The sequence below is a fragment of the Paenibacillus cymbidii genome (genome assembly GCF_004764705.1).
In the GTDB taxonomy this organism is placed as follows: Bacteria; Bacillota; Bacilli; order Paenibacillales; family NBRC-103111; genus Paenibacillus_AN; species Paenibacillus_AN cymbidii.
Map to the genome: position 1 here is coordinate 115,343 of NZ_SHLX01000007.1, position 115,343 is coordinate 230,685.

The window sequence follows — 115,343 nt, forward strand, 5'->3', positions numbered from 1 at the left end:
TCGCTGCAGGAGAACATTCTCCTCGGGCTGGACGTGCCGCAGGAGCGGCTGCAACGCGCCATCCATGCCGCCGTGCTCGAGCCGGATATCGCCGCGCTGCCGCAAGGCCTCGGCACCGTCATCGGCCCGCGCGGCGTACGGCTGTCGGGCGGACAGGCGCAGCGCACGGCGGCGGCGCGCATGTTCGTCCGCGATGCGCAACTGCTCGTCTTCGACGACTTATCGAGCGCGCTCGACGTCGAAACGGAGAAGCTGCTGTGGGAACGACTCGGCCGCACGCGGCAAGCCGCCTGTCTTGTCGTTTCGCACCGCAAGGCGGCGCTGGCGATGGCCGATCATATCGTCGTGCTGAAGGAAGGTGCGATCGAAGCGGAAGGCACGCTGGAGCATTTGCTCGCGAACAGCGAAGAAATGCGTCGCCTGTGGAATCGCGACGAATCGTAAAGCTACAGAAAAAAACCGCCAACTGCACGGGAGGTAGTTGGCGGAAATCGGACCGTCGCATGCGGCGCATGCGATAGCCGAGGCAAGTGCACGATTTTGATTATATCGGACACTTCTGAACAAAAACTGAACCATTTCGACACGGTTCGGATTATTTTGCAAATAGCCCGTCCCTCTCGTTATTTCCCCAGCCACCAGTACACCGGCATTAATGCGAGCGAAACGAACATTCCGGCCAACCCCATAGCCATTCCGGAGACGCCCCCCTGCAGCTCCGAATCGCGAATCAAACGAGCCGTGCCGATACCGTGCGAGGCGGTGCCAACGGCGACGCCGACCGCCACGTCGCTGCGCACGCCGCACAGGCGCAGCAGCTCCGGCCCGGCCATGCTGCCGATCAAACCGGTTAGTGTCGTCAGCACGGCGGATAGCTCGGGAATGCCGCCCAACCGGCGAGTCAATTCTATGGCGATCGGCGTCGTCACCGACTTCGGGACCATGGTGAGCAGCAGCTCTTGCGAGCCGCCGAGCAGCCAGACAAGTGCCGCAGAAGCCAACATCGCCGCAATCGAGCCGGTCGTCAACCCGCCGAGAATAGCGACGAGCTGGCGGCGTATCAACGCGGCGTTTTTGTACAGCGGAACGCCGAGCGCAACCGTGGCGGGGCCAAGCAGCAGCACAAGCGCGTCGCCGCCTTTGCGGTAATCTTCATACGGGATGCCGGTAACGAGCAGGAGCGCGATCAAGCTGCCGGCGGTGACGAACAGCGGATGCAGGAATCGCCAGCGCGCATACAGCCACTGGGCGCAGCTGTAAACAAGCACTGTGATTGCAATGCCGAACAGCGGCTGGTCAGTGACGCCTTCAATGGTCATGACTGCGCTCCTTTCTGCGGTTAAGCAGGGTGGTGACCCAACCGGCGACAAGCAGCGAAACGACTGTGCTGGCGACAAGACTGACCAGTAGCGGCAGCGCGTTGCGGCCGATGAGCGGCAGGAAGGCGATCGTCCCGACAACAATCGGCGCAAAAAACAACAGCAGATGGCGCAGCAGCCAAGCGGCCGACGACTCCACCCATTCCACTTTCACCACACGCAAAAAAAGCGCTGCCGTAAACAGCGCAAGTCCGATCACATTGCCCGGCAGCGGAACGCCAGCTTTCTCAATCCACACGCCGGCAATATTGAAGCCAAGCAGAATCGCCATTCCCCTCATTTACATTCTCCCTCTCCCGCTCGCAAAAAAAGAACACCCGCAAGTGTTCTTGTCCATATCCCCCGAAGAACCATCCATCGGCAACGTTACGCTTGTTCCGCCGCCGTCCCTTCGGCAGACGCCGCATCGCTCGTCAGCGTCAAATTCGCGCCAAGTTGGCGGAACATGCCGATAACGTTCTCGTTGCCGCGTTCGATATGCTCGACGCCGGCAATTCTCGTAACTCCTTCCGCCATCAATCCGGCCACAATCAGACACATGCCCGCACGAACGTCGGATGCGTGCACGTAAGCGCCGTGCAGCTTGGCCGCTCCGTCGATGTAGGCGGCGCCACCGCGAACGCGAATGCTCGCTCCCATGCGCACCAACTGCGGCACGTGGTTGAACCGGTGCGGATACACTTTATCCGCAATAATGCTGCGCCCTTGCGCCCTGAGCAGCAGAGGCGTAAGCGGCTGTTGCAGATCGGTTGCGAACAGCGGATACATGCCGGTGCGCACTCGAACCGCCCGCAGCGGCATATCACCGTAAGCGGTGATGCTGCTGTCGCGCACATCGAGCTCGAGGCCGGTTTCTTTCAATTTGGCCAGGCACGAACCGAGATGCTCCGGAATGATATCGTCGACCGTAATGGTTCCTCGGGTTGCGCCGGCCGCCATCAGGAAGGCGCCGGCGATGAGCCGGTCGGGAATGACATTATAGCTGCATCCGCGCAGCTGTTTGACGCCTTGAATGCGAATTTGCTCCGTGCCGGCGCCGGACACTTTGGCCCCCATCAAATTCAGCAGGTTGGCCGTATCGACCACTTCCGGATCGCGAGCGGCATTGCGCAGCTCGGTGACGCCTTCTGCAAGCGCGGCAAGCAGCATCGCATTAATGGTTGCTCCCGAAGTAATCGTATCGAAATAGATGACGGCGCCCTTCAGCCGGGATGCCTTCACCACATAGTGGCGATCGTAAAAGTCGACCGTAGCGCCAAGCGACCTCAGCACCTTCACATGCTGGTCGATCGGCCGCGAGACGAAATCGTCGCCGCCCGGAAACCCGATCGAAACGGTGCCGCGTTTGGCCAACAGCGCCCCGACAAAATAATACGAAGCCCGGTAAGCGGACGTCAGCTGCGGGTTCAATTCGCCGGAATGAAGGTCGCTTGCGTCAATGGTCACATGACCTTCCTCGTCGCGAACGATCCGAATGCCGATTTCGGCGGCAATCGTTTCGATCACGCGGAAGTCGAGAATGTTCGGCAGCCCTTTGAGCACTACCGGCTCTTCCGCCATACTGGCGGCTGCAATAAGGGCGAGCGAGCTGTTTTTGGAACCTGGTATGCGAACGGTGCCCGCTAGCGGACCCGACGAGTTCACTTCAATGAATTTCATTGTGCGGTTTAGCCCCAATCGATCGTTATGTATGGTCAATCCCACCAGGAGACGATAGCCCGACAACTAGCTTATCATATTCCGCTGCGGAAGAAAATGATCTATATGTCCCGGTTGTCCATGCGCGGATCGTTTTCCCGCAAAATGGGCCATGTTGTCAAATCTTTCGCCAGATGCGTTTCCGCGAACAACGTTCGCGCTTCCGCCAGCATCGCGGCCTCCCCTTCTTCGGCATAACGCGAGCTGATATGCGTCAGCAGCAACTGCTTCGCCCCTGCGGAAAACGCCGTTCGCGCCGCATCGACCGATGTCGAGTGACCAAAACGAAGCGCATTGTCGCGAAGCTCGGCGAGGAAAGTCGCTTCGTGTACGAGCAGATCGGCGCCTTTCGCCAGCAGCGCGGCGTTCGGGCATGGCGAAGTGTCGCCGAGCACGGCGACGACTCTTCCTTTGCGCGGGGGATCCACGAACAACGCACCGTTCACTTCGGTGCCGTCCGCAAGTACGATCGTTTCCCCTCGTTTCAACTTGCCCATCAGCGGACCGGTCAGCGGACCAAACGCCGCTCGCAGTCGTTCTGCCTGAAGCGCCCCCGGGGTGTCGCGCTCCACAATCCGATAACCGAACGACTCGATCCGATGCGCCAAACGGCGCGCTTCTACGACAAATCGATCGTTCTCGAACACAACGCCTTCCTGCGAAAGCTCGACGATGCGCAGCTCGTAGCCGAGATGCGAGTCGCTGACGCCAAGCGCCGTACGCACGAACGTTTCCACTCCAACCGGCCCGTACACCGTCAGCGGCGTTTCGCCGCCCAGATGGGAGCGGCTGGACAAAAAACCGGGGATACCGAACAGATGATCGCCATGCAAATGTGTGACGAACAACCGGTCGATGCGTCCCGGCTTCACATGCGATTTGAGAAGCTGATGCTGCGTTCCTTCTCCGCAATCGAACATCCATGACAATCCGCATTCGGCTTGCAAATCGAGCACGATGGAGCTGACATTCCGCCGTGCCGACGGCATGCCGGCCCCGGTCCCGAGAAAGGTGAGCTCCACCGGATGACCCCCCATCTTATTCGCGCAATCGTTCCATCGTTGCAAGTATTTCCATACGATCATCTTGCCCGACAGGCAACCGATTAAACCTTCTCCACGTTAAAATATTGCGCTTGCGGATGTGCAAACACCATCGCCGAAACCGAAGCTTCCGGGTCCATCATGAACCCGTCGGTTAGTTGGACGCCGATGTCTTCCGGCTGCATCAGTTCGAACAACAGCTGCTGGTCCTCGAGATTCGGACACGCCGGATAGCCGAACGACACGCGTATGCCTTGATACCGGGCGCCATGGCGCTGCTTCATCGTCATTTCGCCCGGATCCGGGAAGCCCCACATGTCGCGAATCATATGATGAATCCGCTCCGCGAACGCTTCGGCCAGCTCGATTGCCGTCGCCTGCAGCGCATGCGAGCGCAAGTAGTCGCCGCTGTCTTTCCAGGTTGACGACAGATCGCGTACGCCGCTTCCCGCCGTAACGACGAGGAAACCGACGTAATCCATCTCGCCGCTGCCGACCGGTCGCAGAAAATCGGCCAGACACAAGTACGGCTCCACCGCCTGGCGCGGGAACGAAAACCGTTTCAGCACGCGTGACGTGTCGGTCGGATCGTAAACGAGAACGTCGTTGCCGTCCGCCTGCGCCGGGAAAAATCGGTACATCCCGTTCGCCTTGATGATGCCGTTCGTTTGCGCCTCGCGGATGATGCCATCCACGACCGCTTTCAGCTCGGTCGCCTTGGCGTCCTTCTCCTGCAGTTGCTTCTCGACAGAACCACGCAGGCCGAGATGTTTGCCGAGCAACATTTCAAGGTTGATATACGGCACCAAATGGCCGACCGGGTAATCGCGCAGCACGTGCCGCTCCGTATCGGGCGGAATGTAGACCGGCGTTTCCCGCGAAATCGCCGATTGGCGCGCACGGGTCGGCGCCGGCAATTCGTCCGCCTTTTTGCCGGCCTCCATCACGTTCGATTCCATCCGTTCGCGCAACTCGTCGATCAGCCGCTGCCGTTGCTCGGGATCGCTAAGCTTGTTGGCGATATCGAGGCCGTCCATCGCGTCTTTCGCGTACAGCACCGGCCCGTCGTATTCGGGTGCGATGCGCGTCTTCGTAAACTTGCGCGTCAGCGCCGCGCCGCCGACGAGGATCGGCACTTCAATGCCGGCCGAGCGCAAATCTTGCGCCGTTACGACCATCTGCTGCGCCGACTTGACGAGCAGGCCGGACAAACCGATCGCATCCGGCTTCTCTTCGCGGTACGCGGCAATCAACTGCTCCGGCGGCACTTTAATGCCAAGGTTAATAATTTTATACCCGTTGTTCGACAAAATGATTTCGACGAGGTTTTTGCCGATATCGTGTACGTCGCCTTTGACGGTGGCCAGCATAATTTTCCCTTTGGACGCGCTCTCCGATTTCTCCATGAACGTTTCCAGGAACGCGACCGAAGCTTTCATCACTTCCGCACTTTGCAGCACTTCCGCCACGATCAGCTCGTTGTTGTTGAACAACCGGCCGACTTCCTCCATGCCTTTCATCAGCGGGCCGTTGATGACTTCAAGCGGCGCATACTTGCCGAGCGCCTCCTGCAAATCGGGAATGAGCCCTTCCTTCGTGCCTTCCACGACGTAAGAAGCGAGACGTTCCTCCAGCGTCAGGTTGCTGATTTTTTCCTTCTTGTCGACTTTTTTCGTCCGGAAAAAAGCGACAAACGCGGCAAGCGTATCGTCGTTCGTCTCGAAAATGAGATTTTCTGCCAGCTTGCGCTCTTCTTCCGGGATGGAAGCATACCGCTCCAGCTTCTCCGTGTTGACGATCGCGTAGTCGAGCCCGGCTTTGGTGCAGTGATACAAATAAACGGCATTAAGCACTTCCCGGCCGGCTTCGGGCAAACCGAACGAAACGTTGCTGAGGCCAAGAATCGTCTGGCATTCCGGCATCGCTTCCTTGATCAAACGAATGCCTTCGATCGTTTCCAGCGCTGAGCCGATATACTGCTGGTCGCCGGTGCCGACAGGAAACACGAGCGGATCGAAAATAATATCCGACGGGTTCATGCCATATTTGTTCACGAGCAAGTCGCGCGAGCGTTTGGCCACTTCCAGCTTGTCGCCGCGCGTAATCGCCTGCCCCCGTTCGTCGATCGTGCCGACGACGGCGGCAGCGCCGTACTGATGAATGAGCGGCACGACGTGGATAAATTTTTCTTCGCCGTCTTCAAGGTTAATGGAGTTAATGATCGCCTTGCCTTGCGAATATTTAAGGCCTAGCTCGATGACGCTGGCGTCGGTCGAATCGAGCATAAGCGGTACCTTTACTTTGTTGACGACCAGCTTCAGGAATTGTTCGACGTCCGCGGCCTCGTCTCGGTCCGGGTCCTGCAAACAAACGTCGATGACGTGCGCGCCGCCCTTCACTTGCGCCCGGGCGATTTCCGACGCTTCCTCGTATTTGCCTTCGGCGATGAGCCGCTTGAATTTGCGCGAGCCGAGCACGTTCGTGCGTTCGCCAACCATGTATGGACGGTTTTCGCTTTCGATGTACACCGTTTCGATGCCGGAAACCGCCGGCGGGTGAGTGCCGTACTCGGTGCGCGGCGTGTAATGCCGCAGCGTCTCAGCCAAGGCGCGAATATGCTCGGGCGTCGTACCGCAGCAGCCGCCGGCAATGTTCAGCCAGCCTTGTTCGGCGAAGCCGGCCATCTTTTTGGCGAGCGATTCCGGCGATTCGTGGTAATGCCCGTTTTCGTCCGGCAGCCCCGCATTCGGATAGCAGCTGATGGCGGTTTGCGCCACTTGGGACAACGAACGAATATGGTCGCGCATAAACTCGGGGCCTGTTGCACAGTTCAACCCGACCGAAATCGGATGCAAATGTTCGAGCGAAATATAGAACGATTCGATATTTTGCCCGGCGAGCGTTGTGCCCATCGGTTCGATCGTGCCGGAAATCATGATCGGCAACGTTTTGCCGAGATCGCGCATCGCGTCGCGTACGCCGATGCTTGCCGCCTTGACGTTCAGCGTGTCTTGCGACGTTTCGATCAGCAGCGCGTCGACGCCGGCAGCGACAAGCGCGTGCGCTTGTTCGTAATAACTGGCAACCAGATCGTCGAACGTGACGCCGCCGGTAACCGACAATGTTTTGGTAGTCGGCCCGATCGCGCCGGCAACGAATCGCGGCCATTCCGGGGTTGAAAATTTATCTCGCGCCGCTATGGCGAGTTCCGCCGCTTTCACATTCAGCTCTGTCGCTCTGTCCTGCAAGTCGTATTCCGCAAGCACGACACTTGTCGAGCCGAACGTATTCGTTTCGACGATGTCGGCCCCCGCCGCGAAATAAGCTTCGTGAATGCCGAGAATAACGTCCGGCCGCGTCACGACAAGATATTCGTTGCAGCCTTCCAGCTCCTCGCCGCCAAAATCGGCCGCCGTCAAGTTTTCCTGCTGGATCATCGTCCCCATGGCGCCGTCCAGGATCAATATTTTTTTGCCGAGCTGCTCTTGCAGCGTTACGTTCGACATGTTCGTATCCCTCTCCGTGACGAATAATGTAAGCTTTACTATACCAAATCCCGTCGATTATCCGCAAGCGACAATTCATTACCTTTTCCGATAAAAAAAGATGGATTAATTATTTCCCTTTCATCGACAGCAACTAGCGTTTCGTCTATAATGAGGGAATAAAACGGATGAACAAACCGATTACAGGAGGAATGGCCCGTGGCCGAAATTCGCATTCGCAATACCGACCGGCGTATCAGCGGCGAGCAGGAAGTGCGCGCGTTTCTGGAAAATCAGGAAGTGCTTTACGAGCATTGGGATGCCGCCAAACTTCCGGCCGAGCTGCAGGACAAGTTCGCGTTGACGAACGAAGACAAAGAGCAGATCCTCTCCACATACGATGCAGAAATTCGCGATCTTGCATCCCGCCGCGGCTATCGCACGTGGGATATCGTCGCCCTGTCCGATGCAACGCCGAATCTGGAGGAATTGCTGCGCAAGTTCGAACAGGTGCATACGCATACGGAAGACGAAGTCCGCGCCATTACGGCGGGCAAAGGCATCTTCATTATCAAAGGAACAGACGATGTCGGTTACTTCGACGTTGAGCTCGAAGCCGGGGATGTCATTTCCGTGCCGGAGCATAAGCCGCACTTCTTCACGCTGATGGACAACCGGCAAATTGTCGCCGTTCGGCTCTTTATCGAAACGGAAGGCTGGATCGCCCACCCGTTCGATGACCCTGCTTTCATTAAAGCATAACTCCCTCATTCGAAAAAATCCGCCCTGCCTTGCCGGAAACCTTGCCGGAAGCGGGCGGTTTTTTGCTATTGCATGAGTTTCTTTCAGGCCAGTCGTTTGATGATCGCATGCAGCTGTTCCAGATGACTGACTTCGTTCGCCGGCACGATCTCCCCCGTTCGAGCCGCGCCCGATCGGTTAACCCACGCATTCGGCATGCCTACCCGGTTGGAGCCGAGAATATCGGTCGTCAGTTTATCGCCAACCATCAATCCTTCTGCCGCCTCAATGCCAAGAAGCCCCATCGCGTGGCGGAAAATGGATTCCGCCGGTTTGCCTTCGCCGAACGTGCCGGAAATGACGATATGGTCAAAATAGCCGGCCAACTGCGGTACGCCATCAATTTTCTCCTGCTGGAGGTCGGGAGCGCCGTTCGTTAGCAGCAGCAGCTTGACTTGCCCTTTCAGGGCATCGAGCACGCGAAACGTTTCTTCATAAACATAGGGCCGATTGCGGCGTTCCGCCGGGAAACGTTCCGCCAACAATGCGCCGAGCGCCGCATTCTCCACGCCGAGGGCGCGCAAGCCGCGGGTCCACGCTTCCTTGCGATATCCGGGAGCCAGCGCCTGCAGCTTGCGGAACTCCTGCTGGCTGCCGCCGGAAAAGTTGGCCCATAACCCTTCGAACGGGTTGATGCCAATCATCTTCGTAAACGGAAAGGTTTCGAACGATTCGTATAACGCGCGCGCCTCCTGGCGGACCGATTCAACTAGCCTTTCGGGCGTCAATCCGGCAACTTGTTTAGCCGCCTCTTCCCCCGTTGCTTGAAAAGCTTCTTCGACGCTCCGGTGATCCCATAACAGCGTATCGTCCAGATCGAATAAAACTGCTTGGATTGCCATGCCGTGCTTCCCCCTGAACCCATGTATGCTTGAATGGTCATGATACCGCGATTGGATTACGAGATTTCTTGAATCGGCACCTGATTCGTTGCGGCGAATTTGCGCAAGCGATCTGCCATCGGTTTGATTTTGAACAGGTGCAGCGAGCTGCTGTACACCCATTTGCGGTTTTTGTGCTTGAGCGTAATGACGATTTGATTGGGCGACAACGTGATGTTGTCGATGCCGTCGGCGTTGACGGCTTTTTCCCCGGTGAACCTGCGGGTGGCGATGCGCGACTTCGCTACGCTAAGCGCAGGCCGACGCACGAAGAAAATGAAGACGCCCAGCAGGAAGTAACAAATAACCGTAAACCAGTAAGAAGAATCCGCGGTGTACACATTATTGAACAAGATCATAAAAAATACCGCAAACATCTCCAGAATGAGCGGCAAGATCCAGCTTCGGCCCAAAAAAAGATCGGGCTTGTCCCCTTCGGCAATCGGCGCTTGACCAAGTTTCCGGCGCTGCAGATTCGCCACTTTCTTGTTCTTTTCGACCATCCGTTCCCACTTACGCGACATGAAGCTCCCCCTGTTTGACGCCGGATCGACTGTGAAGAAAAGTCGTTCTCCTTGATGTCGCCGTTCGCCGCGACTTGCGCCTATTTGTCTTCGTCTTCGACATATTTGATCGAATCGAGCTGCTGCTTCAGCGACGCCTTAAACGCGTCGATGTATCTCCGTCGCAGTTCGTTCCGTTCGTCGATCTCGTTCTCGGACAAGCCTACCGACTTCGCCTTGCGGGCCAATTCATTGATTCTTGTGATCGCTTCGTCCATATTCATGCTGCCTTCACTCCTATCGCACATACGCCCAAAACGCAATAACTCGCGTGATGGCATTCGATGTGTAACCTTATCTAACTTTGCCATGTGCAGGGGGGAATGTCAAGCGGACGGCAGTGCGGTTTCCAAGGAACGCAAAGGATCAGGAGCATCAAAATGTCTCCTGCTGCAAGGGGAAAATGAAGCGATAAACGGCCACCGGAAAACAACTGGAGGGAGATTGGATTGTTGGCGGCTCTCTCTATTGAAAGGCCGTTGCGCGCTTACGGCCCGTTAGCGAACACATGTTCTAAATCACTGAAAGCTCACTCTTCGATTGATCGGCCCGTAGCAGGCCCGAGCTTGCCAATCGCAAATCAAGGCAATACAAGCACTTGGCCGACTTGAAGCTGCGAACTGTTCAAATGATTGCGTTTCTGCAATTTATGGATATAGAGACGAACATCCGTTCCCGACGGGGCAAAATCAGATGCGATGGTCCACAGCGTGTCTCCCGAAGTCACGACCGTCGTGCGTTCGACCGACGTTGCATGAGCCGGGCTTGCCGCATCAGCCGATCCGAAGGCATATGCTTGTACCAGCATGCCGAAAAAGAAAAACGCCGCCAAAAGAACGGAAAGAACGACCAACCGCATCACTTTGCGGGAACGCTTGCGAGCAACAGGACGCCGGTCGGCAGCCGGCTTGACAGCATTCATCCGATTCCGGACGGGTTCATTCGTGCGAACCTTCGTCATGACATAATCCTGTTGCGCAATCGATTCTGCATCCCGGTCGGCGTAAACGGCGTGGTTCGTGTTCATCTCTTCGCCCTCCAAACATTTGTTCTGTTTTTAATGTAACACGAACGAACGTTCCTGTCAACGGACAGACGAACAAATGTTTGTTTTTTCAAAAACTCGAACTTATGTTTGTACGAACCTTTATTCTGTGTTATCATAAACGTATCTAAAATTGTCGTATTGGGGGAATCCGTCTTGGGTAAAATTTCAAATCGCCAACAATCGATTCTTGATTTCATCAAGAACGAAGTGAAGGACAAGGGGTATCCTCCGTCCGTTCGCGAAATCGGCGAAGCGGTAGGATTGGCCTCCAGTTCGACCGTGCACGGCCATTTGGAACGGCTGGAGAAGAAAGGCATGATTCGCCGCGATCCGACGAAGCCGCGCGCGATTGAAATTCTTGGCGAGGATGAAGCTGCTTCCGTTTATTCCCTTTCCGTCGCTCGCGTTCCGCTGATCGGGAAAGTAACGGCCGGCGCTCCGATTACAGCGACTGAGAATATCGAAGATTATTTTCCGCTGCCGAGCCACTTCGTTGGCGATAACCAAGTCTTTATGCTGAGCGTAAGCGGCGAAAGCATGATCGAAGCCGGCATTCGCAACGGAGATTATGTGATCGTCAAGCAGCAGAATACGGCGAACAACGGTGAAATTGTCGTCGCCATGACCGATGAAGACGAAGCGACCGTCAAAACGTTCTACAAGGAACGCGATCATATCCGGCTGCAGCCGGAGAACGACGCGATGGAGCCGATTCGCCTGAAGAACGTCACCATTCTCGGGAAAGTTATCGGCCTGTTCCGCGATATTCACTAAGGTACATAAATGTCCGCCGCCCGCTCCGGGTGGCGGGCATTTTTTCTGCGCGTAATGAACGCGTGACGCACAATCGGGCCGGGCCGAGCCGCTCCGGCGACTTCTTCGGCACAGTGCCTGTCGGTTGGCGGTAGCGGGTTGGTGAGCGTCTCCCCGCTCGGCACTAACCCTCCTGATGAATTAGCCAGTGAAAAATGGCCTATTCCCCCTTTTCCTCCCCCTTTATCGAAAATAGCCAGCGAAAACACTGGTTATTTCCCTGAGAATGCCCCAAAACGCCCATTTCTAACGAAATAGCCAGTGAATACATGGCCTATTTCGCTACCACACCCCTTTTTTCAAGGAATAACCAATAATAGATGGCTTATTTTGAAATGAACCCGCCATATGGGGATAATCCGTCCCGCGACGCACGCGACGCAGATACGTCAGGCCTCAAACCGATCTGAACCAGCATACGAAGCCGCCATACCCGTAATCACGTTCACAGCCACTCCTTCTTTTCCAACTTTTCTCGCACATCCAGCTCGCCCGCTCGCTGCACACATCCTCCAACGCTTGTTTTCGACCCGCACGCAATGCCCAACAGCGCCTGTTTGCTCAGCCCTATCCGTTCCCCGCATCTTAACCTCACTAATCGCACCCACCATGTTCTTATTTCCACCGCCACATAGTGCTCGTCAGCACCAGTTTGCGCAGCCTCATCCTTTCCACGTACCTTAACTCACTAACCGCAACCACCATACACTTGTCTCTAATGACCACTTAATGCCCAGCAGCACCAGTTTACGCCCACCTCCATCTGTTTCCGCACCCAACGCGCCAACCGCGCACCGGATCGCTCCCCAACAAAGTAAAAAGCCCGCCGGAAATCCCGGCGGGCATCAACTTCCCTGTTCCTTAATACAACGTCATATACTGCTCGCGCTCCCATTGGTGAATCTGGGTGCGGTACATGTCCCATTCGATCTCTTTCAGCTCGAAAAAGTGGGTCAACGCATGTTCGCCGAGCGATCCGACGATGACGTCGTTGCGCAGCATCTCTTGCAGCGCTTCCTTCAGGTCGGCCGGCAAGCTCGGAATCCCTTGCTCCTCCCGCTCCTCTTCGGTCATCACATAAATATTGCGGTCGGTTGGCGGCGGCAGCTGCATCTTGTTCTTGATGCCGTCGAGACCGGCGGCAAGCATGACGGCAAGCGCCAAATACGGGTTGGCGGCGGGGTCCGGGTTGCGCGCTTCGATGCGAGTGCTGAGGCCGCGGGACGCCGGAACGCGAACCATCGGGCTGCGATTGCTGGCCGACCACGCGACGTAACAAGGCGCTTCGTAACCCGGCACAAGCCGTTTGTACGAGTTGACGGTTGGATTCGTAATGGCCGCGAACGAACGCGCATGGTGCAGAATGCCGGCCATATATTGCCGGGCCGTTACGCTCAAGCCCAGTTTGTCGTTCTCGTCGTAGAACGCGTTGACGTTGCCTTTGAACAGCGATTGATGGCAGTGCATCCCGGAGCCGTTCACGCCGAACAGCGGCTTCGGCATGAAAGTCGCATGCAAACCGTGCTGACGGGCAATCGTTTTGACAACGAGCTTAAACGTTTGGATCTGGTCCGCCGCCTTGATCGCGTCGGCATATTTAAAGTCGATTTCGTGCTGCCCCGGAGCCACTTCGTGGTGCGACGCTTCGATTTCGAAGCCCATCTCCTCAAGCGTCAACACGATTTCGCGGCGGCAATTTTCGCCGAGATCGGTCGGCGCCAGATCGAAATAACCGCCCTGGTCGTTGAGCTCCATCGTCGGATTGCCTTTTTCGTCGGTCTTGAACAGGAAAAATTCCGGCTCCGGCCCTACGTTCATCGCCGTATAGCCCATCTCGTTCGCTTCAAGCAGCGCCCGCTTCAGAATGCCGCGCGGGTCGCCCGGGAACGGACGGCCATCCGGCAAATAAACGTCGCAAATGAGCCGCGCCACACGATCTTCGGCCACCCAGGGGAAAATGACCCAGGTGCTGAGATCGGGGTACAAATACATATCGGACTCTTCGATCCGTACGTAACCTTCAATGGAGGACCCGTCGAACATCATTTTGTTGTCGAGCGCTTTCTCCAGTTGGCTGAGCGGAATTTCCACGTTTTTGATCGAGCCGAGCAAATCCGTAAATTGCAAGCGGATAAACCGGACGTTCTGTTCCTTGGCGATGCGTAAAATGTCTTCCCGAGAAAAATTGGCGTTCATGGATACCCTCCTGAGCATTATGCCTTCCTTGCTTTTCCTGCGCTCCCTGCGTTTCGAGCCTTGCCACTCATGGCACCAAACTTACACCATCGATCTAATTAATGGAAAAAACGCGACAATTCGCCCTGTATGAGCGAAACTCTGCCGGGGCGCTTCTCGCTGAGCAGCTGCTGCTTCAGCATCTTGTGAAGCTGCGAATCCGTCAGCTCCGTGAGCTCCTTGCGCTTGACTTCCGTCTGCTCGTTCAGAACGGTCACTTCGCTTCCGTCCTGCGGCACCGGCAGCAGCACCTGCTTGATGCCGGCAATATTGACGCCTTTCTCGATCAAATCCTTGATTTCCAGCAGGCGTTCCACGTCGTTGAACGAGTACAGCCGCTGATTGCCTCCCGTACGAGCCGGCATCACCAGTTCATGCTGCTCGTAATAACGAATTTGTCTGGCGGTCAGATCGGTCAACCGCATGACGATCCCGATCGGAAACAAGGCCATATTCCTGCGAAAGTCGTCACTCATAATTGTCCATCACTCCCGTTGCCGGTTATGCGATCGCAGCGGCGGCTGCCGGCAATCGGCCGAGCGTATGGCCGGCACGGAAGGCAGGCCATGGCAAGACGAATTGTAACCGCTTTTGCTTCCATCTCATTGTACCGTCATGCCATATACATGTCAAGTTATGTAAGGTTTAATTACAGTAATCGCCTGGTTTTCATGTTATTAATGGCGTGAATAATCCCCAATTTGGCATGGGAAAACGTGAGCCCTCCCTGCATGTAGGCGATGTATGGCTCGCGGATCGGCGCATCTGCCGAAAGCTCCAGGCTGCCGCCTTGAATGAACGTTCCCGCCGCCATAATGACCGGATGCTCGTAGCCGGGCATGTCCCACGGTTCGGGGACGACGTGCGCGTCGACGGCCGATGCCATCTGCACGCCCTGGACGAAGGCGATCAAATGCTCCGGCCCGCTGAAGCGCACCGCCTGGATCAAATCGGTCCGCGGCTCGTCCCAGCGCGGATGCGTGGCGAAACCGAGCCGCTCGAACACGGCGGCGGCGAGTACGCTGCCTTTCAGCGCTTGGCCGACCAGGTGTGGCGCCAGAAATAAGCCTTGAAACATGCTGCGCGTTGCGCCCATCATCGCGCCCACTTCGCCGCCGATGCCCGGCGCCGTCAGCCGAAAGGCCGCCTGCTCGACGAGCGCGGCGCGGCCGGCGATATAGCCGCCCGATGCGGCAATGCCGCCGCCGGGATTTTTGATCAGCGAGCCGGCGATCAGGTCGGCGCCAACCTCCGCCGGCTCCCGTTCCTCGGTAAATTCGCCGTAACAGTTGTCGACGAACACGATAACGTCCGGATTGATCGCTTTGACGAACCGCACCATCTCGCCGATCTGCTCCACGGAAAAAGAAGGCCGCCAATCATACCCTCGCGAGCGCTGGATGCCGACAACCTTGACATGCGCCTCCAACTTCCGTTCGATCGCCGCATAGTCGGGCGAACCGTCTTCAAGCAGCGCCGCTTCGTCGTACCGAACGCCCCAGTCCTGCAGCGAACCGCTGCCGTCGCCCGGACGGCCGATCACGTTCAGCAGCGTATCGTACGGTTTGCCCGTGATGTACAGCAGCCCGTCGCCCGGCCGCAGCACGCCGAACAGCGCCGTGCCTATCGTATGCGTGCCCGACACAAAATGCGGCCGCACCAGCGCCGCCTCTGCGCCGAAGCTGTCGGCGTAGACGAGATCGAGCACCTCGCGGCCGCGATCGTTGTACCCGTACCCGGTCGACCCGGCAAAATGATAATCGCTTACCTTATGCTTCTGAAACGCGCGAATCACTTTCCATTGATTGCGATCGATCGTGCGCTCGATCAGCCGCGTGCGCGGTTCGATCGTCCGTTCCGCTTCCTCCAGCAATTGCTGCATCGACTCTTCCCACATCTTCGTCCGCGACTCTCCCATTCCACCGGTTTACGCCGTTGCCGTCACGACGAACGGCACCAGCAAATGGCCGTTTTTGGCGTAATCCTCATCGTTGATGCTTACATCGAATTCAAGCATGTCGTTTTCTTCGCTCGTGCGCTGGGCGATGACATCGCCGACCCGATACAGCAGCGCCAGCAAATCTCCCCTTGCAGCCGGCAAACGGAACGTCAGCGTATGGCCGCTCAGCCGCGACTGCAGCAGCAGCTTCAGCCGCTCCAGATCGGCGTCTTCCATCGCGCTCATGCGGATGTAGTCGCCGGTCGCAGCAAGCAGTTCCTGCTCATTCGCGGGAATCAAGTCGGTTTTGTTGAAAACGACAAGACAACTTTTCTGGTGTGCGCCGAGTTCCTCCAGCACTTCCGCAACGACGGCCATCTGCTCCTCGCGCATCGCCGACGAACTGTCCACCACATGCAAAATCAAATTCGCTTCGTTCACTTCCTCCAGCGTCGCTCGGAAAGCGGCCACCAGATCGTGCGGCAAATGCTGGATAAATCCGACCGTATCGGTAAGCACAATCTCTTTGCCGCTTGGCAGCTTCAGCGCGCGGGAAGTCGGATCGAGCGTGGCGAACAACTGGTTCTGCACATAAACGTCGGCATTCGTCAGCCGGTTGAGCAACGTCGATTTGCCGGCGTTCGTGTACCCGACCAGCGCCACCTGCACGATGCCCGATTTGCGCCGCCGTTCGCGATGCAGCGTGCGATGCCGGACGACTTCCTGCAGCTGCCGCTTCAGTTCGGCAATGCGCTCGCGGATGTGCCGGCGGTCGGTTTCCAGCTTCGTTTCGCCGGGACCGCGCGTGCCGATGCCGCCGCCCAGGCGGGACAAATTTTTCCCTTGTCCGGACAGCCGCGGCAGCAAGTAGCTGAGTTGGGCCAGCTCCACCTGGAGAATGCCTTCCCGCGTTTTGGCGCGCTGGGCAAATATATCGAGAATGAGTTGGGTGCGGTCGATGATTTTGACATCGAGCGATTCCTCAAGATTGCGCACCTGCGCGCCCGACAGCTCCTGATCGAACACGGCGATATTGGCGTCATGGGCAAGCAGCAGCGCCTTCAGCTCTTCGACCTTGCCTTTGCCGATCAGCCATTTGGTATCGGCGGTTTCGCGATTTTGCGAAATCGTCTCGAGCACCTCGAGCCCCGCCGTTTCGGCGAGCAGCACAAGCTCCTGCAGCGAATACGCCGCCAACTCGGCCTGCCGGCGCAATTCGCCGGACACGAGACTGACGAGGACTGCCCGCTCCTCCCGTTTGGCCACTACTTCATGAGACGCGATTTTCATCCGTCATCTCCCCTTTACTGCCAACTATTGTCGGCCATTCCACAAGGAAAGTCAACAACCGCAGGCGGTAGTATTCGGGTTAAAGCGTTTTTTCCGCCGGCGCGAGATTGGTTTCGGCGATGACTTCGCTGACGGTACCGAGCGTAAGCCCCTTGCGCTTCAGCTCGCGGATCATACCTTGCAAAGCTGCCGACGAAGACGGCGTAGGATGCATCAGCACGAGCGTGCCTGGCCCCGATTTGCGCGCGATTTTGGCGACGATTGCGTCGGCGGGCGGGTTTTTCCAGTCGATCGTATCGACTGTCCACAGAACCGTGCGCAGCTTCATCGCATGCGCAAGCTTCACTGTCTGCATCGAATAGTCGCCGGAAGGCGGTGCGAACAGCGTGTTGCGCACGCCGAGCCGCTCGGTGAGCAGCTGCTCCGTTTTGGCAATTTCCTCGCGGGCTTGCCCGTCGCCGAGCTCGCTCATGTTGCGATGCGAATAGGCATGGTTCGACAGCTCGTGCCCCAGCGCGCCGATTCGTTTGGCCTCGTCCGTATGCTTGTTCAGCCATTTGCCGTCAAAAAAGAACGTGCAGCGCACCCCCTCCTTCTCCAGCACCTCCAGCATATGCGGCAAATGCTGCTCGCCCCAGGCAACGTTGATCATGAGCGCCGCCATCGGCTTCGCTGGGTTGCCGCGGTAGACCGGGCGCGGGCCGAGGTCGTCCAGCTTCACCTTCGGCGGCACCTGGCGGAACGCGTACGTGATATGCGCCGGATCGCCGCCCTTCTGCATCGTCAGCTCGTACGAACGTTCGATATCGACCGCAAGTCCGTTATAGCCAGGGATCGCCGCCTTGCCTCCGGCATCGAGCTTGGCGTCGATCGGCGCCATCTCGTGTGCGGCGGCTCCCGCCCGAATCGCGTCGAGCAGCGCTTGCCCGCCGGAAGGCTCCGCCGCCGCACCGACGGGTGCCGCAGCGAGCTGCCAGACGAGCGCCGCGCCGGTCCAGGCGCCGAACGTTCGCATCATTTTCCACATAGGGTTCCCTCCTTCAGATGACCTGCTTCTGCCTGTTAGCATTCGCTGGCAATCGGTTCTTATTCTTCCCCGGGAAGAAGCAAATTCCGTGAACAATCCGCGAACTTCGTGCGGCTCGTCTGGCGGGGACGGCAAATTATGCTATAATGGGATTTGCGCAAAACCAATGCCCGGATTCAGGAGGAACCCATGCCCGCATCGCTCTCCAAAAACTGGTTCAAGCTTGTGACTGTCATTATCCTTGCAGCCATTATCGGCGCCGTGTTCTATTCGTCCAAGTCCAAAGGGGACGCGCTTCCCGTAGTCAAACAAGCGCCGGCGTTTGCGATGACGAACGTGCTCAGCGGCAAAGAAACGCAGCTTGCCGACTCGGCCGGCACTGTGCGGCTGATGGAATTCATTTATACGAACTGTCCGGACGTATGTCCGGCGACAACCTACAACATGGTGCTGCTGCAAAATGAATTGAAGCAAAAAGGACTGTTCGGCAAAAACGTAACGTTCCTCGCCGTCACCTACGATCCCGACCGCGATACGCCGGAAGTGCTGCAGAAGTACGGCGACAGGCTCGGCATCGACCGCAGCGGCTGGCAGCTGCTGCGCGGCCAGGAAGCCCAGACGAAAAAGGTAGCCAATGACTACGGTATCATTGTAGAGAAGCTGAAAGACGGCACGTTCATGCACTCCAACCTTTCACTGGTGCTGATTGACGGCAAAAACAATATCCGGCGCATCTACGAAATGGGCAACGAAATGGACAACGACAAAATACTGGCTGACATCGTCAAATTGACGAAGGAATCGTAGTTTCTGCTGGCTGGTCAGCCGGTCCCGCCGCTCCTGTCGGTTCAACGGGTAAATAGGCCATGAAAAATGGCTTATTCCCCTTCAAAAGCACATTGCCCGGAAATAGCCAGTGTTTTCAATGGCTATTTGATCCAAACAGCCCCAATATCGAACTTTTCTTAAAAATAACCAGTGAATTCACTGGTTATTTTTAAGTTGCAGGCCTATTTTGACGAAATAGACCCGGAAAAATGGCTTATTTTCAATGGACACGTCCGCAGCCCCGGGAACAGCCCGCTCCCCAACGAAAAAGGACTCGGAATTCCACCATAAAGTGGAAACTCGAGTCCTTTTCCTTCGGGACAATCAACGCCAAGCTTTACGGGCGGGCGACAATGCGCCGGGTGATCGCTTTCTGCAGCGCTTTCGGCGTAATGTGCGGATTGCCGCCGTTGATGCGCGGGATGTTCATCGGGTTGCCGCCGGCCACCGCCATGCCGGGAGCGATGGTGAACGCGAAGCGGATGCCGGCCGAAGCGATCGCCGCCGCCGCCTTGCTGTCGTAAATGCCGTAAGGATAAGCAAGCGTGTCAACCGGCTTGTCGACGATGGCTTTCAACTTGGCGATGCACGATGCCGTGTCGGCGGCCAGCCGCTCCCGGTACGCCGCATCCGTTTCCGCGCTGTCCTGCAGCAGCAGCGCCTTGCCGTTGTCCCGTTTGCCGTGGAACTCATCCGTATGGCACTGCGCCTCGACGGAGGCGGGCGCGGCCGTGGCCCGGCGAATGTCATCGGCCGACATCTTCGGCGGCACGTCCTCCTTCGGATGCGCAAGCGAGCCGGTGATAATAAAATTGACCGCCGGAATTTGCAGCTGCTGCAGCACCGGCAGCGCAAAGGTGTTGAAGCTTTCGTAGCCGTCGTCGAACGTCACCAGCACGGCGTTGTCCGGCACTTCCCCGCTGCCGTCCATGAACCCGCGGAACTGGTCGAGCGTAATGAAGCGATAGCCTTCGTCCTGCAAATACGCGAGCTGGTCGCGAAACAGCGCCGGCGTAATGGTGCCGGAGCTCTTGTCGGAGTCGTGAACGTGGTGGTACATCAGCACCGCCACCTGGTCGGCGTATCGCGGCGATTGATCGGCGAAGCCGGAAACGGCCGTCAGCAAGATGGCGCACGCCAAAACAATCGAGACTAGCAACCGGAACGGTCGCGGCATAATTCCATCCTCTCCTCGCTTCCACATTCACTGAACGGATACAACCTCGTTCCATCATACCATGTTTGGCCGCAGCGATGCGAACCAAGGCAGCCCGTACACATATTGCGCCGCCCGCGCCCATATAGTAGTGATAGCTTGTTCAAGCAAGCGAATGCACCGCATCCTGCGGTAAGGAGAATCGGCCATGGACAATAACGACCGCTCCGAACGTATCGATCTTCACATTACCGGCATGACATGCGCCGCATGCGCCATCCGCATCGAAAAGGCGCTCCGGCGGCTGGACGGCGTCGGCGACGCGGCGGTGAACGCCGTGCTGGAGCGGGCGATCGTACGGCGCGATCCGGCCAAAGTGACGCTGCAGCAAATCGAACAAACGGTGCTCCGGCTCGGCTACGGCCTGGCCGAACCTCCGACTCCCGTCAGCCCTGCGGCAAACGCGTTCGCCAAACCGAAGCCGGCGGCAACCGGCAGGCAGCCGTCGCAGCGGCGCATATTCGCCCTCTCCGCGCTGCTGACGCTGCCGCTCCTGTGGACGATGACGACGCATTTTACGTTTACTTCGTCGCTCTGGATTCCGCCCCTGTTCCTCAATCCGTGGTTTCAGCTCGCGCTGGCGACGATCGTTCAGTTCGCCATCGGCCGGCCGTTTTACGAAGGCGCCTACCGCGCGCTGCGCAGCGGTTCGGCCAATATGGACGTGCTGGTCGTGATTGGCACGTCGGCCGCTTATTTTTACAGCCACTATTTGACGATAAACAGTTATGCCGAACGATCGGCCCTGTCGGCGGCCGTCCCTCTACCCCACGAGCATGCATCCGCCCACGCGCCGCACCTTTATTTCGAAACGAGCGCGATGATTATCACGATTGTGCTGCTCGGCAAGCTGATGGAAACCGCCGCCAAACGACGCACGGCCGAAACGATTCACCGGCTGGACGGCTTGCAGGCGCAAACGGCGACCGTGCTGCGTGGCGGCGACACGGTGCGCGTGGCGGCGCAGCAGCTTCGCAGCGGCGACCAGCTGCTCGTGCGGCCGGGCGAACGGTTTCCGGTGGACGGGCATGTGCTTGAAGGCAGCTCGTCCGTGGACGAGTCGATGATGTCCGGCGAAAGCTTGCCGGTCGCCAAACAGCGCGGCAGCGCCGTCGCCAGCGGCACGCTCAACCTGAGCGGCACGCTGCGCATCGTCGCGACGCGCACCGGAACGATGACGGCGCTCGCCGGCATGAAACGAATGATCGAAAACGCGCAAGCGACCAAAGCGCCTGTGCAGCGTTTCGCCGACCGGGTTGCCGGTGTATTCGTCCCCGTCATTATTGCCATCGCCACACTGACGTTCGCCGTCTGGTACTGGTGGCTGGACCCCGGTTCGTTCGGCGGCGCGCTTGAGAAGGCAATCGCCGTGCTGCTGATCGCCTGCCCTTGCGCGCTCGGACTGGCAACGCCAACCTCGATCCTGACCGGCTCGGGCCGGGCGGCGGAAGCCGGCATCTTCGTCAAGGAAGGCAAATACCTGGAGCTGCTGCCGCGCATCGATACGGTGCTGCTGGACAAAACCGGCACGATGACGCAAGGGGCTCCCGCGTTGACCGCCATACGTATCGCGGCGCGGGGCCGCCACGACGAAACACGGCTGCTGCGGCTCGTTGCCGCCGCCGAACGATTGTCCGAACACCCGCTGTCGCAGGCGTTTGTGAAAGAGGCGGCGCAGCGCGGCATCGAACTTCCGGACGCAGAGCGCTTCGACGCGCAAGCCGGCTACGGCATTCGCGCCATCGTCGAAGGCAAGCTCGTCATCGTCGGGACGCGCGGGATGATGCGCCAATCCGGCATCACGATCGCGGAGCATGACGAAACGTCAGGCGGGTGGGAGCAGGTAGGCCACACCGTGCTGTTCGCGGCGGTAGACGGGGAATACGCGGGCATGTTTGCGGCGGCCGATCCGCTGAAAACGACTTCACGGGCGGCCGTCGAACGGCTGCACAAGCTCGGCATCGACGTGATCATGGTGACGGGTGACAACAAACGAACGGCGGAAACGATCGGAGCTCAGGCGGGGATCCGGCGGGTGCATGCGGAGGTGCTGCCCGAAGGCAAGCTGGAGCTGGTGCGGGAGCTGCAGCGGCAAGGCCGCAACGTCGCCATGGTCGGCGACGGCATCAACGACGCGCCGGCGCTGGCGGCGGCGAACGTCGGCATCGCCGTGGGGGGCGTAGAAATGGCCGCCGACGCGGCGGACGTGCACTTGATCCGCGGTGATCTGAACGGCATCGCCGACGCGATCGCCATCGGCAAACAAACGATGCGCAACATCCGCCAAAACTTTGCGTTTGCGCTGCTGTACAACGCGATCGGCATTCCGTTCGCGGCGATGGGGTTGCTCGCGCCCTGGCTGGCGGGAGCGGCGATGACGCTCAGCTCCGTTTCGGTCATCGGCAACGCGCTGCGGCTGAAACGCTCGCGAGTTCGCGCCGCCGCCTGACCGGCGGCGCAGCGGGCAAGCGTTTCACCGGCCCCACTTCAAATCTTCCGCGCGAATCGACATCAGCTCCAGCTTGGACGGCGCGACCGCATACACATTGAGCAGCCGCACCGCCTGGTGGCGAATTGCCTTCTCCAGCAAGTTGCGCACGTAACGGGCATTGCTGAACGCGCGCCACAACGCCGTCTTCTCCTCCGCCAAATGCTGCTTGAGTGCCGCCAGCGCCTGCGGCTGCCAGACGTATTCCCGCTCCTTGGCCATCAGCTCGGCGATTTGCAGCAGCTGGTCGATCGAATAATCGGCAAAATCGACCTGGATCGGAAACCGCGACGGCAGCCCCGGGTTCGTGGCAAGAAACTGCTCCATTTCATCGGAATAACCGGCCAGAATGAGCACAAAATCGTTCTTTTTGTCCTCCATCCCTTTCACCAGCGCATCGATGCTTTCTTTGCCGAAATCTTTGTCCCCGCCCCGCGCCAGGCTGTACGCCTCGTCGATGAACAGCACGCCGCCCATCGCTTTTTTGATCAAATCCCGCGTTTTTTGCGCGGTATGGCCGATATACTCGCCGACGAGATCGGCCCGCTCCACCTCGATGAAATGGCCTTTGCTGAGCACGCCCATCGCGTGAAACATCTTGCCCATCAACCGGGCCACCGTCGTTTTGCCCGTGCCGGGATTGCCTTTGAAGATCATGTGGTATACATGCGAATTGCTTTGCAGCCCCGCCTCCGCGCGGTAATGGGAGACTCGCAGCAGCGCGTAAATTTCGTGCACGAGCTCTTTTACATTTTCGAGGCCGATCATGCTCTGGAGCTCTTTGAATACGGCCGACAGCGGCCCTTCCTGCGGCAGCTTCCGGCCGGACGCCGGCGGTTCCGGCTCGCCGACCGGCGCGGCGGCCGTCTCGGCTTGCCGCAGCACGATATTGATTTGCCGCGAGGGAACGATGCGCTGTTCCTTGGGCAACACGCGGCCACTCATGGCGCTCACCTCGTCTTTCGAATGGCGGCAATCGTTGCCGGGGCGGGCCGTTTGGAAGCCATCGGCTCCCGCCCATTCAATCCATCCTACGTGCAAGGACGCGCTTTTATGTTTGAAAAAGAAAGAGAAAGAAGTCGAAAGCTGCGATTTCCCGGGAAACAATCGGTTATTTCCCTATTCGTACTGCGTCCACTGCTCGAAGCCGTTCGCCGTTACGCGGCCGACGTCCTCCAGACGGATGCCGAAACCTTCGTCGGCCAAATAAGCGCCGGGCTCCAGCGCGATCACCATATTTTCCTCGTATGCGGCGTCGCCGTTCATGCTGATCAGCGGCGCTTCATGGCACTGTACGCCGAGCCCGTGTCCGGTATGATGCGGGAACGAAAGGCCGAACCGGGCCAAATAATCGCGGACGACGCGGTCGGTGCCGGCGACGCTGGCGCCGGGTTTGATCGAAGCTTTGGCCAGTTCCAGCGCTTCCTTCACATGCTTCCGCACTTCCAGTTGGCGCGCCGTGTACGTTCCGATCGCCATCACGCTGCAGCTGTCTCCCCAATAACCGTCCAGATGCGGCACCAGGTCGGTCAGCAGCAAATCTCCCGCCTGCAGCTTGCGATCCGACGGGTAGCCGCCGATGTCCGCCGTGCGCGCGCCGGAAACAAAATCGACCAGCAGCGGCAGCCGTTTGCCCGCCGCCTGCTCGATCGCCGCCTTGACTTGGCCGTAGCATTCGATTTCGCTGACGCCCTCCAAGGCGAATCGGCGCACCGCATGCTGCCCGAAGTTGGCAAGCTGCGCCGCCGCCCGCAGCGCCTGCAATTCATCCTCGTCCTTGACCTGGCGGATGCGGTTCAGCAGCGGCGTGCAATCGTCGGCGCCGGTATCCAGGCCAAGCGCCGCTGCGGCCGCCAGCGGCAGGAAGCCGCCTTCCGCCGCTGTCTTCCGCCCGCTTCCGCGTCGTCCTTGCGCCCATGCTGCCAGCCCGCTGCGATACGCGGCCAGCCGGTCGAAGCCCGGCGTCTGCACGTCGTAATTGTCGTAGCCGATGCAGGCGATCCTTTTAGCGCCAATTCCCGCTTCCGCGCCATTCGGCAGCAGCATGACGCCGGCCAGCGCATCCCCGTCGCGTTCGATCCGCAGCACCGCCGGCCCGGGATCCATCGCGTTCGGCCCGATTTCCAGATCCGGCGAATACCCGGACAAATAACGAACGGCGTGCTGCGACGCCACGACGATTTCGTCGATGCCTTGCTCTTTCATGCTGAGCGCGAGCTTTTCCCATCTTTGCATGCGCCTCGGCCTCCTTAAGGAAAGTTGTCGCTATTTGAAGCCGTTTACGCTCCAGCCGCCGTCGACCGTCAGCACTTCGCCGGTAATGTAAGTCGCTTCGTCCGAGCACAGAAACGCGCAAGCGTCGGCAATTTCTTTCGGCTCGCCGAACCGGCGCATCGGGATGCGGCGCAAATAACCTTCCGTATCGACGACGCCTTCGGCGATCGCTTTGGTCAGCATTTCCGTCTGCGACACGCCCGGCGCCACCGCGTTGACGCGAATGCCGTGCGGCGCCCACTCCAGGGCGAGCACCTTGGTCATCATAGAAACGGCCGCTTTCGCCGCACAATACGCAAGCCGCATCGGAAACGCCACGCTGGCGTTAATTGACGACGTATTGAGGATGATGCCTCTCTGCTGGCGCATCATCGCCCGGCCCGCCGCCTGGCAGCCGAAGAAGACGCCCTTCTGCATCACGTCGATGCTTTTGTCCCATTCTTCTTCCGTCACGTCTTCGGAGGGGCCGATAATCGCCAGCCCCGCGTTATTGATCATAACGTCGATGCTTCCGCATGTCTCCACCGTCCGCTCGACCAGCCGGTCGACGCTCGTTTTGCTGCACACGTCCACCTGGACGAACGACGCCGACGCGCCTTGCGCCCGCAGCTCCCGGCACACTTCTTCGCCTTTGGCCTCGTTCAGATCGGCGACGACGACAGCATCGCCCTGCTTCGCAAACCGGTGGGCCATCGCCAGTCCCAGCCCTTGCGCGGCGCCGGTGATCACAACCGTTCGCGCTTCTTTCATGCCTGATCAGCCTCCTTCGCCGTCTCTGCCTTCGCAGCCGGCTGAAGCAGTTCCATCGTATACCCGTCGGGATCGAGCAAATAAACGCCGTAGGCGCCCGTGCTCGGCCCCGCGTCGATGTAAACGATGTCCGATTTGAAACGAACGCCGTTCCGTTTCAACCGCTCCACTTCCGCATGAATATCCGCCGTCAAAAAACAAATGTGCGTGCTGCCCACGTTGTTGGTCGCGAGGTCAAGCGTCGCGCCCTGCGGCTGCGCGTATTGCATCAGCTCCAGCCGGACCGGATACGGGCCGCTCAGCATGGCGGTATGAACGACCGCATCCGGAAAAGCGACAATGGCGCGAAAATAATCGTTCGCTACGCCGTGGCGAATCGTTTCCGCGCGGAAACCGAATTGTTCGTAAAAGGCGATGCTCGTTTCCAGGTGGCGGACGGATAAGCTGATATGATGCATGGCGGTAAACATGGTGAGTTCTCTCCTTAGTGGCGCGATTGGCGCGGCTGCCGGTCTAGCGTTTGACCGGCCGGTTGACCGGCGACGCCGGCGCTTCCCCTTTAACGTAACGCACGGCTTCTTCCGCCGTTTGCCGCTGCAGCGTCAGCAGCGCCGAATCGGAAAAATAAGCCGCATGCGGCGTCAGAATAACGTTGCGGCACGAACGGAGCGGATGGTTTGCCTCAAGCGGCTCATGTTCGAAAACGTCCAGCGCTGCGCCGCCGACGATCCCTTCGTCGATCGCCTTCGCCAAGGCGTGCGTATCGATCAGGGCGCCGCGGGACGTATTGACGACGACTGCCGAACGTTTCATCAACTTCAGGCTTTGTTCATTAATCATATGCCGGGTTTCGTCCGTAAGCGGCACATGCATCGACAGGATGTCGGCTTCGGCCAGAAACGCTGTCCAGTCGGATGCTTTGCGCACGCCTTTGCTTTCGGCGGCGGCGTCGCTCAGATAAGGATCGAACACGACGACCTGGAAGCCGAACGGCTTCAGCCTGGCGCTGACTCGTTCGCCGATCCGCCCGTAGCCGATCAGGCCAACGACGGTATCGGAAGATTTGGGCATCGGCCTGGCCACCCCTTCGGCGTTCCATTCGCCGCGTTTGACCGCTTCGTGCATGGCGACGATTTTGCGCGCGCTCGACAGGATCAGGGCGCCCGTATGATCGGCGACTTCGTCCAGACAATAGGCCGGCACGTTGCACACCTGGATGCCGCGTTCGGCAGCGTAGGCGACGTCCACGTTGTCGTACCCGATGCCGTAGCGAACGATCAGCCGGCAAGCCGTCCAGGCGTCGAGCACCGCACGATTGACCGGCGCAAACTGCACGAACACGATTTCGGCGTCTTTGCCGGCTTCCTTCATTTCTTCCTCGGTTTTGCAGGAGTACCGTTCCGGCACCAATCCGACTTGCGCCAGCACTTCGCGTTCCGGCAAGTCGCTGGCAAAATTGTTTTCCGTGATAACGATCTTCATCTTCGTTCTCCTCCTGGTTGTCGCCTTGACCATCCGCCGCGCGGGTCGGCCGGTCAAGCCGCTTTATTTATGCCAAATAATCGTGAAGCACTTCGCCCATCGGCAGCGTAAAATCGCACACCCAATAAAAACCGTCCAACATCTCCACGACGGGCAGCTTGTGGATGGGGAGCTGCGCGTTCGGATGAACCTCGATCGTCGCTTCGCCGCGCCAGCACTCGTGTACGATCAGGTCGGTGAATTTGCGCGCCGTCAGCTGTTTGACCGCCGGTTCGCCGGTGATGTGCGGGATCACTTTCAAATTGATGTTTTTTTCGAACGGCACGATCGCACGCAATTCGTCGAGGCTGCTGCGCCGCTGCTTGTAAGCCATCGTGCCGGTGACAACGTTAAGCCCGTTGCGGTTGATCCGGCCGATGATCAGATCGCCGTTTACTTCGATGTGCGGTTCGCCGCTTTTTTTCGGCTGCCCGTAAATTTCCCTGCCGGCCGCCACCGCGCCGTCGCTGCTCAGCGCCAAGTACGGCGAATAGTTGCCTTTATGCGTCTGGCCCGTGCGGTCTGTCGCCGTCACCTCGACTTGAACGGCAGACTCGTAGTAGTTGCCGAACCATTCCGCATCGGTCATGTGGTAGAAGTGCACCGTCACCAAATCGCTTGCCGACTCCAGCGGCGGCGGAAGAATGCGGCGGATGTGTTCCCTGCTCGTGCGGTACAGCACGGTAAAGATGCGGTTATGGCGAAAAGTGACAGGGAACCGCGGAATGAGCGGCGCATCCCACGGGGTAGAGAATACAGAGTCGATTGCGAACTCAGACATGAGTGGTTTCCTTTCTTGATGTTATTTGGCGGTAAATCCGCCATCGACCAGCAGGTTCGTTCCCGTCACCCATCCGGCTTCGTCTGAAGCCAAATACAGCACGGCATACGCGATGTCCATCGGCGTCCCGATCCGTTTCAGCGGATGCGCGCTCGCTATCGACTGCTTGACCGCGTCGAAATTGTCGCGGCCGACATAAGCCATCGGCGTCTCGACAAGCCCCGGCGATACGCAGTTGGCGCGGATGCCATAGGCGCCATAATCGATCGCCAGAGATTTGGTGAAGCTGACGATGCCGCCTTTGGCCGTCGCATAAGTCGAGTAACCGGGGGCGGCGATCACGCCGAGCTGCGACGCAAGGTTGACGATCGCTCCCTTGCCCTGCCGCATCATGAACGGCAGAATCGCCTGGCTCATCAGGAACGGGCCGAGCAGGTTGATTTGCATAAATGATGTCCACTCGTCTTCGGTCGTTTCCAGCATATTTTCGTTGCGCTTGACGGTCCCGGCATTATTGACGAGAATGTCCGCCCTGCCGAAGCGCTGCTCCAGAAACGCGCCGACAGCGCTTGCATCCGCTTCGCGCGAAATATCGGCGGCAAACACATGCGTGCGATCGCCGATGCGCTGCTGCGCTTCCTTCAGCCGCTGCTCGTTTCTGCCGAGCAGGACGACTTCGGCGCCTTCCGACACCAGCAAGGAGGCGATCGCTTCGCCGATGCCGGAGCCGGCGCCGGTGACGACGGCAATTCGATCTTGTACGCGTCCCAATTTTGTTCCCTCCATCCGATGTGAAAATCATGTGCGATGAATTGGCGACGCGCAGGAAGCGCGAACGATCAGCTCCGTCGGCACGGTTCGTTCGGCGCGTTCCGCGCGCGTGCGCGTCTTGTTGCGGTCGTTCCGCAGTCTGGCGAGCAGCAATTCCGCCATGTGCCGGCCGATTTCGACCAGCGGCCGTTTGACGACCGTAATGCCCGGATGCAGCAGCCGGGTCACGTCCGAATCTTCGAAACCGATGAGCGACAGTTGGCGCGGCACGTCAAGACCGAGGTCGCGAACCGTTTCGACACTGCCGACGAGCAGTTGGTTGCTGCCGGCAATAATCGCCGTTGCGCCCGACTCGATCAAGGCAGCCGACGCGGACATGCCGAACTCGAGGCTGAAATCGCCGCGCCGGATCATGTCGGCGTCGCTGCCGACGCCGGAACGCGCGAGAGCGTCTTGATAGCCGCGAATCGTGTCCTTCGCCGGCAAAATGTCGCTGGCCGTCGTCACCAGCCCGATGCGGCGATGGCCGAGCGCCAGCAAATGTTCCGTTGCCGCGCCAATGCCGTTGTAATAATCGCTGCGCACAACATCGGCGGCGATGCCCGGCAGCTCCCGATCGAGCAATACGATCGGAATCGGGCTCGACTTCAGCCATTCCAGCAGCTGGGGATGGCGTTCGTCCTGCAGCGTCAGAACGATGCCGTCGAACCGTTTCTGCTGCACCGCCTCAAGAATCTTGTCCTCCATCCGTTTGTTTCCCGTATGGTGCAGCATCAAATGCAGGCCGTGCTTCTCCAGTTCTTCGTACATGCCCTTGGCCATCGAAGAAAACGAATGGTTGGAAATGTCGTTGACGAAAAAGGCAATCGTTTGCGTCCGCTGTGTGCGGAAGCTGCGCGCCAGTTCATCCGGCGTGTAGCCGAGCGCCCGAATGCTTTCCTCGACCTTGCGCTGCGCTTGCGGGCTGACGCTGCGGGAACGGTTGATGACGCTCGAAACGGTGCCGATTCCTACTCCGGCGTGTTTGGCTACATCCTTGATCGTTACTTTCGTTTCTTTCATCTTCTCCTCCGTTCGCTCGGAAACGTTTCCGAGTTCACTATACCGCTCCGACTCCCTGTTCGTCAACCCTGATTTTGCCGTGACTTTCTCAGGGCAATCGCTTAAGAAAGTAAACCCAAACCGGAAAAAGACAAGGGGAGTTGCCATTGATCAAACAAGCAATGAAAGCAGCTGCTCGATCTCTAAAGAGGGATCGTCACGATTGATGCGATGTGCAACGTTGGAGGAATAACGGAACCTCCTTTCCGCTATCCGGTGCTCAACAGCCAGCATTGGCGCAATAGCGGAACCGCTTTCCGCTATTCGGTGCTCAACTGGTAACGATGGCGTTATAACGGAATCTCCCTCCGTTATTCGGTGCTCAACAGCCAACTTTGGCGCAATAGCGGAACCGCTTTCCGCTATTTCATGGAATCGTGTCTCGGGAGCAGGGTGACGGTGAATCGTAACCATTCGTAAGCGATCCCCTGGTGACTTTCCGTAGACATCTGAATTTATATACATTATATTGTATAATTATATATAATTTATTGCTATTCACTGCAACGAGGCGTTCTTCGCTTCGTCCGGCAATGATAGCTATCTAGAGCGCCGGGCCTGCTGCGCTGTTTTGCTTCGATCTACAACGATCAATATTCACGGATGAAAGAAGGTAGTCGATGGAACCCACCTCCTTGTACCATCAAATCGAACATCTCGCGGCGCGCACCTGGCCGGCTCCGGAATCGGCGCCCCTTGGGCATTGGACGCTGCGTGCCGCAGACGGCGTCACGAAACGGGCGAACAGCGTGCTCGCCTGCGGCGAACGGCCGGAGACGGTCGACTGGTTTAGCGCCGTTTGCCGCTTTTATGAAGCGCGTGGGCTTCCGGCGGTGTTCCAGATCAGCGACGCATCGCCGACCGGCCTGGATGACGAGTTGGAAGCGCGCGGCTTTGCCAAGGTCGCCCCCTGCAGCGTCCTAACCGGCGATGTGTCGGCAGCGCGCGCCGCATACGCCGGCATTGGCGCGGAACCGGGCTGGCGCCTGGAATGCCTGCCGGCTCCCGACGAAACGTGGTTGGCCCGGTTTATCGCCTTCGAGCTGTTCCCCGAGAGCCGGCTTCCGGTGTACCGCCGCATCTTTGCCGGCATCGAGCCGCAGGCCGTATTTGCGACGCTGTTCCGCCATGGCGAGCCGGCAGCCGTCGGCACCGCAATCGCCGAACAAGGCTGGACCGGCTTCACGAATATCGCGGTAGCGCCGGATCGGCGCGGGCTGGGCTTTGGGCAACGACTGATGGCCGGATTGGTCGAATGGGGAGCGGCGAACGGCGCGGACAACCTGTATTTGCAGGTCGTCGATGACAACGAGACGGCGAACCGGCTGTACCGCAAGCTCGGCTTCTCGCGGCTGTACGGCTTCCACTATCGCGTAGCTCCTTGAAGCTGCGCGGTAATGGATACCCGGCGGGTCAACGGGACGGGACACGCAAATAGGCCATAAAAAATGGCCTATTTGCCCTATTTCGCCCGCCTCACCGGAAATAGCCAGTGAAATCATTGGTTATTTGGGTCAAATGGCACCAATCGGGACAGATTGACGTGAATAGCCAGTGAAATCGCTGGCTATTTTATGGCGACAGGACAGTCCATTTTCGGGGAAATAAGCTATAAAAAAGGTCCTATTCCGGTGAGTGCGAGCAGCTTCCTGTTATCCGAAGCTTCTGCCATCTGCGGCGCCCCGAAACAAAAAGCAACCGCCTCCCTGCCGAACAGGTACGCGGTTGCCAGTTGCCGTTTGCCGAACAACGCCTCGCTAAAGCTTGCCAAAGGTGAGCAGCTTCTCCAGCTTCCACTTGGCCAGCGCCAGCGTTTCTCGCGTCTTGTGGAAGCCGAGGTGCAGCACGGTGGAATCCGTCGTCGCCGCCGCCGGATGGTCGAGCCCGACCGTGCGGGCGATCTCCAGCGCTCGCGAGCCGTGATAGCGGTGCGTGATGACGATTGCCGACTTCCAGCCGGCGGCGTCCATGATCGCTTTGCTGAATTGCAAATTTTGCAGCGTGCTGCGCGCCTGCTCCTCCAGCACGACATCCTGCTCCGGCATGCCTTGCGCGACCAGGTAACGCTTCATCCCGGCCGCTTCCGATATCGTGCCGCCGGCATCGACGGCGCCGGTGACGATCAGCTTCGCCGCAACACCGCCGCGGTACAGCTTCAACCCGGTGTCCAGCCGCTCCTTCAGGCCCGGACTCGGCTCTTCTCCCCACAGCGACGCGCCGAGCACAATGCCAACGTCATAATGCGCCTGATCGGCGCCCTTGGGGGCGAACGACGGAAACGTATTGATCCGCCACTGCGCGTAACCCGTCCAGATTGCCAACGCCGCAATGCCGCAGGCGACCAGAAGGAGCAGCCGCCGAAGCAGCTTCCTGCGATTTCCCGTCAACGCCACATTTCCCCTGTCCGTTTACACGTTTTATTTTTCGGAAATCGTCACTTTTTTGATTTTGACCGTTTCGGTCGGCGTGCTTACTTCCTGGCTCATCGGATTCAGCTTGACCGGCACGGAGTCGATTTTCATCACGGTGTCCATGCCTTCAATCACTTTGCCGAATACGGCGTAGGTCGGCGACTGGTTCAAATTTGCGCAAGACGCGCCGGTGCAAATAAAGAACTGGCTGCCCGCCGAATTCGGCGCCGACGTGCGCGCCATCGCCACGATGCCCGGATCGTATTTAACCTTCGGTTTTTCGTCCTCGATGGTGTAACCGGGGCCGCCGGTCCCGTTGCCCAGCGGATCGCCGCCCTGGATCATAAACGACTTGACGACGCGGTGAAACGTCAGCCCGTTGTAGAAGCCTTCCTTGGCCAAAAAGACAAAGCTGTTGACCGTCTTCGGTGCGTCTTTGGCGAACAGTTCGACTTTGAACGAACCTTTGCTCGTGTCGAAGGAGGCGGTGTACGTTTTGTTGGCGTCGATTTGCATCGCCGGGGCGCTGCTCCACTGGCCGGGCGAGGCCGATTTTTTCTCCCCGCAGGCAGCCAGGGTCACAAGCGCAAGCGTAAGAAGCAGCAATAATAAAAAATGGCGTTTGCCCATGAAACGAATTCCCTCCGATGGCTACATGTTTTTGATAGTATAGCACATCCGGAATTCGCCCGACAAACGCCCTGTCCTTTACTTCTCCGGCGGCAGCAGCACGATTTTGCCGTCTTCGATCGTCACGCGCACCTTGTTCGTTCCGTCGACGCCGATTTCTTTCAAATAGTCGCCCGGAATTTGCAGCCGCCCCGCCTTGTCGAGCACCGCGTATTCGATATGGGCGTCCGGCGACTGGGCGACGCCAGCCTCCAGCTCCGCCAGCTCTTCGGCATACGATTTGCTGCGGATGAACTCGGACGACGTTTTGCCGTCGCGGATGGCCACCACCCGGTCCACTTTTTTCGCCAGCTGCGGGTCGTGCGTCACGATGACGACCGTCAGCCCCATGTTGCGGTTCAGATCACGGAACAAATCGAGAATTTGATCCGCCATGCGGCTGTCGACGGAGCCGGTCGGCTCGTCGGCCAGAAGCAGCCTCGGCCGGTTGGCCAGGGCGATGGCGATCGCCACGCGCTGCTGCTCGCCACCCGACAGCTCGCTCAGCTTGTTGCGCACGCGGTGGCCGAGCCCAACCGCCTCCAGCAGCTCAAGCGCGCGCTGCTTCCGGCGTTTGCCGGACAGCAGCATCGGCAATTCGACATTTTCCTGGGCGGTCAAATACGGAATCAGGTTGCGCGCGTTGTTCTGCCAGACAAAACCGACCGTTTCGCGCTTGTATCGCACGATGTCGCGTTCGGTAAATTTAAGCAAGTTTTTGCCGTCGACGACGAGATGCCCTGCCGAAGGACGATCGAGCCCGCCCAGCATGTTGAGCAGCGTCGACTTGCCGCTGCCGCTGTTGCCGATGATCGCCATCAACTCGCCGTCTTCGACGTGCAAATCGAGCCCTTGCAAGGCGACTACTTCGAGATCGGCGACCTTGTAGATTTTCACCAAATTTTCGCAATGGATCACCGGTCAATCCTCCCCGAGCTTCACCGCTTGGTGAATTTTGATCCGCGACAGCAGTACGCCGAGCACTGTCATGCCGCAGGCGATCATCACCGTCACGATGACATAGATGCGCAGCGAATCGATTCCCTTGAACGTGACGCGGAACGGCGGCACTTGCGTAGCCGGGTTGAACGTAATCTGGAACAAACCGACGAACAACTCGCTCGTCACGTTGCCGGTGGCGATGCCGATCGCAATCGCAGCGCCGCTTGTCAGCAGTTGTTCGGCGACAAGCATGCCGATCACCTGCAGGAACGAAATGCCCATCGCCCGCAGGATTCCGAGCTGCAGAATGCGTCCGCCGAGCGACAGCACCCAGTACAACAGGAAACCGAAGAAGCTGATCGCCATCGAAATGAGGAAGCCCAGCGTCATGACACCGTTGACCGCAAGCTGAAACGGATCGTTGCGTGCATTAATCAACTGCTCGCGGGTATCGACGATCGACGTGACCGGCAGCTTCTTGGCGGCGATTTCGTCGTAGAACGTTTGCCGCTGCGCATCCGGCGCCAGCTTGATCCAGACGTCGTACGGCTCCAGTGCAATGGAGCTTTGAATATAATCGAGATGCGCGATAACGAACATCGGCGCGACCGGCTTTTTGTCTTTGTTGGACGCGGCTGCGGCGCTCGTCGACGAAACCGGAGCGGGCGGGTTCGGGTTGAACGTCGGCCAGTAATCGACGACGCCGTAAACGATGAACGTGCGCGATTCCGTGCCTACCCAGTTGATATAGATCGTATCGCCCGGCTTCACGCCTTTCTGCTCCGCAAACGTCCGGGAAACGAGCGCCGCCTTGGAATCGCCGGCCAGCAAATTCAAATAATCGAATAAATGGTGGTCGAGCAACCCGTCGCGCAGCCAGGCGGTGCGGCCAAAATCGTCGGTGTCGATGCCCATCAGGCTGATCTGCGCGCTGTCTTTGCCGGAACTGGCAACCGCGTCCCTGCGGACGAACACCTTGGCCGCGTGCTCCACGCCGGTCAGCTGGGTAAATGGCGTAAACGGCGGTTCGGTGTACTGAATCCGTTTCGGCGCCGCGGTCGGGGCAGGCTCCGGAGCGCCCGGCATCGGCGGCGGCGGCGCGTCGTTCTCCCAAGCGGTCTTGAGAATCATGTCCGTGCCGTTCGCGTACATGATCTTGTCCTCGGTGTTCTGGTTGATCGTTCGCGCCGCACTGGCGCTGTACAGGCCGATGGCGATCGTCATAATCAGGAAAATCATCAAAAATTGGTATTGCACGCCCGAACGCCCCACTTGAATCAATGTAGCGTACAGCGACGGCGGCCACCACTTTTTGCCGATCCAGTAAACGAAACGAACGAACCACGGATAAATGCGCAGCAGCAGAAGGCCGATGCCGAGCACGAACAGCGCCGGTACGAGAAACAGCAGCGGATCTACGGTCAGCGTCGAGCTGTCGATGCCGAGCGACAGCATGTCTTGGCGCTGCCGCTCGAACGTCGTCAAGCCGTAAATGGAAACCCCCACCAGCACGATGTCGATAAAAAATTTGTGCCAGAACGAGCTGCGATTTTGCCGCGCCTGCTGCTGCTTGTGGCCGACAATGGTTGTCCGTGTGGCGAGAAACGCCGGAATGAGCATTGTGACGAACGAGCAGCCGACGGCATACAGCGCATACCGCAACGCCTCCCCGTCGACTTCGGCATGAAGCGCCGATCGCTGGACGAACTCGAGGAAGCCGCTGGACGAGCCGAGCAGCTTCGTCAGCCACATGCCGACGAACGGGCCGACGGCGAAGGCGACGCCGCCAAGCAGCAGCGCTTCCGCCGCATAACCGGCGAGCACCTGCAGCCGGCTCGCGCCGCGGCTGCGCAAGACGGCGATTTCCGTCTTCTGCCGTTCGGTGATCAGATTGGCGACCATAAACAAATAAAACACAAGCATGATCATCACCGGCACGTTGAGCGACCATAACATGGCGCGCAGCTTCTCCGCGCGGTCGAAATACGTCTGGATCGTCGTAAGCGCCGGCGCCTTCTCGCCATGATTGAAGTAATACATCGTTGTATGCGCGACAATCGCTTCGTTCATGCTGATGAAGCTGTATACGTTGCGCAGGTCCATATTGCTGTAATCAAGGGCAAAGTACCAGCCGCTGCTGCGGATCGGCAGCACCTTCGACGTCGTCATATCCCGCTCGAACAGCTCGAACGGAATAAGGAAGGACGAACGGAAGCCCGACAGGCTCGTATCCTGCCAGTACACATCGCTGTCGTCTTTTTTCTCGAATACGCCGACGGGCTTGATCGTTACCGGCTGCTTGACTTTATCGTCCTGGACGACAAACTCGTTGCCCAGCACCATTTTGAAGCTCGTCAGCATGCTTTCGAGCACAAGCGCTTCATAGACGCCGTTCACCGGTTCCTTCGCCGGCAATCGGCCGTCGACGAGGCGAATGTGGTCCTCGATCCCTTCAAGCGCATCGATTTCCGCGGCGCGATTGACCGTACCGTCGATTTTTCCCGTGTCCGCCGGCGCGAATTTGTACGTCGTCGTCCCACGGGTGCGCACGTAATGCAGGATCGGAAGCCCAAAACCGGGCCCCGCTTTCGTTTGCATGAACGAGTCGGTGTAAGCGATTTTGGCTTTCGCGTCCTGAACGGATTCGTCGGTCAAATAAATGCTCGACCAGATCGACCCGGGATATTGCTGCGAGTTTTTCTGCATCACTTCAAGGTCTTTGACGAGCATTCGCTGCAGAATCGCGTTCGTATAGATCGGCATGCTGCTGACGAGCGCCACGGACAAGATCAGGCCGGACAGCAGACTGAACTCGAGCCACTTGTTTTTCCACATTTTGCGTAAAATCATCACGAATATGGCCAACTTGCTGTTCCCCTCTCGGCAGGACATTTCCTTACTGCAAAATGACTTTCTGCCCTTCCTTCAGCCCTTTGACGATCTCAATGTCCGATTGCGATTCGATGCCTTTCTCCACGTCGATTTCCTTGATGCTTTCCCCGTCCAAAATTTTCACGAACGTCCGGCCCAAATACGTGCCCAGCCCGGAACGGGGAATGACCAACACGTTTTCCTTCTTCATCAGCGTAATTTTGATGTCCGCGGAAGTGCCGAGCCCTACGCCGGCCGGAAGCTGCGCGGGTTCGATATAGATGGAGCGGGCGTACTTGTCCGCCAGCTGCTTGTTGTCCGTCTTCGGCGCCGAAGCCGGCGTCTGGGCAACTTTTCCGCTCAGCTTCTGGTCCTTGATGCCCAGCTCGACGGTCATGCCGACCTGCGCATCGGACACGTCGACGCCGCCGGAGACGGAATACACGAGCCGCATTTGATTCGGGTCGGCAATGGTGACGTACGTTTTCGACAGCTGGATAATGTCGCCGATTTTCATCGCTTCGATGCTCGTCACGACACCGTCGATTTCCGCGACGAGCGCCTTGCCCTGGATTTGTTTGTAGGCATCGTCCAGCCGCGCCATCGCGATCTCGAGCTCCAGCTTGCGGATGTTCAACATCTGCGTGTCGCCGTTCTGCTGCGCCTGCTGCAGCGCCAGCTTCGCCTTCAGTACGTCGCGCTCCTTCTCCTTCGCATTGATGTCGAGACCGTCCACATCGAGCTGCACGAGCACATCGCCTTTTTTGACCATGTTGCCCACGCCGACGTTGACGGCGGAAATTTTGCCGGATACCGCGGTGAACTGCTCGTATTTGACCGCCGTCGATTCGAACACGGCAGTGCCGATAATCTGCTTCATGATCGTGCCGGGCTTGACTTCATAAAGCTGGTACGTTTCTTTCTGCGGTTTGACGAGCGGCGGCTTGAGCACCTCTTCCTCCTTCGGGATGAGGGTGCAGCCTGACGAAACGAGCAGCGTGCAGAACATTGCTGCGAATGCTGCCGATTTCCATTTACCCCTGATCGACAATTTGGCCATCCTCCAGTGCATACACATGATCGACAATTTCCATGATCGCCGGGTCGTGCGTCGTTATGACGATCGTCATGCCGCTCTGCTCGACCAAATCTTTAAACACCTTAATGACCTGCAGCCCCATTCGGCTGTCCAACTCGGCTGTCGGTTCGTCGGCGAGCAGCAGCTTCGGCCGGTGCGCAATCGCCCGCGCGATCGCCACGCGCTGCTGTTCGCCGCCGGACAGCTCATAAGGACGATGCTTCATCCGCGGCTTAAGCCCGACAAAATCGAGCGCCTGTTCGGCCATCGCCCGGTATTGCCCGGCGTCCGCGCCGGCGATGCGCAAGCCGAACTCGACGTTCTCGTAAGCCGACATCAGCGGCATCAGGGCGAACGACTGAAACACGAGGCCCATCTCCTTGCGCCGCAGCTCGTCCCTTTGTTTGGCCGACAAGCCCGACGTTTCCTGCCCGCGAAAATAAATCGCGCCGTCCGTTGGCAAATCGAGCGCGCCGAGCAAGTTGATCAGCGTCGTTTTGCCCGATCCGGACCGTCCTTTCAGCGCAACGAGGCGCCCGTACGGGATCGACAGATGCGCTCCCTTGAGCGCATGCACGGCGCCGCCGCCGCGGCCGAACACCCGCTTGACGCCAACCGCCTTGACGATTGGCTCCTGCTCTTCCGCTACTAACATGTGACTACGCCACCTCCGGGATGTTTGACCGAATCGAATCGAAGGAGACGGCTTCTTTGCTGTCGCCCGCTTGAAAACGTGCCCAACAGCGGTCGGGCACGTTTGCCTTCTGGTTTGCTTGCGGCTTCGGATTGCCCTAGGGCGTGTTTGAATACTCCGAAGACAGCAGATTGTGCCGAATTTTCGTTCCATGCAAGGAAGTTTTGCGCAGGCTTACCGGGGGTAAGTCAAGCAAAAACTGACGCAGCAGGGGGCGAAAAGGCGGTGCAAGATGCACCTGAGCGGGTGTTCAAACACGCCCTATATACAGGGTAACGCCGAACCCGGGCCAAAAGTAGACTGCATTTGTTGGAAAAAGTGCCTATCTGTTCGAACCGCCGCGTCAATTGCGCTTCAGCTCGTATTCCTTCGGCGTGCAGCCGACGATGCGCTTGAACGTTTTGGCGAACGACTTCGGATCGAGAAAACCGACTTCGCCGGCCACTTCGTACACTTTCATCTCGCCGGAACGAAGCAGCGCCTTCGCCTTGTCGATGCGGATGCGCGTAAGCGTTTCGATCAGCGATTCGCCCGCTTCGCGGCTGTACAAGTCGCTCAGGTAGCTTCGGCTCAGGCGTACATGCGCGGCGATATCGGTCGTGCCGATATTGCGGCGGTAATGCTCCTGCATATAACGAAGCGCATTGCGAATGAACGGATTGTTCGCCGCCGCGCGGCTCGTTTGCGGCGGTCTTTCGCCGCCTATATCATTTATGTGATTAAGGAAACGGGCGCACATTCCCTCCGCATCCATAACGTCCAGCCATGAGCCGCCTGCCTGCTCCCGCTGCGGCAGGTTCTCCCCTGTTTCCGTTTCGCCGCCATGGGCGAAACCGGCCAACATGCCGGCAACCTCGCGCATAAACTCGCGCAGCGCGGCTACATCCGGCTTGCTTGCGCGGATCGCTTCGCACAATCGATCGGCGTGGTGGCGCATGCCGTCGAAGTTGGCGTTGGCCGCGGAGCGCAGCAAATCGCCGCGGATATCGAACGGCAGCGGTCCCGCCGGCCATTCTTCGGGAGCGGCCATGACGACGGTCGTTGCCGTCCCGTAGAAGCGCGCCCGCTGCCGGCGCTTGTGCGAATCGACGGCACCCGGCAGCTGCGCGATACGCGTCAGCTCGGGTCCTGCCGCAACCGTCCAATCGCCGTCCCGGGCCAACAGGCCGAGCTGGGAGGCGAGCTGCTGCGCCTCGGCGTACTTGATCTCGTACGCTTCCCGCGCCGAGCGCCCTTCCGGCAGCGGCATAAGCAGCAGCAAACCGCCCGGCTGCGGCAGCGCGCAAACGGCCGCCATGTACGCCTCCGTTCGCTCCGCCGCGGCAAGCGCGTGTCCCGTACCGATCAAATGAAGCGCATGCAACGTCCGGCAACGGCCGAACAGCTCCGCATCCAGTTGCGCCAAGTTCCCCTGTTCGCCTGCGATCGCCTGCCGCACCCGCTCCGCCAGCAGCGATTGCCGCGACTGCTCCCGTTCGCTGCGCCATTGCCGCAGCCGCTGCCGCTCTTCCCGGCGCTGTTCGAGATCGCGCTTCATATCAAGCAAAATCGCGACCAAATCGTCGGTTTCCATCGTCGGCTTCAGCATATAGTCGCTGGCCCCCAGCTTCATCGCTTCGCGCACGAACGAATAGTCGTCAAGACAGCTGAGCACAAGAAAGCCGATGTCCTCATATTCCGCGCGCGCCGTGCGGATCAACTCCAGCCCGTCCATGACCGGCATGCGGATGTCGGTCAGTACGATGTCGATGCCGCCTTCGCGAATGCGTTCCAGCGCTTCTCTGCCGTCGGCGGCGTCGCCCGACAGCGTCAGGCCGTGCCGCTGCCAGTCGACCATCGTGCGCAGCCCGGTGCGAATGATCGGCTCGTCGTCCACCACGAGTATATTCATGTACCGCTACTCCTCTCCGAGATGGATCGGCAGCGTCAGCCTGACGACCGTGCCGCCTCCGATTTGGGCAAAAACGTACAGCTTCGCGTCCGATCCGTAATACAGCTTGATCTTCTCGCGGATATGAGCCAGCCCGATGCCGCTCAGTTTCTCTCTCTCGCCGTCCGGCGCCTGTGCCGATCGCGCGGCTGCTGCGGGTGCCGCCGGTTCCGCGCGATGCAGCCCGACACCGTCGTCTTCCACCTGACAGAGCAGCATGTCGCGTTCGGTCCATGTCCGCACCGTAACCGTACCGCTGCGGCCGGACGGCGCGATCCCGTGCAGGATTGCGTTCTCCGCCAGCGGCTGCAGGATCATCCGCGGCACGAGGCAACGCGCCGACAGCGGGTCGATTTGCGCGTCGAACCGCACCTGGTCGCCGTATCGGAACGTCTGGATCGCCATGTAATCGCCGATCAGCGACACTTCCTCGCGCACGGTCAGAAACTCGCCCTTCTTGCCGAGACTCGCCTGCAGCAGTCGCACCAGCGCGCTGACCGCGTCGGCGATTTGCGGCGTACGGTGCATTTTGGCCACCCATTTGATCGTATTCAGCGTATTGTACAAAAAATGCGGGTTCAACTGATAAGTCAGCGCTTCGATTTCGGCTTCCTTCTTCAGCGCTTCTTCGCGCTTGAACCGGCGGAACAGCTCGTCGAGCCGCGACAGCATCTCGTTGTAGCTGTCGCCGACATCGTCGATTTCGGCCGTGCTCGACTCCGTCCAGTACGCGCGCAAGTCGCCGGCCTGGGCGCGCTTCATCAACCTGCGCAGCGCTTCGAGCGGCTTGGTGACGAAACGGCTGAACACGATCGCGCTGGCGAGCGACAGGACGAACAGCACCACGAGCAAGGCGATCAGCGAGTTGCGCAGCGAACGCCATCCCTGTGTCATCGCGTCGCCCCGCATCGTCAGCGTCGACGACCACGCCGCGCCTCCGGCGTCCACCGGCATCGTGCTGACGTAATCGGCCGCGTCCGTCTCCATCGGCGCCGATCCTGACGTGCCGGCGACGATGTCGCCGTCCGCCACGGTTAGCTTCGCCGCGGCCGGATAACGCGCCGCGATGTCGCGCAGCAGCTCGCCGGCGTTGGCGATTACGGCGATTTGGCCGTAAACGACGCCGGTTTCCGGCTCCGCCAGCGCCGTATTCAGCACGAAAGCGCTGTAGTTGCGTCCGTCTCCCGCCAAGCCGCGAAACGCCGCAATCCGGTAACGTTTCTCGTTCTTCATGAACATACGCGATGACGAATCGCTCGCAAACGCTTCCGTATTGCCGCATAACATACTGCCGTCCTTGTCGATATAGAGGCATATATCGGTAATATAGCGGCTGGCGCCGACGATCGTATCGCGCAGCTCGCGCATGCGCGCGAACGCCGTCGTGCGATCCGTCCCGGGCGTACCGGCATTGAAATGCCGCAGCACGGTATCCGCGGCGACAATCGCGGCGTCGGCGTTCATTTCCTGCAGCACGCCCTGCAGATCGGCAACGGCGGCAATATGCGCGATTCTCGTATGTTCGCCCAACTCGCCGCGGGAGTAGCCGGACGATTCGCGGTAGAAGACGACAGCCGCCAGCGCCAGCGGAATCGAGCCGACGACGAACAAATAAAGCAGCAGCCGGAACCGGAAGCTGCGCGGTTTCCAGTTCGTCCATACTGTCATCGCCAAACATCCATTCGTATCGTTTACTTGTAAAGGTAGTTCAAAAAGTCGACTTTTGATCACGAAGCAAATCAGGAAGCGAACTCGGCATCGAATCTTGCATTCCCCCTTGAAGTCCGTTGCTCATTTAGGTATCGCCTAAACTCCGCTACTCCTTCTGCAGGCTCATGCAACCTTCTCGGTGCTGAAAAGCCGTCTTTTTGAACATTCACTTGAATGTATTCGACGCGATATGACATTTTCCTACCGCTGCATAAAAAGCCAAAAAAACACCGAAACGAATGAAATCGTTTCGGCGTTATGCGAAGTGGCGACATCGTTAGCGTTGATTGCCATTATTGCCGTTATTGCCGGCAGGCGGCTTGCTTTGTCCGCCTGCCGGCGAGTTGCTTGGCGATGGCGTTGGCGTCGGCGTTTTGCCCGGCGACTGTGTGCCGTTGCCGCCGCCGCTCGGCTTCTGCGTGGGCGTTGGCGTTGCCGTTCCGCCAGGTTTGCCGCTGCCGCCGGGGCTCGGCGATCCGCTGCCGCCTGGCGTCGGCGAGACGCTGCCGGACGGCGAAGGCGTAGGTGTTCCGGAGCCGCTCGGGCTCGGCGATCCGGTGCCGTCGGGCGGTATTTCGACCGTCGCTGTGTTCGACTTGTCGGATACGCCGTCCGAGTCCGGCTTTTCGACGACGACGTAATACTCGTACTTCTCGCCCGGCACGATCGTAATGTCGTTCAACTGGTTCGTTTGCACAATAATGAGCTGCTTGTAGTCTTCATCTTTGCTGCCCTTGCGGTACACCTGATACAACGAGCCGCCGCCCATCGACGTCCAGGTCAGCTCCACTTTGCGATTTTCCGGCACATACGTCGCTTGCAGGTCGGTGATCTTATCCGGTGCCTGCTTCAGGTCGTCAACGCCGCTTGGCTTGACGAACGGCTTCACCGGCATTTTGGCCATTGCCTTCGTCATGACGTCCTTGAATATTTTGTCCGGGCCGCCGCTGGACGTGACGTAATGCTTCGCATCCGTCTTGTCGAATCCTTCCCAGACGGCGGCCGTCCATTCGGGCGTAAAGCCGACGAACCAGACGTCGCGGTTGTATTTCTCCAAGCCTTTCAGGTCAAGCTGGGTGGTGCCCGTTTTACCGGCGACCGGACGGTTCATCTTCGCCCCGGTGCCGGTGCCGCTGTCGACGACGCCCTGCAGCAGCAAGTTGACGTACCAGGCCGTTTTGGCCGACATCACTTGCTTCGGCTTCGTATCCTTGGTCGCCCACACCTCTTTGCCATCCTTGTCGGTAATGCGCAGCAGCGCATGCGGCTCGTACTGCTGCCCGTTGTTGGCAAACGCACTGTACGCCTTGGCCATCTCCAGCGGCGACGCGCCTTTCGTCATGCCGCCGAGGGCGATGGCGAGGTTTTCGTCCTGGGGACGTTCGAAGGTGATGCCGAGCTTCTCGGCGAAGTCCATTCCGGTGCCCACCTTAATGGTGTTCAGCAGCGATACCGCCGGCGCGTTTATCGACTTGCGCACCGCTTCGAACATCGTCACTTGCCCTTGGTACACGCCATCGTAGTTGCGCGGCGAATAATAGCCGTACGTGGCTTGTTTGTCTTCCAGCATCGAATAAGGCGTAAAGCCTTTCTTTTCGATCGCCGGCGCATAGACGACAATCGGCTTGAACGACGAACCCGGCTGCCGCCTCACATCGACGCGGTTCAGGCCTTTGTTCACATAGTCGCGGCCGCCGATCATCGCCACGATGTTGCCGTTGCGGTGATCGAGGATGACCATGCTGCTCTGGATTTTCTGCTGCGGATCGGTATCCTTCTGGAACAAGGCATCGTTCTCGTACGACTGCTCCATCGCCAGCTGCGCGTCCGGGTTCATCGTCATGTAGACGTTGTAGCCTTCCCGTAGCAGCTGATCTTCGTCGATGTTAAGCGCCTGGGCCGCTTCGCCCGCGGCGTAGTCGAGGAACGTCAAATAATTTTTTTTGCTGTCCGTTCGCACCGGCGCCACGTATTCGACCGCTTCCGCCTCTGCCCGTTCGGCGTCGGTGATGTAGCCTTGCTGGTTCATCAGCATGAGCACCGTCGCGCGGCGATCCTTCGATTTTTCCGCGTTGGTGATCGGGTTGTACACGGACGGCGCCTTGGGAATGCCCGCCAACGTGGCCATTTCCCACAGCTTCAGGTCGTTCAGGTTCGACTTGCCAAAATACAGCTTCGCCGCGGCCTTGATCCCCCAAACCGACTGGCCGAAATAAATCCGGTTCAAGTACATTTCGAGAATTTCGTCTTTTGTGTTGTGATTTTCGAGCGCGATCGCGATCGACACTTCGGTCGCCTTGCGGAACAACGTTTTGTCGGCGTTCAGAAACATGTTTTTGGCCAGCTGCTGCGTGATCGTGCTGCCGCCCTCGACCGCGCTGCGGTTGATGACGTCCTTGACGAGCGCGCGGCCGATCGAAATAAAATCGACGCCCGAGTGCTCGGCGAACCGTTTGTCCTCGGTAGCGATGAAGGCGTCCGCCAGCAGCGGCGGTATCTCCTTGAAATCGACCAGCTCGCGGTTTTGCCCCGAGGCGCGCGTCGCCACCTCCACCGGCTTGTTGTTCAGATCGAGGCCGTAAAATTTGGTCGATTCGGTCATTTCGAGTTTGTCGACGGATGCGTTGTACTGCTTTTCGCCATTGAACAAAATGAACATGTACCCGGCCAGCGCGCAGATGACGCCGACAGCCACGACGGCCAACGACCACATCACAATGCGGGCGGGCTTCCATTTGCGCTTGCGTTTTTTGCCGGCGGTGCTTTTGGATCCATTCTTTCCGCTCGAAGACGGACTTCCTTGATGCTCGGATTGTTTGGCCATTCTCTCTCACCCCTGTCAGTCGCGTTCCGGAACGTTCTCCATTACCCGCCTGCGACCGATTCCGAATCGCGTTTTGGATCCTTGTCCGCGCATGCATAGCGCGTCGATCCTGTTTCTACGAAAAGAACAACCCGAAAGCCGGGTTGTTCCTCGCTTGCGTATGATATTAGACGCGTGAGCCTGTCAAAAGGTTTCGACTCCATCAGCTCTCGGCGTTGTTGTCCTGCAGGAACGATACCGCGCGCAGCGGCGTAAACGTGGAGATCGCGTGCTTGTAAACCATCTGCTGCCTGCCGTCGCTGTCAATGATGATCGTAAAATTGTCGAATGCTTTGATGACGCCGCGTATTTGAAAACCGTTCGTAAGGTACACGGTAACCGGAATACTCTCTTTGCGCAGCTGATTCAGAAAATTGTCCTGAATGTTGATCGACTTGTTCATCAAAAAACCCCCTACTGATTGGTGTGTACCGACGAATGTTGGAATGCGCGGCTCTCATGTATATTCCGCATGCCGCGCAAACTTTCCTGCTGCCAGATGGATAATTGTTTGCAAAATATTGCTTTCTTCCGCAGGATCGGTAACGTCGAACCAGTGGATATCGTCCATGTGCCGGAACCAGGACAGCTGGCGTTTGGCATAGCGCCGCGTGTTGCGCTTCAGCAGCGACACCGCCTCCTCAAGCGACAGCCCGCCGCTCAGAAAGCCGGACATTTCCTTGTAGCCTAGCCCTTGCATCGGAACGAGGCAGCTGTCATAACCTTGATCGAGCAGCCGTTTCGTTTCGTCAAGCAAGCCTTCGGCCATCATCGCGTCAACGCGCGCTTCAATTCGTTTATATAGTAAATACCTATCCATTGTCAACCCGACGAGACACAAATCGTATCGCGGTTCCTTCGTCTGGGACGCCAAATGCTCGGTTGCGGTGACGCCCGTCAAATGGGCAATTTCCAGCGCGCGCACGACCCGCCGCGAATCGTTCGGATGCAGCCGGTCCGCCGCTTGCGGATCGACGGCGCGCAGCCGATCGTGCAGCGCCTGTTCGCCAAACTCGCGCAAGAAGCGTTGCTGCTCGTCGCGGAATGCTTCGTCTGCCCCCGCCTCGCTGAACCGGAAGTCGTAACACAACGACTCGATGTAAAAGCCCGTCCCGCCCACAATGAGCGGAAGGTTGCCTCTTCCGTGGATGGCGGCGATCAACTCGCGGGCGCTTGTTTGAAAATCGGCTGCCGAAAACGGCTCGTCCGGCGAAACGATATCGATCAGATGATGAGGCACGATCGCCCGCTCTTCCGGTGTCGCTTTGGCGGTGCCGATATCCATGCCGCGATACACTTGCATCGAGTCGCCGGAAATGATTTCGCAGCCGAGCGCCTGCGCGACCGCAAGGCTGAGCTTCGTTTTGCCGACGGCGGTAGGGCCCACGATCGCCATTAAAGGAAGCTTGTCCGTCATGGCGTCATCACCCCGTAAGCGACCTTGGTCGCGCCGCCGCGCGCGTTCTTCTCGAAGCCGAGGCGGGCAAATTCGCCGCTGTCGCGGTGCTCCTTGAGCACGACCCGCTTGCGGGCGACACGGGCCGCTTCGGCGACGGCTTCGGGCGACAGCGCCCCGTCGTTGGCCATACCGCGCAAAGGCGAAATCGAGCTCGAGGCGCCGATAGGTCGGCGAAACATCGGATCGAAATAAACGATGTCGGCGCTGTTGTCCGGCTGCTCGCGCAGATAAGCGAGATGATCGACGCGACGCACGTCGATCCGCCGCATCGCTTCGTCCAGCGCCGCAATGCCGCTGACGTAAACGGCCAGCCCTTCCTGCAGCAGCAAGGCGACGGCCGGTTCGCTTTCGAGTGCGGTCACTGCGCCCAGTGGGCCGGTTGCCAAAGCGAACACGATGGCGTCCGAGCCGAGCCCGGCCGTGCAGTCGATCACCCGGTCGCCCGGCATGACGCCGGTGACGGCAAGCATGATGTCGTCTTCGCCGCGAAGCAGCCGTTTGGCGCGAATCGACGCCGTGCTCGGATGGAAGAACAGCGCCGTTCCTTCCGGCGTGTAATACTTCAGCTCGCGCTCCGTCGCGACGAGAATGGCGGGCGCTTCTCCTCCCGGCGTGCCGAACTTGGCCCGCATGCCGGGAAGCGTGAGCCGCTTGCGCGGCACGAACGTGCCGCCGGCTTCGGCAGCCAGCCGGCGTCCCCGGTCCAACTGCTCCGGGGACGGTTCGTATGATGTAGTAACCAGCATGAATAAACACCCTTTATATAATACGCCGCTTTCCGGCAGCAGTTGCGATTGTTCGCTATCGTTTCCGTTACATGACGCGTTTAAACATTTTTTCCAGCTCGTAACTGGAGAAGCTCACAACGATCGGCCTTCCGTGCGGGCACGTATACGGGTTGCCGCAAGCGGCCAGCCGGTCGAGCAGCGCTTCCATGCCGGCGATGCTCAAGCTCTGGTTCGCTTTGATCGACGCCTTGCAGGAGCACAGGGCCGCCGACTTGTCGCGCAGGCGGGACAGATCGATCGGCTTGCGTTCGCTCAGGATCCACTCGGCCATTTCTTCGATGATTTCTTTTTCGTCGCCCTCGGGCATCCAGTACGGATGCGCCCGGACGATAAACGTGCTGCCGCCGAACGGCTCGAGATAAACGCCCGCTTGCTCGAACAGCGGCAGCTTGGCCGCCAGTTGCTCCGCTTCGCCCGGCGTATAGTCGAGCGTGATCGGCACCAGCAATTGCTGGCTTGCGTCGGCCGGTTCGCCGAATTTGGCGTAGAAATATTCGTAATTGATCCGCTCATGTGCGGCGTGCTGGTCGATCAAATATAGCCCGGTTTCGTTCTGCGCAACGATGTAAGTACCGTGCAGTTGGCCGATCGGCGACAGCCGCGGGAACTGCGGCAGCTCCGCCGGAGCGTCCGGCGCCGGCTCGAGCAGCGCCGCCAGCTTGTCCGCCGGCAGCGGAGCCGCCGGTCGCTGCGGCGTCGGCGCAGCGGCGCTGGCGGGGCCGGGGCCGGGCGGCGGCGTGTAGCGCGCGGGAGTAGGCGCAGCGGCTGCGGTGGAGCCGGGACCGGGCGGCGCGACGCGCGCTGGCGAAGGCGCAGCGGCTGCGGCGGGGCCGGGAGGCGCGAAACGCGCTGGCGGAGGCGCAGCGGCTGCTGAAGCGCCGCCGAACGGCATGTCAACCGGCGTTTCGGCGCGATAGAGCGCAAGCTGCTCCTGGACGACGGCAGGGCGCGCCGAAGCCGGTTTGTTTCCTTGCGGAATAAGCACCTGGCCGCGCAATGCCTGGCGAATCGACTCCTCCACGAACAGGATCAACTCCTGTTCCTTGCTGAATCGTACTTCCAGCTTCGCCGGATGGACGTTTACGTCGAGCAAGCTCGGCTCCATGGTCAGCTGCAGGATCGCCAGCGGAAACCGATGCAGCGGGAGCAGCGTCCGATAAGCGTTCAAAACGGCGCCGGCGAGCGCAAAGTTTTTGATATAGCGGCCGTTTACAATCGCCGTCACGGCGGAGCGGTTCGAACGCGTCAGCTCAGGCCGCGACACATATCCGGTCAAGCCAAAGTCGAGGTTATCCCCCTCCACTTTGACGAGCTGCTTGGCGGCTCCGCTTCCATAAACCGCCGCAATCACCTGCAACAAGTCGCCGCCGCCCAACGTTTGCAGCAGCACATTGCCGTTATGCCGCAGCGTAAACGCAATCGCCGGAAAAGCAAGCGCCAGCCGGTTCATATAATCCGACACATTGCCGAGTTCGGTTTGAATCGTCTTCATGTACTTGAGCCGGGCCGGCGTATTGAAGAACAAGTCGCGCACCTGAATGTCCGTGCCGCGCGACGCTGCCGCCTCCGCAAACGAACGTACTTCGCCGCCTTCGATGACGAGTTTCCAGCCCGATCCGTCCGCACCGGACGAAGTCAGGCATTCCACTTTTGCCACCGCCGCGATACTAGGCAGCGCTTCGCCTCGGAATCCCAGCGTGCGGATGCGAAACAAATCTTTGCCCGAGGCGATTTTGCTCGTGGCATGGCGCAAGAAAGCGGTACGGCAATCGTCCTCCGCCATGCCGCTGCCATTGTCGGCCACGCGGATGTAAGTCAAGCCGCCTTCTTCGATCGTCACGTCGATTCGGCCGGCGCCGGCGTCGATCGCATTTTCCACCAGCTCTTTGACGACCGAGGATGGTCGCTCCACCACTTCGCCCGCCGCGATCTGGTTCGCAATATGATCGTCAAGCACTTGAATGATGCCCATTCGTCCATCCCTCCCGCATCCAGCCGTCAGTTAAGCAGCCCATTCCCTACTTTCATCTACCGCAGCAATCGACGCGATATCCGACAAACGCTTGCCGGGCACCGCCATCAAAACAAGGCTTTCATGATCAGCCTCACCAGCCTCGCCGAAAAATAGCCAGTGAAAACATGGCCTATTTCGCCGATTCGGCGAGCTACTAATGAAATAGCCAGTAAAATCGCTGGCTATTATGTTGGAATGTTCGATTTCGGAGCAATCGGAGCACAATAGCCAGCGTATTCGCTGGTTATTTTTGACGTGCCGCGTAAAAACGGGCAAATAAACCATTTTTCATGGCCAATTTCACGATGACAGGCCGCCCAAGCATCAGCGACGGCTCGACCCAACGCCGTGAAGCGTCAGCACGCCGGCGTCGTCGCTCCACGTCACATCGTCGAACGCGTAGGCGAAAGCGTCGAGCGCCACATACATCGTGCCGTCGACAAATTTGCCGCTGTCGTCGCCGGTAGCATACGAAGCCGAAAACCCGCCTGCGGCGATGCTGACCGACTTCGTGTCGCCGTTCCAGGCGACATCGGCATCAACCAGCGCTGCAAGCGTGCGGGACGGCACATACACGCGCCCTTTGTCGCGGATGACGTTCAGCCGTTCCAGAAACGGCGTCCCGTTGACGACAATGCCCCCCGGCTGCTGCCGGATCGTCACATCCGCCACGCCGGACAAGTGAACCGCCTTGATCGTTTGCGCGATTTCGCCCGTCACTTCGACGTCCGGCTTGATGCCGACCTTGTTCACCTTGTGCTTGTTCGGCGTCAAATACTCTTCGATCGTTACCTTCAGCATACCGCCGCCGGCAATCGAATAGATCGTCTGCACACTGCCTTTGCCGTACGTTACCGTGCCGACAATCGTGGCGACACGATAGTCCTGCAGCGCCCCGGACAACACTTCCGATGCGCTGGCGCTGTTCTGGTCGACGAGCACGGTGACGGGATAAGCTACCGTCGATCCTCCGCTAAGCCGGATCGGGTCGTCGACATGATTGCGGTCGCTTGTATGGATAAGGACGCCATCTTTTATGAACCGTTTGGCGATATTGCTCGCCGAATCGAGCAGACCGCCGGGATTGCCGCGCAAATCGACGATCAGCGACGTGATCCCTTGTTTCTCCAGCTCGTCCAGCTTGCTGGCGAACAGCTCGTCCGCATCGCTAGAGAAGCTGTCGATCCGGATATACCCGGCGCCGCCCTCCATCCGCGAACCGCTCACCGTCTGAATCGCGACCGGCTTGCGCGTCATGGTCGAGGTTTTCGTATCGCCGTCGCGCACGTACGTCACATCGACTTTCGTATCGGCCGTCCCCATAATCGCCGCCGTCAATTCATTCATCGTTTTGCCGGCATACGACTTGCCGTCCGCGGCGACAATGTAATCGCCGGCACGCATGCCGACCGCTTCGGCGGGGGAACCGGCAAACACTTCGATCACCAGAAACCCCCGCTCATCCTGCTCCAGCCGAACGCCGATGCCGACATAACGCTGCTCGAGCGAGCTTTCGAACTGGTTCCATTCCGCCGCCGTCATATATTGCGTATACGGATCGCCGAGCGAGTCGATCATGCCCTTGATCGCGGCTGCCTCCAGCGCGCTTCGATCCGTGCCGCTGACATGGACGCGCGAAAGCCAATCCAGCACTTCGCCGACGGCCGGCGAAACGCCGCTCCCTTCCGGCTCGGCCGCAAACGCCGCAGCAGGCGGCATCAGCAGCATCGCAGCCAGCGCCAAACCTGCCAGCTTCGTTCCGAAGCGGGTTACCCGGGACGAGCGCGAGCGGGTCTTGCGCGTGACGGCGAAACTCTCGCCATTCAGTCCGTTTCCCATCGGGATCACTTCTCCCTTGTATAATGGCGTAACCTCACGAGCTGTACTTCTTCTTCCAGTCGAACAGCAAATTCATCGCCTGCATCGGCGTCATATTGATCAGATCCGCCGTGCGAAGCTGCTCGGCAAGCTGCGCCGCCTGCTGTTCGCCGCGCGAAGCCTGCTTGCGCGCCTTGTTTACGCCTCCGTGAGCATCGTCCGCCCCGTCAGGGAAAAGGCTAAGCTGCACCGCATCCTTGGCGGCTGCCGTTTCGCGCAAGATCAGCGGCTGCTCCCGCTTCGGTACTGCGCTGACAGCCCCAGCCGCGCCGTCCGCCAGCGCCGCTCTTCGTTCGAAGGCGCCGAGCAGCACGTACGATCGTTCGATGATCGTCTCCGGCAAACCTGCGATTCTGGCGCAATAAATGCCGTAGCTCGTGTCGGCTGCACCGGGCACCAGCTTGCGCAGGAATGTCACTTCGCGATCGTTTTCCTTGACCGCCATGCGGGCGTTGCGCAGATGCGGCAAGCTTGTCTCAAGGCCGGACAATTCGTGAAAATGCGTCGAAACCAGCGTTTTGCAACCGATATGATCGTGCAAATATTCGATGACGGCCTGGGCGATCGCCATGCCTTCCCCGGTTGAAGTGCCGCGCCCAAGCTCGTCGATAATGACGAGGCTGCGGTCGGTCGCCTTTTCGGTCATGACGCGAATGTCCGCCATTTCGACCATAAACGTGCTCTGCCCGCCGATCAGATCGTCCGCGGCGCCAATCCGGGTGAATATCCGGTCGACCAGCGGAAGCTCGGCTTCGTCGGCAGGAACGAAACAGCCGATCTGCGCCATCACGCAAATGATCGCCACCTGGCGCATGTACGTGCTTTTGCCCGCCATATTCGGTCCGGTGATGAGCAGCACGTGCCCGCTCTTCTCCCCGAGCGACGAGTCGTTGGCGATAAAAGCGCCTTGCGGCAATGTCGCTTCCACAACCGGATGCCGGCCGGCAACAACGCGCAAATCATACCCGTCGCCGATCGCCGGACGGCAAAACCGGTGAGCCGCGCTGACCGTGGCCAGCGACTGCAGCGCGTCCACCGCCGACACGATGCTCGCCGCCTGCTGCAGCCGATGCACTTCGCCGGCGATCCGTTCGCGCAATTCCGTGAACAGGCCGTACTCGATGTCGACCATCTTCTCCTGCGCTTCGAGAATAAGCGCTTCCTGCTCCTTCAGTTCCGGCGTCACGAACCGCTCGGCATTGGCCAGCGTTTGTTTGCGCTCGTAGCGGCCTTCCGGCAATTGCCCCAGGTTGGCTCGCGTCACTTCAATATAATAGCCGAACACTTTGTTGTAGCCGATCTTCAGCGACTTGATGCCGGTCGCCTCGCGCTCGCGCGATTCCAGCTCGGCCAGCCACTTCTTGCCGCCGCGGTCCGCTTCCTTCAGCTTGTCGAGATGCTCGTGGTAGCCGAGCTTGATGATCCCGCCGTCACGCACGGATACCGGCGGCTCCTCCACAATGGCGGCGTCGATCCACGCCGCGATATCGGCGCAGTCGTCCAGCTTCGCGACAAGCGCAGCCAGCGTAGCCGAGCCGGAAGCGGCGCACACGGCGCGCAGTTCCGGCAGCTGCCGCAGCGACAGCTTGAGCGCCAACAGATCGCGTCCGTTCGCCGTGCCATAGGAAATTTTGGCCACGAGCCGCTCCAGATCGTACATGTCCTTGAGCTGCGTCCGGATATCGTCGCGCACAATCAGCTGCTTGTACATCGTTTCGACCGCTTCCAGCCGTTCCTCGATGCGGGCGACGCTGAGCAGCGGCTTCTCGATCCACTTGCGCAGCTGACGCGCGCCCATCGCCGTCACCGTTTCGTCGAGCAGCCACAGCAGCGAGCCGCGCTTGCCGCGGTCGCGCACCGTCTCGAGCAGCTCCAGATTGCGCCGGGTGAATGGGTCCATCGTCATATATTGATTCGGCTCGTATCGACGAATCCGGGTAATGTGCGATAGCGACCGTTTCTGCGTTTCGCCGAGATAGCCGAGCAGCTGCAGCGCCGCTTGCCGCGATGCGGCCCCGAGCCGCTCCAACTCGACCAATTCGCGCTCGTCGCCGAAAAACAAAGCGGCGTCCGCCGGCCGATCCCATGCCGTGGAGACATAAGGGCGCAATCCGGCAGCCGGCTGCGCCTTCAGAAGCTCCAGGACCGGCGCAGCAGCCACGAGCTCGGCCGGGGCGAAGATGGACAGTTCGTCCGTCAGTTGCTCCAACGGCATCGCCACGCTTGCCGCATGCAGCTCGCCGGTCGAAATGTCGCAGGCGGCGAAGCCGAACAAGCCGTTCGCTGCCGCCACGCAGGCGATATAGTTGTTCGCTCCTTCCTGCAGCAGCTTGCCGTCCATCAGCGTGCCCGGCGTAACGATGCGCACCACTTCGCGGCGTACGACGCCTTTCGCCTCCGCCGTGTCCTCGACTTGTTCGCAAATCGCGACTTTGTACCCTTTTTCAATCAATCTCGCTATGTACGTTTCCACGGCATGATGGGGAACTCCGCACATCGGCACGCGCTCTTCCGCACCCGCTTCGCGTCCGGTCAGCGTAATTTCCAGCTCTTTGGTGGCCAGCAGCGCGTCGTCGAAAAACATTTCGTAAAAATCGCCCAGCCGGAAAAACAAAAACGCATCCGGCACAGTCGCTTTCACCGATAAATATTGCTCCATCATCGGCGTATATTTGGTCGTCATAGAGATCCTCCACATCCGCTTGCGATACATCGCCTATTATAGCACGAATCGGCAAAACCGGCATAAACCGCCTCACGTTTCGACAACCAAAAAATCCCCCCATCAAATGGAAGGATTTTTGGTATCAGAATTGTGCCGCACGCACCCGCCACGGGGCTACAGCGCAGGAAACCTGCGCTAAAATGTGACGCATGAGGCCGGCGAACTAGGTAAATCGAATTTGTTTAACTGCATTAATGTAAGTGTAGGTTGCAATCGGTAAACTTTGGCTGTTTTTTGACTTTTCGTGCATTTTTGCATGTAAGCGAAATGGAGCGTGAACATTTTACTGGTACCCGCACTACGCTCAAATACCCACTGCCTACTTCGACCTCGTAGCTCCGAGCTATCAGCATTGTCACGCACCCATTCGCCGCTGCAAGGCTGATTTCAGCCTTATTTCGCTCGCCACTCACCATTTCGCCGCTGCAAAGCTGATTTCAGCCTTATTTCGCTCGTCACGCACTTATTCGCCGCTGCAAGGCTGATTTCAGCCTTATTTCGCTTGTCACGCACCCATTCGCCGATGCAAGGCTGATTTCTGCCTTATTTCGCTCGCCACGCGCCAATTCGTCGCTGCAAGGCTGATTTCAGCCTTATCTCCCTGACCGTTCATGTACGGGGGGACGGGCATTCATGCCTGGCAATGTAAATTCATTTGCTGGTTGCCAGCTACCCCCGTCGCCGCCCCGCCGGCACGCCGTCCATCCCCCACTTGACGCGAATGTCTTCGCTTTCGTCCAGTGCCTGCATGCCGAGCACGCGCGCTTTCAGCGGTTCCAGCGCGTCCGCGTAAGCCGCGTACTCGCCCGTCGCTTCCAGGTCGCGCCACAGCTCGCGCGCATGCGGCAGCAGCGCCGCCTTGTCGCCGGCATAATAGGCGCGCTGCACGTCCGGATGCGCCAGCGGCCGTTTGCCGAGCTCGCGGCGATGCGCCGCAACGACGCGAACGAGCGCCAGCACGCCGAGCGCCAGCTCGGGATCGGCCAGCCAGCTCGGCAGCGTGCGGTATTCGAAGCCGCCGTGCGGCTGCCGGCGGAAGTCGCCGAGGAAGCCGTACTTTGGCCGGCGGCGTCCGGCCCCCGCCCCTTCGAGCAGGACCAGCGGCAGCGCCGTGTAGTTGTCAAGCAGGCGCAGCAGCCGCGAACTGAGCGTTATGCCGCTGATGTGCACATGCCCGCCGATCGGCAGCCCGCGCACCGGCATGCCCCCGGCCAGCCAGCGGATGCGCGGGTCGCCGATCCGCTCCGCCGCGATCCTCATCGCCCGGCGGATGCCGCGCAGCAGCTCGCGAGGATCGGGGCTCGGCTCCGGACGAAGCTCGGCGAGCGGCGTAATCGTCTGTCGGCCTGGCAGCATCACGTTGTCCCAGCCGGCCTCCCCCTCCTTGTCCAAATACCGCGAGGCGAACGCCACCTTGCCGCCCCGCATCAGCACAAATTCCGGGTCCGCACCGAGCCGCAGCGCGCGGCTGCCGCGACGCCGGTCTTCCGCAAGCTCGCTTGCGTAAAAGCCGATCGCTTCGGCGAACAGTGCGGTCAGCCGCTTCGTCAGCCGCGGAAACGGCAACACGTCGGCGACGCATGTCCGGCCTTCCGGCGTGACGCCGATTCTCACCAGGCCGTAGTCCAGACCAAGCGCATACAAAGCTTTGACCGCTTCGCGCACCGCCCGTTTGCCGTGAAACCCAAGCTTCTCCCCCTCCGCTTCCGCCGAATCCGCTTCCGCAAAGGCAACGGGCAACGCGCCGCCGTCGTGCCGCAACGGAAACTCCATCCGCTCCGCAAACCGTCCCGGATGCCGCGTCGGACCGACCAGTACGAGCGACGAAGGGCGTTCCCGTTCATACAGCGCCAGCGCCTGCAAATGAAACACCGGCACGAAAAACTCATGCGCAAAACCGGCCGGCTGCCTGTCCGGCGGAGGCGCCGGCTTCAAGCCGTGCAGCGCAAGCAGCTCGTTCCGCGAAGCGCGCCGCATGCAGCGCAGCGCCGCCGCCAGCGGATTCATCACATGGCCTTCGCCCGGCTCCGGCGCAATAACGCCCCAACGAATGACCGTTTCCGGCGCTTCTCCTTGCGGCAGCGACCTGCCGTGCTTCACTGCAAGCATGTCCGCCAGCTTGACGGCGTCCGGCTCTCCCGCATGCAACAAATAAACGTCCATCGCCCCCACCTTCCCGCGCATCCGCCTCATTTTTCAACAAAAAAGAGGGCGAATGCCCTCAACAAAATACCCGCTCCGCTCATATACTGCTAACAAACGATCAATCCGCTTCGTCTTCCAGCAGGCTCGGATCGAGATCCTCGTAGTCGCCGGCATCGCCGCCGTCGAAATCGTACGATTTGTCGCCGAATTCGCCGCAGCCCCCTTTGCACACGACGACGCACACTTTCGTTTCCGCGATCATCTCGACTTGAAATTCCCGCTCGACGCGAATCAGGACGCCGTCTCCGCGCGACGACACGCTCGCTTCGACGCAGTTCGGCTCCTGCGTCGCCACGGCGGACACTTCCGCCGTCGCAACCTTATGTTTTTTATCCAAGAAGGATAGCGGGATGACATCAACATAAGAAATCGTTTCTTTGGCAACGTCCGTTTTTGTATTTCTGTCGTACGAATACCAAATGTTGATGTCGTAAGTACCGATGACCTCAACGCCCTCGCTGGATTTGACGGCTTCGTATTGATTATTGATACACCAAGCGCCCAGGATGCTGGTTGGAGCGTTAGACGGAGAAATCGTATGGCTCACCTGACTGAACTTGCGACCTTTACCGCATACCGCTTTTGTTATAATCTCCCGACATTGCAGGTCTCTATCTGCGATCGACATCTTCTCAACCTCCTCCATACAATCATTCAATAAAATTGTATGCAGGACATTCGTCTAGTGTGCTATTTATTTCATTTATTTTTGGACCTAGCACTACGCTTTTCGTTTCTTGCGCCGCTTGGCGATGGACAAGTAGTTGCGCAGTTCGATGCACAGCTGCAGCAGCGCCGAACGCACCTCGAACTCCGCGCGCGCGGCCGGCAGCGGCATCGTTTTGAATGCGTGCTCCAGCTCCGCCAGCTTCGTTTCGGCATTGCCCGTATAATAATCGGAACGTACATCCTCGTTCAACAGCTCGAACAGCTCCGCCACCGCCGCCCCTTGCGGCAGCGTTTCGGTTACTTGCGCCGACAGCTCCAGCATGCGTTCAATCGATTCGAACTGCAGCTTGCGCATGGCAAAATAGACGGCCCAATCGTGCTCCGGGCGGAACAGCGCATTTTCTTCGTTATGCCGGGCAAGCTCCGTCCCTTTCCGAATCGTTTCCTCCGCCTGCAGCACTTCCTGCCCGTCCCACAGCGGATGATCTTTGTTTTTTAAGTAGCCGCCGATTTCATAGAATATATGGCCGAACAACCGCTCCGTCTGCTTGCGCAGCACGAGCAGCTTGCGGTCCGCATTCGGCGTGTACAGCATATTGACGACCGTAGCGATTCCGAGTCCGAGAAGCAGCAGCGAAAGCTCGCCCGCAAGCATATCGTAATCCGTGCGCTGCGCCACATAAAGATGAAGCATGACGACAAGCGCCGAAACGACGCCGTCCTGCAGCTTCGCCTTGACAAGCAGCGGATAGACGACAAGTACGAATGCCGCGATCACCCAAATGTGAAAGCCGCAGACGATAAACAGCAGCGAGGCGAAACATAAACTGAGCACCGAAGCGAGCAGCCGTGCGGCCGCCCCCTTCAGGCTGCGCCGCTTGGTCGCGTCGACGCCGATTACGGCGAGCAAGCCGGCCGACGGCGCGGAGGCGAGTCCCGCCCATTCCGCCGCATAAACAGCGAGCAGTGCCGCAATTGCCATTTTGATGACACGAATGATCATGATGCCGCCCCTTCCGTCATGATGTCATGATTGTTTACATATCAATGACATTATCGTCTGAACGAGCACAATTTTCAAGACTAAAATCGTTTTCTTTTCCTTGAGAGTGAAATTGGGACAAGGTGGAAACCATAACGTCAAGCGGCCATTAGCGGCGAGCGGCGAATGTGGAGGAACTATGCGTCTGGCAAAATGGTTCGGCATCTCGAAATATCGTCCGCGCGCCGGCGGCGGAAAAAGCAAACCGGCCGACGACCGGATCGCCGGCGATCTGGCGCGCATTGCAGAGGAACTGAAGACGCGCTTCGCGCTTACGCCCGACTTGCAGGTGCGGCACCTGATCGTCAAACAATCGGGCGAACGCGCCATGCTCGTTTACTTTAACGGCCTGGTCGACAAAAACGCGATCAACAACAATGTGCTGCGCCCGCTACAATTTGAAACGAACGAGCCGAACGGCCCCTATCCGTTTACGGTTTCCGTCGGCCAGATCAACGAGCTGTCGACGTGGAACGCTGTTGACGCCGCGTTGTTCCGGGGCGCCTGTCTGCTGTTCATCGCCGGCAGCGCATGCGCTTATGCCATGGATACCCAGGGCTGGCCGCAGCGCGCGCTGGAAGACCCGCAACTGGAAGCTTCGCTGCGCGGCGCCCATCAAGGCTTCGTCGAGACGTCGGGTCAGAACATCGCCCTGCTGCGCCGGTATATCCCGAAGCGCGAGCTGAAAACGAAGGAGTTGATCGTCGGGCGGCGCGGCGAAACGAACGTATCGATCCTGTATTTGGCCGACGTTGCCCATCCCGAGGTGCTGCAGGAGCTCGAAGACCGCATCCGGCGGCTTGATGTCGACGCGATCCTCAATACGGGCGAATTGGCCGAATATATCGAAGACAATCCGTTTTCGCCGTTCCCGCAATTCATTCTGACCGAACGGCCTGACGCCGCCGCTTCGCAGCTGTTGCAAGGAAGGCTGGTCGTCGTCGTGGACCGTTCGCCGACGGTGCTCGTCGCGCCGACAACGTTCATGTCGTACTTCCAGAGCTTCGACGATTACAGCTTCCGCTGGATGATTTCGTCGTTTATCCGGCTGTTGCGCTTTTTCGCCTTTTTCGTCGCCATTCTGCTGCCGGCATTCTATATCGCCGTCATTTCCTACAATTTCGAGATCATTCCGATCAAATTGCTGCTGTCCATCGGCGAGTTTCGCGGCCGGGTGCCGTTCCCGCCGTTCGTCGAAGCGATTCTGATGGAAATTACGCTGGAGATGATGCGCGAAGCGGGCGTGCGGCTGCCGGCCCCCGTCGGCCAAACCGTCGGCATCGTCGGCGGCATCGTCATCGGGCAAGCGATCGTACAGGCCGGTTTGATCAGCAACACGATGGTCATCATCGTCGCCTTCACCGCCATCGCTTCGTTCATTTTGCCGAACTATGACATGGTCGCCGCCGCCCGGCTGATCCGCTTCGCGATGATGATCGCCGCCGCCATGTTCGGCATCGTCGGCATCGTCGTCGGCATGATGACGATGCTCGGCCATCTGATTGCGCTCGAATCGCTTGGCACCCCTTATGGCAGCCCGTTCGCGCCGGGACGGTTCGCCGATTGGAAGGATTCGATCGTGCGGCTGCCGCTTTGGCGAATGAAGCAGCGTCCGGTCAGCGCCCGGGCTGTGCAGGACACGCGGCAGGGCGACAACCGCCCCAAGGGAGACGAATCATGAAAGCGTTCGGGTTGAACGAAATCACGCGCATGCAATTCATTCTGCTGAACGCCGGCATTCAAATCAGCATCGGATTCCTGACGCTGCCGCAGGCGCTTGCGGCAAAAGCCGGCACCGACGGCTGGATTGCGCTTCTTGCCGGATGGGCGGTTGCCGTTCTGGCAAGCGTCGTTCTCGTCCGTCTGATGAAACGGCGTCCGGAAGGCACGCTGCCGGACCTGCTGGCGGCTTATGCCGGCGCCTGGGCCGGCAAAGCGTCAGCGCTTGTTATCGCGCTTTACTTCCTGTATTTCAGCTACGCTTGTCTGGTAACTACGGTGCTCACGCTGCAAGTATGGCTGCTCTCCAGCACCCATGCATATGTCATTATGTTCCTGCTGCTCGTCCCGTCCTACATGATCGTGCGCGGCGGGCTGCACATTGTCGGCCGTTATGCCGAAATGGCGTTTGCACTGTCGATCTGGGTGTTCATCTTTTACCTGCAGCCGCTGAAGAACGCGCATTGGCTGTATTTGCTTCCCGTGCTTAAGGAAGGCTGGTCGCCGGTAATGGGCGCCGTGGCGACAACGTTCTATTATTTTATCGGCTTCGCCACGTCGTTCGTCTTTTTCCCGTTTCTGAGCAACAAACGCGGGGCCGAGTGGTGCGTCGTCGCTTCGAATACGATTGCGATGCTGGCCTTTCTGTTTATCGTGATCGTTTGTTTCGTTTACTTCAGCCCGGACAAGTTCACCGACTATGACAAACCGCCGATCACGATTTTGAAAACGCTGGAAATGAAGTATGTGGATCGCATCGAGGTTCTGTTCATCGCCATCTACATGTTCATTTTTTCGTTGTCCTGGATTCCTTCCACTTATGCCGCCGTATTTTGCATCGGTTATTTGTTCGGCAAACGCAATCACCGGCCTTTTCTTCTGGCGGCTTATGCGCTTGTGCTTGCGGCTACATTCGTTTACATGCCTACCGCCAAAGAAAGCGAACAGCTGAACAATTGGCTCGGCAAAGCCGGCTTCTACGTCGAATATGTCGCACCGGCGTCGCTGCTGGCCATCGTCTGGCTGCGCGACCGGATCGCGGCAAGCCGGTCCGCATGAAAGCGCATCGGCTGCTTGCGCCGCTTGCCGCCATCGCCCTGCTGCTTGCCGGCTGCGGCGACCGAATCGACCTGGAAGACGCGTCGACGCCTTTTGCGCTCGGTTACGACATCGGCGACGACAAGCGGCTGCGCGTCTACGCGATCAGTGCGGTTTTCTCCCCGCACGCGAAACAAACGTCCGTCGTCGTAAGTGTGCCTTCCGAAACCGCGCGGCAAGCGCGCGAGCAGTTGGACATCCGGTCGAGCGGCATCTTCAACGGAAGAAAACTGCAAATCGTTCTGGTCGGCAAACGCGTGCTGGAGCAGGACAGCTGGTTCCGGCTGACGGATGCGTTCTTCCGCGATTCCCGCGACGCGCTTAACCAGCGGGTTGCCGTATGCGACTGTTCGCTGGCCGACCTGATGCGGGAAACCCCGTCGGATGAGCCGATGCTTCCGCTGCTGCTGAAAGGCATGATCGATTCGGGGAGCAAACGCGCGGAAACGGCGAACACCTCGCTGCTCGAGCTGAAGCGGCAAATGGACGATCCGGCGGTGACTCCGGCGATCGCGGAGTTCCGCTTCGACGAACACAACAAGATTATGCTCAGCGGCACCGCACTGCTCGACCATCGCGGCAAATACGCCGCCTCGCTGGGCTTGCAGGAATCCGTCTTGCTGCGCGTGCTTCAGAAGGAAGCGCGCAACGCCGTAGGATTTACGGTCGAGATCCCGGGCCAGCCGGACCGGTCGCCATTCGTCCGCAACCGGCTCAGCTTCAATTCCGAGCGCATCCATACCCGCATTCGGCTGACGGAAAGCGGCCGGCGATTCCGCTTCGCGGTCCGCATCCGAATGCCGATTATACTGACGGAGCGATTGTTTCCATTCGACAGCGCCCATCGCGACAACGAGCTGGAGCGAACGATCGGGGAACAGACACAGGCGCAGATCGACCGCTTGATCCGCCGCATCCAGCAGGACAAGCTGGATCCGTTCGGATTCGGCTTGTATGCGCGAGCCTATGCGTATCGGCACTTTCAAGCGGTGAAAAACGACTGGGGCGACGCCTTTTCAAATGCCGTCGTCGACGTTTCGGTCCGCACGTCGATCGTCAGCGACGGACCCATCGATTAGCCGTACGGGCAAGACCCGAACAAACCCGGCGAAAGGAGCGACTGTCTTGTCCACCAATCAGGCTGCGCTGAATGAGATTACATTTGTGCAATTTGTCGCCCTTCTGTTCGGGTTGCAGGTCGGCATCGGACTGCTCGCCCTGCCGCAAGAGCTGGCCGAACGAGCAGGTACGGACGGCTGGATCAGTCTGCTGCTCGGTTGGACCGTGTCGACGGGCGCCAGCCTGCTCATCGTGACGGCGATGAAGGCGCTGCCGAAAGGCAGCTTTCCCGAGCAACTATCTCTCCTCTTCGGCAAATGGGCATATAAAGCGGTATATGTACTGTTCGCGTTGTGGGCGTTTTATTACAGTTATACTTGTCTGGTGAGAACCATTCTGTACACAAAAGTATGGCTGCTGCAGCAAACGCCAATGTACATCACGATGCTGCTGCTGATTGTGCCCAGCTATACGATCGCCCGGGGCGGGCTGCGCGTAGTCGGCCGTTACGCCGAGCTCATCGTCACGGTAAGCTTCTGGGTGCCGCTCGTTTACTTGCTGCCGCTGAAGGATGCGCATTGGCTGTACTTGTTTCCGGTGCTTAAGGATGGATGGAAGCCTATTTTTACCGCGTTTGAAATAACGCCGCTGTCCTTCTCAGGCATCAGCGCCGTCTTTCTTTTGTATCCATTCCTGAAAGACAAGAGCAAGGCCGCCGCAGGCGTAATCGTGTCCAATTCGTTGTCGCTGTTCACCTTCGTCCTCACCACTGTCGTTTGCTTCGTTTATTTCAGTCCGGACGAAATTACGGTATACAACGAGCCGGTCGTCAATGTGCTCAAGACGATTCAATTCAACTTCGTCGAACGGATCGAAGTGCTGTTTCTCGCTTATTTCCTGATTATTTTTTCGCTCACCTGGATTCCGACGGCCCATCTGGCTGTTTACTGCACCACAAGGCTGTTCGGCGGCCAGGACCATCGCGCGCACCTGCGAGTCTGGTGCCTGCTGCTTGCTGGCGCGACCTTCTTTTATATTCCCGGCTTTCATCAGAACGACCGCATGGAGCGGGTGCTCGTCTGGATGGAGCTGGGAATCGGCTACGCCCTGCCCGTTGTGCTGTTGTTGTATGCCGCATTGTTTCGACACCGTATCCGGAGGGGTTCCGCATGAACGCCCGCTTGCGCGCGACCGGCCTCGTGCTGCTGTTGCTGCCTCTGCTGGCCGGCTGCTACGACCGTATGGATCTGGAAGACGTGACACTGCCGCTCTTGACCGGCTACGACCTCGATGCGAACGGAAAGCTGATCGTATACGCCATCCAGCCCGAGTTCAGCCAAAACGAGAACAAACGCTCGCGAAAAATAACGGTGACAGCCGACTCGCTTCGGCAATCGCGCGAGCAATTGGATGCCCGTGCAGCAGGCTCCGTACTGGGCCGCAAGACGCTGATCATCCTGATCGGCAAAAAGCTGCTCCAGCAGGAAAACTGGTTCCCGCTGCTGGACGTTGTGTTCCGCGATTCCAAAAATTCGCTGACGACTAGAATCGTTGCGGTGGACGGCCCAATGCCGGCGTTCGTGCGGACGGAGCCGCAAGACCAGCCGCTGCTTCCGCTCATGCTGCGCAGCATGATTGAAACGAAGAGCCGGCGCTCGGAATCGCTGAAAACGACGCTGCGCGACTTCCATCGGCAAATGTACGAAAAGGGGCAAACGCCTGCCATTACCGAAGCCAAATTGGAAACCGGAAACGAAGTGATGCTGACTGGCACGGCGCTGCTAAACCGCCAGGGCCAATACGTCGCCTCCCTTACGGCGGAGGAAACTACACTGCTGCTTCTGCTTCAGGGCAGCCGAAAAACACCGTTCAGCTTCGTGCTGCCGCTTGAGCCGCAGGCGGACGGCAACCCTTTTACCGCGGACACGATCGGCTTCGACGCGATCCGGGTACGCTCGAAGTACGGCACTTCTTACCGCGAGGACCGGTTTCGTTTCAAGGTCACGATCCGGATGGACGTGGCGTTGACGGAATCGCTTTTCCCGCTGAGTCTCGAAGGCGACGATGCCCGGCTCGAACAGCTGGTGTCGAAGCGGCTCGAAGAACGATTCCGAACGCTGATCGACAAAATAAAAGCGCTTCGCATCGATCCGATCGGGTTCGGGATTCGTGCGCGCGCTTATGCCTATCCGGCCTATAAACAAACGGAAGCGAATTGGGGTGAAGCGATGGCCGCGGCGGATATCACCGTATCCGTCAAAGTGGCTTTGAAGCACCGCGGCCCGATGAAATAACCGCCGCGAGGCGTTTACACGTCGTCGTCCGACCCGCGTTTTTTCTTCTTCGTATATTTGGCGTCGATCGCCGCCACGTATTGCCCCGACGGCTGCACCCCGACACTCGTGTTGTACTCGGGAATGCCCGCATGCGGCTCGTACACGCCTTTCGGGATCAGGCAGTTGCCTTCCGGCCAGTGCACCTGGATATTGCCGGGCTTCGTGTCGGCGAACTTGGCCGTGCCGTGCATGGCGCCGTGTTCGTTAAACACGGTGATCGCTTCCCCTTCGCGCACGCCGACGGCAGCGGCATCGGACGGATGCAGCAGCACATCGTAACGGTCGGCCGCATTGAACGGATCTTTGTCGCTGAAGATCATCGAGTTGAACTGTTTGCCGCGGCGCGTCGTGACGTAGTAACGCCCTTCCGGACGGCGCAGATCGGGCTGGTCGATCGGCAGCAAGCTGCCGCGCCCGTCCGGCGTCGGGCAGACACCGCCTTCGCACAGCCAGGCGCCTCCCCACTGAAAGACGTCTCCTTCATTCGACAAATGCTGGATACCGTCGTAAGACGGCACGGCAACCGCAATTTCGTTGCGGATTTGCGCGGCGTTGTCGAATCGGCACAACGCGCTGCGCGCCGGATCGACCCGGTTAACGAGGTCGACGTATATTTCCCATTCGCTGCGCGCCTCTTCAATCCGCGGGCCTTCGATTTCCGGGCTGAAATACACCATGCGTTCGGTGCTCGTCGACGTCCCCCCGCCCGGCTGCTCGTAACGGGTCATCGCCGGCAGCACGATCACTTCCTCGCGCGCGTCGAGCAGCGTCGACGTGTTCAGCACGATGTCCTGGTGCACGCGCAGCTCGACATGCTCCAGACACGAACGGACGAATGCCGGGTTCGGCATCGTTTCGAGAAAGTTGCCGCCGCTCGTAAACAGCAGCCGCGTGCGGCGCTCATTGTCGTCCGGCAGCAGCGCGTTTTCCAGCGTTACGCCAATAATGTCGCCTTTCCAGCGGGGCACGTCAAAGCCCCATAACTGCTCGAAACGAGCGGCGTTCTCTTCGGTAATCGGGATGCCGCCCGGCAGCGACATCGGTTCGGCGCCCATCTCGCCCGATCCCTGCACGCCGCTGTGACCGCGAATCGGCATGACGCCGCAATGCTCGCGGCCAATGAACCCGCGCAGCATGGCCAAATTGGCCACCTGGGTAATGTTGTCGGTGCCGAATTTATGCTGCGTCAGGCCCATGCTCCAGATGAACACGCCCGACTTGGCGCCGGCAAGCAGCTCGGCGAACTCGCGAATCCGTTCGCGCGTCAAGCCGCTCGACTGTTCGATCGGCTCCCATTCCTGCCGCTCGACGTGCGCCTTCAGCTCGGCGAAGCCGTTCGTATGCGCGGCGACAAAAGCGTGGTCGATGGCGGAACCCGGCTTCTGCCGCTCCATCTCCAACCACCATTTCATCACGCCGTTCATGAATGCGATATCCCCGCCGATGTTGACCTGGTACACGTCGTCGACGATTTTGGTGCCGAACAGCGCGCTTTCGGCTATCGACGGGATCCAGTACTGCTCCATCGACGGCTCGCGATACGGATTAATGGTGATGATTTTCGTGCCGGCTTTTTTGGCTGCGTACATGTATTTGGTCGACACCGGCTGATTGTTCGCCGCCACCGAGCCCCAGAACACGAGCACGTCCGTGCCGATCCAATCCTTGTAATTGCAGCTCGACGCGCCGATGCCAAGCGTTCGTTTCAAAGCCGTTTTGCTCGGCGAGTGGCAAATGCGCGACGCGTTGTCGATGTTGTTCGTACCGAGGAAACGCGCCATCTTCGCCGCCGTGTAGTACACTTCGTTCGTAATGCCCCGCGCCGTCAAATAAAAGGCGAGCTGCTTCGGATCGACGGCGCGGATTTTGGTCGCGATGCGATCCAGCGCATCGTCCCAGCTGATTCGCGTGAACTTGTTTTCACCGGGCCTTCGAAGCAGCGGGTATGGAATACGTCCCAGCTTGCGCAGCGCCGTGCTGTCCAGCTTGCGCAGCGCCTCCACGTCGCCGAGCAGCTTCGGATCGAGCGCCGGCATCGTATTGAGCCGCAGCACGTTCAGCCGCGTCGTGCACAGATGCGGTCCCGACAGCGTCTGGTCGTGCAAGCCGGAAACGCCAAGCGCGCAGCCGTCGCACACGCCTTTCGTCAGGATGCGCATCGCGTAGCCGAGATTGTCGCGGTTGTCGAGCATCACTTTCATCGTGTCGCGAATGTGATGCGGCTTGATTTTGCCGAGTCCGAACGGAATGTAACTGGCCCAAAGCGACGGCTTCGGCTTCGTGTTCAGCCGAATCGGCCCCGTGTGCTTCGTTGTCCCCATGATGCAATCGTTCCTTTCGTTTCCGCCAAACCGCCCCTAGTGTTCAGGAATTGTCGCCCGGCAACAAGGTGCCGCCGCGTTTGTCGCGGCCGCTGCCGAATTTTTCCTCGAGGTTGATGTCGAACACGAAAACGGACATGCCGAAATCGCGTTCGATATCGATATCGACGAACAAGTCGACGAATCGTGCGCCGAGAAACCGCTCCATTTCTTCGGGCGGGTGTTTGCGGTACATGTCTTTGACCATTTCCGTGCGGGCGGCGCGCAGCATCTGCTTGCCGCCGTCGGCGGCGGCGATAAACTTCTCCACCGGCGACAAATTGCCTTCCATTTCGCAAATCGCCCAATGCCGGCAAAACGTCGTGACGATTTTTTCCGGCCCTTTCCCCATATGGCGCTTGCGGAACGACTTCACCAAATTGCTGAATTCCGCTTCGTATTTGTTCATGGCGTTTCATCCCCGTAAGCAAAAATAAAACCGCCACAACACCGCCTAACTTCATGAACGCGATAGACGTGTCATGATCAGGGGAATGTGCAGCGGTTAGTCTTGAGCAGGAGCGCTGCCAAGCACCAGCATGCTGTTCGATTCGCTAACCTGCGGAGCAGAAACCGGTGACAGCCCGCTATCCCGTGTCAATACCCGCTTCCCCAGTATAGCATGAAAACGTTCTCCGTCGCCAGACAAAGCCGCGTTTTTGGCCGATTGTTGCAGGATCGGACGGGGCGCGGTCCGGATGGTTCGTTTCACTCGCCGCAGGCAAGGGTAAAAAGAGGCAGACCGGTTCAAATCCATGAAGGAGGTCACGACGATGTCGAGAATCGTGCAGGCGTATTTCGAAAACGAAAATCAGGCCCAGTCGGCCAAAATCAAGGTGGAGGCTTATGGCGCCAAACTGCTGGACATCGGCCCGATCGAGTCCCCCCCGTCGAAAAAAGTGGCGCTGCTCGCGCCGTTCGCGGCGGGAACGGCAGGTATGGACGGTACGTCGGCGACCGGAGTCGTCGGTTATGGCGAACCTGCCGTCGTCGCCGTGCCGACGTATGACGCAGACGCCAAGCCGGTTCGCAAGTTTGGCGAGCTCAGGCACGCCTTGTCGCTGCGGGTGGATGAGGATGATGTAGACAGCGTAGTGCAGGCGCTGCGCTGCAGCCATGGCCACGTGGAACAGATCGTGACGCAAAGCGGCAGCTTGCGCTACCGATGAATGGAGCCCGGTTAGCGCCGGGTACCGGGAAAACCAACCCATAATCTCGTTTCGCCAAAGGAGTGGATAGAGATGCAAACGAACGAACACCGCAACATCGAGGTGGAAAATCGAACCGTCGAAAAACATTCCGATTCCAGCAAAGTAGCGGCGGCCGGCATCAAATATGCGGCTTACCTGATCGTATTTTTCGGCTTGCTTTACTTCCTGGTTCGTTATGTGTTCCCGCTGTTCTGACGCGGGGGCGAAGCAAGACGCCAAACCGGTCTGCGGTTCGATTGAACCGCAGACCGGTTTTTCGTTTGCCGTGCCGGATGCGGCCTCCCCTTCGCAATTGTCGGCGAAAGCGATATAATGCAAGGGAACGCCGGAATACGCAGGCGACATTCGGGAGGGATTTCGATGATGGACCGTCGACTGGGACGGATCGGGCAAATGCGCTCCGTGGTCATGTTCGGCGCCGCCAGCCTGGGGCAAGTGACACAGGCGGCTGCGGACGAATCGATCGCGTTTGCGCTTGAGCACGGCATTACGCATTTCGATACGGCGGCCAGCTACGGCGACGCCGAACTACGGATGGGGCCGTGGATGCCGAAGGTGCGGGAGCGCATCTTCCTCGCCACGAAAACGGGGCAACGCACCCGCAAGGAAGCGAAGGAACAGCTGCTGCGGTCGCTGGAGCTGCTGCAGACGGACACGATCGACTTGATGCAGCTGCACGCAGTCGGCGATCTTGCCGAGCTTGACCAGTGCACCGCCAAGGGCGGCGCGCTGGAGGCGCTGCTGGAAGCGAAGGAAGAGGGGCTGGTCAAGGCGATCGGCATTACCGGCCACGGCCACCAGGCGCCGGCCACGCATCTGGAGGCGCTGCGGCGCTATCCGTTCGATGCGGTGCTGACCCCGTTCAATTACCAGCTGTACGCCATGCCGGATTACCGGCACGACTTTGACGCGCTGGCTGCGGAGACGACCCGACAGGACGTCGCTCTGCGCGTCATCAAGGCGATTGCCAAAGGACCGTGGCCGAGCGGCGAGGAACGGCGTTACGCCACCTGGTACGAGCCGTTCGACGAGCAGGCCGCGATCGACGCGTGCGTTCACTTCGTGCTGCGGCGGCCGGAGATCGCCGGATTTGCCAGCGCCGGCGACACCCGGCTGTTGCCGAAGATCGTCGATGCCGTGAACCGCTTCGGCGCCATGAGCGACGAAACGGCGGAAGCGATTTTGTCGCGCGTGCCGGCTTACGCCAGCCCGTTTCAGGGGTAGGAACGCTTGGACGGCGCCAACGGACTTCCAGCCGTGGTATGATGGTCGTAATGACATGCAGAGAGGAACAACCCCATGGAACTGCCGATTTCCGAAACAAGACGCATCTATCGATTCCAGGGCGACACGATCACCGAGCTTGACGACGAAATCGTGACGGAATACGCGTTGACCGTATTCGTCAACGAAGAGGAGCTGGCGACTCTCGTTTGCACGCCGACCGATCTGGAGGAGCTGACGACCGGCTTCCTTGCTTCGGAAGGCATCGTGCGCCGCGCCGATCAAATCGTCGCCATTACGATCGACGAGCGTCAAGGGTTCGCCTACGTCGAAACGAATGGAACGCCGGCGATCAACCAGCAATTTTACAACAAGCGGTATATCGCGTCTTGCTGCGGCAAAGGCCGGCAGTCGTTTTATTATTTCAACGATGCCCGGACGGCGTTGCCGGTAACGAGCGATACGGTGTTGTCGGCCGCCGACGCCGGGCGGTTGATGCGGCTGATGCAAACGAGCTCGTCCACGTTCCACGAAACAGGCGGCGTCCATAATGCCGCGCTGTGCGACGCCGGCGGTATCGTGGCGGTGCGCACGGACGTCGGCCGCCACAACGCGCTCGACAAATTGTACGGCTATTGCTTGCGCGGCGGCATCGCGCTGCATGACAAGGCGATTGCGTTCAGCGGCCGCATCTCGTCGGAAATTGTGCTCAAGGCGGCCAAAATCGGCGTCGGCATCATCCTGTCGAAATCGGCGCCAACGATGCTGGCGCTGCAAATGGCCGACGAGCTCGGCATTACGGCGGTCGGCTTCATCCGCGGCGACAAGCTGAACGTGTATTCCCACCCGCAACGCATCGCCGAGCTGGCGCAGCGAACGGCCCCTTCCGCTCCCGAGCCCGCTGCGGAAGCTACTCCTCCGGAGTGATCGCCCGCAGCGCCGCGGCGTAATCTTCCGGGCGGTTCATGTTCGCCAGCGCCAGACCGGACGGATCAACACGACGCACTTCCGCCTCCGGCAGCACGACATGGCGGAGCGACAGCGTCCAGTCCGTCACTTTGCGTCCCCCGCCGGCGACGTATGCGCCAAGCGCTGCCGCCAACGTCCGGCGATAGACCGCAAACAGCGGGTGCAGCCGTCCGGCCGTTTCCGGAAGCGCCGCTTCGGCGCCGCTGTCGCGGCACAAGCGCAGCAGCGCCTCCGCCAGCGCCGGCGACGGAAACGGCATGTCGGCGCCAATCGCCAGCTGCAGCGGCGCCGCCTGGGCGGCAAGTCCGGCGCTCAGGCCGGCAAGCGGCCCGGCGTTCGGCTCGGCGTCCGCAAGCAGCCGCACGCCGGGGAACCGCCGCACAATGCGCCGGATCGTTTCTTCGGCGGCGGCATCTGCGGCGCCGTCCCCCGCGGTGACAACGGCCGCTTCCGCGAAGGAGCCGGCGAGCAGGCGCAGCGTCCGCGCCAGCAGCGGCTCGCCCGCGAACGGCAGCAGCCTCTTGTCGCGGCCCATGCGCCGGCTGCCGCCGCCGGCAACGACGATAAGACCGGCTTGTTCAATCACGTTAACCCGTACGCGTCCTTGTACTTCTCCTCCAGGTACGCGACCAGATACGCCGGGTTCAGCGGTTCGCCCGTTACCCTGCGCACGATTTCCGCCGGCGTTTGCGCTTTGCCGTAACGGTAAATGTGCTGCGTCAGCCATTCTTTGATCGGCAGCAGTTCCCCCCGCCCGATCAAGCCGTCCAGGTCCGGCAGCTGCTTCTGCATCGTGACGCGAAACTGCGCCGCGTACATGTTGCCGAGCGAATACGAAGGGAAATAGCCGAACGAGCCGCCCGCCCAGTGTACGTCCTGCAGCACCCCTTCCCCGTCGTTTTGCGGCGTGACGCCGAGGTATTCGGTATATTTGTCGTTCCAGTAGGCCGGCAGTTCCGCTACCGTCACCGTTCCGTCGAACAGCGCCTTTTCGATTTCGTAGCGGATCATGATGTGCAGGTTGTACGTCAACTCGTCGGCCTCGATGCGGATGAGCGACGGCTGCACTTCGTTGATGCCCGCATAAAACGTTTCGACGGATACGTCGTCGAGCTGGCCCGGGAACGCGCTGCGCAGGTCGCCGTAATACCGGCTCCAGAACGGCCGGCTGCGCCCGACCATGTTTTCCCAGAAGCGCGATTGCGACTCGTGAATGCCCATCGACGTGCCGGTGCACAGGTTCGTGCCGATCAGCGCCGCGTCGATATTTTGCTCGTACAGCGCATGGCCGCCTTCGTGAATGGAACCGAACAGCGCCGTCGCCAAATCGTTCTCCACGAACTTCGTCGTGATGCGCACGTCGCCGGGATTGAGCCCGGTTGCGAACGGATGAACCGTTTCGTCAAGCCGTCCGGCATCGAAGTCGTAGCCCATTTGGCGCAAGATGTACAGGTTGAACTCCCGCTGCTTCGCTTTGGCGAACGACTGCCGCAGGAACGACGTCTCAGGCTTGCGGCCTGACGAATGGATGGCGCTGACGAGCGGAACCAGCTTGCCGCGAAGCTCGCCGAACACGCGGTCCAGCTCCGTCACGGTCATGCCGGGCTCGTACATATCGAGCAGCGTATTGTACGGATGCCCCTCGTAGCCCCACAGTTCGATAAACCGCCGGTTCGTCGCGACAATCTGTTCCAAATAAGGCTGGAACCGCGCGTAGTCGGACGCGTGTTTCGCTTCCTCCCATACCGCTTCCGCATTCGAAGTAAGCACGACGTACGCTTCGTATTCGTCGGGCGGTATTTTGACGCTGCGCTCGTAGTCTTTGGCCGACTCCCGCACCATGGCGCGCGTCGTTTCGTCCAGCCGCTCCGCATGCTGCGGCTCGCTGAAATAAACGACGTATTCGCCCATTTCGGGCGATACGGAAAGGCGGAACATTTCGCCGGACAACACGCCGACCACATCGGAGCGGCCCTGCACGCCCTTCTTCGGCAGCCCGGTGCGCATATCCCAATAGATGAGCCCGACGGCTTCTTCATAGCTTTTGATTTTGCGGACCAGGTTGCGGTAACCGGTCAGCTTCTGTTCCCATTCGTTCATCGCGAAACCTCCTTGGACGCGTCCATTTGGGCAGCTTGCGCCCGGCTCCGGCCGTTATTTTCCGTGCCGGCGCCGTCTTTCTTTGATATTACTTGTTCCGACCTTTATAATCAACATAGAGGCGAAAGCGAATGAACAAGGCGAGGAGTGGCGTGCCATGCAAATGACGGTCAGCAATCCGGCAAACGAACGAATCCGCGAACGGTTCGGCAGCGGCCCGCTGCGAATCAAGCTCGACTACGACACCGAAGGCTGCGGGTGTGCGGTCAGCGGCGTTCCGGCGCTGCGGCTCGTGCCGCAAGACGTTCCGCTGGCGGCGGGAACGGGCCGGGGCGACGATGCCGAGCTGGCCATGGAAACGATCGGCGCCGGCGGGATCACCTTTATCATCGAGAGGCGGCATGTCGTCTTTTTCGAGGAGCGATTGCTGCTGGACGTCAAGCGGAACCAACCGGCCTTCCTGCTGAAAAGCGATTGCCAAATTTACCATTCGATGCTGAACATCGAGAATCCACTCGCAAACTAATGAAAGAAAGAAGGAAGACCGATGTCCGTCATTAATGAAATGCTGGCGTACAACCGCCAATTTGTAGCCAACAAGGAATACGAATCGTTCCGCACCGACAAATTCCCCGACAAAAAGATGGTTATCCTCACCTGCATGGACACGCGCCTCGTCGAACTGCTGCCCAAAGCGCTCAACCTGCGCAACGGCGACGCCAAAATTATCAAAAACGCAGGCGCTATCGTGTCCCACCCTTTCGGCAGCGTCATGCGCAGCATCCTGGTGGCGATTTACGAGCTTAACGCATCCGAAGTGATCATTGTCGGCCACCACGATTGCGGCATGACGGGCCTGAACTCCGACTCCGTGCTGGACAAGGCGCGCAAGCGCGGCGTGCAGGACAACGTGCTGGCGACGCTCGACCATTCCGGCATCGATTTGTCGCGCTGGCTGACCGGCTTCGATCACGTGCAGGACGCCGTCATCAAAAGCGTGAACATCGTCCGCAATCACCCGCTGCTGCCGAACGACGTGAAGGTTCACGGACTGCTCATCCATCCCGACACCGGCCAGCTCGATCTCGTGCTGGAAAACGCGCAGCCGGCAAGCAAGTAGGCGGACCAATTGAAAAATAGGCCATGTTTTATTGCCTATTTCGCCAAAAACAGGCCACCTCTCCACAATAACCAGTGAAAGCACTGGCTATTTCGACTAACATGCCTGATTCGGGGCCTGGCGGAGCGAATAAGCCATGTTTTCACTGGCTATTTTCGTCAAGGCAGGCCAAATCGGGCAAATAAGCCATTTTTCATTGGTTATTTTGGAAACAAAGGAAGGCCTCCCTTCCCGCCATTCGGCGGATCGGGAGGCCTTGTTCGTGCGGGCGGGCGCTTAGTTGAACGACAGATCGAGCGTGCCGATCAGACGCGTTGCGCCTTCGAACGATTCGTACACTTTGAGGTAACGGGAATATTGGAGCAGGTTGTTCAAATCGCTGATTTCAATCGTTTGCATCGTCGTGAGCGTATTCGAACCGATCGTCAGCGGATTGACGGACCCCGTCTTTTCGAGCGGATACACCGTGTCCCACTTGTTGATCGACTTGCCGGTCACATCGACCAGCTCGAACTGCAGGCCGCGGTTTTTGGCTGCGCCGGCAATATCCGCCGATTTCGATTGATTGTAATCGAAAGTGATCGTAAAGGCTTGTTTATTATTGGCAACGGTCGAAGCAATCTTCGCATTGTTCACGCTGATCGTGTACGGATACAGCTGCACATTGCTGACGCTGTACGTCGGCGCCGCGGCCGGCAAATACAAGTATTGCTGCGGCGAAGCGAACGCCTGGCCGTCGATTTTTTGGCCGAACATGAATTGCATCTGATCCGGCGTCATGCCGGAAGGCAGCTTCGTCCACAGCGTGGTCAGCGCGCCGCAGTCGCGGCACGATTTGACCGTAGAGTCGTCCGTCGCGCTGAGCGCAAACACGGAACCGTCCGCCGTCGCCGCATATCCGGTGTACGGAATAATCGAAGCGCTGCGCACTTCCTTGTTCGTTTGCAGCACCCGAACCGCCACCAGCTTCTGCGTGCCCGTATCGTATACTTGGCTGTCCACCACTTTGCCGGTCGACTGGCGGCCGGCGTCTGCGATGAACCATTCGTTGCCGTTCGCCTGACCGAACGCCGTCGTGCCGAGCGTCACCGGCAGCTCCGCCCACTCGGTTTTGGCCGACCAACTGGAGCTTGCGCTGTTGTACGTGCCATCGCCGAGATAAACAATCGCTTGATCGACAGTCGTGTTGAACGGTACGTTCGTGTATACGTACAGAATCGTCGATTGGCCCGGATTCAGGTAAGGCGACGTTTGCAGCCGGATCGCTTTGCCGCCGGCGTCAAAATCGCCGATCGAGTGGCCACCGTACAAGGATGCCGCTGCCGGAAGCGCCACGAGATGGCTTTCCAGGTTCGTCACTTGAATTTCCGTCATGATGACGTCATCCGTGCCGTCCGTCGACAACCGGTACGAATTGCGCGCTGCCAGACCAAGCTTGCCGACGCTTGTCGCAATGCCGGAAGCCGGATCGACGACCGTTCCTCCCGCGTTGCCGGCCGGAAGCTTCGTGATCTGGATCGGGGTATTGACGACCGGCGTCGTCGCCCGCTTCTCCATCACGACGAGCTGAACCGACCCCGGGTCGATGCCTTGAGGATACGTCGCCGTAAAGTGATACGTCGTCGACTCGCCCGGCGACAGGAACGCAGGATGCGTCGCGGACTCGGCAGCCGGCAGCAAATACGTGCTTTGGCCAAGCTGGAACGAACCGGCGATGCCCGGTACCGGCAAGACGCTCTTGCTGTTGTTGGTGAAAACGAACGCCGCATCGATGTGCACGCCGTCGGACTTCGTCTGGTACGTGACGCTGTCCGTCTCCATCGTCAGCGCGTCGGCGTCTTTCGACGAATACAGCACCGGATCGCCGACGTTTGCCCGAATCATCGAGCCTTGCAGATCGATCGAACCAAGCAGGATATAATCCGTGTTGCTTGAGCCGGAGCCGGCACTCGTCTGGCCGGTTGCTCCCGCCGCGCCGGATGGGCTTGGCGAAGCGGCAGCCGCTGTTGCGGTTTTGACAAAATCAAGCTTATAGCGGTCCGTATCGCCGCTGCCGCCTACGCTTGCCTGCACCACGATCAGCGCCTGGCGTCCCGGCAAAATCGTTTGATCCGACGTATAGGCCGCGCTCGCCATATAAGAAACGTCGTTTTCGTCCTTGTAGCGGAACAGCAAGGAGGCGGGAACTTTAATCGATGCCGACCCCTCGTTTTTGAGCAGCACGTCCGTATACAAGCTCCAGGTGCCGTTCGCCAGCGCCTTGTAGCTGCGCGACAACTGGATCGAGACGTAAGTATCGTCGGAAAGCGTGGAATCAAAATCTTTCAAGTTCAAGCGGGCCGCCTTGCCGCCGGCCGATACCGGCTGCAGCACTTCGCTGAGCGCAAGCGAACCGAGATCGTCCATATACGAAGCGGCATTCATGTTCCAGGCGAAAAACGTAATCGACATCTTGTCGATCGTTTCGCTGGATGGTATGTCCGCCGTATAACTGTAGGTTTGGGTCGCGCCAGGCTGAACGCGCGCCGACGTCTGTTCGGTCAAGGTAGCGCTGTAGCTGGAGCCGGCGGCGTTCGTCACGCGAACGCCGTAATTGTTGAAATCGACCGCCGAAGACGAACCGTTGACGAGTTGGATCGAAAAGTGCAGCGAGCCCGTATCGGAACCGGCGTAATAAACCGCTTTATCCAGCAGGAAATACGTGCTGCCGTTTAAAAAAACGCCCGGCTTGCCCGCCAGTGCCGTGTTTCCGGCGCCCCCCGTCCAGAGCACGCCGATGAGCGTCGCCAGAGCAAGCGCAAGCAGCAGCCCCTTGCGTCCCATTCGTTTGATCATGAAAGTCGAGCCTCCCAATGTGGTTAATCGAAACGCAGTGCGTCGATCGGACGCAATCTTGCCGCCTTGTACGCCGGGTACAAGCCGAAGATGACGCCAACGACGACCGAAAACAGAAACGCCCCGCCGGCAACGGCCGGTTCCAGCTTCGTGGTGATGCTTTCGACAAAATACGGCAGCGCCGTCGAAATCGCATACGCCAGAATGAGCCCGACGATGCCGCCCAGTCCGCTGATCACGGCCGATTCGACGAGAAATTGCGACAAAATGCTGCGCCGTTTGGCGCCGATCGATTTGCGAATGCCGATTTCGCGCGTCCGTTCGCTGACGGTAACAAGCATGATGTTCATAATGCCGATGCCGCCGACGACCAGCGAGATGCAGGCGATGCCGATCAGCAAATAGTTCATTTGCTGCGAGACCGAATTTTGCGTGGCGACCATTTCGTTCTGGTTCAGCACTTGGTAGTAAGCCGACGTATCGCCGGACGTAATTTTGAACTTGTATTTCAAATACTGTTCGATCGTCGCCTGCGCCGTATCGATATCGTTTTTCGATGCCGCCTCGATGTAAGTCGAACTGATGCCGCCCAGCTTGTATTGCCGCCTGGCCGTTTCCAGCGGCATGATGACGGTCGAGTCGATCGAGGTTCCGCTGATGTTTTTGCCTTTGGGCGCCAGCTTGCCGATGACGGTAAATACAACGCCGTCGATTTTGACTTGTTCGCCGGTCGGATCGAGGAAGCCGAAATACTTTTTGGCGACGTCGCTGCCGAGCACAACGACGTTGCTGCGATATTCCAGATCGGATTCGGACAGGAAGCGCCCGGATTCCAGCTCCGCCTTGTTCATTTCCATGTACCGGTCGTTCGTGCCGATCACGGTGTACGAAGCGGTCGTCCGGTCGTACCGGACGTTGGAATTCGCCCGGGTGACGACCGGCGCGATCTTGTTGAACTCGGGAAATTGTTCGAACTGCATCAGTTCGTCGTAATCAAGCTGCGTCGCGCGGCCCGCCCCGAGCAGGTTGACGACGACAAGGTTCGTGCCGAGGGAGGAGATTTGCTCCTCCACGGCCGACGACGTGCCTTGCGCGTACGAGACGAGCGTAACGACCGAACTGACGCCGATAATAACGCCCAGCATCGTCAGCATCGTGCGCATCGGACTGGATATGACCGTGCGCAGCGCCATGCCGATCAGTTCGAGAATTTTCATGCCCGCACCGCCTCCTTCGCCCGCTGCGTCGCATTGACGATATCGCTGACGATTTCGCCGTCGCGGATCGAGACGATGCGCTTCGCATGTTCGGCAATATGATTGTCATGGGTGATGAGCACGATCGTATTGCCTTGTTCGTTCAGCTGCATGATCAGCTCCAGCACTTCCTGGCCGGTGCGCGAATCGAGCGCTCCCGTCGGCTCGTCGGCCAGGATCAGCGCCGGCTTCGTGGCCAGCGCCCGCGAGATGGCGACGCGCTGCTGCTGGCCGCCCGAAAGCTCGCTCGGCTTGTGATGCGACCGCTCCGCCATGCCGAGCTTCTCGAGCATCGCCATGGCCCGTTCGCGGCGAGCGCTTTTCGACAAGCCGGAGTAAATCATCGGCAGCTCCACGTTTTCCAGCGCCGTCAGCTTCGGCAGCAAATTGAACTGCTGGAAGATGAAGCCGATCTTCTCGTTGCGCAAAGCCGCCATTTTATTGTCGGACAGCCCTTGCGTATCGACGCCGTCCAGCGTATACGTGCCCGAAGTCGGTACGTCGAGCAAGCCGATCATATTCATCAGCGTCGACTTGCCCGATCCGCTCGGACCGACAATGGCGACAAAATCGCCTTCGGAAACGGAGAGCGATACGCCTCTCAAAATTTGCAGCTCCTGATCGCCGCGATGATATATTTTGACCACTTCATTAAGCCGGATCATGTCCATGCGTAGTCGCACCTCCCTTTAAGCGATTGCCGTCGCATTACCGGCCACCGCCGCCCGTTGTGGTGCCCCCGGTGCGCGCCGCGCCGCCGCCCGCATTGCCGCCTCCGGCGTTTCCGCCGCCGGCATTTCCTCCGCCAGCATTTCCTCCGCCCGCGTTACCGCCGCCGAAGTTGCCGCCTCCGCCATTTTGCTGGAATTGTTGTCTCAGCCGCTGCGCGTCTTCCGGCGAAATTTGCAACTGGCCCTGGCCGCCCTGGGTGCCGCCCTGGAATTGCTGGCGCAGCCGGTTGATGTCTTGCTCGTTGAGCGTTTGCTGCTTCGGCGTTACCGGGATGACGACCGTTTGCCCTTCGCTCAAGCCTTCGGTGATTTCGATTTGCGTCGAGCTGCGAATGCCGGTTTTTACTTCGTGCTGGCTTTCGAGCGTACCGTCATCCTTCTTCAGCGTTACGAACGTTTTGCCTTGGCTGCGCTGCAGAAATTCCGTCGGAATCGTCAGCACGTTTTCCTTGTTCTGGAACAAAATTTCACCTGTTGCGGACATGCCGTTTTTGAGCGTGCCTTGCGAATTGTCGATCGACAGCACGACGCTATAAGTCGTGACGCCATTGCTGGTCGTACCGACCGTCGACACTTGATCGACCTTGGCCTGGAACACGCGTCCCGCGATCGAATCGGATTTCACTTCGGCGCTCATGCCCGTTTTGACGTTGGCCATGTCGAGTTCGTCGACCTGCAGCGTCAGCATCATCGTCTTGAGGTCGGCCATGCCGCCGAATTGGGTCGATGTCGTTACCTTGGTTCCCGGTGTAAATTGGGTCAAAATGTTCGTCCGCTGGTTGACGAAGTCGGTCGAGAACGTGCCGTCGAACGGCGCCTTGAGCACAAGCAGATCGAGTTTGTCCTGAATGTCCTGAATCGCCAGTTTCTGCTGGTCGATGCTGTCCTGCTTCGATTTCAGATCGTCCTTGAGCGTATCGTTGAAAATGGTGAAAATGACTTGCCCCTTGTCAACGTTGGCATTCGTTGCGAACGGCAGCGATTCGATCGTGCCGCCGGCTCCGGCAAGCACATTCACCACTTTGGCGTAGGCGAGCGTGCCTTTCGTTTGCGAGGTGTACGTTACGCCGTTTTTGACGATCGAGCCGCTGACCTTCATGCCGGCGTCAAGCGTCGAATCGTTGACGATGCTGACCGTCACTTCGATCAGCTTGCCGCCTTTTTGGTCCGGCTTCGCTTCCTTGCTGATCGAATCAATCGTGCCCGTTTTCGTCAGCAGGAAGCCGTCGAACGACAGGTCGATCGCATCGCCGACAGCCAGATTGGCCGCTTCCTCCAGCTTGAACGCAATGGTTGCCGTCAGCTTGCTGTTGTCCGAAATCGTGGCGATTTTGGCGTTTTTCTGCACGTTCGAACCGGTGTCGAGGTTGGCCGACAGTGTTATTTTTCCGCTGATCGGGGCGTAGCCGGTAAGCGCTTTGATTTGATCCTGCGTATCGTCCAGGCTTTTCTGCAGCGAAGCGAGCGTCGTTTGCGCCTTCGTCATGTTCGAATCGAGCGTGGCGTTCGTCAGCTCGACGAGCACGTCGCCCGCTTTGACATTGTCCATGTTGCGCTGCAATTTGATCGTTTTGATCGTGCCGTCCGAAGGCGATGTCAAAATTTTCGTTTCCTTCGGCTCGAGCTGGGCCGAACCGGTCACGGAAGAACGAATCGTTCCTTTTTTGACCGTTGTCGTCACTTCGGTCGATGCGCTCGCATTGTCCGGCTTGACGTATTTCAAATAATAGAACGTCCCGCCTCCGCACAAAATGACCACCAGCAAAAACGAAATCCAGCGTTTGTTCCTTCCGATCCATTTCATCGTTAGTCTCCGTCCTCCTATCGTTCTGGACGCTTTCAGCTGCAAACAGCTTAAGTTTGCGCCCGGCTTTCCAGCAATTCGAGCAATTGCTGCTCAATGTTCGTTTCCGAGCGGATGCCGGCAAAAGGCGGCGGCATGCCGCTATCCGACCGGCTTTCGTCCGGCGCGCCTTCCGGCGTTGCTGCTTCGCTCGGCGATGCCGATTGCGACGGCGGCGGGCCTGTGCCGCGGCGAACGTTTCGCCGAATAATTTCATCCAGCATGTGCTGCCGTTCCTCGTCGCTCAAGCTGTCCGGTTCGATTGCGTTTTCCCCGGCAAGCTCTTTCCAGCGCGCCGCGAGCCGGTCCGACAAGTCGTTGTAGTACCGCAACTGCTCCTGCGTCAGCAAATGCTGCAAATTCGCCGCCTCCGCGGCACCTAATTCCCCATCGGCGACGGCCTTCTTCACGAGCGGCAGCATGCCGATCGCCTGCGACGGGTTGATGCGCAGATTGGCCTGCCGGTCCATCTGCACGAGCGCGCCGAACAGCAGCACCAGCTCGCGTTCCTTGACGCTTTGCACGGCGACCGCTGCCGCGTCCGTCGGCTCGGCGGCCGCCGCCTGCCGGTCCGTAATGGCCAGCTTGCTGCCGCATGCGACGAACATGGCGAAAACGCCGCATACGAGCAGCACAAGCAAAAGCCCGATCACACTCCTTCTTCTGCTTGTCACCGCGGAACCTCCTTCCCTGGCGCAAACGTGAGGATCACAAGGCATGACGCCATCCGGCGGTCCTATCCGTTGCGCGGGCGTTCCATCATGAGACTCCTGCCTATAAGGAACAGCATAAAGGACAATCGTGAACAAACGATGCGGTAAATGTGAAAAAAGTGTAAAATGGTGCGTTCGTGGGGCAGCGAGGCATCAGTTGGACGGGCTTGGCAAAGGAGAGGAGCGTCGAGGCGCGACCTCAGTTTAAATGCAACTATACATTTTCGTTTGGGTGCATAAACCGAGAGTGCACCATTAATTTACATCACTGATCATAAAGTGCAAAGTCCCCCTGTGGAGAGTCTGCTTAGGGCTAGCGGAACCCGCTTCCGCTATTGCGTGCTCGAGCTCGCCAGCTAAGCTGTTAGCGGAACCCGCTTCCGCTATTGAATAACTTGTAGCTACGCTTGCGCCTCGTTCCGCTTGCTGCCTCAAGCAATTGTTTTATCTCAAGGTTGTGCAAATGATCGCGCGCGGACCGGTCACTTTTTCCGAGTAGTTGACTTACATCTCTTGGCGTAATCGATGTATTCGTTCGCGCAGCCAGCCTGACGATCTCTCGTTCGTAAACCGACAGATCCAATAATGCGGCATGATTCGTGTCCGTACCACTCCAAGAGCATACGGCGAATATGGTTTTGACACTCGAGCGGTTTTCCCTTTAACTTGTCGAGCGAAAAACGAAGTATGTTCCAGCCAGCCAAAACGATTTCGTTCTGGCGATCCAGTCCCCGCGAGAAACTCCCGCGATCCGCATCGCGGGCGTGTGAGCCGAAATCGTCAGCTTCAAGACATGTAGGCTTCGGCGCCCGCAAATATGCGATATCCATGGAGATGTGGTTACCATTCGGCGTGACAAATGGATATTCCGGATGCAAATCCGCCAAACTGCCAACAACTGGCCACCATCCGTGCTGTAATAAACACTTTTCCCCAAAGCCGTGCCGTTCCTTCAGCCTCCTTAGCCGTTCTCCACGACTGGTCGTGATATGTTTTTGTAACCAACTCCGATACGTATCTTCAAATATGCTCAATCGTATCATCTCCTTCGTAATTTGAGGTATAAACGAAAACAGCCGCCAGAACCCAGCGTAATGGGTACAGGCGGCGTGCTTCGCTCGCGACAACTTTATAAGACGAGTATACACATTTCAGGCATTAAGCGATAGTCCGATTGAAACGTTACGTGTAAAAATATGGGATCGAGCCCGATCCGGCGGCGCTATTCCTCTGCGGCCGCGTTCCCGCGGAGTAACGGGAAACGCACGGTAAATTCGCTGCCGTTGCCGGGTTCGCTGTACACTTCAATCGAGCCGCCCATCGCTTCCACCAAATGCTTCACGATCGTCAGCCCGAGCCCCGTTCCTTCCGTGCGGGCGCCGCGCGACGGGTCCGCCTTGTAGAACCGCTCCCAAATCCGCTTCTGCTCCTCGGCGCTCATGCCGATCCCGGTATCGCGGACGCGGACCGTAAACTTGCCGTTCGAGACGCCCATCCAGACAGTAATCGAACCGTCCGCGGGCGAAAACTGCATCGCGTTGTACAGCAAATTGTTCAGCACCTGCGCATAACGATCCGAATCGAGCTGCACATGCGCCGGCGGCGTCGATTCGTCCGGCACCCAGACGTGGAGCTTCAGCCCTTTTTCGGCAATGGCCGGCGCCAGCAGGTCGATCACATCCTGCGCGGTGCGCACCGCATCGATGCGCGACGTATGGAACGCTCCGGCGCCGTTCTGGATGCGCGCAAGATCGAGCAAATCGCCGACCAGCCGCTGCAGCCGCTGCACTTCCCGGTCGCAAATTTGCAAATAGTGCGGGATGCGCGGCTCCGGAATGATCTTGTCGTTGAGCGCCGCGATCATGCCTCGCAGCGTCGTCAGCGGCGAACGCAGCTCGTGCGAAACGTTGGTCAAAAAATCTTGCCGCGTATCTTCCCAGTGCTGCAGCTGATCGATCATGAAGTTGAAGCTGTGCGCCAGTTGGCCGATTTCGTCATTGCCGCTCACCGGCACCTTGGCCGAAAAGTCGCCGCTTGCCAGCGCCAGCGCCGCTTCGTTCATGTGCCGCAGCGGCCGCGACAGCCGGCGCGACAAAATAAACAGGATCAACCCAACCGCTACCAGCGAAAACAAAAGCGGCACCCAAATATAGTAGCGAACGACCGTCACCGCGTCGCGAATGTCTTCGACCCGCGCATGAAGAAAAATCGTGTACGACTGGTTGTTCTGCTTCACGCGCACGAAATAAGTCAAATAGCTTTCGTCCATGCTCGGGCCGGCGTCGCGCAAATGGCCGATAAAATAGTCGCTCTTGCTGCGCAGCGCCTTGGCGAAGTTATCGTCGAACCGCTTCGGAATCAGCTTCCCTTCCACGTCCGGCTCGCTGCCGTACAAGATCGTGCCGCCCTCGCCGGCGATCCATATTTCGCCGTTGATGCCCCGGGCGATAAACCGCAGCGCAAACCGCAGCTCCCGGCTGAAAATCGAACCTTCCTGCATCTGCTTCAGCGCCAGCTCCACGTCGCCCGCCCTCGCCTGCAGCAGCTCGCGTTTGTCCTTGTAGAACATATCGTTGAAGATGTTGTTCCAGAACAACGCCAGCGCGATAAAAAACAGCACGCACGTAGCGAGAAACGACGCGAATATTTTCAAATAGACGCTTGACAGAAACCGGCTGAACACGGCGTGAAGCCGGTTAAGCATCTTCGTTCACCTCGAAGGAGTAACCGATGCCCCACATCGTCTGAATCGACCAGGCGGGATCTGTGCCAAGCTTCTTGCGCAAATTTTTTACGTGCGCGTCGACGGTCCGCGTGCCGCCGCTGAAATCGAAATGCCACACCTGGCGGAGCAAGTCGTCGCGCGAGTAGACGCGGCCCGGATTTTCCGCCAGACAGTACAGCAGCTCGATCTCCTTCAGCGTCAAATCGACCCGCGTCCCGCCGACGGACACTTTGAATTGCACCGGATCGATCGTCAGCACGCCGAACTGCAGCACGCGACGGCGGCCTGCCGATCGGCGCGCTTCCGATTCGCCCTCCGGCGCCGCTTCGGCAACCCCCGCTTTGGAGCGGGTACGGCGCAGCACCGCCTTGATCCGCGCGATCAGCTCGTTCGGATCGAACGGCTTGACAATGTAATCGTCAACGCCCAGATTAAATCCGCGCAGCTTGTCGATCGGTTCTCCCTTGGCCGTCAGCAAAATAATCGGCGTATGCGACGCATCGCCGGGCATGGCCCGCATCGCCCGGCACAGCTCGAAGCCGTCGACGTCCGGCAGCATCACGTCCAGCAGCACGAGCGCCGGCTCATACAGCTGCACCGTCGCCTCCACTTGCTTGCCTTCGGCCAGCAGCAGCGGTTCGTAGCCGGCATGCTCCAGGTACAGGCGCACCACCTCGGCAATATTCGGCTCGTCTTCCACCACCAATATTTTTTCCAGCCCGCTCATCGTTGCCCCCCTCGTTCCAGCTGCTTGGCGAGCAAGCTGCTGCGGCGTTCGCCGATCACCATGCTTCGGTCGCGGCGGGTGTGCTTGTGCAGCAGGTCGTCCGCGATCCGGCGGTCCGCCGGCGGCCAGACGGCCAATCCGCAGCGTCGCAAGCAAGCGGCCTCGAGCTCCCGGTCGGCGAATGGAATCGACATCGCCCGATACGGCGCCAGCGGATCGCGGCGCAGCTGCTCGATCCGGTCGTTCAGCTGCGCCAAATAAGGTTCGGCGTCGATGCCGAGCTCGCGCAGTCCTTCGGGCGTCAATTTCTCCGCGGCGCTTGCCGTCATCTTGAGCGCGCCGGCCCGGTTGCCCCGGCGATGATGGTAGGCGCCTACCGCAACCTGGATCAGACCGACCCAAACCGTTCTCAGCGGGCTGTTCGGATGTTCCTTCCAGTAGGCTTCCAGCACCTCGTGACACTCGAAATAATCGCGTTCGTACATAAAATAATGCAGATAGTCCAAATACGCTTGCGGGTATGGCAACATGGCAGTTTCGCCTCGTTCTTGTTTGAATTGCCTTCATTTTACCACAATCGAATTTATTCGTTTAGAAAGGAAGCCAAAATGTCGAATAAATTGTGAAACCACCGCCGATAGTAGTACGTAATAACAACCAAGGCGGACGCCGCCGTTATTTTCTCACCATCCAAGGAGGATATCATGAAGAAGCTTCTGCTCGTCGTCCTGTCCGGCATGCTGTTCCTGGCCTTTACCGCCGCGCCGACAGTCGTGGACGCCAAACCGAAAACCAGCTACAAATCGCCTTCCAAATCGTACACGCCGACTACGCCGAAGAGCGGCGACGTCAGCAATTCGAATAGCGGCGCTACGACCAAAACACCGGGTCAAACGACTACGGGCGCCAAAACCGGCGGATTTTTCGGCGGCGGCAGCTTTATGAAAGGCATGCTCGTCGGCGGCCTGGCCGGCATGCTGTTCGGCGGAATGTTCGGCAGTATGGGCATGCTCGGCAATTTGCTCGGCCTGTTGATTAATGTGTTCGCCATTGTGGCCATATTCATTTTGCTGCGGAACGTGATCGGCTATTTCATGCAGAAGCGCAAAACGAATCAAAAGAGGTACTAACCGATGCGGCTGACCGAGCAGGAAATTGTCAACGCCGTCTGCATGCATATCGCCAGCCGCAAAGGCCTTCGTCCCGATCAGGTGGATGTGCAGCTGATGTGGGACGAGGAGCTCGGGTTTTCCGCGGAAGCGACGGCGGAAGGCCGCAGCCAGTTTCTGATCGAAGCGACGATGCTGGAAGCGCTCGAACGTTACCTGCTGACGACGTACGACAAGCGGGTGTTTCGCAGCCAGATCGAGCTGGACGTCGAAGACGAAATGTTTGCCATTGTGCGCGACGCCGGATAACGATTCCGGCATCCGGGAAAAGGAACGGCTCGTCGGCCGAAAGGCTGACGAGCCGTTGTTCTGTGTGCGCGGCGGTTACGCGCGCAGCTCGGGAATGACGTTGGGCGGCGTCCGCCCCTCCAAGCCGTCGATCAGGTTGCGGGCGGCCAGCATCGCCATCGCGTCCCGCGTCTCCGTTGTCGCCGAACCGAGGTGCGGCAGCACGACGACGTTCGGCAGCTGCAGCAGCGGGTTGTCCGGCGATACCGGCTCCTGCTCGAACACGTCGAGCCCCGCGCCGCGAATCGTGCCGTCCTGCAGCGCGGCGATCATCGCCTGCTCGTCCACCGTTTGCCCGCGCGACGCATTGATGAAGATGGCGCTGCGCTTCATCGCCGCGAATTGCTCGCGTCCGATGAGCCGCTCCGTGTCCTTCGTCAGCGGCGTCATCAGCACGATAAAATCCGACTCGGCCAGCAGCTCCGGTAGCGTTCGATATTCGGCGCCGTACGCCGCTTCCACTTCCGGCTTGCGCGAACGGTTGTGGTAGGCAACGTCCATCCGGAAGCCGAGCTTCGCCCGCCGGGCAATCGCCTCCCCGATTCTCCCCATGCCGATGATGCCAAGTTTCTTGTGATGGACGTCCACGCCGAACAGCACACGGTCGTCGCCTTTGCGCCACTCGCCGGCACGCACCAGTTTGTCCATTTCCGGCACGCGGCGGGCGGTGGCAAGAATAAGCGAAAACACGAGATCGGCAACGGTTTCGTCGAGCGCGCCCGGCGTATGCGTGGCCACGATGCCGCGCTCGCGCAGCGCTTCGATATCTAGATTGTTATAGCCGACGGAGATGTTGCTGACGATCTTCAGCTTCGGCGCATGCGACAGCAGCTCGCGGTTGACGAGTCCGCCGGAAGTAATCAAGCCTTCCACGGCGGCCAGCTCCGCAAAATAACGGTCGCGCCCGATCGGCTCGTACGAATCCCATTTCCTCACTTCGCAATGTTCCCTCAAAAAAGCTTCCACTGCGGCCGGGATCGGCCGGGCTACAAAAACAGCTGGTTTCATGATGCGTACCCTCTCCCATTTTATTCCTGCGAAACTATTCATTCGAGCTCTCGTTTAATAGTATAGTAGATTACGAGGGAAAGAGGAACGTTCATGCGCAAAAAGCTTCGCCCCCTTTCATTCGCGCTCGCCGGCATGCTGATTCTGTCGGCATCGTCCGCTGCGTTTGCACCGCTTGCTTACGCGGCCGACAAGACGACCAAATACCGCGTGTACCAGAACGATCGATTGCTGCAGGAATTTTCCGACCGGAAGATGGCCGAAGCGTATGCTCGCGGCTTTACGCACAGCCATGTCGAAGAAATCGGCACGCGCAAATGGCTATGGGACAATTTTCCGCGGTATGTAGTGTACCAACTCGACAAGTCGCTGCCCGAATGGGAATTTACGCACGTGAACGACGCGATTGCCGAGGCGCGCAAGTGGAGCTACGCCAGCGTGCGCGATTTGCAGAAACCCGGCTGGGTGTGGAACAACTATCCGCGCTACCGCGTTTATCAAGGCGACAATACGCTCGATTCCTGGACGTTTGCCACGCTGGGCGAAGCGACAACCGAAGCGAAACGTTGGTCGGGCGCGCACATTATCGATTTGGCCGACAACCGCTGGGTGTGGGACAATCTGAACGCGGCGGACAAGGCGGAGGCCCGTTCGGGTCCGGCCAACTATCGGGTTTACCAAGGTACATATTCGGCGCCGGATTGGAATTTTGCCTATCTGGAGGATGCGGTGAACGAAGCGCTCCGCTGGGGCGGCGCCACCGTAGTCAACCGCGCCAATAGCGACAATGTCATTTTCGAAAACGCGAAGCCCTACGAGGTATATCAGAACGACAATCGGCTCGACTCCTATACGAGCCTGGATCAGGCGATCGCCTATGCCTCCTACTACGCGCACACGACCGTGCGGCTCCAGGGGCGGCCGATCTGGACGAACACGCCGACATATACGGTGCTGCAAGGCACGAACCCGATCGGCGAATTCCAGGCGCTGCCTCAAGCGCTCGCATACGCCGTGCAGTACAGCAACGCTTCGATCCGCACGCCGCGCGACGGCTCAATCTGGAACAATATCCGCAACTTGCTGTACTGGGGCTGGAACGGCAGTTCCGCCGCAACTACGGTCAAGCAGCAAGCTTCGATTACCAAGGGGCTCGATATGGACTCCCCGTCCTGGTTCCTGTTGGACAATGCGGAGGGCGGCCTGAAAGACAACTCGAATAAAGAAAGCGTCGATTGGCTGCACAGTCAGAACATCGCCGTCCACCCGCTCGTCGGCAACCAGTTCAGCGGACCGCTGACGACGGCTTTTCTCGTAAGCGAAGCCGCGCAGACGAAGTTCATTCGCGCTTTGGTCGATCGTTGCGTGGCGCTTGGCGTCGACGGATTCAACATCGACTTCGAGTCGGTCGCCGGCTCGGACCGCAACAACTTCACCGCTTTCATGAAACGACTTACCGACGACGCGCACGCGCATGGCCTCGTCGTGTCGATCGATCTGCCGCGGGGCAGCGTCAAATGGAACCACCTGTCCGCCTTCGATCACGAGAAGCTGGCGCCGATGGTCGACTATATTATGACAATGGCGTACGACCAATATTGGTCGGGCAGTACGACGCCGGGTTCGGTAGCCGGGCTGCAATGGGTCGAAGAAGGCGTGCAGGAGTTTCTCGCTTACGGCATACCGCGGGAGAAGCTGATGCTGGGCATTCCGTTCTACATCCGCGACTGGACGCTCGACGACGCCGGCAAACTGGTGTCGAACAAGGCGCTGTATATGAAGGATTTGCCGGCGCTGATGAAAGCGCGCGGCGCTACCGCCACTTGGGATCCAAGCTTCAATCAATACAAGGTCGAATATACCGAGGGCGGGAAGCGGCATGTGTTCTGGCTGGAGAACGAAGATACCGTCAAAGCGCGACTGGACGTAGCCAAAAAGTACGAGCTCGCCGGCGTTGCCGCTTGGCGGCTTGGGTACGAGTCGGCCGATTTCTGGAACATGATGATCGGGGAAAAATAGCTTTCGACCATGCGCAAACCGTAAACATCCGCGAAACGGCTCCCGCTGCGCGCGAGGGTTGGGACTCCGATCGCTTCTTGTTTTCCGGATTCTTGGAACGATAACGGCCAGGGAGGAATCCGGAAAACAAAAGCGAACGCTGCCGCTTCTGCATCCCAACCCCCGCTCTCCCCTCCCGCCCCTCGCCCCTTGATTAAACATCACAAAGCAGTCACGTTCCGCAAAACGCGTCATTCTCCCCTCCGCCAACGAACAAATTCGCTTTTGAGCCGCTCCGATCAAGCCTTCTGAAAATAGGCCATGTTTTATTGCCTATTTCGCCAAAAACGGGCGGTCCCTTCAAAATAACCAGTGAAATCACTGGCTATTTCTTTGAAAAGGTCGATTTGGGGGCTTCAGGGTTGAGATAGCCAGTGTTTTCACTGGCTATTTCCAGCGAGGCACCCGAAATGGGGCAAATAAGCCATTTTTCATTGGCTATTTTGGTTGGTGCCCGGCCCGGCATAATGCCGCGGCCTCAATAGGGGCTTCCTTCACGCAAAAAAGCGGAGAGGAAGGGTTGCTCTGGAGAAGCGTTAGCGTTCGCCTTTGTTTTCGGATGGTTCCCTTGGCCTCGTTGATTCCGGGCATCCGAAAACAAGAAGCGATCGGAGGAGCAACCCTTCCGCGCAGCGGCTCGGGCGTGAAACGATGCTTTCTTTCAGCGCTTCCAGAGCGTGAAAGTCCAGAATGGCGGCGTCGCCGGACGCCGCCTTTACTTTGCTAATCCTGCCCGCTACAGCTTCTTCTTCAGGAAACGCCAGAAGTTGTCCTTGAACAGATCGGCCACATCGCGTTCGATTTCCGCCCGCTCGATGCGCCAGCCGGTATCCGCGATGTCGTTGTATTTGTCGATCAGGATTTCGCCGATCAGACGCTTCGAATGGCTCCACTTGTACAACAGCTGGTCGAGAATGCGCGCGTCGGAATGCTGGGGAATGACGCTCGTGCCGAGCATCTCGAGCCGCATCCGCGTCATGTCGCCGATCAGCACCGGATTGTTCAGGAACCACCAGCAGCCGAACACCATCAGCTGGCCGAATTTGCGCGCCAGCACGGTAAGCTCGTGCTGGTTCTCGCGCGACAGCATCGTGACGAAAAATTTGTTGCGTGGGTACCGCTGCAGCAAATTCGTCACCGATTCCAAATCGGCGCGGCCGACCATGTACCCCGCGTCGCCGAGCGCCGGATTCACTTTGCCGCGAACCCCGATCATCATGGCGAATGGCATATTCGTGTCGCGGCACAGCGGCAAGATGCAATCGGCGATCAGGCGGCTGCGGTCCGAATCGTCGGGAAACACGAAAGTCGAAGGAAACGACACCGCCACGTACAGCGGCTTCATCCGACCGACCCAATCCATCAGGAAACGCCTTACTTCCGCCTTGCTTTGCTCCGTCCACTCTTCTTCTACCGCGTAGCCCCACTCGATCAGCTTGCGGCGCGAACGCGGATAGTCGTTCAACAGCGGATCGAGCCGCAGCACGGCGTGAAACCGCGGATCGACGGCTGCGCCGCTCAGCCAGACGTCCCGTTCGTCGCCAAACGCGTCATTCGTCATCACGACGCTTTCCACGTTCGCCTGCGCCAACACCCGATCGATGTGCGCTTCGGCCGGCATCTCTTCCAGCGTGCGGCGATAGGCCGCCAAGTCGCGCGTGCCGGTATCGAGCCCCATCAGCTGCAGAGAGGTCAGTACGCCGCGGCACGCTTCGCTGATCGGCGAGCGGGCGAGGAACAGCTCCTGCCAGACAAGATCGGCTTGCTCGCGTTTGCTCAGCAGCCAGAACGCTTCCGGCGACAGCGTCGACCATCGCAACGTTTCGGCGACCAAATAATGATACGTCAGCAGTTCGTCGACGCCGCGCAGCATGTTCGCGCCGAACGCGGGCGGATACAGATGCGTGTGCATGTCGGTGATCGGCTGCGCCGCGACGATCTGTCGGACCGCTGCCGGCAATTGCTCCCGTGTGAGGGTAGTCATGGTGGTTCTTCCTCTCCGTCTCCCAAAAATACAACCTTTTTATTTAATGCAATTAACTATTCGCCATGCGAACGAAAGGCGGCTTACGATACATCGGGGTTCCACAACCCGCAATCGTCCACATATACAGTGTACTTGCCTTTGTTGGCGATCGCAACAACGGCGCTCGTCGACTCCGGCCCGGTCGTAAATGCGATCCGGTCCGGCCGCGCGTCCCAGTTCAGGCGAATGAACTGGCTCGCCCGTTCTTCGCCGCCGTGACCGTTGACCGAGATCCGCACCGGGCTGCCGCGAAACGCGTGAAACAGCTTGAAGCCTTGAAACAGGCAGCGCCCCGTCCCCTTCACCACGAATACCAAATCGTGAACGCCGCTTGCCGCCTGCAGCTCGCCGGCAAAATATTGCCACACGTTGTCGTAATCCGACGCGAACGACACCGTGCCGAGCAGCTTGCCGTCCGGCCCGTCCAGCCGCGCTTCCAGCACGAGCGGCGCCGCCACCTTCGTGACGCCGACAGCGAACGCATCGTACAGCCCGCCAGTAAAATCGATTGCGGCAAACCGCAGCCAGTCGCCCTCCCGCAGCGGTCCGACATAGGCGGCGTCGCGATACACCGGATCGCCGCCGTCCGGCGCGCGGTGAAGTTCGCCCGCGACATGGCGCTCGTCGTGCTGCGTCGCTTGCCGGTACAAACCGGCGGTGCGCACGTTCGCCCAGAACGTATACGTCGTGTTCGGCGCAAGGCCGGTCACCGTTTGTTCGATCGCGTCGCCGCCGGCGAGCATCGCCGAATAACGGTTGCTGCGTACGACCGATGCGTAGCCGTAGCTGCTGTAGTCCCAGGCGCATTCGCACGCCAGAGTCGGACTGCCGCTTGCCGTCCGCCACGGATCGAGCGCGCCTGTTTCGAAGCCGCAGTTGAACAGCTTGCTTTTGCTGGTGAAATCGTCAACCTGCAGCTCGGCTTGCGTCTCGCGGGCAAAATCGTGTCCCGGCACCCAGTGCTCGCCCCCGTACGCGTAAGCGCCAAGGTCGGGCGTATCCCCCGCCTCCGGCTCCGTCAAGCCGGTAATGCGGCGGCCTTTGCCGCGCGCCGGCGAATCCTCGCGCAGCCGGTAATCGCCGTTGTCGGCGTCAACGAAGCGCGGATCCGTTTCGAACATATTGTGCGAAACGAGGCTGTCTTCACCCCAGTCGGTGATTCGGCTGTCGGCGAAAATGTTGTTGACGACCTGCACGCCGCTCATATCGTCCAGACAAAACACGGACGAATTCGTCGTTGCGCTGCGGTGAAACGTGTTGTTGTACAGCAGCGAGCGCTGGATCGGCCGGTTCATGTGCACGGCGTGGTGCGGGATGTTCCAGACGACGTTGCGGTAAAAGTTGACGCCGCTCGTCCAGGCATCCATGTAGAAACCGAAGCTCAGATGGTCCGATTCGTTGTCGTGCAGCCAGTTATGATGAATGTCCGTATTGTCGAAATCGTGATTGAACAAATAAACGATGCCGGAATCTTTGGTCAAACAGTTGGCATGTGAAATGTCGCAATATTCGATGACCGTGCGGCCGAACACGCCGGATACGCACGTGCGGCCGGCTCGCGTAATCGTGCAGCGGCTGACCAGATGCTCCGCGCCCCGGATCCAGACGAGGCTCGCATACGACGCTTCGAAGTTGCCGTCGTGGATATAGCAGTTGACGACGCGGTTGCGCGCGCCGGACAAATTGACGCCAATCCCTTCGAACTGCGAAATTTCGCTGTCGCGCAGCTCGTTGTTCGTGCCGCCAAGCTCGACCCCTTTCGTCCGGCCGTAGATCGATTGGCGCGAGCCGAAATAACGGTCGATGCCAACCAGCCGCAGCTTCTCCAGCCGGCAGTGCTCCGCGCTCTCGGTAGTCAGCGAAGCCGCCCGGCAATGAAAGCCGGATACTTCGACGTACGAGCGCTCGCGCAGGTCGAACGCGTAGTCGCGCCGCTTCGCTTCGATTTCGTGCTGCTCCGGCCGTTCGCCGGCCGGCGCTTGCCACAGCAGCTTGCCGCCGGCCTCCTCGTATAACCAGCCGTGCGCTGCGCCAAGCGCCTGCGGCGTGCGTGTGAGGAAATAATAATTGCCTTTGCCGGCATGATAATAAGGCGCCGAACTGACCCACTGCTCGTAATAAAGCGTGCCGGCCGCAAACCGGGTGACGCGCGCGGTCGAAATAAAATAACTGACGCCGTGCACGCAGGCGATGATCGCGCCGTCCCAATACCCGTCGGGAAACGCCAGCAAATCTTCGTCGAAGATCGCGCCGCTTTCGTTCGTATTCGTTGCGGCATCAACGACGGCATATTGCGAGCGGTCGAGCCGATCGGCGATGGCCGGCCACATCGCTTCATGGCTCAGCTCCCCGTCAACGAACACGATGTTGCCGTTGCCTTCGCCCAAGCTCCACGGCATTTCGCCTTCGTAAACGTCGCCCTCCCTGCGCGCCCAGCGTTCGATCCGGTCGCAGCCGCTGATCGTCGCCGTTTCGCCCGGATAGGCGGCGAACCGGATCGGCGCCCCGGCCGTGCCGGACGCCGCCGGGCGCACGGTTTCGCGGTACACGCCTTCGCGCACGAGGCACGTGTCGCCGGCTTGCATCAGCGCCGCCGCCCGGCCGATCGTACGAAACGGCGTCTCGACCGATAACCCGTTGTGCCCGTCATTTCCCTCCGTCGCTACATAATAGACGGCCCCTACACTTCTCTGCATGACTCGTTAGCCTCCTGGCCGGATAAAATGGGAAAAACTCATGGAGCGAGAGATGCCGCATCCCGCTCCATGACTTCATATTTCAACCGCTATTTCTTTTGACGTTCCAGATAAATTTGGTTCGCTTCCTGCGTTTGCAGGTCGCCGCCCGCTTTTTTCCATTGTGCGACGAAATCGTCAAAGCCTTTGTCCGTATCGGTTTCGCCCATAATCAGCTTGATGTTGTATTCGTCCACCAGCTTGTTGAGTGTCGCCGATACTTGCGCCGTCGAAGGAAGCAGCGCCGGGTTGATCGGATCCTTGGTAATCTCGATGCCGCCGTTAACCTTTTCCTTGTAATCCAGCAGGGCTTTCGAGTATTCATACTTGTACAAAGTCGGTACATTTCCTTTTACGTGGTTGAACCAGATGCCTGCTCCGGCTGCTGCCGCCAGCTTGACCGGGTCGGTACCGGCGCCGATCCGGACGGCCGCTCCATCCTCGATTTTGTAATCGATGTCTTTGCGTCCGTTGCCCGTAATCAGGTATGTTTCATCGTCCGTTGCGATAGCTTCCAGGATTTCAAACACTTTTTGCCGTTTTTTGTCGTCTTTCATCAACTGCGCACCAAACATTTGCGGCGCTTGCGGAATCGTGCTGGATGCCATCGACAACGGTTTGCCGTTCGTGCCGGGACCGATCAGCCCTTTGCCGACCGTAAACGTCTGGCCTTTCGCTTTCCATTCCGATCCTACCGGACCTGTCTCGTGGTAGTGATACCACATGCCCGAATCTTCCATGCCGGTACGGCCGCCAAGGAAGTTGGCACGGTTGCGGATCCAGTCGTCGGTTGCGAATTCCGGATCGATCAGACCGTCTTTATACCATTTGGCAAGCGTTTTATACGCTTGGCGCGCCTGCTCCGTAATCATGCCGTAAACGACTTTGCCGTCCGCGCCAAGATTCCAGCCCCGACGTTTGATGCCGTATGCCGCGAATACCGAGTTGAACAGCTGCACCGGAGCGTCCTTGCCGCTGCCCGACAGACCGTAAGTATCTTTTTTGCCGTTGCCGTCCGGATCGTTGTTGCGGAACTTGTACAACAGATCTTCCACTTCCTGCAGCGTTTCCGGTATTTTGGTCACGCCGACCGCTTTCATCCAGGCGTCGTTGTATGCCGGCAGGAACGGGCTCTTGCCTTCCAGGTATACTTTCGGCAATCCCCAGTATTTCCCTTTGTACAAACCGAAGTCGAAGATGTTCGGATCGAGCTTCAGCATATCGGCCGTATATTTCGGCATGTACTTTTTGGCTTCGTCCACCGAAATGCTGGCGATCACGCCTTGATCGGCCCATTGCTGCATCAGGTCGAGACCGGCGTCCTGGGTGATGACGTCGGGAATTTCACCGGCGGCGATTTTGACGTTGAGCTGGTCGCGCCAAGTCGTCGGATCGAGATTGATGTTTTTGATTTTGACATTAAACTTTTCTTCCAAATACTTCTGCGCCACATTGTCGTCCGAGGTCGGAGGATTGCGGCCTGTCCATGTAATTTCAATCGGGGCCTCTTTGACCGATGCTTTCGGCGATGCGGAACCGCTTGCACTGGGCGACGGGCTGCTCGCTCCTTTGCTGCCCCCGTCGCCGCAAGCGGCAAGCGAGGTAGCGGTTACAACAACCGCCAGCGCTACGGACATGCTTTGTTTCACTTTCATTCGTGTTTTGCCTCCCTTATAAGAGTAGTATATCTATTTAGACGAAGCGGCGCTAACCGCTTCGTTTAAACCGCCTTTACCCTTTCAACGAACCGATCAGCGCGCCTTTGACGAAATACTTCTGCAGAAACGGATACACGATCAGAATCGGCAGCGTAACGAACATGATAACCGCCGCTTTGATGCTTTCCTGCGTCACTGTCTGATTCATCAACGCTTGCAGCGCCGTGTCCTCGTTGCTGACGACCAGCTTGCGCAAATAAATTTGCAGCACCTGCTTCTTGATGTCCTGGATGTAGATCAACGCATCGAACCAGGCATTCCAGTGGTAGACCGCCGACCATAAGCCAACAGTCGCCATGATCGGCATCGACAGCGGAACAACGATTGACACGAGGATGCGGATATCGTTGGCGCCGTCGATTTTGGCCGATTCCTCAAGCTCTTCCGGCACGCCCATAAAGAAGTTGCGCATGATCATCATCGAGAACGTACTGATGAGCCCCGGAATAATCAGCGCCCAGCTGGAATCGACAAGATGCAGGTTTTTGACCAGCAGGTATGTCGGGATCAGGCCGCCGCTGAAAAACATCGTAATGACGATGAACATCGTATAATAACTGCGATGGGGCAAATACTTTTTGGACAGCGGGTAGGCGCCCATCGTCATCATAATCAACATCAGGATCGTGCCGACAACCGTCCGGAAAATGGAATTGTACAAGCTGGTCCAGATGTCCTTGGAGGAAAGCACTTGGTTGTAGGCGTCCAGCGAAAATTCAAGCGGGATGATATGAATGCCTTGGCGGATCGCCTCCGTCGGCGAACTGAGCGATACGGCCAGTTCATGAACGAACGGATACAGCATGGCGACGCACAGCAGCGTAATAAATACGATCAGCACAACCTGAAACGCTTTTTCGCCCGTTGTCATGCGCATCAAACTTCACACCTTTCGTAGACTAATGATTAGGGCGAATGTTACAGCAGACCTTCTTGTCCTGCCCGCTTCACGAAGAAGTTGGTCATCAACACCAGCGCGAAGGCTATGACGTTTTTGAACAGGCCGACGGCTGTCGTCAGGCTGAATTGCATTTGCGTCAAGCCCATCCGGTACACGTACGTGTCGATAATGTCGGCGACCGAATAAACGCCCGGCGTATACAAGTTCAGCACCTGGTCGAAACCGGCGTCGAGAATGCCGCCGATGCGCAGAATGAACATGATCGCAATCGCCGGCAGCAGGCCCGGCAGCGTAATATGAAGCGTCTGCTTCCACCGGCTTGCGCCGTCCATGATCGCCGCCTCGTACTGCTGTGGATCGATACTGGCAAGCGCCGCCAAATAAATGATCGTGCCCCAGCCCACTTCTTTCCAGATCGAGGAAACGACAAGTGTGAAGCGGAAGTAATGCCCATTGCCGAGAAAATAAATCGGTTCGATGCCCACTTTCTGCATCAGGAAATTGACGACGCCTGTCGATGGCGACAGGATAATGAACAAAATGCCCGAAAGCACGACCCAGGACAAAAAGTGCGGCAAATACGTCAGCGTCTGGGTAATGCGCTTGAATGCGTTGAAGCGGATTTCGTTGAAAAGCAGCGCCAAAATGATCGGGGCCGGAAATCCGAATACAATGTGGTACAAGCTCAGGCGAAGCGTGTTGGACAACACTTTCCAGAAGTCGGGCGACGCTTCGAACAAATACTTGAAATTGTCGAATCCGACCCACGGACTTCCCGAAATGCCGTCCATAATTTGATACTGCTTGAAAGCGAGCTGGATGCCGTAAATCGGTCCGTATGCGAAGATGGCGTACCATATAAGAACAGGTGCCAACAGAAGGAACAAATAGCGGGTTTTTACATATTCCTTCCACACGGAGGGGCGAGCTTTTTTCGATCCGGCATTCGCGAGCCCGGCTGTCGTTCCGGTCGCGGCTTGCGGCGCTGGCTGTTGTTGTCTCAAGCGAATTTCACTCCTTCCGTATGTCTGTGGCTTCATGTTAGCCGTGAACCGCTTCTTTTTCTATTCCATAATCATTCAAAATGATTCGTTTTTTTGAGGTGGGGCATTATACAATCATTCGATTTCGCCGGATTGAAAAATAATGAACAGCGGGCAAAGCCAGTCATACTGCGGAAACAATAAAAAAACCGCCCCACGGCGAACCGTGTGCGGCGAGTGTTTCGTATCATGGCGCGGCGTTTATTCCGTCTCCAGCTCCGGGGCGGACGTTCCTGCCCAGGAATTGCGGTACTGCATCGGCGTAACGGCGTATTTGGCTTTGAACTTGGTGCAAAAATATTGCGAATTGCGGTAGCCGACCCGGGTGGCAATATCGGCGACGGTCATCGTCGGTTGCGTCCGCAGCAATTCGGCCGCTTGTTTCAACCGCGCCTTCGTCACATATTCGGTAAACGAGATTTGCAACACGTCGGAGAACAAGGTCGAAATATACGAGGTCGACAAATTCGCAACTTCCGACAGCACATCGAGCGACAATTCCTCGTGCAGATGCTCGTCGATGTATGTTTTCAACCGGTGAATCATATCGTGATGCCCTTTGGTTTTGCCGGCTTGCACATAGTCGGCCATTTCGGTGGCCAGCGTGCGAATCCATTCGACCGTTTCGGCGAATGTCGGCTTCTTTTCCGTGCGGAACAGCTCCGAGCTCGTAACGATATGGTTCAAATTCAGCTCGATGACGGTTTCCGACAAAGCGGTAAGCAGCTGCATCACGGACAGCTCCACTACGTCAAGCCGGACCGATTCGCCCGATCGGGCGGCGAAGTCGGCGATGAACCGCTGCGCCTCGGCTGCATGACCGGCGCGGATGGCGTTCTTCAGCTGGCCGTAAGCAAACGGATAGGGGGCTTTGCTCAGCTCCTGCAGGCTCGCCGCCGATACGATCATCCCGGGGCCGAGCAGGTACGTATAGCGCAGCCCTTCGTTCGCCGAACGGTACGAAGCCTGAATATCTTCCAGCGCCGAAGCCGCGCTGCCGATGGAAGCGGCAAACGCCAGCTGCGACACGCTGCGGAACTTGGTCAGCTCCGCCCGGACCTGCTCGTACGGGTCGGTCTCGCCCGGATCGAAGAAGAAGACGACGGCCGCCCGATCGGCGCCGGTTACCGCCACTTCCGCCGAAACGGCATGTCCGCTGTCCAGATAAGCGCGGCGGAACGTCTCGCCATCGCCCTTCACCATCAACACTTCGGCGGCCACATATACGCAATCGTGCGGCAGCAGACTCATGCTTTGCAGTTCGGCGACGTTGCCGTGCAAGTAGTTGGTCAACTGATTCGTTTTCACCCGCGATTCGAGTGTGGCGATTTTATCGTCCAAATAATGCAGCGTGTGGTCGATCAAATGGTACTCGTTGATCCCTTTGGCGGGAATCGCATTCGGCTGGTACAGCCCGCGGATCGTGGAGACGAGCGCTTTGAGCGGCACATAGAACCGCTTCGACACGACGAAGGCGATCAGCAGCCCGAGCAGCAGCATCAGCACGCAGCTGAGGATGACTTGCTGCTGGAATTGCCGCGACGACAGCACGAACGTGTCGAACGGTCGAACGATCGCGTATTGGAATGAAGCGGATTGGATCGAACCTGCGCGCAGAGTGGCGATAATCTTGTTGCCGCTGGACGCGCGTTCGATCGTTACTTTCCCGTCCGACGCGGAGCGCAGCGCATTGCGGACATGCTCCGTCTCGGTGCTGTCGTCCGGCCCGGTCTGCAGCAGCGGCTGGCCGTCTTCCCCGAACACATACAGCCGTTCGTACGGAGCATTCATGACCTGGGTCAGGGCGCGGGACAAATAAGCCCGGTCGATGTCGATGAACATGAAGCCCTTCGCCTTCTCATCGGGAAATCCGTAGGGAAGATTGAGCACATAGGTCAGCACGTTGCGTCCGTCCGGCAGCGTCCGTTCCATCCAACGCTGCTTCGTTACCGTGCCGAGCCCGTTGATGAACGGTTGATCCGGCGTTTCGGCGGGGCTGGGGTAAAAATATTTTTGGTCGACGACATAATGGCCTTGCTTGAAGAAGACGGTAAAATTGGCAATTCCTTCGTTGGCCGAAAGAATGAAGTTCATGTGTTTATTGAGCGTGACGATGTTCGACATATGGCCGTCCCAGCCGCTGTCGAGCAGGTTGTACAACGTCACCTTCAAATCCGGCTCCACGCCGATAAAATAGTGGCTCGTCATGCCGTCGACAAATTTGCGCAGCACGCTTTTCTCCAGATAGTCTTCGGCCGTCGTCAGCCGGGAATTGCTTTCGCGCGTCATTTCCCCGACCATCAGTCCGTTTGCCCGCGAAAACAAATAACCGCCTACGGCGGCGATCAATACGATGGCCATGATGCTGTACGACAAGACGAGACGAATGAAATAGCTGTTCCATACGCGCCCGATGTTCCTCATATGCCCCTCCCGAAAGCGTTGTCACAAGGAAGCTGCGGCGTTAAACGACGCGCCGCCGTGAAAGCCGCTCCCCACCTTGCGGTACGCTGCCTTCTGCTGCCTATTGTAACGCCGGTCTCCTGCCGCCGCAATGCTTCCGACGCGATTCGCTGTTTTTTGGATCGCTTCTCTCTTTTTCGAATACGCGTTGTCCCGGCGGCTGCCAAGCTTCGCTTATCGTATCATATCCTCGCCGAGGTATCCAAGATTGTCGCAAACTCGTTTCCCGGCAAAAGCAAAGATGGCGAGCAAATGAACTTTCCATTTGCACGCCATCTTCGGCCTTGGGCCACTTTAGCCGGAAACGATCATCAGGTTCGCATACGGCGCCGTGTCGCCGGTGCGGATGACCGCGCGCGATTCCGGCACCAATTGCTTGAAGCGCTGGTGACTGACCGTCATGAAGCGTAATCCCGCAAACTCGGCTTGCAACTGCGCATACCGCGCCGGGCTGGCCGCGGCCATTTCTTCGGTGACGATGATGCAGTCGATGACGAACTCCGCATGAACGGCGCGCAGCACGTCCAGCACCGTCGGAATGTCGTCGACAAGCGCCAGGTCGAGCCGCTGTTGATCCGGCGGCACCGGAAAACCGCGGTCGCAGATTGTCAGAATGTCGGTATGCCCCGTTTCGGCCAGCAGCTTGCTGAGCGCCGGGTTCAGAATGCCGCCGCGTTTCATGCGCTTCCCTCCGTTTCTCGCAGCGCCTGCTCTCGCTGCGACAACGTCAATTGCTCCCGCAGCGATGGCGCCGGCCGCTTGTAGTAAAACGTTTCGACGCCTTCCACGACTGCCGCCGACACAAGCTCCCAGCCGTCTTCGCCCAGTTCGGCCATCGCGGCGCGATTCGTGCTGATGTGGTACTCGAACCGATCGCGTGTCATCGTATTCCCCCTATAGTTGCATGTATCGTGCCTAGTGCTCCATATGATCGTCCGGCTGCGCCGCCTTGACGGTAAGCCCGCCGTCGACCATCAGCAGATGGCCGTTGATTTGCATCGCTTCTTCGGAAGCGAGGAACACGACGGCGTCGCCGATCTGACGTTCGGTGCCGAGCCGTTTCATCGGATTCGCTTCGATTTCCTTCTGCAGAATCGCCGGGTCGGCCAAATAATCGGTGCACATGTCGGTTGCCACGGTGCTCGGGCCAACTGCGTTGACGTTGATGTTGAATTTGCCCAGCTCGATCGCCATGCCTTTGGTCAGCATGTTCGCCGCCGCTTTCGACGACTGGTAATGCGGGATGACCGGGCTTGTGACGACGAGACTGGCGGTCGACAGCACGTTGACGATTTTGCCGTAACGCCGTTCGATCATGCCTTTCGCTGCAAGCTGCGAACAGAGGAAAATCGATTTGACATTCGTGTTGTACGTCCGGTCCCACGTCTCTTCGCTCACGTGCATGAATGCTTCGAACGGCGCGATGCCCGCGTTGTTGACGAGAATGTCGATCGGGCCGAGCGTTTGCTCCACTTCGGCGAACATGCGCCGGGCCTGCTCCTTGATGCCGACGTCCGCCTGCGCGACGACCGCCTTGACGCCGAGCGCCTCGGCCTTGCGTTTCACGTTCTCCGCCTTCTCCCGCGAGCCGTTCGACGTGAAGTTGATCGCCACATGCGCGCCTTCTTCGGCCAGACGGATCACGATCGCTTCGCCGATGCCGCGGCTGCCGCCGGTAACGAGGGCGACGCGGTTATGCAATCTTGCCATTACGGTTGACTCCTCTCGGGAAATGGCCTTACCAGCTCGGACCGATCCGGTTGATACGTAGGATTGAATTCGATCGAGCGAAGTTGGATTGGGTTACCGATAACATTACGGTAAATCATTTCCCGATTGCTGTCAATCGTTTTGTTCGTTACAATGGTAGTCGACACGAAGCTTCAACACACTTTCAACCATTGCGTTTCAAGGAAGGTACCATGGTTACCATATACGATATCGCCAAAGAGGCCGGCGTTTCCGCCATGACGGTTTCCCGGGTTATCAATAACACCGGACGCATCAGCGAACAAACGCGACTTAAGGTGAAGCGCGTTATGGACGAAATGAACTACGTGCCGAACGCGACGGCGCGCAGCCTGGTGCTGCAGCAAACGAAGCTGTTTTCGCTGCTGATCGTCGATATCGCCAACCCGTTCTATACGACACTGGCCCGCGGCGCCGAGGATGCGGCGAACAACGAAGGCTACAAGATTCTGTTCAGCAACAGCGACGAGGATATCGCCAAAGAGGAAGCGTACGTCGACATGATCGTGTCGACACGCGTCGACGGCGTGCTGTTTGCGCCGGCCGGCGACGCCTCGCTGCCGCATCTGGAGAAGCTGCGCCTGCACCGCATCCCGTTCGTGCTGATCGACCGCGAAGTGCCCGGCATCGAAGCCGACACGGTGCTGGGCGACAGCAAGGAAGGCGCGCGCCGGCTGGTGGACTATTTGCTGTCGCTTGGTCATCGCCGCATTGCGCTGCTGAACGGCTCGCCGGGCGTTTCGACCGCGCGGCACCGGCAAACCGGCTATCTCGAGGCGCTCAAGCTGAACGACATCGCCTTTGACGAGCGGCTCGTCGTCGAAGGCGGCTACATCAGCGCTTCCAACGACTGGGCGGACGCTGCGGTGCGGCAGCTGCTGGGTGCGCCCGACCCGCCGACGGCGATTTTCGCCGCCAACAATTTTCTTGCGGCCAGTGCCATTCGCGCCCTGTCCCGCGCCGGCTTGCGCGTGCCGGACGATATCTCCGTCGTTTGCTTCGATGAACTGGAGCATCCCGCCGCGCTCGATCCGTTCCTTACCGTCGCCGCCCAGCCGGCGTACCGGTTCGGCAGCATCGGCATCCGGCTGCTGGTCGACCGCATCCAGTCGCAAACGCATGCCGCGCCCTGGCACAAAATCATCCTCCCGTCCGAGCTGATCGTGCGAAAATCGGCGGCTCCCCGATAAGCTTGCCGGCAAAGACGGCTGCGCTTTGCGAGCCGCATCCTCCGGGTCCGCCGCGTTGGTCGTCCCGCATCGCCCGGGTTAGCCGCGGCGGTTCGATGGGAAGCTCCTCTACTTGCAATCGACGCGCTCTAACGGTTCTGACGGGGCTTATTTCGCTGAAAAAGCCCGTTTTCAACTTGTAACGGTTCTGAGCGTGCTTATGAGGCGAATTTCTCCGGAAATAACGCGATTTTTCCCAAATAAGCTCACCTGGAACCGTTACCTGTTCAAAAGCGGCATTTTTCAAGCAATAGGCGCTCTCAGAACCGTCCCTCAAACTATTCGTCACTTCGTGCCATAGCAGCCATAGCAGCATTATTTTGCCGGAACTGACGCCTACACCATCAATCGCCAGCCTTAAAAGGGCAGCTGGGGTAAAACCGGACACATTGCGGCGGTGATGCGATCGTCGGAGCGACTTTGGTGGCGCGGTTGCGAGGTAAGAACAATAGCTAGTTGTTGCAAGTGGAGCCAAGATGCAGGCACAAATCTGATAACATTTCTACTCCCCTGGTAAGAACCGTCCGACAGTTAATTCAATTTTTCGAACTTTTATAAGATTTGTATACAACTCCAACTATATAAATAATCAGAATAAATATTGAAAGTGAGATCAATATTAATTTGTAATCATATTTTGTGGGAATAATTATAATAATAGACATCAAGATCAATCCGATGTTGGCTAGGTTATTTTGTTGAAACCTGCTCTTGCGACATATTCCATACAAAACCAAGCCTAAAAAAAACAAGAAGAAACCAATCGGTATATAGATTGTCATAAATCTCCTTTCTAACATAAAGATGGAGAGAATGCTTCTCTCCATCTTTATAAATCATTGAAATAAATTATAACCTAAAATTGTTCGATGTAGTGATATGCATCATTAATTGCATCATCTGCATCATTCCAACTGTTTACTGTTTGTAATGCTTCATATGCAACTCCTGCTCCAGTGCCGATAAAGGCGAGTAAATTTACCCAAGTGATTACTGCGATACCTGCCAAGGCTTCCGTTGCAAGATGATGCATACGAAAATCGTTATAATAATTTTCGAATGCATCGACTTCTGCCTTAGCCGTTGCAAACATATAGTGAGCGGCCGTTGTATCTTTTTGTACATTCCCACCGGCAGCAACTCCATAGTAATGCCCTGTGTAATCCATATCTTCGTAACATGCAAAATGATAATTGTACCAGTCACTTGCGTCGTAGTAATGACAGAGGCCTGGAAGTCCCCCCGTATCTGATAGTGTTTGAATTCCTCCGGCTGAGTTCAATTTAATAGAAGTTGCAGTAGGATCCTTGACAAGATTGCCGTTTCTATAGAGTTTATTACCATCCTTAAGAGAATAGTTTGTCATTTTGCTGCCATCTTGGAATTTGGTTTGATATGCTGGAATTTCAGCATATGGAGATACAAGAGTATAATCCTTGTTTTGTCTCAAAATATATTCAACAGAACCTTTTATCTCTTTACGTTCAATTATAGTGGTTTCTTGAACTGTACCTAGCAAATCCCCGTCTGATGTATGTAATTCTCTAGATTGATTAAAAGTTTGTACCTCAGTACCGCTTTGCTTTTCAGATGCAAAAACCGATGTGCCAATAGCACTAAACGCAACAACTAATGATAAAACGAAAGAGAGCATAGTCTTGAAGCTAGAATAGAACTTCATTTTCAAATTCATTCTCCTTGAATTTAGTATATAGAGAGCTGGCCAGCTTCTACTCAAGAATATTGCAATCCATTTAACCCCTTATTTTTCATTTACATACTACACTATACTACAAACTACATCGTATGTATACCAAATATTCTCATGTTATATGATAATTAGGCGATTTTTACGAGAATCATAATGCTTATTATTAGTATAAATCTCATCAATTTAATTAGTATTTATTTCACCCGCTGCCCAGCCCGCTCCCGCCGCATCTGCACCTGCAGACCGTCCCGCCCCCCGACCAAGGTCCAGTGATGACTACGTTCCGCAGACTGTTTTAGCCGGCGTTCTTCTCGTCTACACTGTAGTCATACAGCAATCATGGGAGGAACGACAATCATGGAACGACCGCAACTACCGCCGCAGCTGCAGGAGCTGCTTGACGCTAAACCCGAACCGGCCAATGACGACGCGCAGCCGGAGGCCGCCAATCCGCCTTATGACATCCCGCCGCAGCCGGCGACCAAAGCAAATACAACCACCGGCGCAGCAACAAACGCCGCCAACTCGACGCATCCCGCAGGCGGCAAACAGCCGCCCAAACGCAAGCGCGGCAGCCGATTCTTCGGCATTGCCCTGATCGTGGTTGGCGCGGCAGCGCTGGTCAACTGGGTAAATCCCGACCTGCTGCGCGATTCGTACGATCTGATCGGCGCGACTGCGATTGGAGCCGCGATTGCGGCGCTTGGCCTGTTCTTCATCATCCGCCAGCTCGTGCCGCGCCAGGACGCAACTTACAAGATCGGCCGGCTGACGACAGGAGCCGCGCTCGTTTGGGCCGGCGCCGGCATCGCCATGCCGGACTCGCTGCCCGAAGGCTGGCTGAACGCCGGCCGCTCGATGTGGCCGGTGCTGCTGATCGGCTACGGCCTCGAATACGTCTGGCGCAAAAGCGGCAGCCGCAAAGCGAAGCTCGACTTCGCCGGCCTGTTCCTGCTGCTGCTCGTGATGGCTGTCGCCACCGGCGCGATGTACAGCCGCGTTCTGCCGCTGATCGGCCAGAACGGCAACTACGCCGTCACCGACACGCCGACCGTTGTCGCCGCGGAACGCACCGATAAGCTTGTCGTCACCGGCAACGTCGGCAACATCAAGCTAGTGCCGTCGACCGACGGCAACATTACGGTAACGCCTACGTACCGTTCGTGGAAGAAGCAATCGTTGGAAGCATTGAAGGAGGCCGCGCCGGTGCGAGTCGCCGCCGGAGAGAACGAAATACGCGCCGCCGTACAGGGCGGAGACTACAAAACCAACACGCGCCTGTTCGATCGTTCGACCGCCGCCGTCGATTTGCTGATCGCAGCGCCGGCCGATATCCAGCTCGACAGCCGCACCGAAATCGGCAGCATTGAAGTGAACGGGTTCACGAATGTCAAATCGCTGCACGCGTCGATCGGCGCGATCAAGCTGAACGATTCGCAAGGTGACGTACAGGTGTCGATGTCGATCGGCGACATCGAAGTAAACCGCTTCAGCGGCAAAATCGAAGCGTCCAACTCGCTGGGACGCGTCGCCGTACAAGGCGAGCCTACCGCGAACTGGACGCTCAGCAGTGAAATCGGGCTGGTGCAGGCAAAAGTGCCGCCAAGCAGCGACTACCGCTTCGACTTGTCGGCAAGCATCGGCAACAAAACGATGCCCGAGCTGATCGCCGGCGGGAACGAATCCGGCCTGCACCCCCAGTTGAAATTGAGTACTTCGATCGGATCGGCGGAAGCTTACTATGAATAACATCCGCCTTTCCCTCGTATTTTAGCCGACGGCGTGTTGCTCGACGGTCGCCTCCACATTCGCCGGAGCGACGACCTTCAGCTCCACGCCGCGCGGCGCTTCGACGCGAATATGCATCCGTTTGCCGCTCGGGTCGAGCTTCCAGCCGACATCGATGCGGCCGCCTCCGGGATGCGGCACCGCCCCTCTCGCCCACGAAAGACCCGCCGGCTGCGGTGCGATGCGCACCTTCGACCAGCCGGGATCCGCCCCTTGCACGCCAAGCACATAAGCGCCGAAAAAATAACCCGGCCCTGCCGACCACGCATGGCAGTGGCTGCGTGTCAGCATGTAGTCCGCTTTTCCCCCGCCGTCGCCCTTCGGGTACATCTCCCAGCACGTCGTCGCCTCGTTGTCGATCATTTGGCCGTATTGCTCGCGGATGTCGCCCACAAGCACATCGAATCGGCCCAACGCGGCCAGCGCTTCATGATAGAAGAACGACATGAACGGACTGCCGATCTGGACAAAATCCGCCGGCGGCTGCAGTAAGTACCGCTCTATCCGCCCCAGCCGCTCTCCTTCCGCGATGCCGCACAAATAAGCGACCGTTTGCGTCTGCATGCTGAATACGGTCGATACGCGTCCGTCGGAATGGATACAGTCGAGATAGGCCTGCCGCTCCTCCGACCATAACCTAGCGTTGATCGACTGGCGCAGCGCTGCGGCGGCGGACGCATAACGACCGTCGTACCCGTCCCGGCCGGCCGCCAACTCGTCGGCGGCGCGCAGCGCCTTCACCAGGAACATGTTCTGGTGCGTGACGATCCCTTCCCGCGGCTGATCGATTGGCGCCCAGTCGAGCAAATTCCAGCCGTGCATGTTCAGCAAGCCGTGTTCGTCGCGCTTCTGCAAGTAATGGTCCAGCGTAAAGCTCACATGAGGCCACATCTGTTCGGCAAAATCGCGGTCGCCGCCGTAACGATACAGCTCCAGGCAGGCAATTGCCCAGAAGAACGTCCAGTTCGGAATGACGCTGTTCCAGCCGCTCGGCACCTGGTCGACATACAGCGGCGTTTGGAAACGCGAGCCCGGCACAAGCCGCAGGCAACGATCGACGATCGCGGTGTCCCCGAACAAATAATAGTTGACGAGCGCCTCGTTGCGGGCATCGCCGACCCAGAACGTCTGCTCGTAAGCCGGACAATCGACGAACGTGTCCTCCATGCACATGCGGGTCGTGTGCCGGCTGATTTGCCAGATGTCGTTCAGCATCGGGTCGGCGCATTGGAACCGGCCGATATCGGCAACCGGATAGTTGCTCTGGATCAGCTGCAGCCGGACGACACGCAGCGGGCGCGCCGCTTGCCGGACGACAATCATCGCATACCGCAACCCGCGGCGCACCGGCGACGCATACGATTGCCGGCCTTCGCGGCAAACGTAGCGCAGCGTGTTGTCGAGCCCGTTCGTATCTTGCCGCCAGCCTTCTCGCATGTACTCGAAGCCGTATATATCGACGATCGTGCCGGCCGCGGCATCGATTTCAAACGTCAGAAACCCGGTCAATTCGCGGCCAAAATCGACAATCAACTCGGTGTCGCCGTTCGGGAACAGCGGCACGGTCGCGGCGTTGCCGCCGGCGACGACGGCTTGCTGCAGCCCGAGCGGCACCGGCAGCGGCTCCGCTTGCCGCGTCCAGACGCAGCGGGCATAAACGTCGTCGCGGCTGATGTACGCCGCGCTGACCGGCTGCAGCCATGCACCGGCGGTTTGCGCCAGCTCGGCTGCGGTCGCGACGCCGCGAATGCCGGCAAACGCCGGCGTGGCGCGATCGATCGGCGCTGCCGCCTGATGATCGATGACCTCGCGAATCGCAAAAGGGCCTACGATCGCAAACGTTGTTTCTTCGCCGGCAGAGCCGGCAAGCGGCGATAACAGTTCGAACGGCGATTCGCTGTCTATCGCCAGATGGTATGCGTGGCCATGGGTAGAGCCGCTGACGTCCAGCAGAAGCAAATGGTCGCCGCCCGGCAGCTCCACATCAAGCCGGAACTGGTCGTCGATGACGCGAAACGCCGCTTTTTCGTGCCATACGCCGCCGATGCCCGCTGCCCCGAACAGCCTGCCTGCATCGGGAATGCCGATTGTAAACTTGCCGCCGCGAGCCGTCCGGATCACGGTGCTCAAGTAACCGGAAAGCTCCACGTTGTTGGCGTGCGATCCGCTGTCCGGACGGAACGCGCTCCGCAGATCGAATGCGGCCGCCCATGCGATCGGTTCGACACGGCGCAAGCTTTCCACCCGCACCGGGTAGAAGGGCTCTTCGGTCAGGTGCGGAATCGATTTGGGCACGAGCTTCGTCCACGGCTCCATGCCGGCCGGTCCGAGCACAGACGCCGGCTCCCACCCGGCAGCATCATAAAACGGCTGCGTCCACGCCTCGTCCCACAGACGGGCATCCGTTGCTTCGCTGAAAGCATGCTGGCACGACATCCGTTGCGAACGGATATCGTGGCCGAGGTGAACAGCCGTCGTCCAATCGCTTCCGGTCGCCAGCAGCAGCTCGCGCCTGTCGTCCGTCCCGGCCGTCACTTCCGCCAGCAAACCGCCTCGGCCGCGCAAATAATAAAACGTGGACACGCCAAAATGGAGCGCCAGCACGGCGATCGTGTTCATTTGGCCCGGCTGGAGCAGATGGCCGATGTCGTATTCGTCGTAAGCGAGCTCGAACGGCCATGACCGTACCGGGCCTCGACCGACCTGCACGCCGTTGACGAACAGCACATACCGCGAATCCGCCGTAATCGCGATGGAAGCGCTGTCGTATTGCGTCGCCGTCGCCGGGAATTGCCCGCGGAAACAGCGCCATTCGTTGCGCGGGCTCGTTTCCCCGCTTCCCCATATCCATTCCGCCTGCCATTGCCGCTGCTCGTTCATTTGTGCTCCATCCTCCCGCTTTACTTGTCGTCGGTTTTATTTTAGAGTAAGATCACGCGAGCTTTTACGGTCGATTCGGACATGAACTACGGATGATTCGGACAACAACAAGGAGGCGAAACCCGGTGGCCATTCACCCTTATGTCGGCACGACGCCGGCCCGTTTATACGTGACGCCGGAACGGCCGATCCATGTGAACCGGGTGTCGGAATCGTTCGAGCTGGAGCTGCACAACCATGAATTTGTCGAAATCAATTACGTCAGTGAAGGAAGCGGCTTCCAGCATATCGACGGCCGCGTGCTGCCGGTGACGAAAGGCGATCTTTTTTATTTGCCGCTTGGCGCCTCGCACGTCTTCCGCCCCAGTTCCCCCGCCCCCGGACGCAAGCATTTGATCGTTTACAACATTCTGCTGCATCCGTCGATCATGCGCCGGCTGGCCGCCAAATTCCCGCAAGGCGACGGAATGCGCCGGTTTCTGGAAACCGCCAGCCCGGCGCAGACGTGGCTGCACTTGCGCGATCAGGACGGCTCGTTCCAGCGCATCGCCGAAACGCTTCGCGACGAACTGACGCAGCAGAAGCCGGACTACCTGCTGCTCGCGGAAGCGGAGGTAATCCGGCTGTTCGTGCTGTTGCGCCGCAGCGGCGCGATCGGCGGGGCGCCGGCCGCAGCGGCGGCGGTCCCGCGCGACGACACGCTGGAGCGAATCGTGGCCGCGGTCCGGGAGCGGGCGCTGGAGCCGCTGCAGCTCGGCGAGCTGGCGGCTGCGGCAGGGCTCGGCGAACGCCAGTTCAGCCGGAGGTTTCGGCGCCTTACCGGGATGACGTTCACCGACTATGTGCAGAAGCTCCGCATCGAACGCAGCTGCGAACGGCTGCTCGCCACCGGCGACAGCGTGTCGGCTATCGCCCGCGACTGCGGCTATCAGGACATCACCTTCTTCAATCGCCTGTTCAAAAAAAAGACCGGCCAAACGCCGCTGCAATATCGCAAGCGGCGCAAGCCGGAGTAGGCAGGTTTCGCGGCCGGTTCAGCGTCCTTTGGCGGGAGCGGAGCCGGCCGTTCCTTTCTCCCTGCCGCCGAAGCGGCCGGTGAACAGCAGCAGCACGAACGACAGCGCGATCACGGCCCCCGTCAGCGTCCAGGCGGTCGTTCGGTGCCCCGAATCGACCGCCACGTAAATGGCGGTCGGGATCGTTTGCGTGCGGCCGGGGATATTGCCGGCGATCATCAGCGTGGCGCCAAACTCGCCCAGGCTGCGGGCAAAGCCGAGCACGTAGGCGGAGATGACGGAGCGGTACGCCAGCGGCAGGCTGATGTAGCGGATGACGGCCCATTCGCTGGCGCCCGACGACCGCGCCGCGTCTTCCAGGTCGCGATCGACCAGCGCGAAGCCGGTTTTCATCGTCTGGTACACGAGCGGGAACGCAACGACGACCGACGCGATCACCGCCGCCCACCAGGTGAACACGATCGGTTTGGCAAACAGCCATTCCGCCAGCTTGCCTACGGCGCTCCTACGCCCCAGCAGGACGAGCAGCAGAAAGCCGACGACCGTCGGCGGCAGCACGATCGGCAGCATGAACGCGGTATCGAGCAGTGTCCGCCCCGGAAACTTGCGCCGTGCCATCCACCAGGCCGCCGCGATGCCGAGAACCGCCACCAGCACGCTCGACACGAGCGCCACCTGGACGGAAAGGCGGATCGGATGCCATAGCTCGTCCCCGTTCATGCCTTCCGCCCCCTTTTCTCATGCGAGCCTGCGCGGCCCGTTTATCATTTCGGCACGACAAACCCGTATTTCACGAATATATCGAGCGCTTCCTTCGATTGCAAGTAGTTGTACAATTCTTCCGTCTCTTTGGCGTTTTTCGTCGCCTTGACGATACCGATCGGGTATTCGATGGCGCCGTACGTACCCGGCGTAACCGTAAACGCGATTTTGGCCTTGGTCGACGTCAGCGCATCCGATTTGTACACGAAGCCGGCTTCGGCGTTGCCGGTTTCCACTGTTTGCAGCACGGCTTTTACGTCTTTGGCTTGAACGGTTTTGCTTTGCAGCGAGTCCCACAGCTTGGCGTTCGTCAGCGCGTCCTTGGCGTATTGCCCGGCGGGCACGCTTTCCGGAATGCCTACCGACAGCACTTTTACTTCCGGCTTGGCCAGATCGGCGACTCCGGTCAGCGTCAGCTTGCTGTCCGCCGGCACGACAACGACCAACTCGTTGCTCAGCAGGTTGCGCTGCTTGCCCGCGTCTACCAATTGTTTGTCGACAAGCGTCTTCATATTTTTGCTGGCGGCGGACAGGAACAGATCGGCCGGCGCGCCTTGTTCGATTTGCTGCTGCAGCGTACCGGAGGCGCCGTAGTTAAACGCCAGCTTCACGTTCGCGTGCGAGGCTTCGTACTTTTTGCCGATTTCGTTCAGCGCGTCGGTCAAACTGGCGGCCGCCGAAACGGTAAGCTCTACCTTGGCCGCCGGCGTTGTCGAAGCAGACGGGGACGCGCTTGCCGGAGTCGGCGACGCAGTGGCCGGCGATGCCGACGCCATGGCGCCCGGTTTCGGCGACGATGCCGATTTGGTGTCGTCCTTGGACCCGCATGCGGCGATGGCGATTGCCATTGCGGCAATCAAAAGAGTCAAATACAAACGTTTCATTTTCCACCCTCCCATGGTTTCGTTCGTTCTGTTTGGTTTTATTTCGTTATGTTTAGACATGTTTGATTATACCGGTGTCGGTTTAACGTTGTAAATACGGAGTTGCGCGGCAACGTGGCAATTCCATGAACGATTGCTAGCCGGCGAACCGGTTTATCAAGGCAATTGCTTATGAAAGTAAACCCAAGCTGGAAAAAGGCAAGGGGAGTTGCCGTTGATCAAACAAGCAATGAAAGCACCTGCTCGATCTCAAAAGATGTATCGTCACGATTGATGCAACTCGCAACGTTGGAGAAATAACGGAACCTCCTTCCGCTATTCGGTGCTCAACAGCCAACTTTGGCGCAATAGCGGAATCTCTTTCCGCTATTCAGTGCTCAACAGCCAACATTGGCGCAATAGCGGAATCTCTTTCCGCTATTTCATGGAATCGTGTCTCAGGAGCAGGGTGACGGTGAATCGTAACCATTCGTAAGCGATTGCCCTGACCGGTTCCTCCCGCGGCGAAGGGACGACTTTTGTGCTACAATGAAACAATCGTTGCCGTTCGGAAGCTTGTACATCCAGATGCATGTTGAGGATAAGAAAAGCTTCTATCGAAGCACTTCGAGGAAGTTGACCCGGCTTTAGCGGTAACATTTCATGCCGAATCAGGAAGTGCCGCTCCGGAGTTTATACTTTCTGATTCTGTAAAAAATACTCGTCTATGCGGGAGAAAGGATACCGGCGATGAGCGACGTTTCGTACACGGTGGAAGAGATCGCCAAATTGCTGAAAATTTCAAAGCTGACCGTTTACGAGTTGGTTAAAAAAGGCGAACTGCCCGCCTATCGTGTCGGCAAACAAATGCGCGTCGACAACGTCGACCTGGACGCCTACAAGAGGCGCAGCAAACGGGCGCGCCATTCCGCTTATGCGTCCGCTCCTGCGCCGGGCAGCCTGTCCGCTGCCGGGTTGTCAACCGTCGCGCCTTCGGCGGCGCGCCAGTTGGTCATCACCGGCCAGGACGTCAGCCTCGACCTGCTGGCCCGGCAGCTTGAGAAGGCGGCGCCCGGCTACCGGCCGCTGCGTTCCTATGCCAGCAGCATGGACAGCCTGGTCGCCATGTACCGCGGCGAAGCCGATATCGTCAGCACGCATCTGCTCGACGGCGATACCGGCGAATACAACATCCCGTATGTACGCAAGCTGCTGATCGGCTCGTCCTGGACGATCGTCAACCTGCTTGCGCGGCGGGCCGGTTTTTACGTGCGCGAAGGCAACCCGCTCGGCCTTGCCGATTGGACAAGCCTGCGCGGCAGAAGCGGCTTGCGCGTGGCGAACCGCGAGCGCGGCGCGGGCGCGCGCGTACTGCTCGACGAGCAGCTGCGGCTGCACGGCATTGAGCCGTCAAGCCTGCTCGGCTACGAAACAGAGCATACGAACCATCTCGGCGTCGCCGGCTGCATCGCCTCGGGCGATGCCGACTTCGGCGTCGGCCATGAAAAAGCCGCCCGGCTCGTGGGCGGCATCTCGTTCATCCCGCTCGCGGTCGAGCGGGTCGACTTGGTCATGCTGAAGAAAGGCAACGCCGAGTGGATCGAAGCCGTGCTGCGCATCCTTCGCTCCGACTCGTTTCGCGGCGAGCTGCAGGCAATGGGCGGCTACGATTTGACGCAGACGGGTCAGGTGCTTTACGAAACGTAGTTTGGAAAGGAGTCGGCCGGTCAGCCGACGGGTAGAATCGTTGGGTTGGGGGGCCGATGCCGCTCATTCTGTATGATTTTTCGAGTATAATCGTTGGGTTGGCTCCGGTACCGTTACGCCAGCGCGATGTCGGCCAAACTGTAAACGCTGATCGCAAGCACGGCCAACGACACCGCGCAGCATGCATACACATGGCCGTTGCGGCGTTTCTCCTTCCAGGCTTTGCGCAGTTGGGCAAGAGCAAGGGCGATACTGGCGACATTCAGCAGCAGGATGGCGGGCATCAGCCCGGCGATCCATCCCCCGCCGGCCGTATTGCCGGCAGCGGCGTGATGGTGCGCGCCCATCTCGCCCGCACTCAGCAGCATCGGCGCGGAAAACCAGTGCACCAGATGAAACAGCAGCGCCGGCAATACGGATACGAACGAAACCGCCGCATATTTGACGTCTACCGCCCAATGCCGAATTTTCACAATCACGCCGATTCCTCCCGCTGCCGCTTGATCTCCCGACTCCTTCCCAAATTTATGTCGAAACTTCGTCCCATAGACCGGATAAGCCGCCTCTTCCTGCCGCTTAAAGCTCCAGCAGCACGCCAAGCCCGCGTTGTTCGGCTTGTTTGCCGTACCAGGCGGCGATGGCGACGTCGAATATCGCCAGCCCCATCGGCGCAAACAGCAGCGGCCGCGGAAGCCGCTGCAGCCTCGCCGCATCGCTGCTGACGAGCGCCGGAAACGCCAGCGCCTGCCCGCGCTCAAGCAAGCCGCCCAAGTGCAGCCGCTCGATATCCGTGTCGGCGCGGCACACTTCGTTCCAGTCGTCGACGACAAATGTCGCGACGGCAGCCAGCGCCCCCGGCAAATAATCGCGCAGCGAAACGTGCAGCAGCAGCGCATCGCGCTTCGGCGTCAGCTCGATGTAGCGGTCGGTCGCCACCGTGCACGTCACCACCACGTCGGCCCCAGTGTACGCCTCGCGCCACTCCGCTTCGCCGCATCGCACGATACGCTCGTCGCCGCCTAATGGCGTCCCTTCCCCTAGCGTCGCCCGCTTGTCGTAGACGCCAATACGCGCGATCGTGTCGCCGAACAACTCGGCCAGCATGCGCGCATGCATGCTGCCGATCGGACCGGCGCCGATGACAAGAGCCTGCCGCTTGCGGCCGTCAGACGGCAACAGTTTGCGCAGCAGCGCTGCGCTCACAGCGGTCGTGCGTACCGCGTTCGGCATGCCGCCGGCAATAAGCAGCTGCGGTATGCCCGTGTCCGGATCGTTCACCACGGTGACGCCGTGAGCACGCGGCAAACCGGAAGCGACATTGGCCGGGAAACTGGCAATCCATTTCAAGCCGGCGGCCCTGACCGGACGACCGACATACGCCGGCATCGCGATGATCCGGTTGGCCGGATCGCCGTATTGCAAGTAAGGCTTCAGCGGCTGTGCGCACTCCCCCGCCGCGTAAGAGCCGGCGGCCGCCTCAATGACGTCCGCCAGTTCACCCCAAGGCATGCCGACGGCGTTCAAATCCCGGTCGTTCAAATATCGCACGGATCGTTGTCTCCTTTCGTGCTGCCTGATCGAAGCGTTGCCAGATAAGCCGGTCCGAACGTGGCGTTCACCCAACCGTCGTCATAAATCGTATCCAGGTACCGCTCTCCGCGGTCCGGCAGCAGCACCGCACATACGCTGCCCGGAGCGATCCGCTCCCGGTACGCGGCAACAGCGGCAACAACGCCGCCGGAAGAACCGCCGGCGACGATCGATTCCCGGCGGGCCAGCAGCCGGCAATAACGAATGCTGTCGCGGTCGCCGACCGTCACAACGTCGTGCACGCCTTCAGCCGGCTTAAGCGCCGGCTCAATACCCGCCCCGATGCCGGGCAAATGCCGCTTCACGCCGGCGTTCGGCCGCCCGAAAATGACGCTGCCCGCAGCGTCGACGGCGATCACGCGCGTAGCCAGGCCATGCTCGCGGATATAATCGATGCAGCCGCGAAGCGTGCCGCATGTGCTGACGCCAAGAAACAAATAGTCGATCGCCGGCACATCGGCGGCCAGTTCCGCCATCGTCGTGCGCTGGTGGGCCGCCGCGTTGTGCGGGTTGGCGTATTGATTCGGCCAGAACGCGTCCGGCAGCCGGCACAGCCAGCGGCGCACCCGGTTCAGACGCGCCGGGACGAATTCGCCCGTCGCCGGGTCGGGCCGGCTTACAAGATCGATCCGGGCGCCATACGCGCGCAGCAGCCGCAAATTGGCTTGCGTCGTCCGCGGATCGACCACGCAGACGAAGCGGCAGCCGAGCAAATTGCAAGCTTGCGCCAAGC

Annotated in this window: 96 protein-coding genes (2 of these 96 running past the window's edge); 24 read left to right on the forward strand and 72 right to left on the reverse strand. The window is 58.9% G+C overall.

The genetic code is table 11. From position 1 onward, the window contains the following. Positions 1-444: the 3' portion of an ABC transporter ATP-binding protein gene (locus EXY20_RS11635; RefSeq protein ID WP_135551062.1), read on the forward strand. Its footprint begins 1,314 nt before the window's first position; the window shows 444 of its 1,758 coding nt (coding positions 1,315-1,758); its start codon lies beyond the left edge, outside the window; the stop codon is at positions 442-444. 179 nt (positions 445-623) lie between these two features. Here the strand turns inward: EXY20_RS11635 and EXY20_RS11640 are convergent, their stop codons facing one another. The 5 genes from EXY20_RS11640 to metH form a co-directional block, all read right to left on the reverse strand. Further along, entirely contained in the window at positions 624-1,319 is a 696-nt protein-coding gene (locus EXY20_RS11640; RefSeq protein ID WP_135551064.1) for an LrgB family protein, read from the reverse strand. Next, on the reverse strand, positions 1,309-1,659 hold the full coding sequence (locus EXY20_RS11645) for a CidA/LrgA family protein (RefSeq protein ID WP_135551066.1): 351 nt from the start codon (positions 1,657-1,659) through the stop codon (positions 1,309-1,311). The genes EXY20_RS11640 and EXY20_RS11645 overlap by 11 nt, the downstream gene beginning before the upstream one ends. Before the next feature lie 86 nt (positions 1,660-1,745). After that, positions 1,746-3,038: a UDP-N-acetylglucosamine 1-carboxyvinyltransferase gene (gene murA / locus EXY20_RS11650; protein WP_135551068.1), complete on the reverse strand. Its 1,293-nt coding sequence runs from the start codon at positions 3,036-3,038 to the stop codon at positions 1,746-1,748. Between the two features lie 101 nt (positions 3,039-3,139). Further along, the gene (gene rnz, locus EXY20_RS11655; RefSeq protein WP_135551070.1) at positions 3,140-4,099 is read right to left on the reverse strand and encodes a ribonuclease Z; all 960 of its coding nucleotides are present in this window, start codon (positions 4,097-4,099) and stop codon (positions 3,140-3,142) included. Positions 4,100-4,182: 83 nt separating this feature from the next. After that, positions 4,183-7,626 carry a methionine synthase gene (metH, locus tag EXY20_RS11660; protein ID WP_135551072.1) on the reverse strand — a complete coding sequence of 1,148 codons (3,444 nt, stop codon included), beginning with the start codon at positions 7,624-7,626 and terminating at the stop codon, positions 4,183-4,185. 198 nt (positions 7,627-7,824) lie between these two features. Here metH and EXY20_RS11665 point away from each other — a divergent pair, with 198 nt between their 5' ends. Beyond that, positions 7,825-8,367 carry an acireductone dioxygenase gene (locus tag EXY20_RS11665; protein WP_135551074.1) on the forward strand — a complete coding sequence of 181 codons (543 nt, stop codon included), beginning with the start codon at positions 7,825-7,827 and terminating at the stop codon, positions 8,365-8,367. 83 nt (positions 8,368-8,450) lie between these two features. Here EXY20_RS11665 and EXY20_RS11670 read toward each other — a convergent pair whose 3' ends face one another. The 4 genes from EXY20_RS11670 to EXY20_RS11685 form a co-directional block, all read right to left on the reverse strand. Beyond that, entirely contained in the window at positions 8,451-9,248 is a 798-nt protein-coding gene (locus EXY20_RS11670; protein ID WP_135551076.1) for an HAD family hydrolase, read from the reverse strand. Between the two features lie 56 nt (positions 9,249-9,304). Further along, on the reverse strand, positions 9,305-9,811 hold the full coding sequence (locus EXY20_RS11675) for a hypothetical protein (protein ID WP_135551078.1): 507 nt from the start codon (positions 9,809-9,811) through the stop codon (positions 9,305-9,307). An 80-nt stretch (positions 9,812-9,891) separates the two neighbouring features. After that, positions 9,892-10,074 (reverse strand): DUF896 domain-containing protein, encoded by a 183-nt coding sequence (locus tag EXY20_RS11680; RefSeq protein ID WP_135551081.1) that lies wholly within the window; start codon positions 10,072-10,074, stop codon positions 9,892-9,894. Positions 10,075-10,430: 356 nt separating this feature from the next. Beyond that, positions 10,431-10,877, reverse strand: a complete 447-nt coding sequence (locus tag EXY20_RS11685; protein ID WP_135551083.1) for a LysM peptidoglycan-binding domain-containing protein — start codon at positions 10,875-10,877, stop codon at positions 10,431-10,433. A 174-nt stretch (positions 10,878-11,051) separates the two neighbouring features. Between EXY20_RS11685 and lexA the strand changes: the two genes are divergently transcribed. Then, positions 11,052-11,672 (forward strand): transcriptional repressor LexA, encoded by a 621-nt coding sequence (gene lexA / locus EXY20_RS11690; protein ID WP_135551085.1) that lies wholly within the window; start codon positions 11,052-11,054, stop codon positions 11,670-11,672. Positions 11,673-12,572: 900 nt separating this feature from the next. Here the strand turns inward: lexA and glnA are convergent. The 5 genes from glnA to EXY20_RS11715 form a co-directional block, all read right to left on the reverse strand. Then, the gene (gene glnA, locus EXY20_RS11695; RefSeq protein ID WP_135551087.1) at positions 12,573-13,907 is read right to left on the reverse strand and encodes a type I glutamate--ammonia ligase; all 1,335 of its coding nucleotides are present in this window, start codon (positions 13,905-13,907) and stop codon (positions 12,573-12,575) included. A 98-nt stretch (positions 13,908-14,005) separates the two neighbouring features. Next, positions 14,006-14,422, reverse strand: a complete 417-nt coding sequence (locus EXY20_RS11700) for a MerR family transcriptional regulator (RefSeq protein ID WP_135551089.1) — start codon at positions 14,420-14,422, stop codon at positions 14,006-14,008. Between the two features lie 173 nt (positions 14,423-14,595). After that, on the reverse strand, positions 14,596-15,828 hold the full coding sequence (locus tag EXY20_RS11705) for a methionine gamma-lyase family protein (RefSeq protein WP_407944911.1): 1,233 nt from the start codon (positions 15,826-15,828) through the stop codon (positions 14,596-14,598). 45 nt (positions 15,829-15,873) lie between these two features. Continuing rightward, positions 15,874-17,175 (reverse strand): GTPase HflX, encoded by a 1,302-nt coding sequence (hflX, locus tag EXY20_RS11710; protein WP_135551094.1) that lies wholly within the window; start codon positions 17,173-17,175, stop codon positions 15,874-15,876. A gap of 79 nt (positions 17,176-17,254) precedes the next feature. Beyond that, on the reverse strand, positions 17,255-18,202 hold the full coding sequence (locus EXY20_RS11715) for a polysaccharide deacetylase family protein (protein WP_135551096.1): 948 nt from the start codon (positions 18,200-18,202) through the stop codon (positions 17,255-17,257). Positions 18,203-18,391: 189 nt separating this feature from the next. Between EXY20_RS11715 and EXY20_RS11720 the strand changes: the two genes are divergently transcribed. Next, positions 18,392-19,009 carry an SCO family protein gene (locus tag EXY20_RS11720; RefSeq protein ID WP_135551098.1) on the forward strand — a complete coding sequence of 206 codons (618 nt, stop codon included), beginning with the start codon at positions 18,392-18,394 and terminating at the stop codon, positions 19,007-19,009. Between the two features lie 358 nt (positions 19,010-19,367). On the opposite strand, the gene EXY20_RS11725 is transcribed toward EXY20_RS11720, so the two are convergent. Beyond that, positions 19,368-20,207 (reverse strand): polysaccharide deacetylase family protein, encoded by an 840-nt coding sequence (locus EXY20_RS11725; protein WP_135551100.1) that lies wholly within the window; start codon positions 20,205-20,207, stop codon positions 19,368-19,370. Positions 20,208-20,394: 187 nt separating this feature from the next. On the opposite strand from EXY20_RS11725, the gene EXY20_RS11730 reads away from it, so the two are divergent. After that, positions 20,395-22,695, forward strand: a complete 2,301-nt coding sequence (locus EXY20_RS11730; RefSeq protein WP_135551102.1) for a heavy metal translocating P-type ATPase — start codon at positions 20,395-20,397, stop codon at positions 22,693-22,695. A 24-nt stretch (positions 22,696-22,719) separates the two neighbouring features. Here EXY20_RS11730 and EXY20_RS11735 read toward each other — a convergent pair whose 3' ends face one another. From EXY20_RS11735 to EXY20_RS11775, 9 genes are all read right to left on the reverse strand, one after another. Next, the gene (locus tag EXY20_RS11735; protein ID WP_135551104.1) at positions 22,720-23,679 is read right to left on the reverse strand and encodes an AAA family ATPase; all 960 of its coding nucleotides are present in this window, start codon (positions 23,677-23,679) and stop codon (positions 22,720-22,722) included. 174 nt (positions 23,680-23,853) lie between these two features. Next, complete coding sequence (locus EXY20_RS11740; RefSeq protein ID WP_135551106.1) at positions 23,854-24,969, reverse strand: M24 family metallopeptidase; 1,116 nt, start codon at positions 24,967-24,969, stop codon at positions 23,854-23,856. Positions 24,970-24,999: 30 nt separating this feature from the next. After that, positions 25,000-25,758 (reverse strand): SDR family NAD(P)-dependent oxidoreductase, encoded by a 759-nt coding sequence (locus EXY20_RS11745; RefSeq protein WP_135551108.1) that lies wholly within the window; start codon positions 25,756-25,758, stop codon positions 25,000-25,002. Next, positions 25,755-26,228, reverse strand: coding sequence for a VOC family protein (locus EXY20_RS11750; protein WP_135551110.1), 474 nt, complete (start codon positions 26,226-26,228; stop codon positions 25,755-25,757). The genes EXY20_RS11745 and EXY20_RS11750 overlap by 4 nt, the downstream gene beginning before the upstream one ends. A 43-nt stretch (positions 26,229-26,271) precedes the next feature. After that, a complete protein-coding gene (locus tag EXY20_RS11755; protein ID WP_167859176.1) occupies positions 26,272-27,240 on the reverse strand; it encodes a C-terminal binding protein in 969 nt (322 codons plus the stop codon). 67 nt (positions 27,241-27,307) lie between these two features. Next, positions 27,308-28,060 (reverse strand): acetoacetate decarboxylase family protein, encoded by a 753-nt coding sequence (locus tag EXY20_RS11760; RefSeq protein ID WP_135551114.1) that lies wholly within the window; start codon positions 28,058-28,060, stop codon positions 27,308-27,310. 21 nt (positions 28,061-28,081) lie between these two features. Next, positions 28,082-28,831 (reverse strand): SDR family NAD(P)-dependent oxidoreductase, encoded by a 750-nt coding sequence (locus EXY20_RS11765; RefSeq protein WP_167859177.1) that lies wholly within the window; start codon positions 28,829-28,831, stop codon positions 28,082-28,084. 27 nt (positions 28,832-28,858) lie between these two features. Next, on the reverse strand, positions 28,859-29,893 hold the full coding sequence (locus EXY20_RS11770) for a LacI family DNA-binding transcriptional regulator (protein ID WP_167859178.1): 1,035 nt from the start codon (positions 29,891-29,893) through the stop codon (positions 28,859-28,861). A gap of 150 nt (positions 29,894-30,043) precedes the next feature. After that, positions 30,044-30,346: a hypothetical protein gene (locus EXY20_RS11775; RefSeq protein ID WP_135551120.1), complete on the reverse strand. Its 303-nt coding sequence runs from the start codon at positions 30,344-30,346 to the stop codon at positions 30,044-30,046. Between the two features lie 206 nt (positions 30,347-30,552). Between EXY20_RS11775 and EXY20_RS11780 the strand changes: the two genes are divergently transcribed. Continuing rightward, a complete protein-coding gene (locus EXY20_RS11780; protein ID WP_135551122.1) occupies positions 30,553-31,317 on the forward strand; it encodes a GNAT family N-acetyltransferase in 765 nt (254 codons plus the stop codon). A gap of 372 nt (positions 31,318-31,689) precedes the next feature. On the opposite strand, the gene EXY20_RS11785 is transcribed toward EXY20_RS11780, so the two are convergent. From EXY20_RS11785 to EXY20_RS11870, 18 genes are all read right to left on the reverse strand, one after another. After that, positions 31,690-32,319 carry a YdcF family protein gene (locus EXY20_RS11785; protein WP_167859179.1) on the reverse strand — a complete coding sequence of 210 codons (630 nt, stop codon included), beginning with the start codon at positions 32,317-32,319 and terminating at the stop codon, positions 31,690-31,692. 30 nt (positions 32,320-32,349) lie between these two features. Continuing rightward, positions 32,350-32,973 carry a peptidylprolyl isomerase gene (locus tag EXY20_RS11790; RefSeq protein WP_135551127.1) on the reverse strand — a complete coding sequence of 208 codons (624 nt, stop codon included), beginning with the start codon at positions 32,971-32,973 and terminating at the stop codon, positions 32,350-32,352. A gap of 78 nt (positions 32,974-33,051) precedes the next feature. Continuing rightward, complete coding sequence (locus EXY20_RS11795; protein ID WP_135551129.1) at positions 33,052-33,930, reverse strand: ABC transporter ATP-binding protein; 879 nt, start codon at positions 33,928-33,930, stop codon at positions 33,052-33,054. Between the two features lie 3 nt (positions 33,931-33,933). Then, positions 33,934-36,819, reverse strand: coding sequence for an ABC transporter permease (locus EXY20_RS11800; RefSeq protein WP_135551131.1), 2,886 nt, complete (start codon positions 36,817-36,819; stop codon positions 33,934-33,936). A 31-nt stretch (positions 36,820-36,850) separates the two neighbouring features. Next, on the reverse strand, positions 36,851-37,876 hold the full coding sequence (locus EXY20_RS11805) for an efflux RND transporter periplasmic adaptor subunit (protein WP_167859180.1): 1,026 nt from the start codon (positions 37,874-37,876) through the stop codon (positions 36,851-36,853). Further along, positions 37,860-38,558 (reverse strand): ABC transporter ATP-binding protein, encoded by a 699-nt coding sequence (locus EXY20_RS11810; RefSeq protein WP_135551136.1) that lies wholly within the window; start codon positions 38,556-38,558, stop codon positions 37,860-37,862. The genes EXY20_RS11805 and EXY20_RS11810 overlap by 17 nt, the downstream gene beginning before the upstream one ends. 382 nt (positions 38,559-38,940) lie before the next feature. Further along, the gene (locus EXY20_RS11815; RefSeq protein ID WP_135551138.1) at positions 38,941-40,488 is read right to left on the reverse strand and encodes a response regulator transcription factor; all 1,548 of its coding nucleotides are present in this window, start codon (positions 40,486-40,488) and stop codon (positions 38,941-38,943) included. A gap of 6 nt (positions 40,489-40,494) precedes the next feature. Beyond that, on the reverse strand, positions 40,495-42,195 hold the full coding sequence (locus EXY20_RS11820) for a sensor histidine kinase (protein WP_135551140.1): 1,701 nt from the start codon (positions 42,193-42,195) through the stop codon (positions 40,495-40,497). A gap of 319 nt (positions 42,196-42,514) precedes the next feature. After that, complete coding sequence (locus tag EXY20_RS11825; RefSeq protein ID WP_135551142.1) at positions 42,515-45,061, reverse strand: PBP1A family penicillin-binding protein; 2,547 nt, start codon at positions 45,059-45,061, stop codon at positions 42,515-42,517. A 202-nt stretch (positions 45,062-45,263) separates the two neighbouring features. Next, complete coding sequence (gene hfq / locus EXY20_RS11830; protein WP_135551144.1) at positions 45,264-45,503, reverse strand: RNA chaperone Hfq; 240 nt, start codon at positions 45,501-45,503, stop codon at positions 45,264-45,266. A 54-nt stretch (positions 45,504-45,557) separates the two neighbouring features. Beyond that, the gene (miaA, locus tag EXY20_RS11835) at positions 45,558-46,517 is read right to left on the reverse strand and encodes a tRNA (adenosine(37)-N6)-dimethylallyltransferase MiaA (protein WP_135551145.1); all 960 of its coding nucleotides are present in this window, start codon (positions 46,515-46,517) and stop codon (positions 45,558-45,560) included. Continuing rightward, complete coding sequence (locus EXY20_RS11840) at positions 46,514-47,305, reverse strand: class I SAM-dependent methyltransferase (RefSeq protein ID WP_135551147.1); 792 nt, start codon at positions 47,303-47,305, stop codon at positions 46,514-46,516. The genes miaA and EXY20_RS11840 overlap by 4 nt, the downstream gene beginning before the upstream one ends. A 67-nt stretch (positions 47,306-47,372) precedes the next feature. Beyond that, complete coding sequence (gene mutL / locus EXY20_RS11845) at positions 47,373-49,319, reverse strand: DNA mismatch repair endonuclease MutL (protein WP_135551149.1); 1,947 nt, start codon at positions 49,317-49,319, stop codon at positions 47,373-47,375. 366 nt (positions 49,320-49,685) lie between these two features. Next, positions 49,686-51,200, reverse strand: coding sequence for a S41 family peptidase (locus EXY20_RS11850; protein ID WP_135551152.1), 1,515 nt, complete (start codon positions 51,198-51,200; stop codon positions 49,686-49,688). A gap of 34 nt (positions 51,201-51,234) precedes the next feature. Next, the gene (gene mutS / locus EXY20_RS11855) at positions 51,235-53,922 is read right to left on the reverse strand and encodes a DNA mismatch repair protein MutS (RefSeq protein WP_135551154.1); all 2,688 of its coding nucleotides are present in this window, start codon (positions 53,920-53,922) and stop codon (positions 51,235-51,237) included. 711 nt (positions 53,923-54,633) lie between these two features. Continuing rightward, positions 54,634-56,127, reverse strand: a complete 1,494-nt coding sequence (locus EXY20_RS11860) for a putative amidoligase domain-containing protein (protein ID WP_135551156.1) — start codon at positions 56,125-56,127, stop codon at positions 54,634-54,636. A gap of 100 nt (positions 56,128-56,227) precedes the next feature. Further along, positions 56,228-56,797 carry an outer spore coat protein CotE gene (locus EXY20_RS11865; protein ID WP_135551158.1) on the reverse strand — a complete coding sequence of 190 codons (570 nt, stop codon included), beginning with the start codon at positions 56,795-56,797 and terminating at the stop codon, positions 56,228-56,230. Between the two features lie 93 nt (positions 56,798-56,890). Next, the gene (locus EXY20_RS11870; RefSeq protein ID WP_135551160.1) at positions 56,891-57,841 is read right to left on the reverse strand and encodes an aromatic acid exporter family protein; all 951 of its coding nucleotides are present in this window, start codon (positions 57,839-57,841) and stop codon (positions 56,891-56,893) included. 178 nt (positions 57,842-58,019) lie between these two features. Here EXY20_RS11870 and EXY20_RS11875 point away from each other — a divergent pair, with 178 nt between their 5' ends. From EXY20_RS11875 to EXY20_RS11895, 5 genes are read left to right on the forward strand one after another with little or no spacing between them, the layout of a single operon-like run. Continuing rightward, positions 58,020-59,561, forward strand: a complete 1,542-nt coding sequence (locus EXY20_RS11875; protein ID WP_135551162.1) for a spore germination protein — start codon at positions 58,020-58,022, stop codon at positions 59,559-59,561. Continuing rightward, entirely contained in the window at positions 59,558-60,658 is a 1,101-nt protein-coding gene (locus EXY20_RS11880) for a GerAB/ArcD/ProY family transporter (RefSeq protein ID WP_135551164.1), read from the forward strand. The genes EXY20_RS11875 and EXY20_RS11880 overlap by 4 nt, the downstream gene beginning before the upstream one ends. After that, complete coding sequence (locus EXY20_RS11885) at positions 60,655-61,776, forward strand: Ger(x)C family spore germination protein (RefSeq protein WP_135551166.1); 1,122 nt, start codon at positions 60,655-60,657, stop codon at positions 61,774-61,776. The genes EXY20_RS11880 and EXY20_RS11885 overlap by 4 nt, the downstream gene beginning before the upstream one ends. A gap of 46 nt (positions 61,777-61,822) precedes the next feature. Then, positions 61,823-62,929 carry a GerAB/ArcD/ProY family transporter gene (locus EXY20_RS11890; protein WP_235885675.1) on the forward strand — a complete coding sequence of 369 codons (1,107 nt, stop codon included), beginning with the start codon at positions 61,823-61,825 and terminating at the stop codon, positions 62,927-62,929. After that, positions 62,926-64,050: a Ger(x)C family spore germination protein gene (locus tag EXY20_RS11895; RefSeq protein WP_135551170.1), complete on the forward strand. Its 1,125-nt coding sequence runs from the start codon at positions 62,926-62,928 to the stop codon at positions 64,048-64,050. The genes EXY20_RS11890 and EXY20_RS11895 overlap by 4 nt, the downstream gene beginning before the upstream one ends. 14 nt (positions 64,051-64,064) lie before the next feature. Here the strand turns inward: EXY20_RS11895 and EXY20_RS11900 are convergent, their stop codons facing one another. After that, entirely contained in the window at positions 64,065-66,413 is a 2,349-nt protein-coding gene (locus EXY20_RS11900) for an FdhF/YdeP family oxidoreductase (RefSeq protein ID WP_135551172.1), read from the reverse strand. A gap of 43 nt (positions 66,414-66,456) precedes the next feature. After that, entirely contained in the window at positions 66,457-66,861 is a 405-nt protein-coding gene (locus EXY20_RS11905; protein WP_135551174.1) for a DUF2294 domain-containing protein, read from the reverse strand. A gap of 364 nt (positions 66,862-67,225) precedes the next feature. Between EXY20_RS11905 and EXY20_RS11910 the strand changes: the two genes are divergently transcribed. The 4 genes from EXY20_RS11910 to fdhD all read left to right on the forward strand — a co-directional run bounded on the left by EXY20_RS11910 (position 67,226) and on the right by fdhD (position 69,814). Then, positions 67,226-67,621, forward strand: a complete 396-nt coding sequence (locus tag EXY20_RS11910; protein WP_135551176.1) for a hypothetical protein — start codon at positions 67,226-67,228, stop codon at positions 67,619-67,621. A gap of 72 nt (positions 67,622-67,693) precedes the next feature. Next, positions 67,694-67,858: a hypothetical protein gene (locus EXY20_RS38870; RefSeq protein WP_167859181.1), complete on the forward strand. Its 165-nt coding sequence runs from the start codon at positions 67,694-67,696 to the stop codon at positions 67,856-67,858. Between the two features lie 165 nt (positions 67,859-68,023). After that, complete coding sequence (locus EXY20_RS11915; RefSeq protein ID WP_135551178.1) at positions 68,024-68,887, forward strand: aldo/keto reductase; 864 nt, start codon at positions 68,024-68,026, stop codon at positions 68,885-68,887. A gap of 75 nt (positions 68,888-68,962) precedes the next feature. Continuing rightward, entirely contained in the window at positions 68,963-69,814 is an 852-nt protein-coding gene (gene fdhD, locus EXY20_RS11920) for a formate dehydrogenase accessory sulfurtransferase FdhD (RefSeq protein WP_135551180.1), read from the forward strand. Here fdhD and mobA read toward each other — a convergent pair. Then, the gene (gene mobA, locus EXY20_RS11925) at positions 69,798-70,442 is read right to left on the reverse strand and encodes a molybdenum cofactor guanylyltransferase (RefSeq protein WP_135551182.1); all 645 of its coding nucleotides are present in this window, start codon (positions 70,440-70,442) and stop codon (positions 69,798-69,800) included. The two genes, fdhD and mobA, sit on opposite strands and share 17 nt — an antisense overlap. Beyond that, a complete protein-coding gene (locus EXY20_RS11930; RefSeq protein ID WP_135551184.1) occupies positions 70,439-71,956 on the reverse strand; it encodes a carboxypeptidase M32 in 1,518 nt (505 codons plus the stop codon). Before EXY20_RS11930 ends, mobA begins: the two co-directional genes overlap by 4 nt. Before the next feature lie 157 nt (positions 71,957-72,113). Here EXY20_RS11930 and EXY20_RS11935 point away from each other — a divergent pair, with 157 nt between their 5' ends. Next, on the forward strand, positions 72,114-72,482 hold the full coding sequence (locus EXY20_RS11935) for an iron-sulfur cluster biosynthesis family protein (RefSeq protein WP_135551186.1): 369 nt from the start codon (positions 72,114-72,116) through the stop codon (positions 72,480-72,482). A 21-nt stretch (positions 72,483-72,503) separates the two neighbouring features. Continuing rightward, on the forward strand, positions 72,504-73,076 hold the full coding sequence (locus EXY20_RS11940; protein WP_135551188.1) for a beta-class carbonic anhydrase: 573 nt from the start codon (positions 72,504-72,506) through the stop codon (positions 73,074-73,076). 276 nt (positions 73,077-73,352) lie between these two features. Here EXY20_RS11940 and EXY20_RS11945 read toward each other — a convergent pair whose 3' ends face one another. From EXY20_RS11945 to EXY20_RS11985, 9 genes are all read right to left on the reverse strand, one after another. Beyond that, complete coding sequence (locus EXY20_RS11945) at positions 73,353-75,911, reverse strand: hypothetical protein (RefSeq protein WP_135551190.1); 2,559 nt, start codon at positions 75,909-75,911, stop codon at positions 73,353-73,355. Between the two features lie 23 nt (positions 75,912-75,934). Then, complete coding sequence (locus EXY20_RS11950; protein ID WP_135551192.1) at positions 75,935-77,128, reverse strand: ABC transporter permease; 1,194 nt, start codon at positions 77,126-77,128, stop codon at positions 75,935-75,937. Next, entirely contained in the window at positions 77,125-77,838 is a 714-nt protein-coding gene (locus EXY20_RS11955; protein WP_135551194.1) for an ABC transporter ATP-binding protein, read from the reverse strand. The genes EXY20_RS11950 and EXY20_RS11955 overlap by 4 nt, the downstream gene beginning before the upstream one ends. A 37-nt stretch (positions 77,839-77,875) precedes the next feature. After that, entirely contained in the window at positions 77,876-79,702 is a 1,827-nt protein-coding gene (locus tag EXY20_RS11960; RefSeq protein WP_135551196.1) for an efflux RND transporter periplasmic adaptor subunit, read from the reverse strand. 50 nt (positions 79,703-79,752) lie between these two features. Then, a complete protein-coding gene (locus tag EXY20_RS11965) occupies positions 79,753-80,415 on the reverse strand; it encodes a hypothetical protein (protein ID WP_135551198.1) in 663 nt (220 codons plus the stop codon). Positions 80,416-80,936: 521 nt separating this feature from the next. Further along, on the reverse strand, positions 80,937-81,488 hold the full coding sequence (locus EXY20_RS11970) for a hypothetical protein (protein WP_135551200.1): 552 nt from the start codon (positions 81,486-81,488) through the stop codon (positions 80,937-80,939). 188 nt (positions 81,489-81,676) lie between these two features. After that, positions 81,677-83,158 carry a sensor histidine kinase gene (locus tag EXY20_RS11975; RefSeq protein WP_235885678.1) on the reverse strand — a complete coding sequence of 494 codons (1,482 nt, stop codon included), beginning with the start codon at positions 83,156-83,158 and terminating at the stop codon, positions 81,677-81,679. Continuing rightward, positions 83,151-83,906, reverse strand: a complete 756-nt coding sequence (locus EXY20_RS11980) for a response regulator transcription factor (protein WP_135551202.1) — start codon at positions 83,904-83,906, stop codon at positions 83,151-83,153. The genes EXY20_RS11975 and EXY20_RS11980 overlap by 8 nt, the downstream gene beginning before the upstream one ends. Beyond that, entirely contained in the window at positions 83,903-84,436 is a 534-nt protein-coding gene (locus EXY20_RS11985; protein WP_135551204.1) for a DUF309 domain-containing protein, read from the reverse strand. The genes EXY20_RS11980 and EXY20_RS11985 overlap by 4 nt, the downstream gene beginning before the upstream one ends. A 174-nt stretch (positions 84,437-84,610) precedes the next feature. Here EXY20_RS11985 and EXY20_RS11990 point away from each other — a divergent pair, with 174 nt between their 5' ends. Both EXY20_RS11990 and EXY20_RS11995 read left to right on the forward strand, forming a co-directional pair. Beyond that, entirely contained in the window at positions 84,611-85,036 is a 426-nt protein-coding gene (locus EXY20_RS11990; RefSeq protein ID WP_135551206.1) for a hypothetical protein, read from the forward strand. A 3-nt stretch (positions 85,037-85,039) separates the two neighbouring features. Beyond that, positions 85,040-85,324 carry a DUF2653 family protein gene (locus tag EXY20_RS11995; RefSeq protein WP_135551208.1) on the forward strand — a complete coding sequence of 95 codons (285 nt, stop codon included), beginning with the start codon at positions 85,040-85,042 and terminating at the stop codon, positions 85,322-85,324. 75 nt (positions 85,325-85,399) lie between these two features. Here EXY20_RS11995 and EXY20_RS12000 read toward each other — a convergent pair whose 3' ends face one another. Then, positions 85,400-86,371, reverse strand: a complete 972-nt coding sequence (locus EXY20_RS12000) for a 2-hydroxyacid dehydrogenase (RefSeq protein WP_135551210.1) — start codon at positions 86,369-86,371, stop codon at positions 85,400-85,402. Between the two features lie 93 nt (positions 86,372-86,464). Here EXY20_RS12000 and EXY20_RS12005 point away from each other — a divergent pair, with 93 nt between their 5' ends. Further along, positions 86,465-88,390, forward strand: a complete 1,926-nt coding sequence (locus EXY20_RS12005; RefSeq protein WP_135551212.1) for a glycosyl hydrolase family 18 protein — start codon at positions 86,465-86,467, stop codon at positions 88,388-88,390. A gap of 775 nt (positions 88,391-89,165) precedes the next feature. Here the strand turns inward: EXY20_RS12005 and EXY20_RS12010 are convergent. The 9 genes from EXY20_RS12010 to EXY20_RS12050 all read right to left on the reverse strand — a co-directional run bounded on the left by EXY20_RS12010 (position 89,166) and on the right by EXY20_RS12050 (position 101,025). Continuing rightward, positions 89,166-90,413, reverse strand: coding sequence for a glucuronate isomerase (locus EXY20_RS12010; protein WP_135551214.1), 1,248 nt, complete (start codon positions 90,411-90,413; stop codon positions 89,166-89,168). A gap of 83 nt (positions 90,414-90,496) precedes the next feature. Continuing rightward, positions 90,497-93,151: a right-handed parallel beta-helix repeat-containing protein gene (locus tag EXY20_RS12015; protein ID WP_135551216.1), complete on the reverse strand. Its 2,655-nt coding sequence runs from the start codon at positions 93,149-93,151 to the stop codon at positions 90,497-90,499. Positions 93,152-93,240: 89 nt separating this feature from the next. Continuing rightward, the gene (locus tag EXY20_RS12020) at positions 93,241-94,845 is read right to left on the reverse strand and encodes an extracellular solute-binding protein (RefSeq protein ID WP_135551218.1); all 1,605 of its coding nucleotides are present in this window, start codon (positions 94,843-94,845) and stop codon (positions 93,241-93,243) included. A 76-nt stretch (positions 94,846-94,921) separates the two neighbouring features. Continuing rightward, complete coding sequence (locus EXY20_RS12025; protein ID WP_135551220.1) at positions 94,922-95,785, reverse strand: carbohydrate ABC transporter permease; 864 nt, start codon at positions 95,783-95,785, stop codon at positions 94,922-94,924. A gap of 41 nt (positions 95,786-95,826) precedes the next feature. Next, positions 95,827-96,813, reverse strand: coding sequence for an ABC transporter permease (locus EXY20_RS12030; protein WP_235885680.1), 987 nt, complete (start codon positions 96,811-96,813; stop codon positions 95,827-95,829). A 240-nt stretch (positions 96,814-97,053) separates the two neighbouring features. Beyond that, on the reverse strand, positions 97,054-99,276 hold the full coding sequence (locus EXY20_RS12035) for a helix-turn-helix transcriptional regulator (protein ID WP_135551224.1): 2,223 nt from the start codon (positions 99,274-99,276) through the stop codon (positions 97,054-97,056). 333 nt (positions 99,277-99,609) lie between these two features. After that, the gene (gene rbsD, locus EXY20_RS12040; RefSeq protein WP_135551226.1) at positions 99,610-99,996 is read right to left on the reverse strand and encodes a D-ribose pyranase; all 387 of its coding nucleotides are present in this window, start codon (positions 99,994-99,996) and stop codon (positions 99,610-99,612) included. After that, positions 99,993-100,199, reverse strand: coding sequence for a hypothetical protein (locus EXY20_RS12045; RefSeq protein WP_135551229.1), 207 nt, complete (start codon positions 100,197-100,199; stop codon positions 99,993-99,995). The genes rbsD and EXY20_RS12045 overlap by 4 nt, the downstream gene beginning before the upstream one ends. A gap of 31 nt (positions 100,200-100,230) precedes the next feature. After that, positions 100,231-101,025 (reverse strand): SDR family NAD(P)-dependent oxidoreductase, encoded by a 795-nt coding sequence (locus EXY20_RS12050; RefSeq protein ID WP_135551231.1) that lies wholly within the window; start codon positions 101,023-101,025, stop codon positions 100,231-100,233. Between the two features lie 212 nt (positions 101,026-101,237). On the opposite strand from EXY20_RS12050, the gene EXY20_RS12055 reads away from it, so the two are divergent. Then, positions 101,238-102,254 (forward strand): LacI family DNA-binding transcriptional regulator, encoded by a 1,017-nt coding sequence (locus EXY20_RS12055; RefSeq protein WP_135551233.1) that lies wholly within the window; start codon positions 101,238-101,240, stop codon positions 102,252-102,254. 895 nt (positions 102,255-103,149) lie between these two features. Here EXY20_RS12055 and EXY20_RS12060 read toward each other — a convergent pair. After that, positions 103,150-103,980, reverse strand: a complete 831-nt coding sequence (locus EXY20_RS12060) for a hypothetical protein (protein ID WP_135551235.1) — start codon at positions 103,978-103,980, stop codon at positions 103,150-103,152. Positions 103,981-104,361: 381 nt separating this feature from the next. On the opposite strand from EXY20_RS12060, the gene EXY20_RS12065 reads away from it, so the two are divergent. Further along, entirely contained in the window at positions 104,362-105,753 is a 1,392-nt protein-coding gene (locus EXY20_RS12065) for a DUF4097 family beta strand repeat-containing protein (protein WP_135551237.1), read from the forward strand. Positions 105,754-105,774: 21 nt separating this feature from the next. Here the strand turns inward: EXY20_RS12065 and EXY20_RS12070 are convergent, their stop codons facing one another. After that, positions 105,775-108,672 (reverse strand): family 78 glycoside hydrolase catalytic domain, encoded by a 2,898-nt coding sequence (locus EXY20_RS12070; protein ID WP_135551239.1) that lies wholly within the window; start codon positions 108,670-108,672, stop codon positions 105,775-105,777. 125 nt (positions 108,673-108,797) lie between these two features. Between EXY20_RS12070 and EXY20_RS12075 the strand changes: the two genes are divergently transcribed. After that, positions 108,798-109,688, forward strand: coding sequence for a helix-turn-helix domain-containing protein (locus tag EXY20_RS12075; protein WP_167859182.1), 891 nt, complete (start codon positions 108,798-108,800; stop codon positions 109,686-109,688). Between the two features lie 18 nt (positions 109,689-109,706). On the opposite strand, the gene modB is transcribed toward EXY20_RS12075, so the two are convergent. Both modB and modA read right to left on the reverse strand, forming a co-directional pair. Further along, the gene (gene modB, locus EXY20_RS12080; RefSeq protein ID WP_135551243.1) at positions 109,707-110,408 is read right to left on the reverse strand and encodes a molybdate ABC transporter permease subunit; all 702 of its coding nucleotides are present in this window, start codon (positions 110,406-110,408) and stop codon (positions 109,707-109,709) included. A 44-nt stretch (positions 110,409-110,452) separates the two neighbouring features. Beyond that, positions 110,453-111,334 carry a molybdate ABC transporter substrate-binding protein gene (gene modA / locus EXY20_RS12085; protein WP_235885682.1) on the reverse strand — a complete coding sequence of 294 codons (882 nt, stop codon included), beginning with the start codon at positions 111,332-111,334 and terminating at the stop codon, positions 110,453-110,455. A gap of 729 nt (positions 111,335-112,063) precedes the next feature. Between modA and EXY20_RS12090 the strand changes: the two genes are divergently transcribed. Next, a complete protein-coding gene (locus EXY20_RS12090) occupies positions 112,064-113,020 on the forward strand; it encodes a helix-turn-helix transcriptional regulator (protein ID WP_135551245.1) in 957 nt (318 codons plus the stop codon). A gap of 113 nt (positions 113,021-113,133) precedes the next feature. On the opposite strand, the gene EXY20_RS12095 is transcribed toward EXY20_RS12090, so the two are convergent. The 3 genes from EXY20_RS12095 to sbnA all read right to left on the reverse strand — a co-directional run. Continuing rightward, positions 113,134-113,499 carry a hypothetical protein gene (locus EXY20_RS12095; RefSeq protein ID WP_135551248.1) on the reverse strand — a complete coding sequence of 122 codons (366 nt, stop codon included), beginning with the start codon at positions 113,497-113,499 and terminating at the stop codon, positions 113,134-113,136. Between the two features lie 97 nt (positions 113,500-113,596). Further along, the gene (locus EXY20_RS12100) at positions 113,597-114,568 is read right to left on the reverse strand and encodes a 2,3-diaminopropionate biosynthesis protein SbnB (RefSeq protein ID WP_135551250.1); all 972 of its coding nucleotides are present in this window, start codon (positions 114,566-114,568) and stop codon (positions 113,597-113,599) included. Next, on the reverse strand, positions 114,556-115,343 hold the 3' portion of the coding sequence (sbnA, locus tag EXY20_RS12105; protein WP_135551252.1) for a 2,3-diaminopropionate biosynthesis protein SbnA. The gene runs 232 nt beyond the window's last position; only the last 788 of its 1,020 coding nucleotides appear in the window; the start codon falls outside the window, past its right edge; the stop codon is at positions 114,556-114,558. Before sbnA ends, EXY20_RS12100 begins: the two co-directional genes overlap by 13 nt.

Coding starts and splice junctions, on each gene's coding strand:
- EXY20_RS11640 (WP_135551064.1), bottom strand. CDS start 1,319: ATGACCATTGAAGGCGTCACTGACCAGCCGCTGTTCGGCATTGCAATC.
- EXY20_RS11645 (WP_135551066.1), bottom strand. CDS start 1,659: ATGAGGGGAATGGCGATTCTGCTTGGCTTCAATATTGCCGGCGTGTGG.
- murA (WP_135551068.1), bottom strand. CDS start 3,038: ATGAAATTCATTGAAGTGAACTCGTCGGGTCCGCTAGCGGGCACCGTT.
- metH (WP_135551072.1), bottom strand. CDS start 7,626: ATGTCGAACGTAACGCTGCAAGAGCAGCTCGGCAAAAAAATATTGATC.
- EXY20_RS11670 (WP_135551076.1), bottom strand. CDS start 9,248: ATGGCAATCCAAGCAGTTTTATTCGATCTGGACGATACGCTGTTATGG.
- EXY20_RS11675 (WP_135551078.1), bottom strand. CDS start 9,811: ATGTCGCGTAAGTGGGAACGGATGGTCGAAAAGAACAAGAAAGTGGCG.
- EXY20_RS11680 (WP_135551081.1), bottom strand. CDS start 10,074: ATGAATATGGACGAAGCGATCACAAGAATCAATGAATTGGCCCGCAAG.
- EXY20_RS11685 (WP_135551083.1), bottom strand. CDS start 10,877: ATGAACACGAACCACGCCGTTTACGCCGACCGGGATGCAGAATCGATT.
- glnA (WP_135551087.1), bottom strand. CDS start 13,907: ATGAACGCCAATTTTTCTCGGGAAGACATTTTACGCATCGCCAAGGAA.
- EXY20_RS11700 (WP_135551089.1), bottom strand. CDS start 14,422: ATGAGTGACGACTTTCGCAGGAATATGGCCTTGTTTCCGATCGGGATC.
- EXY20_RS11705 (WP_407944911.1), bottom strand. CDS start 15,828: ATGCAGCAATTGCTGGAGGAAGCGGAACGGACGATCGAACCGCGCACG.
- hflX (WP_135551094.1), bottom strand. CDS start 17,175: ATGAAAATCGCGTCTCATGAAGTAGTGGCCAAACGGGAGGAGCGGGCA.
- EXY20_RS11715 (WP_135551096.1), bottom strand. CDS start 18,202: ATGTGGAAAATGATGCGAACGTTCGGCGCCTGGACCGGCGCGGCGCTC.
- EXY20_RS11720 (WP_135551098.1), top strand. CDS start 18,392: ATGCCCGCATCGCTCTCCAAAAACTGGTTCAAGCTTGTGACTGTCATT.
- EXY20_RS11725 (WP_135551100.1), bottom strand. CDS start 20,207: ATGCCGCGACCGTTCCGGTTGCTAGTCTCGATTGTTTTGGCGTGCGCC.
- EXY20_RS11730 (WP_135551102.1), top strand. CDS start 20,395: ATGGACAATAACGACCGCTCCGAACGTATCGATCTTCACATTACCGGC.
- EXY20_RS11735 (WP_135551104.1), bottom strand. CDS start 23,679: ATGAGTGGCCGCGTGTTGCCCAAGGAACAGCGCATCGTTCCCTCGCGG.
- EXY20_RS11740 (WP_135551106.1), bottom strand. CDS start 24,969: ATGCAAAGATGGGAAAAGCTCGCGCTCAGCATGAAAGAGCAAGGCATC.
- EXY20_RS11745 (WP_135551108.1), bottom strand. CDS start 25,758: ATGAAAGAAGCGCGAACGGTTGTGATCACCGGCGCCGCGCAAGGGCTG.
- EXY20_RS11750 (WP_135551110.1), bottom strand. CDS start 26,228: ATGTTTACCGCCATGCATCATATCAGCTTATCCGTCCGCCACCTGGAA.
- EXY20_RS11755 (WP_167859176.1), bottom strand. CDS start 27,240: ATGAAGATCGTTATCACGGAAAACAATTTTGCCAGCGACTTGCCGGAA.
- EXY20_RS11760 (WP_135551114.1), bottom strand. CDS start 28,060: ATGTCTGAGTTCGCAATCGACTCTGTATTCTCTACCCCGTGGGATGCG.
- EXY20_RS11770 (WP_167859178.1), bottom strand. CDS start 29,893: ATGAAAGAAACGAAAGTAACGATCAAGGATGTAGCCAAACACGCCGGA.
- EXY20_RS11775 (WP_135551120.1), bottom strand. CDS start 30,346: ATGGTTACGATTCACCGTCACCCTGCTCCCGAGACACGATTCCATGAA.
- EXY20_RS11780 (WP_135551122.1), top strand. CDS start 30,553: ATGGAACCCACCTCCTTGTACCATCAAATCGAACATCTCGCGGCGCGC.
- EXY20_RS11790 (WP_135551127.1), bottom strand. CDS start 32,973: ATGGGCAAACGCCATTTTTTATTATTGCTGCTTCTTACGCTTGCGCTT.
- EXY20_RS11810 (WP_135551136.1), bottom strand. CDS start 38,558: ATGTTAGTAGCGGAAGAGCAGGAGCCAATCGTCAAGGCGGTTGGCGTC.
- EXY20_RS11815 (WP_135551138.1), bottom strand. CDS start 40,488: ATGAATATACTCGTGGTGGACGACGAGCCGATCATTCGCACCGGGCTG.
- EXY20_RS11820 (WP_135551140.1), bottom strand. CDS start 42,195: ATGACAGTATGGACGAACTGGAAACCGCGCAGCTTCCGGTTCCGGCTG.
- EXY20_RS11825 (WP_135551142.1), bottom strand. CDS start 45,061: ATGGCCAAACAATCCGAGCATCAAGGAAGTCCGTCTTCGAGCGGAAAG.
- hfq (WP_135551144.1), bottom strand. CDS start 45,503: ATGAACAAGTCGATCAACATTCAGGACAATTTTCTGAATCAGCTGCGC.
- miaA (WP_135551145.1), bottom strand. CDS start 46,517: ATGACGGACAAGCTTCCTTTAATGGCGATCGTGGGCCCTACCGCCGTC.
- EXY20_RS11840 (WP_135551147.1), bottom strand. CDS start 47,305: ATGCTGGTTACTACATCATACGAACCGTCCCCGGAGCAGTTGGACCGG.
- mutL (WP_135551149.1), bottom strand. CDS start 49,319: ATGGGCATCATTCAAGTGCTTGACGATCATATTGCGAACCAGATCGCG.
- EXY20_RS11850 (WP_135551152.1), bottom strand. CDS start 51,200: ATGGGAAACGGACTGAATGGCGAGAGTTTCGCCGTCACGCGCAAGACC.
- mutS (WP_135551154.1), bottom strand. CDS start 53,922: ATGACGACCAAATATACGCCGATGATGGAGCAATATTTATCGGTGAAA.
- EXY20_RS11860 (WP_135551156.1), bottom strand. CDS start 56,127: ATGGACGTTTATTTGTTGCATGCGGGAGAGCCGGACGCCGTCAAGCTG.
- EXY20_RS11865 (WP_135551158.1), bottom strand. CDS start 56,797: ATGTCGATCGCAGATAGAGACCTGCAATGTCGGGAGATTATAACAAAA.
- EXY20_RS11870 (WP_135551160.1), bottom strand. CDS start 57,841: ATGATCATTCGTGTCATCAAAATGGCAATTGCGGCACTGCTCGCTGTT.
- EXY20_RS11875 (WP_135551162.1), top strand. CDS start 58,020: ATGCGTCTGGCAAAATGGTTCGGCATCTCGAAATATCGTCCGCGCGCC.
- EXY20_RS11880 (WP_135551164.1), top strand. CDS start 59,558: ATGAAAGCGTTCGGGTTGAACGAAATCACGCGCATGCAATTCATTCTG.
- EXY20_RS11885 (WP_135551166.1), top strand. CDS start 60,655: ATGAAAGCGCATCGGCTGCTTGCGCCGCTTGCCGCCATCGCCCTGCTG.
- EXY20_RS11895 (WP_135551170.1), top strand. CDS start 62,926: ATGAACGCCCGCTTGCGCGCGACCGGCCTCGTGCTGCTGTTGCTGCCT.
- EXY20_RS11900 (WP_135551172.1), bottom strand. CDS start 66,413: ATGGGGACAACGAAGCACACGGGGCCGATTCGGCTGAACACGAAGCCG.
- EXY20_RS11905 (WP_135551174.1), bottom strand. CDS start 66,861: ATGAACAAATACGAAGCGGAATTCAGCAATTTGGTGAAGTCGTTCCGC.
- EXY20_RS11910 (WP_135551176.1), top strand. CDS start 67,226: ATGTCGAGAATCGTGCAGGCGTATTTCGAAAACGAAAATCAGGCCCAG.
- EXY20_RS38870 (WP_167859181.1), top strand. CDS start 67,694: ATGCAAACGAACGAACACCGCAACATCGAGGTGGAAAATCGAACCGTC.
- EXY20_RS11915 (WP_135551178.1), top strand. CDS start 68,024: ATGATGGACCGTCGACTGGGACGGATCGGGCAAATGCGCTCCGTGGTC.
- fdhD (WP_135551180.1), top strand. CDS start 68,963: ATGGAACTGCCGATTTCCGAAACAAGACGCATCTATCGATTCCAGGGC.
- EXY20_RS11930 (WP_135551184.1), bottom strand. CDS start 71,956: ATGAACGAATGGGAACAGAAGCTGACCGGTTACCGCAACCTGGTCCGC.
- EXY20_RS11935 (WP_135551186.1), top strand. CDS start 72,114: ATGCAAATGACGGTCAGCAATCCGGCAAACGAACGAATCCGCGAACGG.
- EXY20_RS11940 (WP_135551188.1), top strand. CDS start 72,504: ATGTCCGTCATTAATGAAATGCTGGCGTACAACCGCCAATTTGTAGCC.
- EXY20_RS11945 (WP_135551190.1), bottom strand. CDS start 75,911: ATGATCAAACGAATGGGACGCAAGGGGCTGCTGCTTGCGCTTGCTCTG.
- EXY20_RS11950 (WP_135551192.1), bottom strand. CDS start 77,128: ATGAAAATTCTCGAACTGATCGGCATGGCGCTGCGCACGGTCATATCC.
- EXY20_RS11955 (WP_135551194.1), bottom strand. CDS start 77,838: ATGGACATGATCCGGCTTAATGAAGTGGTCAAAATATATCATCGCGGC.
- EXY20_RS11960 (WP_135551196.1), bottom strand. CDS start 79,702: ATGAAATGGATCGGAAGGAACAAACGCTGGATTTCGTTTTTGCTGGTG.
- EXY20_RS11975 (WP_235885678.1), bottom strand. CDS start 83,158: ATGCTTAACCGGCTTCACGCCGTGTTCAGCCGGTTTCTGTCAAGCGTC.
- EXY20_RS11980 (WP_135551202.1), bottom strand. CDS start 83,906: ATGAGCGGGCTGGAAAAAATATTGGTGGTGGAAGACGAGCCGAATATT.
- EXY20_RS11985 (WP_135551204.1), bottom strand. CDS start 84,436: ATGTTGCCATACCCGCAAGCGTATTTGGACTATCTGCATTATTTTATG.
- EXY20_RS11990 (WP_135551206.1), top strand. CDS start 84,611: ATGAAGAAGCTTCTGCTCGTCGTCCTGTCCGGCATGCTGTTCCTGGCC.
- EXY20_RS11995 (WP_135551208.1), top strand. CDS start 85,040: ATGCGGCTGACCGAGCAGGAAATTGTCAACGCCGTCTGCATGCATATC.
- EXY20_RS12000 (WP_135551210.1), bottom strand. CDS start 86,371: ATGAAACCAGCTGTTTTTGTAGCCCGGCCGATCCCGGCCGCAGTGGAA.
- EXY20_RS12005 (WP_135551212.1), top strand. CDS start 86,465: ATGCGCAAAAAGCTTCGCCCCCTTTCATTCGCGCTCGCCGGCATGCTG.
- EXY20_RS12010 (WP_135551214.1), bottom strand. CDS start 90,413: ATGACTACCCTCACACGGGAGCAATTGCCGGCAGCGGTCCGACAGATC.
- EXY20_RS12015 (WP_135551216.1), bottom strand. CDS start 93,151: ATGCAGAGAAGTGTAGGGGCCGTCTATTATGTAGCGACGGAGGGAAAT.
- EXY20_RS12020 (WP_135551218.1), bottom strand. CDS start 94,845: ATGAAAGTGAAACAAAGCATGTCCGTAGCGCTGGCGGTTGTTGTAACC.
- EXY20_RS12025 (WP_135551220.1), bottom strand. CDS start 95,785: ATGCGCATGACAACGGGCGAAAAAGCGTTTCAGGTTGTGCTGATCGTA.
- EXY20_RS12035 (WP_135551224.1), bottom strand. CDS start 99,276: ATGAGGAACATCGGGCGCGTATGGAACAGCTATTTCATTCGTCTCGTC.
- rbsD (WP_135551226.1), bottom strand. CDS start 99,996: ATGAAACGCGGCGGCATTCTGAACCCGGCGCTCAGCAAGCTGCTGGCC.
- EXY20_RS12045 (WP_135551229.1), bottom strand. CDS start 100,199: ATGACACGCGATCGGTTCGAGTACCACATCAGCACGAATCGCGCCGCG.
- EXY20_RS12050 (WP_135551231.1), bottom strand. CDS start 101,025: ATGGCAAGATTGCATAACCGCGTCGCCCTCGTTACCGGCGGCAGCCGC.
- EXY20_RS12055 (WP_135551233.1), top strand. CDS start 101,238: ATGGTTACCATATACGATATCGCCAAAGAGGCCGGCGTTTCCGCCATG.
- EXY20_RS12065 (WP_135551237.1), top strand. CDS start 104,362: ATGGAACGACCGCAACTACCGCCGCAGCTGCAGGAGCTGCTTGACGCT.
- EXY20_RS12070 (WP_135551239.1), bottom strand. CDS start 108,672: ATGAACGAGCAGCGGCAATGGCAGGCGGAATGGATATGGGGAAGCGGG.
- modB (WP_135551243.1), bottom strand. CDS start 110,408: ATGAACGGGGACGAGCTATGGCATCCGATCCGCCTTTCCGTCCAGGTG.
- modA (WP_235885682.1), bottom strand. CDS start 111,334: ATGAAACGTTTGTATTTGACTCTTTTGATTGCCGCAATGGCAATCGCC.
- EXY20_RS12090 (WP_135551245.1), top strand. CDS start 112,064: ATGAGCGACGTTTCGTACACGGTGGAAGAGATCGCCAAATTGCTGAAA.